This window comes from Paenibacillus endoradicis (assembly GCF_024721975.1).
In genome coordinates, this window is the sequence record NZ_JANQBB010000007.1 from 230,686 (window position 1) to 346,028 (window position 115,343).

Annotated in this window: 100 protein-coding genes (2 of these 100 only partly in view); 78 read left to right on the forward strand and 22 right to left on the reverse strand. The window is 37.3% G+C overall.

Annotation, left to right across the window (positions count from 1 at the left end; genetic code table 11):
* Positions 1–557: the 3' portion of a CDP-glucose 4,6-dehydratase gene (gene rfbG / locus NV377_RS21365; protein ID WP_258202830.1), read on the forward strand. The gene continues 538 nt to the left of window position 1, outside the view; the window shows 557 of its 1,095 coding nt (coding positions 539–1,095); its start codon lies off the left edge, out of view; it ends in the stop codon at positions 555–557.
* Between the two features lie 13 nt (positions 558–570).
* On the opposite strand, the gene brfA is transcribed toward rfbG, so the two are convergent.
* A complete protein-coding gene (gene brfA / locus NV377_RS21370; RefSeq protein ID WP_258202831.1) occupies positions 571–792 on the reverse strand; it encodes a ribosome rescue factor BrfA in 222 nt (73 codons plus the stop codon).
* A gap of 454 nt (positions 793–1,246) precedes the next feature.
* Between brfA and NV377_RS21375 the strand changes: the two genes are divergently transcribed.
* The 6 genes from NV377_RS21375 (at position 1,247) to NV377_RS21400 (ending at position 7,348) form a co-directional block, all read left to right on the forward strand.
* Positions 1,247–2,851, forward strand: coding sequence for an ABC transporter substrate-binding protein (locus NV377_RS21375; protein ID WP_258202832.1), 1,605 nt, complete (start codon positions 1,247–1,249; stop codon positions 2,849–2,851).
* 86 nt (positions 2,852–2,937) lie between these two features.
* Positions 2,938–3,888: an ABC transporter permease gene (locus NV377_RS21380; RefSeq protein ID WP_258202833.1), complete on the forward strand. Its 951-nt coding sequence runs from the start codon at positions 2,938–2,940 to the stop codon at positions 3,886–3,888.
* Positions 3,889–3,894: 6 nt separating this feature from the next.
* A complete protein-coding gene (locus NV377_RS21385; RefSeq protein ID WP_258202834.1) occupies positions 3,895–4,740 on the forward strand; it encodes an ABC transporter permease in 846 nt (281 codons plus the stop codon).
* A gap of 18 nt (positions 4,741–4,758) precedes the next feature.
* Positions 4,759–5,745 (forward strand): ABC transporter ATP-binding protein, encoded by a 987-nt coding sequence (locus tag NV377_RS21390; RefSeq protein WP_258202835.1) that lies wholly within the window; start codon positions 4,759–4,761, stop codon positions 5,743–5,745.
* Positions 5,746–5,768: 23 nt separating this feature from the next.
* The gene (locus NV377_RS21395; RefSeq protein WP_308860198.1) at positions 5,769–6,668 is read left to right on the forward strand and encodes an ABC transporter ATP-binding protein; all 900 of its coding nucleotides are present in this window, start codon (positions 5,769–5,771) and stop codon (positions 6,666–6,668) included.
* 251 nt (positions 6,669–6,919) lie between these two features.
* The gene (locus NV377_RS21400; RefSeq protein WP_258202836.1) at positions 6,920–7,348 is read left to right on the forward strand and encodes a hypothetical protein; all 429 of its coding nucleotides are present in this window, start codon (positions 6,920–6,922) and stop codon (positions 7,346–7,348) included.
* Positions 7,349–7,660: 312 nt separating this feature from the next.
* Here the strand turns inward: NV377_RS21400 and NV377_RS21405 are convergent, their stop codons facing one another.
* The gene (locus NV377_RS21405) at positions 7,661–9,025 is read right to left on the reverse strand and encodes an FAD-dependent oxidoreductase (RefSeq protein WP_258202837.1); all 1,365 of its coding nucleotides are present in this window, start codon (positions 9,023–9,025) and stop codon (positions 7,661–7,663) included.
* 507 nt (positions 9,026–9,532) lie between these two features.
* Between NV377_RS21405 and NV377_RS21410 the strand changes: the two genes are divergently transcribed.
* From NV377_RS21410 to NV377_RS21435, 6 genes are all read left to right on the forward strand, one after another.
* Positions 9,533–11,500, forward strand: coding sequence for an AraC family transcriptional regulator (locus NV377_RS21410; RefSeq protein ID WP_258202838.1), 1,968 nt, complete (start codon positions 9,533–9,535; stop codon positions 11,498–11,500).
* Complete coding sequence (locus tag NV377_RS21415) at positions 11,487–12,536, forward strand: FecCD family ABC transporter permease (protein ID WP_258202839.1); 1,050 nt, start codon at positions 11,487–11,489, stop codon at positions 12,534–12,536. The genes NV377_RS21410 and NV377_RS21415 overlap by 14 nt, the downstream gene beginning before the upstream one ends.
* A complete protein-coding gene (locus tag NV377_RS21420) occupies positions 12,533–13,540 on the forward strand; it encodes a FecCD family ABC transporter permease (protein ID WP_258202840.1) in 1,008 nt (335 codons plus the stop codon). Before NV377_RS21415 ends, NV377_RS21420 begins: the two co-directional genes overlap by 4 nt.
* A 231-nt stretch (positions 13,541–13,771) precedes the next feature.
* On the forward strand, positions 13,772–14,338 hold the full coding sequence (locus NV377_RS21425) for a hypothetical protein (RefSeq protein WP_258202841.1): 567 nt from the start codon (positions 13,772–13,774) through the stop codon (positions 14,336–14,338).
* Between the two features lie 585 nt (positions 14,339–14,923).
* On the forward strand, positions 14,924–15,349 hold the full coding sequence (locus tag NV377_RS25970; protein ID WP_258202842.1) for a hypothetical protein: 426 nt from the start codon (positions 14,924–14,926) through the stop codon (positions 15,347–15,349).
* Positions 15,350–15,387: 38 nt separating this feature from the next.
* On the forward strand, positions 15,388–15,831 hold the full coding sequence (locus NV377_RS21435) for an SMI1/KNR4 family protein (protein ID WP_258202843.1): 444 nt from the start codon (positions 15,388–15,390) through the stop codon (positions 15,829–15,831).
* Positions 15,832–16,313: 482 nt separating this feature from the next.
* Here NV377_RS21435 and NV377_RS21440 read toward each other — a convergent pair whose 3' ends face one another.
* Positions 16,314–16,757 carry a carboxymuconolactone decarboxylase family protein gene (locus NV377_RS21440; RefSeq protein ID WP_258202844.1) on the reverse strand — a complete coding sequence of 148 codons (444 nt, stop codon included), beginning with the start codon at positions 16,755–16,757 and terminating at the stop codon, positions 16,314–16,316.
* Between the two features lie 251 nt (positions 16,758–17,008).
* On the opposite strand from NV377_RS21440, the gene NV377_RS25840 reads away from it, so the two are divergent.
* Positions 17,009–17,665, forward strand: a complete 657-nt coding sequence (locus tag NV377_RS25840; RefSeq protein ID WP_308860199.1) for a TetR/AcrR family transcriptional regulator — start codon at positions 17,009–17,011, stop codon at positions 17,663–17,665.
* 4 nt (positions 17,666–17,669) lie between these two features.
* On the forward strand, positions 17,670–18,680 hold the full coding sequence (locus tag NV377_RS21450; protein ID WP_258202845.1) for an alpha/beta fold hydrolase: 1,011 nt from the start codon (positions 17,670–17,672) through the stop codon (positions 18,678–18,680).
* 84 nt (positions 18,681–18,764) lie between these two features.
* Here the strand turns inward: NV377_RS21450 and NV377_RS21455 are convergent, their stop codons facing one another.
* From NV377_RS21455 to NV377_RS21475, 5 genes are all read right to left on the reverse strand, one after another.
* Entirely contained in the window at positions 18,765–19,601 is an 837-nt protein-coding gene (locus tag NV377_RS21455) for a MurR/RpiR family transcriptional regulator (RefSeq protein WP_258202846.1), read from the reverse strand.
* Between the two features lie 91 nt (positions 19,602–19,692).
* Positions 19,693–20,460, reverse strand: coding sequence for a PHP domain-containing protein (locus NV377_RS21460; RefSeq protein WP_258202847.1), 768 nt, complete (start codon positions 20,458–20,460; stop codon positions 19,693–19,695).
* 16 nt (positions 20,461–20,476) lie between these two features.
* On the reverse strand, positions 20,477–21,316 hold the full coding sequence (locus NV377_RS21465) for an energy-coupling factor transporter transmembrane component T family protein (protein WP_258202848.1): 840 nt from the start codon (positions 21,314–21,316) through the stop codon (positions 20,477–20,479).
* The gene (locus NV377_RS21470; protein WP_258202849.1) at positions 21,303–23,072 is read right to left on the reverse strand and encodes an ABC transporter ATP-binding protein; all 1,770 of its coding nucleotides are present in this window, start codon (positions 23,070–23,072) and stop codon (positions 21,303–21,305) included. Before NV377_RS21470 ends, NV377_RS21465 begins: the two co-directional genes overlap by 14 nt.
* On the reverse strand, positions 23,069–23,941 hold the full coding sequence (locus NV377_RS21475; RefSeq protein WP_258202850.1) for a DUF8171 family membrane protein: 873 nt from the start codon (positions 23,939–23,941) through the stop codon (positions 23,069–23,071). The genes NV377_RS21470 and NV377_RS21475 overlap by 4 nt, the downstream gene beginning before the upstream one ends.
* Before the next feature lie 224 nt (positions 23,942–24,165).
* Here NV377_RS21475 and NV377_RS21480 point away from each other — a divergent pair, with 224 nt between their 5' ends.
* Positions 24,166–24,918, forward strand: coding sequence for a PHP domain-containing protein (locus tag NV377_RS21480; RefSeq protein ID WP_258202851.1), 753 nt, complete (start codon positions 24,166–24,168; stop codon positions 24,916–24,918).
* A 101-nt stretch (positions 24,919–25,019) separates the two neighbouring features.
* Here the strand turns inward: NV377_RS21480 and NV377_RS21485 are convergent, their stop codons facing one another.
* The gene (locus tag NV377_RS21485) at positions 25,020–25,454 is read right to left on the reverse strand and encodes a CHRD domain-containing protein (protein ID WP_258202852.1); all 435 of its coding nucleotides are present in this window, start codon (positions 25,452–25,454) and stop codon (positions 25,020–25,022) included.
* Between the two features lie 186 nt (positions 25,455–25,640).
* Between NV377_RS21485 and NV377_RS21490 the strand changes: the two genes are divergently transcribed.
* The 22 genes from NV377_RS21490 to NV377_RS21595 all read left to right on the forward strand — a co-directional run bounded on the left by NV377_RS21490 (position 25,641) and on the right by NV377_RS21595 (position 48,894).
* Entirely contained in the window at positions 25,641–26,561 is a 921-nt protein-coding gene (locus NV377_RS21490; RefSeq protein WP_258202853.1) for a DoxX-like family protein, read from the forward strand.
* Positions 26,558–27,238, forward strand: a complete 681-nt coding sequence (locus NV377_RS21495; RefSeq protein ID WP_258202854.1) for a DUF4166 domain-containing protein — start codon at positions 26,558–26,560, stop codon at positions 27,236–27,238. Before NV377_RS21490 ends, NV377_RS21495 begins: the two co-directional genes overlap by 4 nt.
* A gap of 237 nt (positions 27,239–27,475) precedes the next feature.
* Positions 27,476–28,159 carry a response regulator transcription factor gene (locus NV377_RS21500; protein WP_258202855.1) on the forward strand — a complete coding sequence of 228 codons (684 nt, stop codon included), beginning with the start codon at positions 27,476–27,478 and terminating at the stop codon, positions 28,157–28,159.
* On the forward strand, positions 28,159–29,424 hold the full coding sequence (locus NV377_RS21505; RefSeq protein ID WP_258202856.1) for a HAMP domain-containing sensor histidine kinase: 1,266 nt from the start codon (positions 28,159–28,161) through the stop codon (positions 29,422–29,424). Before NV377_RS21500 ends, NV377_RS21505 begins: the two co-directional genes overlap by 1 nt.
* Positions 29,425–29,760: 336 nt before the next feature.
* Positions 29,761–30,522 carry an ABC transporter ATP-binding protein gene (locus tag NV377_RS21510; RefSeq protein WP_258202857.1) on the forward strand — a complete coding sequence of 254 codons (762 nt, stop codon included), beginning with the start codon at positions 29,761–29,763 and terminating at the stop codon, positions 30,520–30,522.
* Between the two features lies 1 nt (position 30,523).
* On the forward strand, positions 30,524–32,863 hold the full coding sequence (locus tag NV377_RS21515; RefSeq protein ID WP_258202858.1) for an ABC transporter permease: 2,340 nt from the start codon (positions 30,524–30,526) through the stop codon (positions 32,861–32,863).
* A gap of 121 nt (positions 32,864–32,984) precedes the next feature.
* A complete protein-coding gene (locus NV377_RS21520) occupies positions 32,985–33,662 on the forward strand; it encodes a TetR/AcrR family transcriptional regulator (RefSeq protein ID WP_258202859.1) in 678 nt (225 codons plus the stop codon).
* A 231-nt stretch (positions 33,663–33,893) separates the two neighbouring features.
* The gene (locus tag NV377_RS21525; RefSeq protein WP_258202964.1) at positions 33,894–34,670 is read left to right on the forward strand and encodes an ABC transporter ATP-binding protein; all 777 of its coding nucleotides are present in this window, start codon (positions 33,894–33,896) and stop codon (positions 34,668–34,670) included.
* A gap of 40 nt (positions 34,671–34,710) precedes the next feature.
* Entirely contained in the window at positions 34,711–35,745 is a 1,035-nt protein-coding gene (locus NV377_RS21530; protein WP_258202860.1) for an aliphatic sulfonate ABC transporter substrate-binding protein, read from the forward strand.
* Positions 35,746–35,786: 41 nt separating this feature from the next.
* Positions 35,787–36,638: an ABC transporter permease gene (locus tag NV377_RS21535; RefSeq protein ID WP_258202965.1), complete on the forward strand. Its 852-nt coding sequence runs from the start codon at positions 35,787–35,789 to the stop codon at positions 36,636–36,638.
* Complete coding sequence (locus tag NV377_RS21540) at positions 36,635–37,456, forward strand: ABC transporter permease (protein WP_258202861.1); 822 nt, start codon at positions 36,635–36,637, stop codon at positions 37,454–37,456. The genes NV377_RS21535 and NV377_RS21540 overlap by 4 nt, the downstream gene beginning before the upstream one ends.
* A gap of 29 nt (positions 37,457–37,485) precedes the next feature.
* The gene (locus NV377_RS21545; protein ID WP_258202862.1) at positions 37,486–38,826 is read left to right on the forward strand and encodes an LLM class flavin-dependent oxidoreductase; all 1,341 of its coding nucleotides are present in this window, start codon (positions 37,486–37,488) and stop codon (positions 38,824–38,826) included.
* Between the two features lie 394 nt (positions 38,827–39,220).
* Positions 39,221–39,997: an ABC transporter ATP-binding protein gene (locus NV377_RS21550; protein WP_258202863.1), complete on the forward strand. Its 777-nt coding sequence runs from the start codon at positions 39,221–39,223 to the stop codon at positions 39,995–39,997.
* Between the two features lie 32 nt (positions 39,998–40,029).
* A complete protein-coding gene (locus NV377_RS21555) occupies positions 40,030–40,887 on the forward strand; it encodes an ABC transporter permease (protein ID WP_258202864.1) in 858 nt (285 codons plus the stop codon).
* 72 nt (positions 40,888–40,959) lie between these two features.
* A complete protein-coding gene (locus tag NV377_RS21560) occupies positions 40,960–42,075 on the forward strand; it encodes an ABC transporter substrate-binding protein (RefSeq protein ID WP_258202865.1) in 1,116 nt (371 codons plus the stop codon).
* A gap of 33 nt (positions 42,076–42,108) precedes the next feature.
* Positions 42,109–43,185, forward strand: a complete 1,077-nt coding sequence (locus NV377_RS21565) for an LLM class flavin-dependent oxidoreductase (RefSeq protein WP_258202866.1) — start codon at positions 42,109–42,111, stop codon at positions 43,183–43,185.
* 16 nt (positions 43,186–43,201) lie between these two features.
* Entirely contained in the window at positions 43,202–43,819 is a 618-nt protein-coding gene (locus NV377_RS21570) for a cysteine hydrolase family protein (protein ID WP_258202867.1), read from the forward strand.
* A 5-nt stretch (positions 43,820–43,824) separates the two neighbouring features.
* On the forward strand, positions 43,825–45,129 hold the full coding sequence (locus NV377_RS21575) for a zinc-binding metallopeptidase family protein (protein WP_258202868.1): 1,305 nt from the start codon (positions 43,825–43,827) through the stop codon (positions 45,127–45,129).
* 31 nt (positions 45,130–45,160) lie between these two features.
* Positions 45,161–45,655 carry a flavin reductase family protein gene (locus tag NV377_RS21580; protein WP_258202869.1) on the forward strand — a complete coding sequence of 165 codons (495 nt, stop codon included), beginning with the start codon at positions 45,161–45,163 and terminating at the stop codon, positions 45,653–45,655.
* On the forward strand, positions 45,655–46,167 hold the full coding sequence (locus tag NV377_RS21585; protein WP_258202870.1) for an NAD(P)H-dependent oxidoreductase: 513 nt from the start codon (positions 45,655–45,657) through the stop codon (positions 46,165–46,167). The genes NV377_RS21580 and NV377_RS21585 overlap by 1 nt, the downstream gene beginning before the upstream one ends.
* Before the next feature lie 42 nt (positions 46,168–46,209).
* Positions 46,210–47,301, forward strand: a complete 1,092-nt coding sequence (locus tag NV377_RS21590; RefSeq protein WP_258202871.1) for a TetR/AcrR family transcriptional regulator — start codon at positions 46,210–46,212, stop codon at positions 47,299–47,301.
* A 33-nt stretch (positions 47,302–47,334) separates the two neighbouring features.
* Entirely contained in the window at positions 47,335–48,894 is a 1,560-nt protein-coding gene (locus tag NV377_RS21595) for a DHA2 family efflux MFS transporter permease subunit (RefSeq protein WP_258202872.1), read from the forward strand.
* 105 nt (positions 48,895–48,999) lie between these two features.
* On the opposite strand, the gene NV377_RS21600 is transcribed toward NV377_RS21595, so the two are convergent.
* Positions 49,000–49,170, reverse strand: coding sequence for a hypothetical protein (locus NV377_RS21600; RefSeq protein ID WP_258202873.1), 171 nt, complete (start codon positions 49,168–49,170; stop codon positions 49,000–49,002).
* 293 nt (positions 49,171–49,463) lie between these two features.
* On the opposite strand from NV377_RS21600, the gene NV377_RS21605 reads away from it, so the two are divergent.
* The 6 genes from NV377_RS21605 to srtB all read left to right on the forward strand — a co-directional run bounded on the left by NV377_RS21605 (position 49,464) and on the right by srtB (position 59,336).
* Positions 49,464–50,021 carry an accessory gene regulator B family protein gene (locus NV377_RS21605; protein WP_258202874.1) on the forward strand — a complete coding sequence of 186 codons (558 nt, stop codon included), beginning with the start codon at positions 49,464–49,466 and terminating at the stop codon, positions 50,019–50,021.
* A 2-nt stretch (positions 50,022–50,023) separates the two neighbouring features.
* Positions 50,024–50,182, forward strand: coding sequence for a cyclic lactone autoinducer peptide (locus NV377_RS21610; RefSeq protein ID WP_258202875.1), 159 nt, complete (start codon positions 50,024–50,026; stop codon positions 50,180–50,182).
* Positions 50,183–50,200: 18 nt separating this feature from the next.
* Positions 50,201–51,502: a sensor histidine kinase gene (locus tag NV377_RS21615; RefSeq protein ID WP_258202876.1), complete on the forward strand. Its 1,302-nt coding sequence runs from the start codon at positions 50,201–50,203 to the stop codon at positions 51,500–51,502.
* Complete coding sequence (locus tag NV377_RS21620; RefSeq protein WP_258202877.1) at positions 51,503–52,234, forward strand: LytR/AlgR family response regulator transcription factor; 732 nt, start codon at positions 51,503–51,505, stop codon at positions 52,232–52,234. It begins immediately after the preceding gene.
* A 529-nt stretch (positions 52,235–52,763) separates the two neighbouring features.
* Positions 52,764–58,424 (forward strand): SpaA isopeptide-forming pilin-related protein, encoded by a 5,661-nt coding sequence (locus NV377_RS21625; RefSeq protein ID WP_258202878.1) that lies wholly within the window; start codon positions 52,764–52,766, stop codon positions 58,422–58,424.
* 147 nt (positions 58,425–58,571) lie between these two features.
* The gene (gene srtB / locus NV377_RS21630) at positions 58,572–59,336 is read left to right on the forward strand and encodes a class B sortase (RefSeq protein WP_258202879.1); all 765 of its coding nucleotides are present in this window, start codon (positions 58,572–58,574) and stop codon (positions 59,334–59,336) included.
* Positions 59,337–59,430: 94 nt separating this feature from the next.
* Here the strand turns inward: srtB and NV377_RS21635 are convergent, their stop codons facing one another.
* Genes NV377_RS21635 through NV377_RS21645 form a run of 3 tightly spaced genes read right to left on the reverse strand, consistent with a single transcriptional unit; the run spans position 59,431 to position 62,162 of the window.
* Positions 59,431–60,279 (reverse strand): sugar phosphate isomerase/epimerase family protein, encoded by an 849-nt coding sequence (locus tag NV377_RS21635; protein ID WP_258202880.1) that lies wholly within the window; start codon positions 60,277–60,279, stop codon positions 59,431–59,433.
* On the reverse strand, positions 60,272–61,318 hold the full coding sequence (locus NV377_RS21640; RefSeq protein WP_258202881.1) for a zinc-dependent alcohol dehydrogenase: 1,047 nt from the start codon (positions 61,316–61,318) through the stop codon (positions 60,272–60,274). Before NV377_RS21640 ends, NV377_RS21635 begins: the two co-directional genes overlap by 8 nt.
* A 10-nt stretch (positions 61,319–61,328) precedes the next feature.
* Complete coding sequence (locus tag NV377_RS21645; RefSeq protein WP_258202882.1) at positions 61,329–62,162, reverse strand: helix-turn-helix transcriptional regulator; 834 nt, start codon at positions 62,160–62,162, stop codon at positions 61,329–61,331.
* Between the two features lie 470 nt (positions 62,163–62,632).
* On the opposite strand from NV377_RS21645, the gene NV377_RS21650 reads away from it, so the two are divergent.
* Together NV377_RS21650 and NV377_RS21655 are read left to right on the forward strand one after the other, a co-directional pair.
* Positions 62,633–63,586 carry a DNA-methyltransferase gene (locus NV377_RS21650; RefSeq protein WP_258202883.1) on the forward strand — a complete coding sequence of 318 codons (954 nt, stop codon included), beginning with the start codon at positions 62,633–62,635 and terminating at the stop codon, positions 63,584–63,586.
* A gap of 785 nt (positions 63,587–64,371) precedes the next feature.
* Positions 64,372–66,594, forward strand: a complete 2,223-nt coding sequence (locus NV377_RS21655; protein ID WP_258202884.1) for a methyl-accepting chemotaxis protein — start codon at positions 64,372–64,374, stop codon at positions 66,592–66,594.
* Positions 66,595–66,656: 62 nt separating this feature from the next.
* On the opposite strand, the gene NV377_RS21660 is transcribed toward NV377_RS21655, so the two are convergent.
* Both NV377_RS21660 and NV377_RS21665 read right to left on the reverse strand, forming a co-directional pair.
* Entirely contained in the window at positions 66,657–67,082 is a 426-nt protein-coding gene (locus tag NV377_RS21660; RefSeq protein WP_258202885.1) for a MarR family winged helix-turn-helix transcriptional regulator, read from the reverse strand.
* A gap of 19 nt (positions 67,083–67,101) precedes the next feature.
* On the reverse strand, positions 67,102–67,581 hold the full coding sequence (locus NV377_RS21665; protein ID WP_258202886.1) for a glutathione peroxidase: 480 nt from the start codon (positions 67,579–67,581) through the stop codon (positions 67,102–67,104).
* Positions 67,582–67,859: 278 nt separating this feature from the next.
* Here NV377_RS21665 and NV377_RS21670 point away from each other — a divergent pair, with 278 nt between their 5' ends.
* The 3 genes from NV377_RS21670 to NV377_RS21680 all read left to right on the forward strand — a co-directional run bounded on the left by NV377_RS21670 (position 67,860) and on the right by NV377_RS21680 (position 72,512).
* Positions 67,860–68,960: a sugar ABC transporter substrate-binding protein gene (locus tag NV377_RS21670; protein WP_258202887.1), complete on the forward strand. Its 1,101-nt coding sequence runs from the start codon at positions 67,860–67,862 to the stop codon at positions 68,958–68,960.
* A 97-nt stretch (positions 68,961–69,057) separates the two neighbouring features.
* Positions 69,058–70,578 carry an ATP-binding cassette domain-containing protein gene (locus tag NV377_RS21675; protein ID WP_258202888.1) on the forward strand — a complete coding sequence of 507 codons (1,521 nt, stop codon included), beginning with the start codon at positions 69,058–69,060 and terminating at the stop codon, positions 70,576–70,578.
* A gap of 758 nt (positions 70,579–71,336) precedes the next feature.
* On the forward strand, positions 71,337–72,512 hold the full coding sequence (locus tag NV377_RS21680) for a sugar ABC transporter permease (RefSeq protein WP_258202889.1): 1,176 nt from the start codon (positions 71,337–71,339) through the stop codon (positions 72,510–72,512).
* Positions 72,513–72,594: 82 nt separating this feature from the next.
* On the opposite strand, the gene NV377_RS21685 is transcribed toward NV377_RS21680, so the two are convergent.
* Positions 72,595–73,251, reverse strand: coding sequence for a response regulator transcription factor (locus tag NV377_RS21685; RefSeq protein ID WP_258202890.1), 657 nt, complete (start codon positions 73,249–73,251; stop codon positions 72,595–72,597).
* A 1-nt stretch (position 73,252) separates the two neighbouring features.
* Entirely contained in the window at positions 73,253–75,286 is a 2,034-nt protein-coding gene (locus NV377_RS21690; RefSeq protein ID WP_258202891.1) for an ATP-binding protein, read from the reverse strand.
* 314 nt (positions 75,287–75,600) lie between these two features.
* Here NV377_RS21690 and NV377_RS21695 point away from each other — a divergent pair, with 314 nt between their 5' ends.
* Together NV377_RS21695 and NV377_RS21700 are read left to right on the forward strand one after the other, a co-directional pair.
* On the forward strand, positions 75,601–76,923 hold the full coding sequence (locus NV377_RS21695) for an MFS transporter (protein WP_258202892.1): 1,323 nt from the start codon (positions 75,601–75,603) through the stop codon (positions 76,921–76,923).
* Between the two features lie 56 nt (positions 76,924–76,979).
* Complete coding sequence (locus tag NV377_RS21700; protein WP_258202893.1) at positions 76,980–77,762, forward strand: Nif3-like dinuclear metal center hexameric protein; 783 nt, start codon at positions 76,980–76,982, stop codon at positions 77,760–77,762.
* 18 nt (positions 77,763–77,780) lie between these two features.
* Here the strand turns inward: NV377_RS21700 and NV377_RS21705 are convergent, their stop codons facing one another.
* Positions 77,781–78,083: a DUF3817 domain-containing protein gene (locus NV377_RS21705; RefSeq protein WP_258202894.1), complete on the reverse strand. Its 303-nt coding sequence runs from the start codon at positions 78,081–78,083 to the stop codon at positions 77,781–77,783.
* A gap of 215 nt (positions 78,084–78,298) precedes the next feature.
* Between NV377_RS21705 and NV377_RS21710 the strand changes: the two genes are divergently transcribed.
* From NV377_RS21710 to NV377_RS21790, 17 genes are all read left to right on the forward strand, one after another.
* The gene (locus NV377_RS21710; protein WP_258202895.1) at positions 78,299–78,634 is read left to right on the forward strand and encodes a DUF1516 family protein; all 336 of its coding nucleotides are present in this window, start codon (positions 78,299–78,301) and stop codon (positions 78,632–78,634) included.
* Between the two features lie 300 nt (positions 78,635–78,934).
* On the forward strand, positions 78,935–81,382 hold the full coding sequence (locus NV377_RS21715; protein ID WP_258202896.1) for a sensor domain-containing protein: 2,448 nt from the start codon (positions 78,935–78,937) through the stop codon (positions 81,380–81,382).
* Positions 81,383–81,589: 207 nt separating this feature from the next.
* Positions 81,590–82,810, forward strand: a complete 1,221-nt coding sequence (pepT, locus tag NV377_RS21720; protein ID WP_258202897.1) for a peptidase T — start codon at positions 81,590–81,592, stop codon at positions 82,808–82,810.
* Positions 82,811–82,882: 72 nt separating this feature from the next.
* Complete coding sequence (locus NV377_RS21725) at positions 82,883–83,968, forward strand: Gfo/Idh/MocA family protein (RefSeq protein ID WP_258202898.1); 1,086 nt, start codon at positions 82,883–82,885, stop codon at positions 83,966–83,968.
* Between the two features lie 132 nt (positions 83,969–84,100).
* A complete protein-coding gene (locus NV377_RS21730) occupies positions 84,101–85,675 on the forward strand; it encodes a response regulator transcription factor (RefSeq protein WP_258202899.1) in 1,575 nt (524 codons plus the stop codon).
* A 2-nt stretch (positions 85,676–85,677) separates the two neighbouring features.
* Positions 85,678–87,474 (forward strand): sensor histidine kinase, encoded by a 1,797-nt coding sequence (locus tag NV377_RS21735; protein ID WP_258202900.1) that lies wholly within the window; start codon positions 85,678–85,680, stop codon positions 87,472–87,474.
* A gap of 103 nt (positions 87,475–87,577) precedes the next feature.
* Positions 87,578–89,296 (forward strand): extracellular solute-binding protein, encoded by a 1,719-nt coding sequence (locus NV377_RS21740; protein WP_258202901.1) that lies wholly within the window; start codon positions 87,578–87,580, stop codon positions 89,294–89,296.
* A gap of 350 nt (positions 89,297–89,646) precedes the next feature.
* Complete coding sequence (locus tag NV377_RS21745) at positions 89,647–90,564, forward strand: ABC transporter permease (protein ID WP_258202966.1); 918 nt, start codon at positions 89,647–89,649, stop codon at positions 90,562–90,564.
* A 13-nt stretch (positions 90,565–90,577) separates the two neighbouring features.
* Positions 90,578–91,477, forward strand: a complete 900-nt coding sequence (locus tag NV377_RS21750) for a carbohydrate ABC transporter permease (protein WP_373425843.1) — start codon at positions 90,578–90,580, stop codon at positions 91,475–91,477.
* Positions 91,478–91,597: 120 nt separating this feature from the next.
* Positions 91,598–92,734, forward strand: a complete 1,137-nt coding sequence (locus tag NV377_RS21755) for a family 8 glycosyl hydrolase (protein ID WP_258202902.1) — start codon at positions 91,598–91,600, stop codon at positions 92,732–92,734.
* Between the two features lie 208 nt (positions 92,735–92,942).
* Complete coding sequence (locus NV377_RS21760; RefSeq protein WP_258202968.1) at positions 92,943–93,488, forward strand: glycerol-3-phosphate responsive antiterminator; 546 nt, start codon at positions 92,943–92,945, stop codon at positions 93,486–93,488.
* A 45-nt stretch (positions 93,489–93,533) separates the two neighbouring features.
* The gene (gene glpK / locus NV377_RS21765) at positions 93,534–95,024 is read left to right on the forward strand and encodes a glycerol kinase GlpK (protein WP_258202903.1); all 1,491 of its coding nucleotides are present in this window, start codon (positions 93,534–93,536) and stop codon (positions 95,022–95,024) included.
* 164 nt (positions 95,025–95,188) lie between these two features.
* Positions 95,189–96,874 carry a glycerol-3-phosphate dehydrogenase/oxidase gene (locus NV377_RS21770; RefSeq protein WP_373425846.1) on the forward strand — a complete coding sequence of 562 codons (1,686 nt, stop codon included), beginning with the start codon at positions 95,189–95,191 and terminating at the stop codon, positions 96,872–96,874.
* 230 nt (positions 96,875–97,104) lie between these two features.
* A complete protein-coding gene (locus NV377_RS21775; RefSeq protein ID WP_258202904.1) occupies positions 97,105–98,001 on the forward strand; it encodes an aldo/keto reductase in 897 nt (298 codons plus the stop codon).
* 442 nt (positions 98,002–98,443) lie between these two features.
* Positions 98,444–99,556, forward strand: a complete 1,113-nt coding sequence (locus NV377_RS21780) for a sugar ABC transporter substrate-binding protein (RefSeq protein WP_258202905.1) — start codon at positions 98,444–98,446, stop codon at positions 99,554–99,556.
* A gap of 122 nt (positions 99,557–99,678) precedes the next feature.
* Positions 99,679–101,193 (forward strand): sugar ABC transporter ATP-binding protein, encoded by a 1,515-nt coding sequence (locus NV377_RS21785; protein ID WP_308860202.1) that lies wholly within the window; start codon positions 99,679–99,681, stop codon positions 101,191–101,193.
* A gap of 2 nt (positions 101,194–101,195) precedes the next feature.
* Positions 101,196–102,182, forward strand: a complete 987-nt coding sequence (locus NV377_RS21790; RefSeq protein WP_258202906.1) for an ABC transporter permease — start codon at positions 101,196–101,198, stop codon at positions 102,180–102,182.
* A gap of 353 nt (positions 102,183–102,535) precedes the next feature.
* Here the strand turns inward: NV377_RS21790 and hflX are convergent, their stop codons facing one another.
* Positions 102,536–103,822, reverse strand: coding sequence for a GTPase HflX (gene hflX / locus NV377_RS21795; protein ID WP_258202971.1), 1,287 nt, complete (start codon positions 103,820–103,822; stop codon positions 102,536–102,538).
* Between the two features lie 163 nt (positions 103,823–103,985).
* Here hflX and modA point away from each other — a divergent pair, with 163 nt between their 5' ends.
* From modA to NV377_RS21815, 4 genes are all read left to right on the forward strand, one after another.
* Complete coding sequence (gene modA, locus NV377_RS21800) at positions 103,986–104,846, forward strand: molybdate ABC transporter substrate-binding protein (RefSeq protein WP_258202907.1); 861 nt, start codon at positions 103,986–103,988, stop codon at positions 104,844–104,846.
* 2 nt (positions 104,847–104,848) lie between these two features.
* Positions 104,849–105,520, forward strand: a complete 672-nt coding sequence (modB, locus tag NV377_RS21805) for a molybdate ABC transporter permease subunit (RefSeq protein ID WP_258202908.1) — start codon at positions 104,849–104,851, stop codon at positions 105,518–105,520.
* Between the two features lie 189 nt (positions 105,521–105,709).
* Positions 105,710–106,489, forward strand: a complete 780-nt coding sequence (locus NV377_RS21810) for a Cof-type HAD-IIB family hydrolase (protein ID WP_258202909.1) — start codon at positions 105,710–105,712, stop codon at positions 106,487–106,489.
* 86 nt (positions 106,490–106,575) lie between these two features.
* Entirely contained in the window at positions 106,576–107,385 is an 810-nt protein-coding gene (locus NV377_RS21815) for a protein-glutamine gamma-glutamyltransferase (protein ID WP_258202910.1), read from the forward strand.
* 147 nt (positions 107,386–107,532) lie between these two features.
* Here the strand turns inward: NV377_RS21815 and NV377_RS21820 are convergent, their stop codons facing one another.
* Positions 107,533–107,961, reverse strand: coding sequence for a DUF4395 domain-containing protein (locus tag NV377_RS21820; protein WP_258202911.1), 429 nt, complete (start codon positions 107,959–107,961; stop codon positions 107,533–107,535).
* 19 nt (positions 107,962–107,980) lie between these two features.
* On the reverse strand, positions 107,981–108,664 hold the full coding sequence (locus NV377_RS21825; RefSeq protein WP_258202912.1) for a peptidylprolyl isomerase: 684 nt from the start codon (positions 108,662–108,664) through the stop codon (positions 107,981–107,983).
* A 155-nt stretch (positions 108,665–108,819) separates the two neighbouring features.
* Between NV377_RS21825 and NV377_RS21830 the strand changes: the two genes are divergently transcribed.
* The gene (locus tag NV377_RS21830; RefSeq protein ID WP_258202913.1) at positions 108,820–109,611 is read left to right on the forward strand and encodes a YheC/YheD family protein; all 792 of its coding nucleotides are present in this window, start codon (positions 108,820–108,822) and stop codon (positions 109,609–109,611) included.
* Positions 109,612–109,755: 144 nt separating this feature from the next.
* Here the strand turns inward: NV377_RS21830 and ytxJ are convergent, their stop codons facing one another.
* Positions 109,756–110,094 carry a bacillithiol system redox-active protein YtxJ gene (ytxJ, locus tag NV377_RS21835; RefSeq protein ID WP_258202914.1) on the reverse strand — a complete coding sequence of 113 codons (339 nt, stop codon included), beginning with the start codon at positions 110,092–110,094 and terminating at the stop codon, positions 109,756–109,758.
* Positions 110,095–110,365: 271 nt separating this feature from the next.
* Between ytxJ and NV377_RS21840 the strand changes: the two genes are divergently transcribed.
* From NV377_RS21840 to NV377_RS21860, 5 genes are all read left to right on the forward strand, one after another.
* Positions 110,366–110,941 (forward strand): TetR/AcrR family transcriptional regulator, encoded by a 576-nt coding sequence (locus NV377_RS21840; RefSeq protein ID WP_258202915.1) that lies wholly within the window; start codon positions 110,366–110,368, stop codon positions 110,939–110,941.
* Positions 110,942–111,020: 79 nt separating this feature from the next.
* A complete protein-coding gene (locus NV377_RS21845; protein ID WP_258202916.1) occupies positions 111,021–113,021 on the forward strand; it encodes a YhgE/Pip family protein in 2,001 nt (666 codons plus the stop codon).
* Between the two features lie 228 nt (positions 113,022–113,249).
* Complete coding sequence (locus tag NV377_RS21850; protein WP_258202917.1) at positions 113,250–114,398, forward strand: ABC transporter ATP-binding protein; 1,149 nt, start codon at positions 113,250–113,252, stop codon at positions 114,396–114,398.
* A complete protein-coding gene (locus tag NV377_RS21855) occupies positions 114,388–115,203 on the forward strand; it encodes an ABC transporter permease (protein WP_258202918.1) in 816 nt (271 codons plus the stop codon). The genes NV377_RS21850 and NV377_RS21855 overlap by 11 nt, the downstream gene beginning before the upstream one ends.
* On the forward strand, positions 115,190–115,343 hold the 5' portion of the coding sequence (locus NV377_RS21860) for an ABC transporter permease (RefSeq protein WP_258202919.1). It continues 650 nt past the right edge of the window; only the first 154 of its 804 coding nucleotides appear in the window; its start codon is at positions 115,190–115,192; its stop codon lies beyond the right edge, outside the window. The genes NV377_RS21855 and NV377_RS21860 overlap by 14 nt, the downstream gene beginning before the upstream one ends.

The following is a 115,343-nucleotide window of genomic DNA, read 5'->3' on the forward strand; positions in this document are numbered from 1 at the left end:
CATTTTTAAGTGAAGCACATATTCATGTAGCTACCGTCCGAGCAGGAAATGTCATAGGAGGAGGAGATTGGTCAGAAGATCGACTCATTCCTGATTTGATGCGCTCACTTATAACAAAAAAAGCTATTATATTGCGGAATCCTGAAGCTGTAAGACCGTGGCAACATGTTCTTGAACCAATTTCAGGCTATTTAATGTTAGCAGAGCGATTATTTGAAAATGGTTCTGCATTTGCTCAAGGATGGAATTTTGGTCCTAGAACGGAAGATATTCAAACTGTTCAATATATCGTGAAACAATTACTAGCGAAATGGCAAGGTGAACATCCAGGATATGAAGTGCAGCGACAAGAAGCGAAGCATGAAGCGAAGTTATTAATGCTTGACTGTTCAAAAGCAATTAAGGAACTCGGATGGCAACCGCATTGGAATTTGACGGAAGCATTAGATGCGACATTAGATTGGTTTCAAGCTTATAATAGGGGAGAAAATTTATTGCAGTTGTGTCAGCAGCAGATTACACAATATGAACTTGCAACAAGTAGTGGGAATGCGTAGCGGGTAGAAGTGACTAAGAACTTAATGGTATTAAAAAAGCGCAATAACTCTGTTCCATCTCAGAGACATTGCGCTTTTTGTGTTTGTTTTGTATAAGTTTACTTTGCTTCGTTTTAGTCATTTTCGTTCCGGTTTGAATGGCAATATGCTGTCCACCTCGTTGTAAACTTATTAAATCGAAACCTTTTTGCTTCGCTCGTTTTTCACGCATTTTACGCGCTGTACTTTTAGCCACATTAATCATCTCCAAATCTAGAATTACTACCTCTTTATTATACTATAAATTATTATAAAAGCTCAGTTTTCATAATAATTTAATTGTTGGAAGATCATCTAGAATACAACATATAGGAACTGCTCATACTATCGGGGACGCTCCTAGGGTGCTTCGAGGACCAAACACTTGAGGGAGCACGCTGCGAGAACTAATCGCTGTTCCAAATAAAATTAGGCGAAACGGTAGAAGGGATTATACAAACGAAAAAGTTTCATTTATAATAATAAATAATCGGATATATAAATGATATACATAAGTTTGTAATGAATATTTCAATAATAATAAAACGTTTACAAGTTGATTTTTATTGAAAATATCAAAAAAATAATCACTAAAATAATAAAAATATTGTAATTCCGATTAATCCGATGTAGTATAAAGGAAATATTAAAAAACAGATGGGGGAACTACTATGAAAAAGATTTTTTCTACTATGATATCGCTAATACTAATTATTGCGGTTGTAGCAGCTTGCTCAAGCAATAATGGAAATACAACACCTAATAACTCGACTAACACTGGTAATGAAGTTAGCGGTGAGCCGAAACAAGGTGGTAATCTTATTATCGCTGTAGCGAGTGACCCAGTTATTCTTAATCCTAACTATGCAGGTGATCGTGTCAGCTTAACGATTAATCAATCACTATATTCTCCTTTATTCCAAGTGTCTGATGGAGAAAAAACATTCTATCTTGCAAAAAGCCTTGAGCTTTCTGAAGATGGTCTTACTTATACAATGACATTGCGTGATGATGCAAAATGGCATGATGGTGAGGCTGTTACAGCAGATGATGTAGTATATACAATCGAGAAGATTGTTGATGAAACTCAAAATAGTCTACTTCGTGAAAACTTCATCGTTGGTGGCAAACTTATTGAAGTTGAAAAAGTTGACGATTATACAGTGAAATTTAATTTACCACAAGTTAATCCAGCATTTGAAGCAACTTTAGTACAAGTATTCCCTATTCCTAAACATATCTATGAGAATGAAACAAACTTAGAAAAAAGTGATAAAAACAATGCTCCAATTGGATCTGGTCCATTCAAATTCAAAGAGTACAAAACAGGTGAATATGTATCACTTGAACGTTTCGATGATTATTATGGCGGAAAACCTTATCTAGACGGAGTAACATACCGTATTGCTAAAGATACAAATACAGCTAATCTAGCACTTCAAAATGGTGAAATCCATGTGAAATATGTAGATCCTCAAGATGTTTCAACAATTGAAGCAACAAACAATTTTGCAATCTATCCTTATGAAGAAGGTCGCCTTGCATATTTGAACTTCAACCAGATTAGTGACACTGGTGTGCTGAATAACATTGAGGTTCGTAAAGCATTATCATACGCACTTGATCGTGATGAATTAATTCAAGTAGCTTATACATCTAGCGATTATGCGAATGCAGCACATTCATTCTTAACACCAGATGGTTTGTTCCATACCAACGATGTAACATCTTATGATTATGATCCTGAGAAAGCGAAACAAATATTGTCAGATGAAGGTGTAAGTAACTTAAAACTAAGATTTATTGTATCAAGTGGTAATAAAGCACAAGAAGCCGTAGCGTTATATGTACAACAAAAACTTGGTGAGATTGGTGTACAAGTTGAGCTTCAAACGATGGATTCATCAGCATATGGTCAAAAGCTAAATACTCCAACTACAACAGATTATGAAGTATTCCTAGGTGGATATATTATGGGCTATGATCCAGATGCCTACCGTATTCTATTCACAACAGATTCATCATCTAATTACAGCCATGTTTCTAATGCCGACATCGATGCATTATTCCTTGCAGGTGCAGGTGAAGGTGACGTTGCGAAACGTGAAGAAATTTACAAACAAGTTCAAGAGCTTATCGCATCTGAAGCAATTCAATATCCAATTGCATACACGAAAACGATTGTAGCAGTAAGTAATCAATTCGGTGGCGTTGAAGAAGCTAAGTTGAAACCAGTATATATCTTTGAAGATCTATCAAAAATATATATGAAATAATCGTAAGATCAAATGAACAAGTATGCAAAAAAATAAGCTGATTACTCAGCTTATTTTTTTGCTACTAAGTAGAGGGAGAATATGTTATGAAACAACTCATAGCGAAACGATTACTGCAGACAATTCCATTGCTCTTTTTTGTCTCAATTGTTAGCTTTGTGATGATCAAGGCTGCACCTGGTGATCCTGTGCTTAACTTCGTCACACCTAATATGCATGCGGAAGATATTGAGAGAATTAGACATAACTTAGGACTGGACAAACCTGCATACGTACAATACTTCATATGGTTAAAGGGTGTTTTGCAAGGTGATCTAGGTTATTCACTAATTAATCACCAACCTGTCTTGGGTCAAATTGTTGAACGTATTCCAGCAACTGTAGGCCTTATGAGTGGAGCAATTATTATTGCTGTTTTATTAGCTATCCCATTAGGTTTGATTGCAGGCTCAAATCGTAATCGTTTTGTTGATAAATGCATTAATATGTTTTCATACATTGGTATATCGATTCCCGGATTCTGGTTAGGGATATTATTTATCTATTTCTTTGCAGTGAAATTAGGATGGCTTCCAAGTATGGGGATGAGGACAATCGGGGTAACGTCAACTTGGGATGTTATTAAACACGCAATATTACCATGTAGTGTACTTGCTATTGGATTTCTATCTGTCTACGTACGCTATATTCGCTCGAGCACTATTGGACAACTTAAGGAAGATTACGTGCAAATACAATATGCATTTGGTTCCTCCAAAAAACAAGTTTTATCACGACATGTACTAAAGCATGTATTACTACCTATTATTACGTTACTTGGTATGTCAGTTGGGGATATCGTAGCAGGTGCTATTGTGACAGAGACGGTATTTTCATGGCCTGGACTAGGATCACTTGGAATGACTGCTGTTAAAGGGCTAGATTATCCTTTAATAATGGGAATAACATTATTATCTTCTGTCATGCTAATACTAGGAAATTTAATCGCGGATATATTATATAGTTTTGCTGATCCAAGAATTAAGAAGATGAGGTGAGAATAGATGAACCGAACTAAATGGAGCAATGTGTTACATGAGCTATATCATAATAAAATAGGTCTTGTAGCTGTAGGCATTCTATTCATGTTCACGTTGGGCGCAATCTTTGCGTTTCTTGCACCTCATGACCCAAATAAATTGAATGCATTGATTCGTTTACAAGCACCGAGTGGTGATCATTTTTTTGGAACAGATGATTACGGGCGTGATTACTTTGCGCGAGCATTACATGGTGGAAGAGTATCATTATTAGTTGGATTTTTCGCCATGATCGTAGCTACTTTTATTGGAGTAACAATTGGCGTAATGGCAGGTTATTTTGGCGGTAAACTCGATAATATTTTAATGCGTCTAGTTGAAGTTATTATGTCCATTCCATCATTTCTAATTTTATTATTATTAAGTATTTATCTTAAACCCAATATCGGAAATCTTATAATAATTATAGGGTTCCTCATGTGGATGAATGTATCCCGTATTATTCGAGCAGAGACGATGACGTTAAAGGAGCGTGAATATGTACTGTATGCAAAAGCATCGGGACAAAACTCTTACGGCATCATTGTTAAGCATATACTACCTAACCTTATACCAACGATCATTGTTGGTGCGACGAACACGATAGCATCCGCTATCCTAATGGAATCATCACTTAGTTTTCTAGGATTCGGTGTACAAGCTCCTTCTGCTACTTGGGGAAGTATGCTCAATAATGCTCAAGGTTATATTGCGGGGGCTCCTTATTTAGCCATATTCCCAGGCTTACTAATCTTTTTAACTGTACTTAGCTTTAACATTTTAGGCGATATATTACGAGTAGGTTTTGAACCCAAACTCGTTAAAAAATAAGAAAAGGAGAGACATGATATGACAGATTCCAAAAGACTGCTAACAGTTGAAGGGTTGGAAGTATCCTTCTTCACGAATCATGGTGAGAATCAGGCTGTACGTAACGTAAGTTTTCATATTGATGAAGGCGAAACGTTGGGTATTGTCGGTGAGTCAGGTAGTGGTAAAAGTGTAACTGCCAAATCCATTCTCTCCTTAATACAGCCTCCTGGCAAGATCAAATCAGGGGATATTCGTTACAAGGATCAATCGTTACTTCAACTATCTGAGAAGGAATGGAAACAAATTCGTGGTAATCAAATCGCGATGGTATTTCAAGATCCGATGACTTCATTAAATCCTGTAAAAACAATAGGGTATCAAATGGCCGAAGTCATTCAAAGACATCGTAAATTATCTAAGCGAGAAGCAAGAAACGAAAGTGCCAATATGCTTAAAAAAGTAGGTATATCTGAACCTGAGCGAAGGCTTGATCAATATCCTCATGAATTTAGTGGTGGGATGAGACAGCGCGTTATGATCGCGATGGCATTATCTTGCCAACCTGAATTGTTAATCGCGGATGAACCGACAACTGCGCTCGATGTTACGATTCAAGCGCAAATTCTTGACCTCATTGATGACATTAAATCAGAAACAAATACTTCTGTTATTCTTATTACGCATGATCTAGGCGTAGTAGCACAAGTATGTACACGAGTGCTAGTTATGTATGGTGGGATGGTGATGGAAGAAGCGAAGGTAGAAGATTTATATCGCCATCCAGCCCATCCATATACGCAAGGGTTACTGCAATCTGTACCTTCAAGAGCAGGCGCTTCCAGAGAGCGTCTTGTACCAATTGAAGGAACACCACCGTCCTTAATTGATCCACCTTCAGGCTGTCCATTCCGTGACCGTTGTGTACATGCTTTCGATCGTTGCGTTGAAAGACCACCATTATTTGAAGTAGGGGATCAACATCGCTCGGCTTGTTGGTTATCTGATCCGTCAAGCGAAAGGTAAAAGATGCGAGAGGAGGAACGACGGTGAAACCATTAGTTGAAGTTAGAAATTTGCAGAAGCATTTTGTGAAATCAACAGATTTCTGGGGTAAACCCAAAGAAGTGCTAAAGGCAGTTAACGGAGTCAGCTTTCAAATATATAAGGGTGAAACCTTTGGTTTAGTTGGAGAGTCTGGTAGTGGGAAATCTACTGTTGGGCGCTGCATGTTGCGCTTATATGATTATACAGAGGGTTCCATTATGTATGATGGACAAGATATCTCGCGTATGAACGATCAGCAACTGAAACCGTTTCGTAAAAACATTCAATCGATTTTTCAAGACCCTTATTCTTCTTTGAATCCAGGTCTGAACGTATATGAGTTAATCAGTGAGCCTATGGACATTCATGGAATGGTCAAAGGTAATGAAAGAAAAGAACAAATTATAGCACTTCTTGAGCGAGTAGGCTTAAAGGCGGAACACTTGTACCGTTATCCTCATGAGTTTAGCGGTGGTCAACGACAACGTATTTCAATAGCAAGAGCATTGGCGACGAAACCAGAATTCATTATATGCGATGAACCAATTTCGGCACTAGATGTATCGGTACAAGCACAGGTCGTTAATATGCTGGAAGACTTGCAAGAAGAATTCGGCTTAACATATCTTTTTATTGCCCATGACTTATCGATGGTTCGTCATATTTCTGATCGGATTGGCGTTATGTACGGTGGTAGAATCGTTGAAATAGCTAGTAGCGATGAGCTATATGAAAATCCGCTACATCCCTATACGCAAGCATTGCTATCTGCAATTCCAATTCCTGATCCAACGGCTACTCGTGAGCGGATTCGTTGGAGTCCTGATCCGGAGGAGTGGAGTAATGGCGACCATGAGCTTGTAGAAGTAACTCCAGGCCACTTCGTCGCTGTTCACTCGTGATCACGATGAGTACACTAACGTAGCTTAGTCGACGGCGAAACTGCCATTCATCGCTTGCGCAAGTGCTCGTGTACCAATAACGTACACTCCGCGCTTCGCGTCACTGGCTTCATGGCATCTTCTTGGTGCTGACGAGCGAACTCTCGGGTGAGGTGATTGTGATTGAAGTAACTACAAGATGATCGCTTGTGTACTAGAGACGTACTTGCTAGCTTAGTCAGAGGAGAATATATATTGAATGGAGGACTAATATGAGTGAAACTATAGTGAAATTATCACAGAATAATGCTTTAATGGTAGAACAACTTCGTCAAAAAGGTTTTTCTGATGAGCAAATTGTTAATGATGCAATAGCTCGAAATCTTCCAATTGATGATAGTATGTTTGAATTTGACTTTAATGAGTTAAGTAATTTTGTGGAGCAAGAATTGAGTACACTTCAATCTGCACTTCGTGATGGATACCAGATTAAGTATAATACAATTCGTGGTATTCGTTGTTGGATTCTTATTGTATTTGAGCAAGATCCAGTGTTAGTGTTCGATGCTGGTAAAGAGGCAGTATTTGCAACGCTGAATAAAGCACAGCAGCAACAAATACAGCAAGTATTATCTCATGGCTGGCAGCTGTCATTACTGAATGAAGAGACTGGCGAAGTTGTTATTAAACCTATTGGCTAATAACAAAGTTAAATGTTAACGAGGTTATTTCATCATAAATGTGATGGGATAACCTCGTCTTTGTTAGCTATGTTAAATTTCGTTGTTGTTTTGTAATCGGGGCTTTGCCGATACCCGATTTCTATTTACAGCAAGTTGTTATGAATCATATTAGCGTTTGTTATTCTATATAGCTTTATCAATTTTTACCTGTCTCATTTGATCATCGAGAAGGTAGGCGACTTAATACATGCGTCGATTGAATTCTTTTTGTAAAAAGAAAAGAGCCCTCTTTTGTAAGAGAGCTCTCGCGTCAATTTTGCTACGAGCAACTCAAGCCATTGCTGCTTTTGAATCACTATGTTGCGGGTTATATGCCTGCAATCCTGCTTGGTTCAACAGATTCCAGGGCTTGTTGTAGTGCGGCTGGAAGAAAAAGTCGACAAAAGCCAGCTCATCCATCGTCATATGATTTTGAATGCAGACCGATAGTGTATTAATTGATTGTGTTAGGTCTGCTTTAGACAGTACTTGCGCTCCTACGATACGACCGTTTGCCTCTTGGTACACGACTTTCAGTAGCGCCTTCTCATAGGTAGGCATAAACTCTGGTCGGTAATGATCATTGATTGTGATAGATTTCACAATCATACCCGCATCAATTGCCGCCTGTTCGGTCATGCCGGTACAAGCGATATTCAAGTCAAATATTTTAATACCAGAAGTCCCTTGGGTCCCCATATATCTCACCATTGGCTTCATTAGATTTCGTGCGATAAGCGTCCCCATCCGAACCGCATTCGTTGCCAAAGGAATATAAGCATGCTGACTGGTTGGGTTATATCGGACCGCACAACTATCTCCTGCAGCGAACACATCCGCACAGCTTGTGCGCATATAATCATCGACGATGATTGCACCATTGCTCAATTGGTCAACCTGACCTGCGAGCAGCTCTGTATTAGGACGGAAGCCAATGCACATAATGACAAGATCAGCTTCATATTCGCCACCTGTCGTGATTACACGATTCACTTTGCCGTTGTAGCCTTGAAAACCAGTTACCGTCTGGTTAAGTGCAAGCTCAATATGGCGCTGCTTCATCGCTTCCTCAACGAGATCTGTATACTCACGGTCCAGATACTTGAATAAGACACGAGGCGTATTGTCGATAACCGTCACCTGCTTGCCAAGTTGTTCGAATGCTTCAACCAGTTCAATCCCAATATAACCTGCTCCTACAACGACGATTCGCTGTGCCTGCTGTGCTCGCTCAATAATAGCCTTAGCATGTGCATAGTTTTTGCAAAGCATAATATTATCCAGATCCATGCCGCCCAGCTTAGGAATAATCGGCCATGAACCAGTTGTAACAACCAACTTGTCATAGCTGTCAATCTTAATCTCATCTTTTATAATATCGCGGACTGTAACTGTCTTTGCTTGCGTGTCTACTGCAAGTACTTCATGAAGCATGTTTGTCTGAACACCTAGTTTTTTCAACTGTTCTGGTGAAGAGTAGAAGAGTGATTCCGGATCTTTCACGACACCTCCAACATTTAGCGCGATCCCGCAAGATAGAAACGAAATATTATCATTTTTCTCATATACGGTGATTTCAGCTTGAGGATACAGCGTAGCCATCTGTGTAACAGCAGCAGTTCCGGCATGTGTACAACCAATTACGATCACTTTCATAGTGGTTAGCCTCCTTAAAATGGTTGATCTTAAAATGTTATGAAATAAACTAGAAGTTAAATTGTGAAAACAGGTTGACGTTGTGAATTAATTCACAAAAGTAAATAAAAAATATTTGATGTTTGAAATATGACTCAATTATAACATCTTTGTGATTAATATCACAATATCCTGTTGCTGCTATCATATGACAGATGAATACAATTTGCAAGTGAAAAGTGAAAAAAATCACAATGTCGACAAATATTCATTATAGCGTCGTAAATCTTCTTAATCACCCAGTACTCCTGCTTCTAGGTGATAACGAAATATCGCGATAAGCATCATAAATTCATGGTGTTGTTTTTATGAGACCTCAATGCTCGTATAAGCAATATGTACGCATGATAGTAAACAGCGATTGACAAAAAAGAGGATCTGCCTAATACTAATTGATAATCATTATCACTACTTTTAGGTGAAATCAACTCAAATAGATTGTGGAGCAGATCGGAGTGAAATGCAAGGATGAAGCTAGAAGATCATATTGTCGCATGGAATCATGCTTCTGTTAAAGTACTGGATATTCGTCATACTGTGATAGAGCCTGGGGACAAGCTGCAAGGCTACATATTACCTGCATGTGGATTTATCTACTGTGTGCGGGGAACGGCCAGCTTGAATCTCAACGGCATAGATTATGACGCAGACCCTCACTTTATTGTGCACGGTGGCAAAGGCATGCGTCTAAGTATTGAGGCAGGGGAGATGTTTGAATATTATCTATTATTCTATAGAGCCTCCTTGCCAGGAAGAAAGGATTTAGCAAGACTTTTGGAGCGCAGCAATCCATTTCGGATGCAGTATGGCTTCGAGTCTTTGGAGCCATTGCCACTATACTATCAATTAATGGCAATGGAGCAGCTCTGGGAACAAGGAAGCCTATTGGAAAAAATTCAAGTTAAAGGCTTGTTCTATCAGTTTGTACATGAATTATTGAAGCAATTTACAAAGGATGGAATTAACCTCAGGCAACCAGATGTCATTGGACAGGTTGTTCGCTATATTGAGGAGCATTATCGTCACAATTTATCACTAGAATCTATTGCGGAGCAATTTAATTACAGTCCGGGTCATTTATCGACGCGCTTTAAGGGAGAGACGGGGTTCAGCTTGATCGAATATTTAATACGATTCCGACTTCAACATGCAGAAGAGCTATTACAATGTACGGAAGCTCCACTTCGCGATATTGCAAAAGAAGTTGGATATAGCGATGTATATTACTTTAGTCGTGTGTTCCGTAAATATAATGGTCAATCTCCTATACGATTCCGCAAGGAAAGCAGGAAGATGAGTTTATCGGAGAATCGTCCATTTACCGCCACCAGATTCTCCATTGGCGAGAATATACCATCCCGATATAATGTTATTGAGTATGATAATCATTATCATAATAATTTAATCGGAGGGTCTTCATCTATGCGAATAACAAAAACATCAAGTTTTATCGTAGCTATGCTACTGAGCTTTACCTTAATTTTGAGTGCTTGTGGATCTGCAAACGTTGGTTCTAACGCCACGAATTCTAATGGATCTAAAGCTTCTGAAGTTACATCCTCAACAACCAATAATTCAACTGACAGTACCAATAAAGAGGCTCAGACAAGAACAATCTCAACGCCGAAGGGAGATATTGTCGTGACTGCTAATCCAGAGCGAGTAGTCGCATTATATCTTCAAGGCGATCTTATTGCACTTGGTATTAAGCCAGTAGGTACTTCTGATGTCTTTGAAGGAGCGGCCTTTGCAGAAGTGATGGACGGTATTGAAAGTCTAGGTACATGGTTTGAGCCTAATCCAGAGGCTGTTATGGCATTAAAGCCTGACTTGATCATCGTTCCTTCGGAAGAAACTTACGATAAGCTTAAGGATATAGCACCGACCGTTTATATTCCTTATGATATTCTGGCGACGGATGAACGTGTAATGAAGGTTGGCGAGGTATTTGGTAAGGAGCAGGAGGCACAAGCTATATTAGATCATTTCCATGAGAAGGTGGAGAACAGTAAGCAGAAGCTTGCTGAACTAGGAATTTTGAATAAGACCGTAACTATTATCGAGGGCGGCAAAAAAGAAATGGCGCTTATCGATAGCAAGCTTTATGGAAGAGGCTCTCAGATCATTTATGAATATTTAGGACTAGAAGCACCAGAAATTATTCAGAAGAAGATTGATGGAAGAGAGCAGTCTACTGGAGGGTTTATTTCTATGGAAGTATTACCTGAGTATATCGGGGACTTTGTATTCCGCTCTGTATGGGAAGGGGCTGATGATTTGTCGGGCAATCCAATTTGGAACAGCATCCCAGCAGTAAAAGAAGGTAGATTGATCGAAATTGATTTTGATTTTTCATATTATTCCGATATTTACTCTCTTGATAAGCAGCTTGATTTTGTAGTAGAGAGTCTAGTGTCAGCGTATGATAAAAAATAGAAAACTAGATAATAGAACAACCGATATTGCTCCTCTTGGGAAAAAATCATACTTCGGTCTGTTTTTACTGGTAGGGATAATGCTGCTGCTACTTTCAGTAGCAGCTTCTATCTCTTTTGGTTCTGCTTCCATGAGCCTGACAACGGCATGGACAGCTATTTTTAATTTCGATCCTGAACTGACAGAGCATCAGATTATTCATGCCCTTCGTCTTCCGCGTACGGCGGCAGATATTATTGCGGGTATGTGTCTCGCAGTAGCAGGTGCGGTTATGCAAGGTTATACGCGAAATCCGTTAGCCGATTCAGGATTAATGGGAGTAAATGCAGGAGCAGCTTTTGCAATGGCCGTTACGCTAGCTTTCCTTCCAGGGCAACTGCAGACCACAACATTGTTAGTTAGCTTTATTGGTGCTGGACTTGGTGCAGGTTTAACGTATCTTGCCGCTTCATTGAATCGTACAGGAATGACACCTCAACGACTAGTGTTGGCTGGAATATCATTTACAATGCTATTTGGCGCTATGGGATCATTTATCTCGTTAAACTATGGAATTGGCTTTTCTCTTGCTTACTGGACATCGGGTAGTGTGGCAGGAGCGACATGGGAGGAAATAAAGCTAGTCATTCCTTGGTTCTTAGGTGGGCTGGGTTTGTCTTTGTTCATTTCACGCTCCATTACTGCTTTAAGCTTAGGGGAAGAGATAGCAAAAGGCTTCGGGCAGCGAATCACTCTAGTTAAGATGCTAGCTACGCTTGCGGTTCTTTTGCTTGCTGGTGTATCAGTTGCTCTTGTAGGGCCGATTGGCTTTGTAGGGTTGATTGTACCGCATATCATGCGTTTTTTTGTTGGTGTAGATTATCGTTACATTATTCCCGCGTCAGCCATTTATGGGGGCGTCCTTATGGTTGTGTCGGATATTGCAGGAAGGCTGATTAATCGTCCTGCAGAGACAGCGCTGGGCATTATTTTTGCAATGATTGGTGTTCCTTTCTTCTTGCTAATTGCGAGTAAAGAGAGGAGAGCATTCAAATGAATATTGTTAAATCGCATAAGGCGATAATATGGATAACATCTCTCGTAGTACTACTTCTTGCAGGGGTTATTCTTAGTCTTAATATGGGAAAGATGTCCCTCAACCCATTTGAAGTACTTCAAGTCTTACTTGGACAGGGCCCTGAAGAGCATCATCTTGTTGTTTATAAGTTTCGTCTTCCTCGTATTGTATTAGCGATACTTGTTGGATTTGGGATGGCACTAGCAGGTGCTGTTATGCAGGCATTGCTACGCAATGATCTGGCTGATCCCGGTATGCTTGGTATTAGCTCAGGTTCAGGTCTTATGGTGTTGTTGATTATCTCAACTGTAAGCCTTCAAAGTACTGCTATAGCATTATTACTGCCGTTTATGGCATTCGTGGGTGGTTTGCTAGCAGCAATTCTGATTTATGTGCTAGCCTATAGAAAACATCGTATGATTTCTTCTACACGACTTGTCTTGACTGGTGTTGCGATTAATGTGGGGTTAAGTGCACTGACGTTATTTATGACTCTAAAGCTTGATGATCAGAAATATGAGTTTGCGCAGCGTTGGCAAGCGGGATATTTATGGGGAGATAAGTGGTCTTACATTGGCTTGTTACTACCATGGGTATTAATATTGTTTCTATATATTATTTCCAATGCACGAATATTAAATGTCATGGTGCTAGGTAATGAACCATCAATTGGATTAGGAGTCGATGTAAAGGGGAAATTTCTACGGCTCTCGATTGCGGCTGTAGGTATTGCTTCTAGCTGTGTAGCACTCGGGGGCTCGATCTTCTTTATTGGCTTGATTAGTCCACATGTGGCCCGCAAGCTGGTAGGTCAAAACTACAAAGTAGTTCTACCAGCTTCAGCGTTAATTGGTGCGATATTGCTGCTTGCAGCGGATACAATAGCTCGAACGATCAGCTTTAAGACTGATATTCCAGCAGGTATTATTGTAACCATGCTGAGTGTGCCTTACTTCCTATATTTATTGATGCGTTCTAAATAATTATCGATAACTATATAGGTCTTTGGGCATTAGACTGTACCCTATAGAATAGACACTAGAGAATTCTATTCTATAGGGTATTTTTATTTGTTATGAAGAAAAACATAAGTTAGGTAAATAGTAGGTGGATTTAGGACACATGATCACTATAATGGAAATAAGATACATATTATACAGGGCTAATATATAGGCAATAAGCATAAAACACCCTTAGTTATAGGAGCTGATCCTGTGGGAAGATCATTCGCAAATTTACATATCAATTCAAAAAACTTTGAGAAGACTGTCGAAGCATTAAAAGAGCTAAGTGAGGGGCATCCCGAAGTATTAGGTGAAAATGGGGATCAAGAGACCAAAGATGTCATGTACGTAAGCAAAAGCAACGAGAACTGGATCAGCGTACTCCACGATTATTTTGTATGGGGTACTGTGAAGGAGATCGGCAAAACGTTGTCCCAGCTTATCGAAGTGCCAGTGATGACTGCAGGATATATGAATGAGGAAATTTTCGAGTTGTCGTTTTTCAAGGATGGAGACATTCAGGCAGAAAGAATCTTTTGTGAAGAGTGGACGAGGGACGAATATGAACAACTCAAAGAAGAACGTCTTAATGATGACTACCTGCGCGAAGCATTCAATATTCATAATGAGGATTTTGACGACTTCATTAGTATTACGAGTCCAGCACAAGCTGTAGACAAGCTGTCGGAAATCGTAAGGATGTCTTTATGGAGTGATTCAGAGTGGATACCTTACGAAGAAACGCTCAAAAAACGATTTGTGAAATATGAATTTTGATTTGTTTATTCAATTTAATTTGCTATTGAGAATGAAAGATCTGGATTTTTTGTGAGAAATGAAAGTATTAGGTGTCCATACCGAATAACAAGTAGGGTGTTGCAGACTTCTACCCTAGGACAAGTAGGAGGTTCAAGGATGCGCAAGAAATGGAATTCATGACTTCCAAAAACAAAGTGGATCAAGGAATACAAGATTCCTTATTAAAGTTGGGTTTTCAAAAATGGAGCATCTGAACCAAGGATAGAAGAAAGGGTGATAGAAATGTCGAATAATAAACAAGCTAGTCCTTCTCCTAGTTCTGTTAGTAAAGTTGGTCGTTATTCTATCGACCTGACAGGTCCTAGCAGTCACACTCTTGTCATTCAGCCCGGTGTGGGCAGTCTATCCATTGGGCCGTTACAATTGGGGAAGAATGCAGACCTTCATGTCGAGCCTGCTGCGCACATCAATTGGACCGTATTCGATGTCTTTGCCACACCGGCGGGCTCTCCCTGTCCGCGATTTCTACATTATACAGGTAGTGACGCAGGCTTCTTTGACTGAACGTAGAAACGTCCCATTGAAGAGATGACGTGGACTCCGATGCTGTCTGCAGGTACGATGGTGGACGCCAGTCGTTCCAATTTGCATGGCTTGCATATCGAGTTGGACCAATCAAGAGAGCTTTTGAGCCTGAAGCTTCCGAAGCAGCATTTCCGCCTGAGTGTGTCTGGCGAACTATCGCGCTTTTCGGCCACTGGCGATATGCCATCTTCTCTTACTCTAGCGCCGCGCACTAGCCGACGCAAGAATGATTCTCCATTGCTTGATAGATTTATCGCCTACAATGTGGAAGAGATCTCTGAAAAGCGCCTTAAGTTGCAAATGAAAACCGGCGCTAAAACCCGTCCATGGACCGACTATGCTTCAGAAGCGGTAAGGAAACTTAGTCAGTCTGACCACCTAATTGGCCGACCTATAATAGAGGAGATGGCTCAACGCTGGTTCGATGCAGTGCACGAATACTAATTAATTGAAAACATTATTGGTTGGAAAGGGGATTACCTATGAAAGATGAGTTAATGGAGAGATTGAAGATTTTTCTTCATCGGGAAGATAATATCACGCTAGTAGGCATTCCAGCGAGCCAAGAGGAAATTGTTAATGCCGAGCAACGGCTGAATGTGAACTTTCATGAGGACTACGTACACTTTATCAAGATGTTTGGTGGAGCATATGCAGGTCTTGCGATACATGCATTCTCTAATGGCTCGAGTCTCGGAAATGAAACGGTTATAGATTTGACGCTTGGGTTCCGAGAACAATACAAGGAACTTCCCTGTGCAGAGGTTTTACGAGCTAGTTATGTCATTTCCATGGATGGGTCCGGTGATCCGATTATCATCAATCGAGCAGGAAAGGTTCTCATCGGTTTTCACGATACCGGGGAAATTAAGTTATTAGCGGATTCGCTCGAGGAACTGATTGAGGAAAATTTTTCTGAATGGTAATTAGTATGATTATTTCAACCTAAGCTGTACCTATAGAGATTCTTTTAATAACTCTTGTCGAAAGGGTACGAAGAGATTTCAGAAAATAACAGATGATCCGGCTGCACCTTAAATGTGGGAAAGAGAAGTGTACATGAAACTAGTTTTTCTTTGGATAGTGGGTTAATTGAGAGATGAACTGCAATAAGCATGCTGATAAGGAAAACCAAAATCAACTGCTGGACCGGGTAAACAAATAGATACTCCTTCCCCCCATAAATGACTATGAGCCAACTGACAATTATCCTGACAGTATTGTAGAGGAAAAGCGTAGCCATATCATTTAAAGAAGGTAGTTATGATCGACGAGCGTTCTTTAATAAAAATCGCTACTTATTGCGTATTCATATGCTGATCACAATAATATAAAGAGGACTTAATCAAGATAAACTGGATTAAGTCCTCTTTCACTGGATGGATTAATAAATTCAACCTATGAGTCTTTACTTTTTAACTGCCGTATTTCCCATTGCAATAGAAATTCTATTCCAATTGTTGATTTGATTAATGATCAAAATAAGATCTACATATTGCTTTTCATCATAGTGTCCACGTACTCGTTGATAAAGTTCATCCGAAACACGTTCTGTCGAGATTAATGTTACATGTTCAGCTAATTCTAAAGCGACCTTTTCTGCTTCCGTATAGAATTCACATTCTTCCCAAGCACTAACACAACTGATTCTTTGGTCTGTTTCACCCATTTTTCGAATATCGGCAGTGTGCATATCTAGACAAAATGCACAACCATTAATCTGAGAGACGCGAATTTTAATAAGCTCACGAAGATTTTTATCAATGGTTGTAGTGCTAGTATATTTCTCCATATTCATCATGATTTTCAAACCATCAGGTGCAATTTCATTGTAGCGTATTCTTTGTGCCATTAAGGTAACACTCCTTTGATGTAAGATAAGTACTATTATACACTAAAAAGCGAACATTTGTTCTTTTTCTTGAGAGAGAGTATGTGGTAAGAGACTGGAGATTATGCTTAATTTACCCTTTAGCAGTATTATTTATCCTATTAACAAGTCAAATAAGAACTATCTAATTCTTATTTGACTTGTTGACAGCTAACGACTGTTATCCTATGATGAGGATAACAGTCGTTAGCTTTATATAGGAGGATAAATATATGCTTGATTATGAACTTGGTAAAGTATTTGAAGATGTTAATAGTGTAGTAATTCGTAATGCCACTAAAAATAAAATTATTGTAGTAGCAATTTCTTTATTTGCAGATAAGGGCTATAGCGGAGTATCAATTAGAGATATTACAAAAGCTGTTGGTATTAAAGAGAGCTCACTCTATAAACATTTTAAGAGTAAAGAGGAACTAATTGAGACTATTTTTCATAATTTTCGTATGGATTGTCACGCTATTTTGCCTCCTACTCATCAAATCGAAGATATCGTAACAGGTATAACTGTAAAATCTTTTTTGCAGCAAGGATGGACTAATTTTCAGAAACATATTGATGATCCAATGAATCAGCATATTTGGCGTATCATTTATCTTGAACAATTTAGACATACACTCGCTATGGAAATCTACCGTACAGACATAATAGAGAAGACGGTAACTTGTTTGACTACCGTATTCCAACTTATGATTACACATGGAAAGCTTAAGCCTATAGATGCTGAATTATTAGCTCGCGAGTATCAATATCCGATATTTACAATGGTTATGGAATATATCTCATTGAAGTCTATTGGTTATAGTATTGAACATATTGAACATCAGGTTATTCAGCATATTGATTATTTTCATTCAACTGCGGGGATGTGATGATATGGAACGATATAAGAATGATAGACAAGCGATTAGCGTAGTAGAAAAAGTAGTATTGGGGGGAGTAGATCAATATATTCTAATCCAAGCTGTAGATATAACAAAACCAGTATTATTGCTATTACATGGCGGTCCATCTATGCCATTACCAGGAGTATCAGCCAAGGGGCAAGATTATACCATTGTAACGAATACGAGCAAATTGATTGAGCATTTCGTCGTTGTCTTTTGGGATCAACGTGGGACAGGAAAGTCATATTCTCGTCATATTCCTAAGGAATCTATGACTGTTGCACAATTTATTGAAGATGCCAATCAACTAACTGATCTACTGCTAGAAAGATTTCATTATGAGAAAATCTTTCTAGCTGGTCATTCATGGGGAACGATTATTGGTCTTTCACTAGTAAGTCAAAATCCACATAAGTATTACTCTTATACTGGTTTTTCACAAATCGTTAATTGGACTAAAAATGATGAGTTGTCTCTAAGTTGGATGAAGCAGGAGGCTATGCAAAGAGGCAATTCAAGAGCATTGAAACAACTAAATGCTCTTGGTCAAGCGCCGCTGAATCAAAGTTTTGCACAATGGGCGACATTACGAAAGTGGCAACGAAACTTTAACACATTAATATATACCGATGAAGTTATTAAACATCCTGGAATGTGGGGGATTATGAAGTCACTTCTGCGTTCAGAAACTTACTCATTGCGAGATATATATAATAGTTTTATATCAGGTTTTCAATTAGTATATTCTCTTTCATTTGTAAGAGAGTTAGAACAATATCGCTTTGAAGAGAGTGTGCAGTCGATTGATATTCCTGTTATGTTCGTTCATGGTAAGTATGATTATCATGTGCATGGTAGCTTAGTAGAGATGTTTCATAAGCAACTAGTAGCTAAGGAGAAAAAGTTGATCTGGGCTCAAAATTCAGGACATTCATTTCATCCTGAGGATACATTAGATAATGAGCAGTATTTGATTGAACAATTAAGTTATGTGAAATAGTTAATGAAGTTAAGAAAAGGATATGGATAGTAGGAATAGTCCTATTTTCCATACCCTTAAGCTCGCTAATGACATCTTGTTCAATTATTTAGGTAATAATGTAGCGTATTGCTTGCGTATATCATGTAGTTGTTGCAGTTTATTCATCGCATCATTTCCACGTAACCCAGCTAAAGCAATAGAAATACTATCAATAATAGCCATAGGTGCCACTAGAGAATGGAATGCATCACGCTCTCCACGATCAACTTGAATGACGATATCACTATCATTAATCATTTCAGATATTAGAAGATCAGTAATGAGTATAGTACGATAATGAGCAACTTGTGCTTGCTCCAAAATAACGGTAGCTTCAGGAGATTTTCTTACAAAACCGAAAAATAATACAACATCGTTTTCATTGGCGTGTACTAAACTTTCTAATAGAGCATGACCACTTTCAGCCATAATATGGACATGTATACCGATACGATTCAAGCGAAAACGAATTAATTCTGTTAACGCAGTCGCTGAACCATGACCATGCACATAAATATGTTGAGCTTGATCAAGGGTAATAATAGCTTGATCGAATGCTTGATAATTAACGCGCTGAAAAGTTTCAGCAAGATTAGATTGTGCGGAATCAATCATTTGTGCAACGATATGTTGCTCCGTTTGTTCTAATACTTGCTTCATTTTAATGGCAGGAGTAGAATATTGCGCATCCTGCAAATGTTTTTTGAAAGCTTTTAAGTTATCAAAACCAATAATTTCCCAAAATCTCGAAACGGTAGAAATACTCACTCCAGATTTCTTGGCAATGTCATCCTCGGTATAGAATGGTATGCGCTCTGTTGATTTCAGAATAAAATCAGCAATTTTTTTCTGACCTTTGGACATTTGCTCAATGGGTATAATGAATTGAAATGTAGTCATATAATCTCTCCATTAATCTAAATCTAATCACTCTTATACATCACTTTTGTTACTGTTCATTTTAACTGCCCTAGTGTATAAGAAGCAACTACTAGCTAATAGGTACAAGAACATCGCCACGTTCTTTTAATAGTTTTTTAACAAGCGAAGCTGATTTGACATGTAACGGTAAAGCATCAGATATCTCATAATGATAACGACCTTCTTGAATACATGTACGAATATCGGAGTAACTACTATATTCACGATCTAGTTTATTGCGGACGCAACCGAATTGTAGTGGGTGATGTGTATCACTACCAACGATGACAGGTATACCAACCTGAGCTGCCAATTGTTGAACCTGTTCCTCCATGGAAGCACCATACGTAGCCAAATCTTTACCGTTAATATCGAATGCGTCTAGGCGCTGTAAAAGAGTAAGTGAATGCTGTAATAACGGGTTACTCTCACGATGCGGATGTGCACCCATTCGTAATAATTGTAACTCATCGCACCAATCTAGTAATTGTTCGAATGAAACAAATGATTCTTTCGCTGTGAATGGTTCAAGGCGATGACGTAATTCAAGTATTGTTGTACGAGTACCAACGACTAGAATATGTCCTCTCTTATCAACGTCTATTTCCATACCAGGGAACACTTTGAATCCATTAACATCATAGTAATGTTCGCGATATGGATAATGAGCATCTAATTGCTCGTAAATGTGATAGAAATTCTCAGTGTTGAAATGCTCCGTCATGGCGATTGCATCAAGACCTGCTTGCGAAGCTTCGTAAATTGCTTGGTTGAAGTATTCCATAGAAAATGAGGTCTTTTTGGATAGTTTAATATGGGTATGCAAATCTATATACATTATTTTATCTCCCTTTTTATAAATGATAATGACTCCCAATATAGAAGAGTAAGCTTACGTAAACTACCGTAATTGCAAGAAACACATAGTCTCGTGGTAATATTTTTAGATAAGATAATTTAATCTTTTTCACTTTTGGATCTTTCATCGCGTAAGTGAAACCTTTAACTTCTAGTGCTTCGACAGTAGTTCTAGTTCTTTTTGCTGTATTAAGAATAAGTGGGTAGAAGGCGACTACTGACAATTTACCTGTGTATAATATAACTCTCCAGCCCAGAAATCCTTTTCGTTCAGGTCCCCTACCACGTAGACGATAGGAGTATAATATATTGTTATATTCCTCAATTAGAATGGGTAACATACGATAGCCATAGGCCACGCCGAAGCTGAATTGAGCAGGGAAACCTAAACTGAGTAACCCATCACTTAATTTTTCAGGGTCCATACTTGAGAAGACAGCTATACTCGCTAATGCAATAACGAGAAGCTTTAAGGTGAGCGTACTGAGTGCCCATGCGGCAGAAAGACCACCACCAAATAATAGCGAGATGACTAGCATATAAGCAGCATCTGACACTAGTCCAAGTGCTAATATAAGAAGAACGAGTATACTAGGCTTGGATGTATAAGTTAGTATAGCAATCGCGATGAGCATCCCAAGTAATACGACTTTATTATGAACAAACCACGGTACAATAGCGAAAAAGGAGTACCATGCAATTAGAATTCGTGGATCGAATTTGGAAAGAAAGGTAAGCGAATGACCATAAGCAGTTCGTAATAACTCAACCTTTATTCTTTCTACACTTAATTTCTCAAGAAATGAAGTTTTATAGGTAGTTTTAGTTAACTCCACTGTATACCTCCTGCGGGATGATAGATTCAATATGTGCAATAAATTCAGCGACAGATAAGCATGGTGGTGTAATATTCGCATAATGACTTAATTCCACTATTTGTGGAGGAATAAGTGCAGCAAGCTTTAGTATATGTTCATGCTGGAAAACGTCGCGGCTATTCGTATCCATAATAATTTGACCTTCATGCATAACAATTACTCTTGTTGCCCAATCTGCTACTAATTGCATATCATGCGTAGCAACAACTATCGCTTTTACATGATCACGTAATTCGTCGAACAGTCTAGTCATTTCACGACGACTAGCAATATCAAGACTTGCAGTAGGTTCATCTAAGAGCATGATGGTAGGTTTCATGGCCATCCCTATGGCAAGTGTTGCGCGACGCTGTTGCCCACCGCTAAGCAATCGACCGTCACGTTGCTGTAATTCCGTTAGATTGAACGTATCTATAATATGATCGATAAAAGGCTCTATATTTGTTTGTTTTCTTGCTTTCAAGAAAAACTCGATATCTGCTCTAATGTTATCAGAGATAAACATTTCTTCAGGATTTTGAAAAATGAAAGAAACGAGATCAGATAACTGCTCAGGTGAAGACTGACTTGTGTTTTTTCCGCAAACAGTAACTGTACCTTCCCAAGGTTTACGAATGCCCGCAATTAATCTTAATAAAGTAGATTTACCTGCCCCATTATTTCCAATCAATGCAATCCGTTCCCCTTCATGCATTTGTAGATTGATGTTTTGTAATGTTGGCTTTGGATTGCGATCCATACTTTGATAACCACTCATGACATTATCGAATTTCAGGAGTAAAGGACGTTCTGAATAATGTTCTTGCTTTTCTTCTATATCGATATGACGCGGTTTTGTATAAGGAAGAGCTGATTGTTGTAGTGCCATGCTAGCTCCCTTAATCGTAATAGGATACAAAGATTGTGTCGGTAGAACGATTCGCTCGCGCAAGCTGTGAAAAGCTTGCGTTACTTGAGGTGGTTGAATATGTAGTGAAGCAAGTTCGTCGACAGAAGAAAGACCTTCAAGTACAGGCTTAATCCAACGTACTTTCCCACCAGATTCCATCAGCATTACATTTGTACAATAGTCAGCAATGTATTCGGTATGATGCTCAATAACGATAATGGTTTTGTTATATTTCTCATTCAACAGCTTTAATTTCTCATAAATGAGTCTTGCATGTGCTGGATCGAGCTGAGCTACAGGTTCATCTACAATAATAATGTCTGGATCTAGTGATAATGCAGCAGCAAGGGCGGTCATATGTTTCTGACCACCACTTAACTGCCAAATCCATTTATGCTGAATATCTTCAATTTCTAACATTCGTAGTGCATTCATGCCACGTTCTTTATAATCCTCATAACCAAAGTTTAGTGGTGCAAAGCATACTTCATCATAGACAGTTGGACGAACCAATTGATTCTCAAAGTCTTGAAATACGTATGCAACATGCTTCGAGAGCTCTGCAATGCTGGTAGATAGGGTAGAAAGCCCATTAATCATTACGCTTCCTTCTAGATCTCCAGCATAGTAGGTTGGGATCAATCCGTTGAAGCATTTGCATAGCGTAGACTTTCCGCTTCCGTTACTTCCGATAATAGCGATGAAGTCTCCTTTATGTATAGTCAGATTAACGTGTTGAAGAGATTCATATTCTGCACCTGGATAGCGAAATGATATATCTTTGATTTCAATAATTGGTTGTTTCTCCGTCATAGGATGGGTCATGCAATATTTTCTCCTTTATGTTCAATTTTGCGTTTCTTTCTAATGATTAACAGTGTTCCAATAAAGATGATTAGAGCAACAGCAAGACTAAGCCACATGCCTATATTTCCTAAATCTAATTCCATTTCCCAAGTGAACAAATCTAAATCAGATTCTGATAGAAACTCAACTGCTCCAGCAACAAAGATCAGTACGATTGCAAGGATGATGAAACGTGGAGTGACAAAGCCAGCAATAGAAGTTTTGACTCGACCATCGCGAGGTTTCATTCCAAGTAGTGGCTCAACCTTGCCGTATAGACGAGGTACTAAGTAGATGATAGGCAATAGCGAGAACAATGTACCTGAAATAATCATCGCATTGAGGAATGAGAATCCTTCGATGGCAAGAACACTTTCAGGTAAGCCAGGAACAGCTTCCAGATCTTCGATACCAACATATACCTTAGCAATATCGACGATTGTACCGAGTAATTGATCAATTCCGATAGCAACGTAAGCTGCAACGGCAAGTTGACGCTTATTGCGAGGATCAGTTACTAGCATTCCTGCAACGAAAATCGCTAATGAAAACTCAATAAATTTCTCTAGTTCACTTACTCCGCCAAATTGACCAAGTAACAATTCACCAAAAACAATTTCACCTACACAGGCGCCTAGCGCTGCATATAATGGATTGAAAAGGATAGCAAACAGTAAAGGGATAAAAATGAAGTACTCTACTTTCAATTCAACAGGTCCAACACGAAACTCAGGTAATAGTTCTGTAATCATGTTTGAAATACCGTACAAAGACATGGATAGAATAAAAATCATTAATTTTTGTTGAGACGTTAATTCAAAGCGATTACCTAGTTTTGCTGTGCTCATTACGATTCCTCCTAAATTGGTATTGCTAAGTAGTAATGAATGCTGAGTGCGAAAATCATGCTGCGCTTTCTTTCTCTATATAGCATAGGTGGGTTTTGTTATTGGATTGTTATCGCAATGTTGATTTTGCGTTAATTTTTATCAAATATATATAAATGATAATTATTTTTCGTTTATAATAAATAACATAGAGAAGACGAATAGATGTTAAGGAGACGATGAGCTTGAAAATAGATTTACATACACACGCAAAGTGGTCGAAGGATATTAATTTTTCATATGAATACTATGTAGAAATGATGAGAGAGGCTTCAAAACATGTAGATGCAGTCGCACTTACAGAACATTTTAATACGAAGGATTTTTTAAACATATACGAAGTACTTGATGATAAGGCTGTTTATCATCATGGCTACTATCTCGTTGAAGGAGTTAAAATCTTCCCAGGCATTGAAGTAGATGTTGCCGAACAAAGCCATATTCTTGTTATTGGTAGTAGAGAAGCAATCATCTCAATTAGTAAACAGCTAGATAATTATAGGTCAGCTAATGACTTCATTCCTTTGGGAAAATTAATTGAAATAAGTGGATATTATCAATGCTTAACAATTGGTGCACATCCTTATCGCAAGGAAAATCCGCTTGATCATGTAGATCCTGCGCTTATTGCGAGATTAGATGCAATTGATATTAATGGGCGTGATTTGCATAAGTATGGTTTATCGATGGAGCAAAGGGTGCAACAGTTTGCAGATTCATTGAAACTACCTGTAATTGTTGGAAGTGATACACATCAACCATTACAGTTTGGCTGTGTGTACAATGAACTGCCATATCATTGTGATAGTGTAGAGCAGATTAGAGCGTTAATTCTTCAAGGAAAGCATCAACTCACTATCGCTGATGATCTACATGAGAAAGTTCAAAATGCTGAAGTCGAGCAGAAGAAATATAAGGAAGCTTGGAAGGTTCGTTAGTTACAGATTATGGTCCATAAAAAAAAGACTGTAGACAAACTCTAAAAGGAGTTTGTCTACAGTCTGAGGTGAGGAATATTAATATTCCTCACCTTTTTGTGCTAAGAACGAGGTCGCTCGATGCTTTTAATTTGACCGCGAATTTCACCGTTTGGATGCTGTTTAGTATGAACGTTCACATACACATTATGGTTTCTAATTTCGCGAAGTAAGAAACGAAGCGAAAGTCCTCTAAGAGGCCCTTCTAGATCTTTTCTTGTTAATACTCCACGAAAGATTTTACGATGAACTGATTTTTTACATTTTGATGATTCAAAAAGAGTAGCGACTACAGGACCATTATGACCTCTTTCACCTAGATGAAGATCGATTTTTGTTACATTACGGATATTTTCTACTTTAACTAAAAATTTCAATTTTAAATGATTGTGCCAATGTTTTGATATGAAGAATGCTATTCCTTTTGCATTCGTGCGCACCCTTGGCACCTCATGAAAACCTCGTAGTTTAGCTATGAATTTACTGATATAAATCACTCCTTATCTTTGAATAAGATATATTATTCTAATTGGAGTGAATCGTATGTTCCCTAGTCTATGAAAACTAAAAAGGGCATTTTAATAGTATGATATAAGATAGATTAATATTGTGACAAACAGATGAGAGCATACTACAATGGGAGTAGGATAATATTTCTATATATGTGAAATGGAGAGGTCTCTGTGGGGAAGAAAATTTATGTGGAAACATATATTTCAGCACCAATCGATAAGCTTTGGCTTTATACTCAGTCACCTGATCTTCATCAGCAATGGGATTTACGCTTCTCAGAGATTATATATATTCCGAAAAATAATGAGGATGAACGACAGAAGTTTTTATATAAGACTAACATTGGCTTTGGTGTTAGCATTGCCGGAGATGGGGAATCTTACGGTTCAAAGGAAAGTAAGGGAATATTAACCTCTAGCTTGAGATTTAGCTCAGACCAACCAATTTCATTAATCTCTGAAGGAAGCGGTTTCTGGCGTTATATACCAACTAACGAGGGAGTTAAATTTCTTACATTGTATGATTATAAAACTCGTTTTGGCATACTTGGTCGAATAGTGGATCGAGTTGCATTCCGACCGCTAATAGGTTGGGCAACAGCATGGAGCTTCGATGCATTGCGCTTATGGCTTGAACAAGGTATTCATCCGTCGAACTCAATGAAACATTTTGCACAAGCAATGTTGATAAGATTCAGCTTGTTTTTTATATGGATTTATCAAGGTTTAATACCTAAGTTGCTTGTCCAAGATTCCGGTGAGCTTGATATAGTAAGGAACATTGCAATGTTCCAAGGTTATGAATCTATTCTACTAGCAATAGTGGGTGTTGTTGAAATACTATTTGGTGTGATTTTTTTATTAGTTAGAGGTAGAGCATATCGGATATTGCATATTATAAACATTATTGCATTAATTGCATTGGCAATAAGCGTGGCAGCGCAACAACATATTTTGGTAGCTCCATTTAATCCAATAACGCTGAACATAGCTTTAATAACGTTATCTATTGTGAGTTTATTAAGTAGCTCGCCTATTGCAAGCGCATCTAATTGCAGAAGACAAGCGACTACAAATGAGGTGAAATCATGACTTCTATATATGAAAATGCGCTTGGTGACAGTTTTTCCAAGCTGCATCCTAACATTCAGCGACGGTTTGGTTTTAGCAGTGAGGATGGTGTTGCTGCTATTGGCACAGGGGTTATGGAGCATGTATGGTATGGGAAATGGTACATGCTGCCGTTTCTTTATATCGGTACTTGGCGTAATATATTGTTTCCACAGCGTGGAAACAATATTCCATTTACAATCGAGAATTATGCCTATAAGGATAGTTTAGGCCGTGAAACAGTTACGTGGATTCGCACCTATCAATTTCCAAAAAAGACAAGACGTTTTGATGCTACGATGATTTATAGTAAGCAAAGAAAGAGAATTATTGATTACTTAGGAACCCATCAGCATCTTGCAGTAGAAATTGATATGAGACCAACAGAACAGGGTGGCATGAGCTTAACATCTGGAGCACAATATTTTTATGAGGGCATCATAAGTTTCAAATTCCCGATGTTACTATCGGGCTATGCTACTGTATGTGAGTGGTATGATGAGGAAATTAATAAATTCCGTATTGATGTTAAAGTTAATAATAAATTATTTGGAGAAATATTTGGTTATCGTGGTTTTTTTGATGTGGAATATATTAATATGCAAGGTCAACAAATTCCTCAACATGTGAGACCAGTAAGAGAAGAAGCACGTGAATAATGTTAATGTGAGTACAGGTAGAATACATTAACAATCGATAGTATTAATGCAAGTAATAGTAGAGGGCATTAAATATCAATAGTATTAATAATACATAGTATAAATGGTGAATTATATAAAAGGTACATTGAGTTCAATGCACACATTGTAATAGAGAATTAGATTATGCTTTCGATGTTACTTTTTGTATATTAAGAAGTAATATCGCAATGCTACCATAAGTTTTAGGAGGAACTCATGCAATACGATTGTCTTATTGTCGACGACGAGCTGGCATTAGCTGAAACAACAAGTGAGTATTTCAATATGTTTGATGTACGGTCGGCTTATGTAACTAGTGCTGTGGAATGTGAACAGTTTTTACAGCAACATGAGGTTGCTATTATATTGTTAGATATTAATTTGGGTCACACATCTGGCTTTGATCTGTGCAAAAAATTGCGATTAACAACTCAAATTCCAATTTTATTTATAAGTGCGCGTTCTAGTGATGATGATGTATTAATTGCGCTTAATATTGGTGGGGATGATTATATTCAGAAGCCGTATACGCTAAGTGTGCTGCTTGCAAAAGTTAAAGCTGTACTGAAAAGATACGGTAATCAAGTAGCCTCTACAGAAATAATTCAATTCGGCAATGTTGTTATTGATTGTAATCTCTGTCGTGTACGTGTTAACGATATAGAAATTAAGTTAAAGACATTGGAATATCGCTTACTTTGTTATTTGGCGAAAAATAAAAATAGAGTCATTCCAAAAAAAGAATTGTTCCAAGAAGTTTGGGGTGATTCTATCACGAGTGATGGTACGTTAAATGTTCATATTCGTCATTTGCGTGAAAAGATTGAAGAAAATGCTAATGCTCCACAATATATTTGTACGGTATGGGGAACAGGGTATGTCCTTGAGGATCAAAATTAATGAAGATCAGACGAATAATTGGTGTGCTAGTTATTGTATATATCGTAGCAATTATCGCTACAGTAATAATTATCGGGCAGAAGAAGACTGTTTCAATTGATATTGTAGCGATTAATGAACTTGTCCAGAAGATTGAACTAAATTGGATAGATATCAAGCATGGAAAATTCGAAAGTATTGAGCTTCAATCAAATATCGCAATCATAGATCATGATGAGCAAGTGATATTTCAATCGTCCGGCGTATCATTTAATACACTCTATAATGCGATTAAAGATCGAGAGGGTATTATTGATCTCTATTATCAAGATGGGATGATTGGGAAAGTTATCGTATACCACAACGAAGCAAGCATACTTGAACAGATGAAAAAACAATTATTAACTGTGTTAATCATTGTATTTATTGGATTGTTAATCATTAGTGTAGGTTACATTGTTGTATTGAAATCTACTATTTTCACTCCATTTAATAAGTTACAACAATTTGCCGCTAATATCGCGAGAGGCAATCTTGATACACCACTTCAAGTACAAACTAATAATCCATTTGGAGCTTTTACAGAAAGTTTTGATATTATGCGAGAAGAACTCGCGATTGCACGCAGTAATGAATATAACGCCAATCAAAGTAAAAAAGAGCTTGTTGCAAGTTTAAGTCATGATATTAAGACACCAGTAGCATCCATTAAAGCGATAAGTGAGCTAATGTTGTTAAAAGTTAATGACGATAAGCAACAAAAGCAATTACATACCATTTATGCTAAAGCAGAACAGATTGATTTTCTAGTAACAGATATGTTTCATGCAACATTAGAAGAATTACAGCAATTGAGAGTAGAGGTAACGGAGCAATCTAGCAATATTCTGTTCGAAATGATCAGCAAGGCAACGTACGACAATGAAATTGTATGCGATCCATTACCTGCATGCATTATACTTACAGATGAACTTCGCCTTCAACAGGTATTTGATAATATATTGAGTAATGCATATAAATATGCAGCAACCCCAGTACATATTACGAACTATATTAATGCTACTCATCTCGTTATTGAGTTTAGCGACTTTGGTGAGGGTGTTAATGAAGATGAGCTACCTTTTATATTCAATAAATATTATCGTGGACGTAATATAGATGGAAAAAGCGGTACTGGTCTTGGTTTGTTCTTATCACAATATTTCATGCAGCATATGCAAGGTGATATTGAATGTTGTAATCGGGGGGATGGGTTTACTATAATGGTCCACATTAAACTCGCTTAACAGGTAGTTCAAAAAATAGGCTTTGATAACGATGAACATACTAACGTAGATTATTCGACATCGAATATGCCATTCATCGGTCGTTCCAGTGCTCACGTACCAAGTACGTACGCTATGCGCTTCACTTTCCTAGCTTCATAGCATCTTCTCGATTCTGAAAGCCCACTTTTTGAGCTTTTATTTAAATAATTAAGAAACCGTTAAGAATTGAGCAAAGATTAACTAAGGATTGATTATGTATGATAGGACTGTAACAACGATACAGTCCTTTTTGTTTGCTTATCGAAGCGGGATTAAGCGAAAGGGACAATTAAGTATAAAAGGGAGAACAATGTTATGCCAAGTGTTGTATTGAGCACAAAAATGTTGTGTAAAACATTTTCTAATCAAGGCTTACAACAGCATGTATTGAAAAACTTAAATATGAATCTCTATAAAGGAGATTTTACTATTATTATGGGGAGCTCAGGGTCTGGAAAATCAACTTTGCTGTACGCACTTAGTGGTATGGATAAACCTACTCTGGGAGAAATAAGATTCGAAGGAAAAGAAATCTCAACGTTTAATCATGATCAGCTTGCGGTCTTCAGAAGGAATCATTGTGGATTTGTATTTCAACAGATGCATTTATTGGACAATATGAGTGTGTTAGATAATATATTGACGAGTGGTTTGTTAGTGAAACAAGACAAAAAGAAGATTGTACAGCTAGCGAAAGAACTATTGCAACGCGTCGGTTTATCTGAAGTTTCATGGAAAAAATACCCTTCACAATTATCTGGCGGTGAAGCTCAAAGAGTTGGAATTGTGCGAGCATTAATTAATAGTCCAAAGATTGTGTTTGCAGATGAGCCGACAGGTGCACTTAACTCAGCATCAAGTGATTCTGTCCTTGATATTATGACGATGGTTAATGGGTCTGGGCAAAGTATTGTTATGGTTACGCATGATGTGAAAACTGCTTTAAGAGGAAATCGCATTATTTATTTGCGTGATGGAACGATTTGTGGTGATTTACGATTAGATTCATATGATGCGAAGGATAATCAGGGGCGAAGTGAAAAGTTAAAGACATTTCTAACTGAAATGGGGTGGTAGTATGAAAATTACTAACCTTGCCTTCGCTAATATAAAGCATAATAAAAGTGCTACTACATCCTTATTCATATTGATATTTTTAGCGTCTATGCTACTTAATCTGGGGATTACAATCATTACCCAGATGAATACTTTTTATGACGATAAAGTAACGAAGCTTCGTGATGCACATGCAGCCGTCGTCATTGATCAAGCTAACTATGATCAAAGTTACGAACAATATTTCTCTTCGTACGATGGAGTTAGTGAGATAGCAGTAGAACAAACCTTAATAATGAATTCTGCCCTCTTCCAATATGCAGGAAGTGATATGAGTCATGGCTTAGCCTTTCTTAATGCGAAAACGGAAAGAGAGATAGCGCCATTAGCAATAATTGAACAACTTGATACTGTACAAAATAATGATATTTATTTACCCTATATTTTCAACACTAGTGGCGGTTACCAACTAGGTAATACTATTTCAATTAACTATAGAGATAATACTTATACGTATCGTATTGCAGCATTTTTTGAAGCAACTATGCTTGGTAGTAATAATATGGGATTGATGAAGGTCTATTTACCAGATAACACATACAATATGTTATCTCAACAGTTAGAAGTGAAAGAGTTAGCTGTTTTACTCTCCGTAAGGTTGGAGGATCAATCACAAGCATCAACGCTTCTTGCTGACTTTAAAAGAAGTTTTCCGCAATTGCAAGCAGGAGAATTTAACGGGTATTATTGGGATAATGAGATTAATATAGTGAAGACGTCTAGTTCAATGACAATCAATATCATCGCTATGATTCTCGTGGCGTTCGCTACTATTATTGTTTTAGTTTCCTTAATAGTCATCAAATTCCGAGTAAGTACTAGTATTGAAGACGATATGGTTAATATCGGAATACTGCAGGCGCTCGGATATACGAATAATCAGATTATCGCTTCTATCATGATTCAATTTCTATCGATTACATGCATTGCTAGTATTTTGGGTGTATCAAGTTCTTATCTTATAAATCCTTTATTGGGTGAAGTAATATCATCGCTAACAGGATTAGTATGGCATGCAAGTTTCAATGGCTTAATCAATATATGTAGTGTTGTACTTATCACTCTCTTAGTACTTATCGTCATATTAATCTCAACGAATAGAATAAGAAAATTGACTGTTGTATCGTCGTTACGTGGAGGTATTCATACTCATAACTTTAGAAAAAATTATATTCCTTTGGATAAAATGAATGGCTCCATTCACCTATTATTAGCAAGTAAAACGTTGCTAGCTAATATAAAGCAAAATATAATGTTAGTTATTATCGTCACTGCGATTACGTTTGCTTCCGTATTTTCGATTGTACTATATTATAATATTGCTAAAGAAAAACAGACTTTTATTCACATGGTGGGCTCAGAAACTTCGAATGTTATTGTTGTGAGTAATCGTAATGAAACAGAGTTAGCTCAAAAAATAGAGCAAATTGAAGGCATAGAGAAGGTAACTGTTCTTGATATCATCTTAACGGATATTGATAATCAAAGTTTCTATACCCAAATCTCTAATGATTACAGCAAGCTTAATAACAACACGGTCTACAAAGGTCGAGCGCCTCAATATGATAATGAAATTGCAATCTCATGGTCTGTTTCGCAGTTGCTTAAAAAGGATATAGGAGATACGGTTACTGTTTCAGTAGGTCAACAATCGCATTCCTATCTTATTACCGGTTTAAGTCAATCTATTAATTTTATGGGGGAATTTGCTGCAATTACACTAGAAGGTATTACGAATCATATTTCTGAATATGAACCTTCCACCTTCCATATATACTCTGATGGTGTCGACAATTCGGAAATTATTACAGCGATTCAAGAAAGCTACGGAGATACGTTAGAAGATATTATTAATGTAGATGAAACGATAGATAGTCAGACGGGAATGTATAGTTCGGCGGTATTTTTCATTATGCTTATTATTCTTGTAACTACGATGTTAGTTGTAATTCTTATTCTATATCTTGTTATTAAGACGATCATTACAAAACGTAAGAAAGAATTTGGGATATTGAAGGGAATCGGTTATACCACACTACAGCTTATGAACCAAATTGCATGGAGTTTTGTACCTGTTGTTATCATTGGCGTAGTAATTGGGGGAGTCCTTGGTAGTTTTTACACGAACAAATTATTAGCACTGCTACTCTCTAGTGTAGGTATTCGTAGTGTGAATTTTGTCGTCAATTATCCAGTGATTATTGTATTCTGCGTTATGATTACACTGTTAGCATATGTGGTTTCCATGCTAATCGCTAGAAAAATTAAGCATATATCAGCTTATGAATTAATAACGGAATAGTTTATTATCGCCCACAGCCATTAGAAACTGGCTGTGGGCTGTTACTATTTATAAGCTGTAGCTATTTTTGTATAACTAATTTACAATATGGAGCATATCAAATAAGTTAGGAGGAGAAAGGGTGTCACCAAGAAATATAAAGCGAGATATTGAACAAAGAGAATCAAGAAGAGAGCATATTTTGGAATCAGCATTGAATACGATAGCTAGACGCGGTCTTGATTCTTCCAGTATTAAAGAAATTGCTAAAGTAGCAGGATTGAGTGTTGGTAATATATATCATTATTTTGAATCAAAGGACATAATCTTTGGTGAATTATTACAACGTGGTCAACAAAATTATGGTGCAATGGTGGAGCGCTTTTCCCAGGCAGACTTAGACCCGCGTGAAAAACTATATGCGATATGCTACAGCTGGATTGAAAGTAATCATAACTGGGCATTTACGCTGATGCTTCATAGTATACGAATGAATGATGGAGTTAGTAATGAGCTTAAAGTAATAGCTACACGTAGATTTACAGAAAACTTACTGCCGATGGCTAATATTATGATGCAAGGACAACGACAAAATGTTATTAAAGCTGGCGATCCACATCAGCTCGCTTATTACTTTGTAAGTTTAATCCAAGGTTTAACACTGCAACTTGCACCAAACTATGTTATTCCGATAAAGATTGAAATTTCAAATATTATCAAATTATTTATGTCTCCAGTTTCTGATCGAGAAACAATAATCTTATTTGAACGATTTAGCTCAAATGGGAATATGTATAAAAAAATGTTTGACAATTTATAAAGCCTGCTGATAAAATAACGTCATAACAAATTGAATCAATATTCATTTTGTAGCTGAAAATGAATATCCATAAATCGACCAGACAACTGGAGATTATTACAATGGAACACATCGAGCATATCTAAGCGGATATGTGGGATGCTTGTTTACGTTGAATAATCTCCTTTTTTTTAGTTTTATAACCAAGTAAACGGGTAAGCATTATAAGGAATGAGTGGGAGGCGATTAATGATGTCGACAGAAATACTAGTCATGAAACAACTGAATAAACGATTTTCATCACCATCCGGAGATGTTATCGCTCTTCAAAATATTCAATTATCCATTGCTAAAGGTGAACTTATAACGATTATTGGTCCTAGTGGCTGTGGTAAGAGTACATTGTTGAAAATCGTAGCGGGGCTTGATACAGAATATAGCGGCGATGTATTGCTGAATGGAAAACCAATTGCTGGTCCTAGCATTGAAAAAGGATTTATTTTTCAAGAGCCAAGATTATTCCCTTGGTTAACGGTAGAGAAAAATATTGCTGCGAATTTATCATTGAGAGATCCAGCAGTTAGAAAGAAAGTAGATGAGCTCATCGAGTTGGTTCGGTTGAAAGGATTCGAAAAGTCATATCCAAGAGAACTATCTGGTGGTATGGCACAGAGGGTAGCTATAGCAAGAGCATTATTACGAACACCAGATGTGTTGTTACTAGATGAACCTTTTGGTGCGCTTGATGCATTTACAAGGGCACATTTACAAGAGGTACTACTTGATATATGGCAGAAGAATAAAACAACGATGCTGTTTGTCACTCATGATCTAGATGAAGCGGTATTTCTCGGTGAACGAGTCATTATTATGAATCCGCGACCAGGACATATTAGATCAGTACTACCGATAGCTCTCCCTTTTCCTCGAAAGAGATCACAGAACAGTTTTCAAGAGCTACGTGCCAAAGTGTTAAGAGAATTTGAAAAGGTGGAAGAACCTACGCTTGATATTGGGGCAGGGATATAAGAAATATAGATACATCCAATAGGAATATAAAGGAGAGATTATGATGAGAAAATTTAACGTTATTGTATCGGTATTACTAGTGATGATGGTGGCGCTGACAGCTTGTGCTGGAAATAATACAGAGCCAAAGAATGCTACTAATGGAGAAACTGGTAATAAAGCGAAAAGTTATGAAGGCGTAACGATTAAAATCGGAGTGCAAGGTAGCGGTGGTATATTCGGCAAAGCAAGAGAAGAGAAATGGTTTGAGCAAGAATTTGAAAAGCTAGGTGTCAAAGTAGAATGGACAGAATTCCAAAGTGGTCCACCGATGACAGAAGCTATTGCTTCTAATAAGTTAGATATTGCTTCATTAGGTAATATGCCAGTTGTTGCTGGTCAAGCGGCAGGTATCCCATTCACAATTATTTCGCAAATGTTAGAAGGGACGAACAATGTAGCTATTCTAGTTCCGAGTGATAGCACGGCAACTTCACTCGCTGATTTGAAAGGCAAGAAGATAGCAGTGACTAAAGGTAGTAATGCTTATAACTTCCTTTATCGTGGGTTGAAAGATGCTAATCTATCAGATAGTGATGTAGAAGTTATTCAATTGCAACCGGATGAAGCTCAACCAGCATTTGAGTCAGGCGGAGTTGACGCTTGGGCAACTTGGGATCCTTATATTACGCTTAATAGTGCAAGTGGAAAAGCGAAAGTGCTAGAAGATGGTGAATCACTAGGTGTATTATCGCCTTCATTCACGATTGCGAGAACTGCATTTGTAGATGACTATCCTGAACTTATTACGCTATATCAAAAGTTAATTAATAAAACATTAGCTTGGGAATTAGCTAATGAAGATGAAGCACTGGAACGCTATGCTGCAGAACGCGATATTCCAGTAGAGATAATAGCTGGAACGTTTGATCGCGCCAGAATGATCAATATTGCAGTTAGTGATGAAATTATAGCAGAAATGCAGAAAACAGCAGATTTCCAATATGAGATTAAAAATATTCGTAAAGAAATTAAAGTCGCTGATATTGTAGATAATCAATTTATTAATGCGGCATTGCAAGAACCGTTGGAATAAGAAGAGAAGTTGTTGCGTTTTAAGAGAGAGGGATGGAACCTATGGAGGCAGGGGTAAGTGAGGTTGTTACAAGTCCAATCAGGCAAAGTAAACAGAAACGAAATAGAGTAAGTCTATCTATTGCAACTACGAATGTATTGCTTGGTCTACTCTTGCCCGTCCTCGTCGTTGTGATATGGGAGATTGCAGGAATGCTAGGCAAATTGAATCCGATTCTATTGCCGAGACCAAGTCAGATTATTACGGAGTTCGTAAATTTGACAGCTTCAGGTGAACTTGTAAAACATCTTGGTGTATCCGTATGGCGAGCATTTTGGGGGTTTATTATTGGTGGTGGCTTAGGGTTAGTTATGGGGACATGGGTTGGCTTCTCGTATAAAACAGAACGATTACTCGATCCATCCTTACAAATGCTTCGTACGTTACCGCATTTAGCTATTGCACCACTATTTATATTATGGTTTGGTTTTGGGGAAACATCTAAGCTGCTATTAATCGCTAAAGGTGCTTTTTTCCCGCTCTATGTAAATACCTTTCTAGGTATCCGGTCTGTAGATTCGAAGTTATTCGATGTTGGTCGAGTTTTACAATTTAACAAATGGCAATTAATAACGAAGTTAATTATTCCGGCAGCATTGCCTAATATATTGCTCGGAACTAGATTATCTATCGGTGTTGCTTGGTTAGGATTAGTGGTTGCAGAATTAATGGGCGCAAGTTCGGGAATTGGTTATCTCATTAATGATGCTCGTTCGTTCTCTTGGACAGAGGTTGTATTTGTCGGAATTATTGTGTTCGCCATTGCTGGAAAAGTGACGGATTCAATTGTGAAATGGGTAGAGAAGCGTTGCTTGAGATGGCAAGATAGCTATGGCAGGGAGGGGAAATCATGAGTAATGGGTTAACAGAGGCAACTACATCTAAAGGATCTGCTAGAAGAGATTGGTTAGCGATAATACCTAGACCATTACATGGATTGATTATTCCTTTACTGCTTCTTGCTATATGGGAAATTGCCGCAGGTCTTCATTGGATATCCCCTCAACTATTACCTGCACCATCCGTTATTATTGCGCAATTTTGGAATCTTGTACAAAGTGGTGAGGTTTTCGAGCATCTAGCGATTAGCACTTATCGTGCAGGAGTTGGCTTTCTACTTGGTTCTGTAGCGGGTCTGCTACTTGGGTTATTTACTGGACTAGGGAAATTGTCTGAGAAAACGATTGATCCATCAATTCAGATGCTACGTACGATTCCTTTATTAGCATTAATTCCTTTATTTATATTGTGGTTTGGTGTAGGTGAATTTTCTAAAATATTAATGATCTCATTAGGTTCATTCTTTCCTTTATACGTAAATACTTTTCTTGGTATTCGCAACGTCGAATTGAGATTGTATGAAGTGTCTAGAATATTGCAATATTCTAGACTACAGTTGTTAACCAAGTTAATTATTCCTGCTGCACTACCCAACATATTACTAGGCGTGAGATTGTCGCTAGGAACGGCATGGCTAGTGCTAGTTGTAGCGGAAATGATGGGTACAAGTGCAGGCATCGGCTATATGATTCAAGATGCAAGAGCGTATTCGCAGACAGATAAAGTATTTGTAGGAATAACGATTTTTGCAGTTATCGGCAAACTATCAGATTCAGCAACACGCTTACTTGAGAAGAGATGGCTACGCTGGAGAGACACGTTCAAAGGATAATTAAGATCTACAGAGAGGAAGTAATAAAGATGAGCAAAAGAAAAGATGAGCTTCACTTAGGTGCATTTATATATTATACAGGTCATCATCACTATGGTTGGAGACATCCAGAATCAGGTGCTGAGAAGATATTTGATTACTCATTCTATCGCAATGTTGCAAAAACTGCTGAACGCGGCAAATTCGATATGATGTTTCTAGCTGATTTGTTATATGTTATGGGAGCAGACCAAGCCGCTGCTGGCATGCTCGATCCGATGACGGTCATGTCTGCTTTAGCTGTAGAAACAACGAAGTTAGGCTTAACAGCTACTGTATCAACCACATACAATGAACCGTATAACACAGCTCGTAAATTCGCTACACTTGATCATATAAGTAATGGTCGAGCAGGATGGAATATTGTTACTTCTCAGCTTGATACCGAAGCCTACAATTATGGTCGGGAGAAACATCCACCTCATGAAACTCGTTATGAAATGGCTAGAGAATTTACTGAAGTGGTAACTAGACTATGGGATAGCTGGGAAGACGATTCCTTAATTGTTGATCGTGAGCAAGCTCGATTTGCAGACCAAACTAAAATAAAAGAGGTTGAATATAAAGGGCAATGGTATTCTACGAAAGGAACATTGAACGTACCGAGACCTCCACAAGGCTACCCTGTCTTGATTCAAGCAGGATCATCTGAACCAGGAAAAGAATTTGCAGCGAGCTTTGGTGAAGTCATCTTTACTGCTCAGCAATCTTTAGCAGCTGCGCAAGCTTTCTATCAAAGCGTTAATTCAAAACTTGTACAACATGGTCGTCAACCTGGAAGTTTGAAGATCATGCCTGGTATTTCACCTATCATTGGAGCGACTGAAGAAGAGGCTAAGGCGAAGTATGAACAGCTGCAGTCATTTATTCCACCAGCAACTGTTGTCACGATGTTATCGGGTATGCTTAATTTCGATCTATCTAGTTATCCATTAGATGGCCAATTACCAGATATTCCTGACCCAGTAGAAGCTTCGAATGGGATGAAGAGTCGTGTTCAGTTAATTATGGATACAGCACGTAGAGATAATCTTTCTATTCTAGAGTTAGGCCGTCGCTTAATTGGTGCACGAGGACATTTACAATATGTTGGGACGTATGAAGGGTTAGCTGATCTTATACAGTTATGGTTTGAGGAATACGGATGCGATGGATTCAATATTATGCCGCCTGTATTGCCGGGTAATTTAGATGAGTTTGTAGATCATGTTATTCCAATCTTGCAAGACAGAGGAATATTCCGCAGGGAATATACAGGTAATACATTGCGGGAACACTTAGGGTTAGAACGTCCAGCGATAGGTCATTTCCAAGCTAAACAATATGTGTAATTAACGAGCAAGTATTAAGGTGATATCGACTTGAATTAAGTCGATATCACCTTTTGTTGTTACAAGATAGTAGAAAGGTTATAGCCAGGTAGTAGTAAGGTAGTTAAATGATACTCGGAAGGCGATGAGCTGTCATAGTATGTAAAAGCACTATCAATGTGTCAGTTATAGTTACTTAATTGTGTTATGTATATGTTATGTTTGTTATATATCACATAAATTAGTTAATAAATATGATATAAAATAATGAATGTTATACAAAAAAACAAAAATATTATATGTCGTGTCATATTAGTTGACGTGCAAGTGGCGCGATGATAGTATTTGGTTATCGAATTAATCAAATAGTTAATTTTTATTAACTAAATATTTAATAATAGTGTGGTGAGCTAATTTGACTTACATCAAGGTTAAAAACGTTAGTAAATTTTTCGAACGAAGAGGTCAAGTAACTGAAGCATTGCGTGATATTAATCTTGAATTTGAACAAGGTACATTTGTAAGTCTGATTGGTCCAAGCGGCTGCGGAAAATCTACATTGTTACGAATCGTTGGTGGATTAGCGGATGTAGATCAAGGTGAAGTAACTATTGGAGGAATGTCAACGCTAGGTGCTCAAAGCCAAAAACAGTTTGGTTTTGTACCTCAATCTCCAGCATTATTTCCATGGCGTACTGTATTAGAAAATATGAATGTTCCTTTTGAAGTAAATACAAAAGGAGTTGGCATTCAAGTAGAAGATAGAGAGGATCCTATTGAACTACTTCAATCCGTAGGGTTGGGTGATTTCGTTAATTCTTATGCCAAAGAATTATCAGGTGGTATGCAACAGCGCGTAGGAATTGCAAGAGCATTTGGCTCAGGAGCGCCAATTCTACTAATGGATGAACCATTCTCCGCATTAGATGAAATTACGAGAGAAATGATTAGCTACCAGTTACTACATATTTGGGAAGCTCATCAAAAGACAGTGCTATTCGTTACTCATAGTTTACGTGAAGCAGTTCTACTTTCAGACAAAGTGGTAGTTATGTCTGCTAGACCTGGTCAAGTGTCGAAAGTGATTGATATTAATTTACCTAGACCACGCCAAGCAACGATTGAAGATACAGAAGAATTTCATCAATATGTAACTGAAATTAGAGGCTACCTACGAGACAGATGGAAATAAGTTGAGGTTATTCATGAAGGGGAGTGATGACTGTGAGAAGCGCAGTTAGAGAAGCAACGATTATGGTAAGGCCCAATATTGAACACAAAAGTAAAGAGTCTTCATTGCTGAAGAAAGCAAAGATAAAGTTTACGGAGTCAACATACTTACCACCAACTTTTGCTTTCGCAACATTATTTTTACTATGGGAATTAGCAGTAAGGTTGTTCAATATTAATCCTGTAACTTTACCTGCACCATCAGCAGTCATCATCGAATTTTTCACTTCAATCTCATTTTATTTACCACATGCATGGGTAACTTTGTATGAAGCATTAGCAGGTTTCTTTCTAGGCTTAACGGTAGCATTAATTGCTGGAATATTTATGGCTCACTCTCCACTTTTGGAAAGAATGTTATTACCAATAGCTGTTCTAGCTAATGTAACGCCAATAATGGCTATCGCGCCACTTTTTATACTATGGTTCGGTTTTGATGCCTTACCCAAAATATTAATCGCATCCATTATTACGTTTTTCCCGATGTTATTGAACTCCATTGTAGGTTTCCGATCAATAGACGAAAACCATCTAGAATATATGAAATCGCTACATGCCAATAAACGTGAAATCTTCTTCAAGCTACGCTTACCTAATAGTCTTCCTTATCTATTCTCAGCAGCAAGAACTTGTGTAAGTTTGAGTGTCATGGGTGCAGTAGTAGGCGAATGGAGTGGTTCTACAGAGGGACTAGGTAACATTATTATGATGTCTAGTAACTATATGCAAACAGAACGAATGTTTGCGGCGATCTGCATGCTAGCTATTATGGGTATTTGTCTTACGAATATTGTTCGCTTTATTGAACGAAAAGCACTATCTTGGCATGTATCAAGTGAAAATCGTTCGTAGAGAGAGATGCGAGTAATACGTTGTTGGACTTCATATTATTATCAAAATACAAAAAAAGTGGAGGTTTTGGAGATGGAGAGAAAGACAAAGCTTTTTAAGATGTTAATGGTAATGATGGTTTGTAGCGTGTTGGTACTATCAGCATGTGGAAAGGCAAATGAAGCACCGATAACGCCTAAGGCACCTGAAACATCAGAAGCCGCAGAAGAAGGTGTTATGGATTGGGCAGCTAGAAAAGCTCTGAATGAGGCAGTTGGTGAAATTACTTATATTACAGGATTCTACTACGCAGCATCGCCTCCAGATATCCAAGTTGTAATGGCTTCTGAACTTGGTTACTTTGAAGAAATGGGACTTAACGTGAAAATTATCCCAGGATTAGATGCAGAAGGAATGAAGTTTCTAGCTGCTGGTCAAGCACAAATTGCCTCAGCAGGTACGCCGAGTCTTGTTATTCAGTCAGCGGTAAATGGTGCAGGTATTAAGGGGATTGCAACATTTGGTGGAACTGGCACAAGTGCGATTATGGTTATGAAGGATTCAGGGATTACAGAGCCGAAAGATCTTGTAGGTAAAACGATCGGATATCATGGGGCGTTGCCAGCAAATATTGTAGCTATGTTCAATCAATCAGATGTGGATGTAATGTCTGTTAAAGGAGTATCTGTAGGATACGATCCAACTGTTCTAAGTGCAGGGAAAGTAGATGCTTTAACAGTATACAAATCCAATGAACCATACTTAATGAAACAAATGGGCGTAGAAGTATCGATACTTGATCCTGGTCAATTTGGGGCTGAAACATCATTTGGTGTACTGGCAGTGAACGATAAGTTTGCAACTGAAAACCCTACTGTAGTAGAAGATTTTCTAAGAGCAGTGTCGAAAGCACATGACTATGCAGCAGAAAATCCAGAAAAATCATTAGAGGCTTTATCAAATCGCTCTGATTCCGTTTATGATCTTGCAACAGAAACAAATCGTTGGTCTGTTGAACTTGATATCGTTAATAACTCTCGTATCGCAGGTCATGGAGTAGCATGGCAAACGAACGAACAATGGGAACGTGAGATTGACATTCTATTCGGAGCGAGTGTAATTCGTGAAAAAGTAACGGTAGATAAAGTGATGAATAACACTTATATTGATGCAATTTATGAGGGTGAACAACTAATTTGGCCCGAATAATTAAGGACATAAAAGAAAAGGGAGAGATATAGTATGACGACAATCGATTATAACAACGTGGATTTTGGAGTGTTTCTACCAATTACTAATGGAGGATGGATTATTTCTGAGAACACTCCTAAGTTAGATGGTGGCTATGAGATTAATAAAAAGGCAGCTCTTATTGCTGAGGAACTCGGACTAGATTTCGTAATGTCCATGGCGAAATGGAAGGGATACGGTGGTTCGACGAATCATTGGGGAACATCATTAGAGTCTATGACGATGATGGCTGGTCTTGCTGAAGCGACATCGCGTGTGAAAATTTATGCTACCGTTCATACATTATTATATAACCCTGCAGTAGCTGCAAAAATGTTCGCTACACTTGATCAAATTAGTGGTGGTCGTGTTGGCATGAATGTAGTGTCTGGTTCGTTTGCAGGTGAGTTCCAGCAAATGGGGATGTGGCCAGAACATCTTGGTCATGGGGAACGTTATGATCTAGCTAAAGAATGGATGCAAGTAGTGAAACGTCTTTGGAATGAAGATAGTGTTACTCATCATGGACAATATTTCAATATTGAGGAATGTGAATCGTTACCTAAACCAATTCAAAGACCAAGACCGGAAATCATCTGTGCGGGTCAATCTGAGAAAGGTATGGGCTTTACTATTGATGAAGGTGATGCATGCTTTATCGGTGGGCGTGATCTTGAGGAATTAGCATCTGTAAGTAAACGTGCCAAAGATATGGCAGCAGAACGTAACAAAACAATTAAAACTTATGCGATGTTTACGATTATTCCTGGCGAGACAGATGCACATGCTGAAGAACGAATGAAGCATTATCAAGAAGGCGCAGATGAAGGTGCGATTAAAGGGATGCTTCGTAGCTATGGACTTGATCCAGATGGTCGTGAAAATTCAATGGTTGCACGTGCAAAAAGCGCATTTATGACAGAAACTATTTCTGGTAGTGTAGAAACGATTAAAAATCGTATTGAAGAAATTATTGAAGCAACAAATATAGATGGCATGATGCTTACATTCCCTGATTATGTGGAGGATTTGAAAATCTTTGGAGCAGATATTTTGCCACAATTAAGAGGAACAATGGTTACACAATAAGGAAGGAATGATGAATATGAGTTGGAAGCTAAAGGATCAGACGGCTTTATTAATTGTAGATGTTCAACAAGATTTTTGTGGACCAGAAGGGAAAATGGCGCAATATGGCATTGATTTATCTACGATTGATCCAGCCGTTGATCAGATTGAGCGACTCATTGAGGTTGCTCATAAGCAAGAGGTTCCAATCGTTTTCATTCGCCTTATTACCGATCCTGTTACAGACTCGCGTGCCATGAAATCATGGTACGCGAAAAAGGGACTAGATCCTGAAGAGTCTGTTGCGATCTGTAGACGGGGAACTTTCGGAGCAGAAGATTATCGTATTGCTCCATCGGCAGTAGATTATATTGTAGAAAAACAGAAGTATAGTGCATTTGTAAGCACTAATATAGAACTATTGTTACAGCAATTGAATGTAGAGCAACTTGTAGTAACTGGCGTCACAACAGAATGTTGTGTGGATTCAACGGTCAGAGACGCATTTATGAAAGATTATGAAGTTTTTGTAGTAGAGGATGCTTGTGCAGCGTATGAGCAAGACGTACATCTTATGTCGATTAACATATTAGATATGAATTTTGCGACGATTTTATCAACGGAACAATTACTCTCTTATTGGGAGGGAGAATGAGTGTTATGGGGATTTCGAATGTAACAGCGTATACGAAAGAAGAATATGCAGTGATGCAAACGATTCGCGACAATATTAATCCACAAGAATTAATAGAGTTGTTGTTAGAGCTAGGTAATATTCGTAGTATAGCAGGCTTTGAACGAGAAGCTGGAGAGTACGTATATGATTGGTTGAAGAAGGAAGGTTTCTCAACAAGAAAGATTGGGATGGTAGAGGATCGATTCAATGTTATTGGTACGATGGGTGGGGATCATCCAGGAGAAGGAAAAAATCTACTTTTCACGAGTCACCTTGATACAGAGTCTCCCCAGTATAATGACCGAGATAATTGGCGTTATCGTCCCGAAACGGTATTACGACCAGAATGGCTTGAAGCAAAATTCGAGAATGGCGTGTTTTCTGGTCGCCCAGTAGAGAATGATCGTGGTCCGATGACTTGCACATTAATAGCTGCAAAAGCATTAAAGAATGCAGGTCTTCCATTAAAGGGTCACTTATATATTACAGCTAGTCCTGGTGAGATTGGTCCAGAACAAGTTGAGGAGTTTCGTGGAACTGAGTTTTTGGGCAAAGAAGTAGGTGCTCAATATCTATTGTCTCATGGCGGAGTAGCACCGGATTATGTGATTGCTGCTGAAGGGACAGACTTCGGGATTACTTGGATGTCCTGTGGGCATGCCCTCTATCGAATTGATTTGTACGGTGAAGAGATATTTACACCGATGATCAATCATCCCAAGGAGCTACAACACCATCCTAATCCACTTGTTCAAGTCGCTGTTCTAATCGAGAAAATTCAACAATGGGCAGTTCAATATGAGCAGGAAAACACCTATAAAGCAAAAGGCGGAGAATCTATTCCGAAAGTACAAATCTCTGCGATCCGCGGTGGTGATCCACATATTATGGGAGCGGGTAGTGAAGTATGCTCTGTTTACATCGAAGTGAATATTACAGCTAAGCAATCTATTGCTCCGATTCAACGTCAGTTAGAGGCTTTACTACATGGAGCTAATATGCAGGGACAAGTGTTACCGCTCGTATATCGTCAAGGTCATGAAGCAGATGACGAGGTTATTGCTCCGCTAGTGGATGCGATTGCTACAGGTAGTTTGGCAGGAGCGCGTGGTGAGCTACAGTTAGCGCATTACGCATATTCCAGTATGTGGCGTGATCACAATGTATTCAATATGTACCGAATTCCCTCAGCTACATTTGGTCCAGCAAGATTTCAACCGACGATAGAAGATATGGTCGATGCAGCAGCAATCTATGCATTTACTGCTTGGAAAATATGCAATTCATAACTACGTAAATAATGAAAGTAGGGATATATATATGGATCCAATCGTATGGAGAAATACAATGGGACAATTTGCATCGGGTGTAACTATCATTACTACTATAGACAGTGCAGGTAATCCACTAGGGATGACTGCGAATGCCTTTACATCATTATCACTTGATCCGCCAATGGTACTTATCTGTGTAGATAATAAGAGTACAACGTTAGTACATCTTACGGAATCAGCAAAATATTGTGTTAATATTTTAGCTGCCCCTCAAGAGCAATTATCACGCCAATTTGCGAGAAAAGGTGGTTCCGAGAAATTTGAAGGTGCCTCATATTTCAGTGGTGACATTGGAGTGCCCGTGCTAGAAGGAACATTAACAAGTGTTGAATGTGAAGTGACCGCGATCGTTGATGGCGGAGATCATAAAATTCTACTCGGAAAAAGTGTGAAAATACATCAATCGCTAACAGAAACTGAGCCGCTTATTTTCTATAAGGGCAAATATAATAAGCTTGAGAAATTAGAGGTGCAAGTATAATGCATATCACCACAATTATTGGAAATCCAAAGGCACGATCCAAAACGTATACTTTTGCCTCTGAAGCAACGCAAGCCATTACGCATTATGTTGAACAATTAACGGATGAGGAAATCACGCATCATGTCATTGACTTAGCTGATTATGGCGTAGCCTTAGTACAGTGGGATCAAGAAGTTATTAATACACTAATTGAACAGATCAATGCTTCGACGTATATAGTTATTGCTAGCCCTACATACAAGGCTACTTATACAGGCCTACTAAAGTTGATGTTAGATTTGTTACCTATGAATGCATTACAAGGAAAACTTGTATTCCCACTTATGGTAGGTGCAGGTTATCAACATCAATTAGCAGTTGAACTTCATCTTAAGCCAGTACTTGCAGAACTAGGTGCAATCACAACGAGTCGCGGTCTGTATGTGTTAGATTCACAGCTAGAACAATGCGAAGGTATTATGATCGAGTGGGTGCAGCACAATAGCTCTGTCTTGAAATCGTTACTATAATTCCCTAGATTATACGCTTTGATGTTGGAAGGTGGATACCATATGACGCAATCGATAAAGGTAGATGAACAGAAAATCAATATGCAGGAAAAAATTTTGAATTCGGCAGAAGATCTTTTTGCAAATAGCAGTTATTCTGCTACTCGCATAAGTGATATTGCAACAAAGGCTGGTGTGAATCAGGCGCTTGTTCATTACTATTTCAGTACAAAAGAAAAGCTATATGAAGCTGTACTTGAAAGACTGTTTCGTCAATGGGAAACCTTGCTAGAGAAGCAATCATGGGAAAATATTGATCCAGAATTAGTACTTAGACAATATATCCAAACTCATTTTGAAATTAAATGTAAAGTACCCAATCTATATAAAATATTTCATAAGGAAACGTTAGATGGTGGGAAATTATTCGATCAGTACGCATCTTCACAATGGGTGAAAGATTTCCAGGATAAGAGTGAAATGTTCAAAGGTTGGAGACAAGCTGGCATTATTAATCCACTTGCCAATGAGCAAGTCATACTGTTCTGCTTATGGGGAATGATGAATCAGTTCTATTATCGAGATGTTGAATCATTAATGATGATTACTGGTCACTCAGGTTCGAAAGAGCAGCTACAAGAGGGAATTGTCGATCAAATGGTCAAATTAGCCCAGCATGGTTTGCTTGTTCATGGCCAAGCAAAGAATGAGACGGACACCGAAAGGGTACGCCAAATACAAGTGTTGTATGCTCCCTCTGATCATGATGTAAGTAGTGAGAGTGATGATGAGCTAACTATGATCCTTGATACGATGAACAATTGGCGTTCATGCTCAGTCCAATTGTACCGAAGTTTTGCAGAGTGGCAACAGTATCAACAAAGTAATGAATTGTTATTTGTTGTTACTTCCACTAAATACGGTGAGATATCTAATGAGTTGATGAAGTGGTTAGATTATGCTCAGCATCATCCATCGTTAATTGCTGATCGCTACGTAGCGATTTGGACTAGCAAAGAGAGGTTAGCACCAGATGCATTACAGAGGAATCTTGAAGATGGAATTAATCGCTTGGGAGGTTTTGCTATTTCAAGAGTGACTAATCATACGATATATGGATATTTGAATCGTTGCGCCAAAATGTCGGGAATATAAATTGAACAAGTGCTATGGAGCAGGTGATGCCGTATGGAAACGAAGTTAAAGGGGTTAACAACGAAGCAGTTTAACTGGTTATTTGGAGCATTACTATTAAGTATATTTTTGACACAATTAGATCAAACGATCGTATCTACTGCTTTACCAACGATTGCTACGCAGTTAAATGGATTTTCTGGAATGTCTTGGGTGTTTATCATATACATGTTAACCTCTACTGCAATGATGCCAATTGCAGGGAAATTATCTGATCTATATGGTCGAAAAATATTGTTAATACTGGGATTAGTAGTTTTTGTTGTCGGATCAGTTTTATGTGGCTTTGCAGATTCTATGCTACAACTTATTATTTTTCGTGGTATTAAAGGGATAGGCGCAGGTTTCTTAATGCCGATAACTTTTACCATCGTATTTTCATTAATGCCGAAAAGTAAAAATAGCATTTATCAGACATTATATATGAGTATATTTGCACTATCATCAGTTGTAGGTCCAACAATCGGTGCAATCATTACCTCAGTATTTGATTGGAGATATATTTTCTTTATTAATCTCCCGATCGGAGTCATTATCCTCTTTGCTTTTATGGTGTTATTACCGAAAGAATCACTCAAGAAAAAATCGAATACATCCATAGGTTTTATTGGTCCATTGTTACTAATTGTTGGAACACTTTCACTATTACTAGCTCTTAAACTTGGCGGAGTACAATATCACTGGGGTTCAATTGAGATTATAAGTATGTTTGTTGTAGGAATAGGTGCTGCGACATGGTTTGTCGTGAATCAACTCAAAGCGAGAGAGCCTGTTATTCCATTCCATCTATTTCACGATAAAGTAATTGCTAGTACTTATATTACGACATTTGTACAAGGGATAATAATGTTTGGTGCACTAGTATATATTCCGTTGTTTGTTCAAGGTAGCTTGGGAGGAAATGTTGCCTATACAGGCGGAACACTTACGCCGCTTATGCTATGTGTTATGTTTGGAGCAACGTTATGTGGTGTATTAATTCAACGTTTTACTTGGCGTTTTAATATGGCACTAGCAATGTTACTATGTGCAGTGGGGCTATTGATTATTATTATGTTACCGAGTAATGTTCATTTCCTTGTCATATGCTTCATCATGGTACTATTAGGTCTTGGCATCGGAATGATGATGATGGTTGGTCAATCGGCAGTTAGTATGAGTGTGGATGAATCGATTCGAGGAGCTGCAACCTCTTCGGTAAGCTTCTTCCGATCTATAGGTGGTGTACTTGGTACAGCGGTACTAACTGCGCTAATTAACTCCAAAGTTTCTATATTAATGAGTGAGAACACTACACAATTATCACAATTATCGAATGATCTAGGTGTAGTGACTGATCCGCTTGCAGTATTGCAATCAAATAGTAACTTACCAGCTGATCAATTAGAATTATTACGTCAGTTATTGGGTGATGCTGTACAATATGGTTTTTGGTTCTTACTAGTATCAGCAATGATTGGATTTATTGCAGCCTTTTGGGCAGGTTCGGCTAGGCAAAGCGTAGCTGAGCAAGATAAAATAGTAACCCAAATCGATCCTGCTTCGATTCATTGATGAGCGGATTAAGTAACATCACATAAGCCACTGTATACGTGTTATATAGACGTATACAGTGGCTTATGTGTTTTCGTTACTTTACTGTGGTGTGTTTTCGTTACTTTACTGTGGTTTGTTTTGTTCGTACTCTTTTAGACTTAACCCGGCTTCTTTAGCTGCTTCTTCAGCAAATTCTACATCATGTTTGTTTTGGTGAAGCGATGGTGCATCTGATTTGTTATTTTGCTTAGAAGTATTGTTATTCATGTTTTTAGAAAAGTTTTTAAATGACATGCTGTTCCCTCCTTTATACAAGATAGTTTTATATTTCCACTAATTGGGTCGAATTATGTATGGAAAAACAGATAGAAGCCAGAGAGTCAAATATAGACAGCTTTTGTAAGAAAAATAAGTTGTAGAAATTAGGGTATTATTGACTATAATTCTTTACAAATTAATACATAAATGTGAAAATGGGATATAGAACTACAAAATATTACGGTTGGGATTAAATATAGAGCGTTTGCGACCAAACTCTTAAATAATATGAAATATTTGGTAGAATATTGTTAGGAAGGAGGAGAACAATGGAAAGTGTTGCTAATTATTTGTTCGATCGATTAGTTCGAGAGAACCACACATCATTAGAACGGTCCAAATTGAATTATGGAATTCGTATTATGCTTACTAATCTAACGACAATAGTATCAGTATACACAATTGCTATACTGCTAGGATGTTTGTTAGAAACGATGATTACTAATGTAGCTTTTTTTATTATTAGACAAGTTGCATTAGGTTATCACTTTAAGTCACTGTTCGAATGTATTGGCTACAGTATTATCGGATTCCCACTTGTCAGTAAGTTAATCACATATGCATCTGTACCTGATTGGATTGTTTACACCGTATTTGTTTTGACAGCATTAATGGTTATTATTATTGCACCTGTCGGAACAGTAAAACAAGCTGTCTATAATGAGAAGCATCGATTATATTTACGCAAAAAGATTTGGATACGCTTAGGTGTGTTGCTATTAGCGATCTTACTTGTTCCAACCGTTCTCAAACCTTTTATTGCTTTAGGATTAGTACTTGAAGCTGCAGTGCTAATCGTCCAAAAAATTATAGTAGGGAGATGTTAGTTATGACTCTAGTTAACAATGCAATTGGAAAAATGCAAGAAAAAATCGCTTTGGGAGTTATCTTTATTGCAGGTATTGCTTCAATTGTAACTTGTACTTTATTCTTTTACGAAGAAGAAGTTCCAAAAGAAATTCAAGCTAATCTTTCTCAATTTAAATAGGTCAATGAGGGACAAAAAATGGGACAGTTGGAAATACTAGCACATGGCGTGTTGGAGTTAAGTTTTATATTTGGTGGTTTCTTTTACACAGTTAATATAAAACCGACACTGAAGATGATTGCTTTATATTTGTTAATATCCGTTGTTCCGACCATATTATTATTAATATGGTTTCCACAATGGTTGTTCATTAGCTATCTACTTATTTCTACTGTCGTTATTTTTTGTTTCATTACAAAATCCATACTTAGTGCAATGAATTTTTGTGTCGTAGTGGTCGGTGGAATAGTCGCCGACCACTTTTCGATGTTACTTAAAAACTATCTAATTGATAGTGTCGGGGAAACCTCTATTGTTATTGAACTAGTATTATTTTGTTTTATTTATGCGGTGCTAATCCATATATATAAAGTGACCATTCAAAAAGAGAATAAATCGTTGGAATTTCCATGGTTTGTGCAATATTCACTATTGATAATTATGATTGTTACTTTAATCGTCGTATATTTAACTATGTTTTTACAAACAAGCAATGATGAATTTCAACTAGTGAAGATCAATCTACTTGTACAATTAAGTTACTTTGTTTCAATGATCATTCTTTTTACCCTATTACTTAACTACTTTAAGAAACGGAATAGTATACGACAAAAGGAAATTGAGTTTGAACAATTTCTCTATTATATGAAGGAACTTGAGCAAGTAAATCAAGATATGCATAAATTCAGACATGATTACGTGAATATATTACTTACGATGCGTGGATTTCTTGATGACAATAATATGACTGGATTGAAAAGTTATTTTCATGATCACATCATTAAAGTAGAGCAGCAAACATTGCATCATAACCTAATGTTTATTCAATTGAAAAATATTAAAATATCTGAATTAAAAGGATTAATAGCTACCAAACTCATTGCAGCGGAAAAATCGAAAGTACTTGTTAATGTAGAAGTACCGGATGAAATTACAGAAATTGATATGGATATTATCGATTTAGCCCGCATCATTGGAATATTACTGGATAACGCGATTGAAGGCAGTGAGGATATTCAATTCGCAAAAATCAATGTGGCTATATTGCTTACGATAGATGGTAATGTTGTTATCGTTATTGAAAATCGTACGAATCTGATTGACGTTAATGTATCCAGATTATTTGATGAAAATGTATCTACAAAAGGCAGTCAGCGGGGGCTAGGCTTATCAACGGTTCGAAGTATTATTAGTAATTACCCGAATACGGTGATAAATACCTCTATTGATAATGAATGGTTTATTCAAGAGGTAGTTGTTGAGACGAGGAGGGTAAGTTAGATGAAGGTTATCATATGTGAAGACGAATTGGAACAACGCCAACAAATACATGCAACGATTGTTAATTATGCGATGTTCAACGAACCTTCTATTGAAGTTGTATTAAGTGCATCAGGTCCCAATGAAGTATTAACTTATCTTAATGATTATCAAGCGGATTGTTTCTTTCTTGATATAGAATTAAATGCCTCACTAACAGGTATTGATCTAGCTGCGGAGATTAGAAAAAAAGACCCTTTGGCTAATATTATATTTGTGACGACGCATGCAGAAAAGTTAAAACTTACATTTACTTACAAATTAGCTGCGTTAGATTTTATTGTTAAGGATGAATACACAAAGTTTACGGAACAGGTGAAAGAATCACTACAAGTTGCCTTTAATAAATATGTACAGATTGGTCAAGTAGTAGATACGGATTTCTTCCAAATCAAAATTGGAGAAAAGATTAAGAATATTCCGTACAATAATATTTACTATTTTGAAACCTCCGTGCAGCAACATAAGATAGAACTTCATGAAAAGAATGGAAGATACGAATTTTACGGTAGAATTAAAGAGATTGAAGAAATCAATGGACCTTTCTTTCGTTGTCATAAAAGCTATATTGTTAATATCAATCATATAAAAGAAATAGATAAGCGATCAAAGCTAATAACGATGAGTAATGGGGCACTTTGTCCAGTATCATTCCGCCTAATGAAAGAGTTGCTAGAGAAGATTGAGCTTTAAGAAGCTAAAAGTACGACATTAGTGAACGTGTACAATTAAAATTTAAAAATAAAGTATATCTTAATACGAAGATATACTTTATTTTTTTTTAGCACATACCGATATAAAATATGGAGATAAATGTAAGGAATAAGAGAGTAGAGAAGTAGTATTTGCTTGACGTATTCACTTCAACTAATTAAAATGTATAGCAGTTTGTCTATTAATTGAAGTTTAGATTTTGATCAGTATTATGTGGTATAGTCTCGGGATGCTAATCGAGATCAGTTATTTTTCAGATATAGAAGCTATAATGTTAAAAGGCATTATTTGTGGAGATTTTTGAATTAGGGAGCAAACATGTATTGATCAAATACGATAGATCGCAAAGAAGGGGATGAGGAATGAGTTTTGCCGGAATCTTGAGCTAGTGATTGGAATAGGACATCGAAACATGTACTCTTTCTGTTCTGTGCAAAAATTTTACCGTTAACTAGCATTAAGATAATAGAGTTTAAATAAATTCAAGCGGAAGGAAGTAGAGTACATAATGCGTAAATATGCAAAGATTATATGGATTTGTTTATTAGTTATTGCATTGCAAGCTAGTTCTATTTCGAAAGTATTAGTTTCGTATGCAGCAGGTTCAGGTAATGATGTGACGGGGCAAGTGGCTTCTCAATTTATTACTGGTGTAGATGTAAAAGAGAAGGCTGGGGCTATCCCAGGTAACACATTAATTGGAAAACCTAATCTTGAAAAGAATTCTGATTTTTATTTGTATTATGATTTTATGGTTCCAAATGTACATACTATTGCCGAAGAGGATTTCATAATTATAGATGTACCGTTAGCAATTGCCCTTCCTGTTATCCCTGGTAACCCAGAGTACAAGTTTACTACATTAATATCTGAAGATGATGGAACTGTTATTGCAGACGCATATCTGATTCCGGGTAATAAAATTAAGCTTGTTTTTACAGACAGTGTAGAAACGCTTTCCAATGTAGGTGGGGCATTCTTCCTAGCTGCTTCTTTTGACCAAGATGAGATTAAAACAGATGGTACCGTTACAGAGATTGATTTCGGTATACCAAACACAACACTTGAGTTGACATTCAAAGCAGATCCTATTGCTGTGCCAGACCCGGTTACTGTCCAAAAAGATGGTAAAATAACTAGTGGAACTAACATCGAATGGAAAATAACTGTCAATAAAGAGAATGTTAACGTTAATAATGCAGTACTAGTTGATGCTATCCCGTCAAGTCAAACCTTGGATGTATCATCAATTAAAATTAACGGTGCCATTCCTACAGCTGGAGTAACTACTGATGCTGATACTTTAAGTGTTTCATTAGGAGACATTACTACCCAGCAGGTAATTACCTTTACTACCTCATTAAAGGAAACAGCATTACTTGCGGCACTAGAAGCAGGAGATACGTCCATTTCTGTAACGAATACCGCTTACCTTGAGCATGATGATAACGAGACAACGAATGTGGATAGCCCGAAAACTGTAAATATTCCACTTAGTATTTTAAGTAAATCAGGAAGTTATAATGCTACAACAACAGCGAATAATACAAAAAATATTACTTGGACGATTGTCGTGAATGAAGATGATCTAGCATTCAACAATGCCATTATTAAGGATACACTTCCTGCTGGGTTAACTTACATTGCTGGAACAGCAACTGTAAATGGTGCTAATGTTACTCCGGTAACAAGTGGCTCAGAGCTGACTTTTAACCTAGGTAATATTACGAATGAGGTTACGATTACGTATGAAACTGAGATTGCGCCAGCTCGTTTTCAATCAAATGGCTCTTATAATTTCGTAAACGAAGCGGTCCTTACTTGGGATGGTCTTACTGGAACTGGAGTAGTAAAAAATGCTTCAGTAGGTGTTGGAAGTAACTTAATCAACAAGTCAGGTGCGGGTTATAACCGAGCGAACGGTGTAATTTCATGGTCAATTGATATTAATAGTGAAAATATTAGATGGGCAGCACCAACGATTACGGATATAATTCCAAGTGCTCAACAGTATATTCATGGGTCTGCTCGAATTGTGGATCATCAAGGCAATGCTTACTCTGGTGGTACATTTAACTACTCTTCTGGAACTTCAACGCTTAGCTATACGTTTGGTTCTGCTATTAATTCTAAATACACGATTACATTCGATACAAAGCCAGCAGATACAGTGAATATTACTGCTAATGCTAGTGGACAGTTTTCAAACACAGCCAAGTTTGTCAGTGGTTCTATTGATATTAGTGACCCAGGAACGCAGAGCTATACAAGCAATGTGTTGAAAAAGGATGCGGAAGGCTATGATCTAAATGTAGCTGACCGTACAATTACGTGGAAGTTGACTGTTAATGAAAACGGTGCAACAGCTCCAAGTGCACCGAAAGCAGGAACTGATCCTAGCTTGTACGCTGCTATTGCACTTCCAAATGTAAGCATTGTTGATACTATTCCTGACGGACTTACCTTTATACCTGGCAGTGTTATCGTTCATGATGTTAACGGTGCCCCTGTCAGCTTTCTCGTAACTGTTACTGGAACAGATGTTGTAACCTTCGATTTTAACTCGAGCATTACGGAGCAATACACCATCTATTTCGACACTGCGGTTACGGATCTATCCAAGTTTATTTCACAAAATAATACGTTGAATAATGGTAATTTTGATGTTACGAATGAAGCAACATTAACCCATGATAAAACGACAAGATCCAATACTGATCCTGCAACTCAAACCATTAGCAACCATATTGTAAGCAAGAAAGGTATTCCAACAGCGTATGGCAATAAGTATGTTGATTGGGTTGTATATCTGAACTCCAATGCAGTTAATCTTAATCAGTTGCTGGATGTCGATAGATTCTGGTTAATTGATAACCTGCAAGCAGGTCTTGAGCTAGACACAACAAGTGTGGAGTTAATTGCATATAGTGGAGCAATTAACGTACCTAACAATATTCCAGCAAACGGAAATGATGGTTTAGGTGCAGGTACACCAGTACCACTTAATGGCTCACATATTGTCTATGATGCTACAACTAGAGAATTTAGATTTAATTTCCCGACGGATACGATTGATAAGGCGTATAAGCTTTCGTTCCGTACGTATGTAACTGAAACGGTAAACTCTGGGTCTAGCTTCACTAACAGTATTAATTTGTTCGGTTCTAAAGATAATGTCGCCGTTCCAATTGATGGTGCATATCAGTCCAATGATTCACGTCAAGTAACCTTCTTACAAGCTGGAAGCATGGGATATGGTAATCTTGGTAAATTTATCGTTAATAAGGTAGATTTAGATGATAACAACGTTAAATTATCTGGAGCAACCTTTGCCTTGTATGATCAATATGGCAATAAGGTTCAAGAAAAAATGACAGTCGATGGAAAACTAGAATTCAACCGTATTAAGTCGGACTTATCATACTATATCCAAGAGGTTGTCGCACCAACAGGGTACTTAATAAGTGGTGATGTAAGTGTAGATGGAGCTCCAGCAACGCTTACAACAGTTGGTGATGTTGTAGAGGATGCAATTGAATTGAAATTGAGCTCTGTGCTCAATCAGAAGTCAGTGGAGTTAACGTTCAAAAACCAAGAAGTGAAAGCAAACGTTAAATTCACAAAGAAAAATGAAACAAATGGTCCGTTGGCAGGCGCGCAATTCGGTCTGTATATACGTGGGGCCGTTGCAGGTTCGACACCATTAGCAACAGCAACGAGTTCAGCTGTAGGTGAAGTTTTATTTACTAACGTACCTTATGGTGAGTACGATATTCGTGAAATACAAGCACCAAACGGCTATCGTACCCTAACAGGAGTTGTTCATGCTGTTGAGGTTACTGCAGCTGATCACGGAACAACGATAGCACTATCAGATGTTTCAAATTCATTGATTCGAGCAAATATTGAATTCGTTAAGCTAGACGATTCAGGAGACGAACTCGAAGGTGCAGAGTTTAAATTGTATAACAGCGGTAATGTTGCGGTAGCAGCATCAGAATCTGATGAAGATGGACTTGTAGAATTCAAAAACGTTTTAGCAGGATCATATACGATTCGTGAAACGAAAACTCCATTTGGTTATATGCCACTTACTGGAGATGTATTCACAACTACGATTACTGAAGCAAATCATGGTTCAACAATTGATCTTGGTAACGTAACAAACGTATTGATCCAATCATCTATTGAATTTGTGAAAAACAATGAGAAGAACCAACCGTTAACCGGAGCTACATTCGGTCTGTATAATAGTCTAGATGTAGAGGTTCAAAGAACTACAACTGGCACTGACGGTAAAGTAACGTTTATGAATGTAGGCGAAGGCACCTACACAATAAAAGAGATTTCATCACCTTATGGGTATAAGATAATTGATGGAGTCATCTATACTGTGACGATAACAAATGACGATCAAGGCATCAAAAAACAGCTTGCTCCAGTAGCCAATACACTTATTGAAGCGAATATTGAGTTCGTAAAATTAAGTGAGAAGGGGAAAACGCTAGCTGGTGCGGAATTTGTATTGTTGGATGAAAATGAAAATATAGTACAAACGGTAACAAGTGGCGTCGATGGTAAAGTTACATTTGTTGATGTACTAGAAGGCAAGTATGTCATTCGCGAGAAAACAGCACCTGTAGGTTATAATCCATTAACAAGCGATGTGGCGACTGTAGAAATTACTGGGCAAAAGCATAATACTACAGTATCAATTCCAGATGTAACGAATCAGATCATTAGAGGCGATGTTAAGTTTGTTAAGGTGGCTAAGAACTCTGGCAAACTATTGAAGAATGCAAGATTTGCGTTATATGCAGCGGACGATACAATATTTGATAAAGAGATTGCAACTGCGATCTCCGATGATAATGGGGTAGTTCGTTTTGAAGATGTAGAGTATGGGGATTATACAATTGTTGAAATTGCTTCTCCTAGCGGCTACTATAAATCAAAAGATAAGCTGTCTGTTACGATTAGCGAAGAAGGAAAAACTTATGATCTCGGAAACTTTGAAAATCAAATAATACCGGATAACTTTATTGAAGGTACGATTGAAATTAACAAGGTTAATGAACTTGGTGATCCGCTTTCAGGTGCGAAATTTGCACTTTATAATGTAGTAGGCTATCGTGTTGCAGAAGTAGTAACTAATAGCTCGGGTATTGCTCGTTTCACTCCGGTTGAAGAAGGTATTTACACAGTTGAAGAGGTTGAAGCACCTACAAACTATGTGAAGTCAGATCAAGTAGAGAACGTTACAATTACAAGCGATAAAAACTATGTGAAGCTGACATTTGTCAACGAACGTAGTAGTGACGCTCCTTGGCCAAACGTAAGTGTTCAAAAAGTCGATGATGCAGGTACACCACTTGCTGGTGTTAAATTTGCATTGTATAAAGCAACAGATACAGCATTTGCAACTCCAGTTGCGAATAGCACAACAGATGCTAACGGTGTTGCAACATTTACAAATATTCCTCCTGGTAAATATGTTGTAAAAGAAATTAAAGCACTAGAAGGCTATATTCTTTCTAATGTGACGTTACCAGTAATAGTAACTGAGGATGCGAAAACATATGACGCTGGAACAGTGGAAAATCGTGTTATTCGTGGTGATATTGTTGTAACTAAAGTTAATGAGCTTAATGAACCGCTGCAAGGTGCAGAGTTTGGCTTATATGATAAAGATGGTAAATTAGTTAAAGTAGCAGTAAGTAACAATGAAGGTATCGCGAACTTCAAAGATATTTCATACGGTTCTTACAGCTTGAAAGAGCTGATTGCGCCCGAATCTTATGAAAAATCTGATGAAGTGCTAGCAATTAATATTACAATTGATGGTACGGTTCAAGCCTATACAATTGTAAATAAAAAAGTCAACGTTTCAGGTGTTAAACCTGATAAGCCAGGTACAGGTTCTAATCAGCCAGGTGGTACGGATTTAGGTACAGGAAGTAACAAGCCAGATCCAGGTACTACAGAAACTGGTATAGGAAGTAATAAGCCAGGACTTAATGGTAGTAATAACGCAGGTGGAGTGAATCAAAGTAATCAACTGCCTAAGACAGGAGATTCTATCTCTACAATGTTGTGGTTGTTTGTAGGTAGCGGATTGCTTATCATTGCTTTACTGTTAGTTGGTAGAAGAAAAACTCACAAACAATAATTTGCTTGATTACAGAATGCGTACGTTCCAGTTGGAATGTACGCATTTCTTATTTAAGAGGTAGTTAAAAGAACACGTTATAAAGGAACACTTTAAGTTATAATTTGAATTAGGCAGGTAAACCAATGAAATAGATTGAGGGATATAATGGGAAAAATTATAAAGCGAGTGGTGCTATTTATTGTTATCGCAGTTTTTTTATACAGTGGTTATCAATTAGGTCTTTACCTATATGACGGTTATGCAAGCAACAAGCTGAATGAGCGTATGAAACAGCAATATGAGGATGTACGAGAAGATCAGCAAGAGATTAATGATGCTGAGCAAGGAGAGTTAACTGAGGAACAATTGAAGCAACGCTATAAGGAGCAATTTGATCAATTGCTAGAAATCAATCCTGATATTGTTGGTTGGATTAGCATTGATAACACGGGGATTGATTACCCTGTCGTGCAGTCTAGTGATAATGATTACTACCTGAATCATAATGTTGAAAAACAATCATCTGCACGAGGCTCGATATTTATGGATTATCGCAATAAGAATATGAATGATGATATCCATACTGTGATTTACGGTCATCATATGAAAGATGGCAGTATGTTTGGTGAGTTATCTAAATATAAAGATGCTGCATATTACAATGAGCATGATACGATCACTTTTGAAGGATTAGAGGGATCAACGAAATGGCAAATCTTTTCTGTATATATTTACTCTCCTGAGGATCAATTTTTTGAATATGAGTTTGCTGACGAGCAGCAGTATAATACTTATTTGGACGCAATAATTAAAAAGTCACAGTATGATACTGGTGTCAGAGTAACTTCAGACGATCAATTGCTTACACTAGTAACGTGCACATACGAGATAACGGATGCTAGATTTATTATTCATGCCAAACGGGTATAGTATAAGACTCATAATTGATTATTAATGGTATGTCAAAAAGACATGATAACTAAGGACTATCATGTCTCTTTGCGCAATGTAAAAAGAATACTACTTATTGACGAGTATGAGATAGCCGTAGCTGAGACCATATACTGTTCATGCCACTTTGTATTGTAGTTAGTGCTTGTTCATTAATAATATTAGACTCTGTAGATAATATTTCTTGCGCAACTATACCTTGATAGCCCGTACTATGAATTGCTTCGAGAAACGCAACAAGATCAATGACTCCATCACCTGGATATAGTCGATCATTATCTACTAATTGCTCGATAGGTAGAGGCTTAGCATCATTAATATGAACATAGGCAATATCTTGAGCATTTAATAGTTTAAGTTGTGTCGTATTCATGTTATTGCAATGCCAATGATAGGAGTCAATAAGCAATCCTACATTAGGCAGAGCTATTGCATCGATAAGGAATAATGTATCTTCCATCGTATGGATAAAAGGATATTTCCAAGCTGTGCGAAGGTGATGGGGACCCACAAACTCAATAGCTAACTTTATTCCGTATGGTTGTAGGATTTGAGCACATATTCGTAACCTTCTAACTGCATGAAAGCTGAATGTTACTAAATCTAGATCTGTAGATGGAAGAATATATGTGCAGCAAACGGTACTTCCTAACATTGAGGCAGCGTAAGCTCGATGAGGAAGTTGTTGCAAATCCTCTTGGAAAGCTTTCTCACTATCTTGCCAATTAACAGCCAGTGAGAATGCAGCGGCTACAATATTTTTCTCGTCTAATAATTGCTTTGCTTGGTCAAGGCCACACTCTTTATGCAGCTGACATGGATCTAATTCAACTGCATCAAATCCGTAGGCAGCTGCATATGTAATGAGTTCTACTTCTGACTCCACACGACCAAGTCCTGCTCTAGTTAAAGCCTTAAGCATAATGGTTCACCTCTTTCGTCCGATCATTTGTTGTCCAATCAAATAATACACCATGGTACTGATCTTTATCATTGCGTAAACCTTCATATGCCTGTTGAGCCTCTAATTGTGGAGGTACAATATGGCTAATTAAGGGATCAATCTTTAACTTTTTATTTTTCATAAGATCAAATACAATTTTAGTGTTTCTAACAAGAGAATGTTTAATATAGGGATTGTGTTGAACAGGTAGTCGCCACTCATGAGCCCCTTTGAATGTAATACAGCCGTGATCCATAAGATGAGTATAATTCAACAAGTCGGTAATATTACCTGTGTAATCACCACGAGGGCTTCCAAGCAGTATGAGCTCACCATATGGGGAGATGTAAGGTAAACTTTTTGTAACGACCTGTGGTACTCCTGTTGCTTCAATAAGTGTGGACACGCCCAATTGGGATGTTAACAATGATATTTGATCTAATAGTTGATCATCATTACCATCTAGAGTGGCATATACACCGCAACGTTTAGCTAAGGCAAGTCGATTGGCTGATACATCAATACCAATAATATTTGCTCCTTGCAAACTAGCAAGCTGTGCTGCAAGGTTGCCTACTAATCCCAGTCCAGTAACGGCAACATAGTCTCCTAATTCAATGGAAGAAACTCGAATAGATGTCATCGCAATAGTAGCCAATCTTGCAAAAGGAATCCAGTAGAGAGGAACACCCTCTGGTACCTTTACAATAAGATCATTTTCATTAATTGTTTCGTATCGTGCATGATTTCCGTAGTGAAATATATGATCTCCAATCTCGAAATCTACAACATTCGAACCTACGTTAATGACTTCACTTACCGCGGAGTAACCAGGAACTTGAGGCATGGAGAACCATTTCTCATTACCGGATAAACAAGCGAGTTCGGTCCCAGCACTTACTAATGTATATATTTTTTTAACTAGAATTCTATTAGATTGTAGCTCGCTAGCGATATATTTATCTTCTTGGACTTCTACTTGCCATGGAGCTGTAAACATAACTTGAGTATTAATCATATTGTTCCTCCTACAACTTTTTATTAACTTCTTGATTTGCGATGGTTCTATTTAAAATGCTTTCATGACTTTGTGATGTATGTAAGGAATGGAATTGACTTGCACTCGTACCAACCATACTCTTAAATGCTCGACTGAAGGAGTAGATGCTTGTAAATCCTACTTGTTCTGAGATCGTAGTTAGGGTGTGCTTTCCTTCTAATATTTTTTTCTTTGCTTGTTCAATACGTATCGAAGATACAAATTTATGAATAGAGATTCCTAATTGTTCTTTGAACAGATGGGAGAGGTGATTAGGCGATAGGCCCACATGCTCAGCAATGGACATACGGTCAAGTTCGTTACGAGCATAATTGGAATATATATAATGAATACTCAACTCAATAGATGCCCACCCCTTCGATTGTTTACTTAGTTGAATAGGGGTTTCCGTCTGATTACGAAAAAATATAGCAAGTAATTCTGTTAATATTCCCTTCATCTGAACATCTGAGAAAGGAATAGTTGAACTATATAGCTGTTGTAACGTTAGAAATCTTCTTTTCAAATAGAGCTGATCGTTGGAATTAATATGAGAAATAGGATCTATGAATAGTAGTGATTTTTCTGAATCAGGTAATACGTTCTGTTCGGGTAATGTAATGCTTATTTCTTGCCACTTCCTTCGCTGGACATTAGACATTAAATCGAAATGAACAATATATTGAATAAGTGGTGTTACAGAAGTAGCATGAATGAGATGTAACATGAACGGTGGCATTATAAGAGCATCTCCTGCATGAAGTTGATACTTAATACCATCAAGGATAAAATCGGCATCACCTTGCTCTATATATGTAAACACATGATCATAGTCAATCCACTCTCCAAGTAGCTGATGAGAGCGGGATATTTTGACTAATCGTACGAATGGGGATATGTGCTGAAGTTGTTCAATAAACCTGTTCAGAAACTCACCTCCGATTGTAAATTATGAAAAAACATGAACTGAGAACGGTAATGTTGGAATTCATCCGTATTACAAGCGCTATGTAAAAATTCAGTCTAATTTTAGACGAATTTAAATTATACACTTACTAAATATTGTAAATAATTATACCTCATTTGTCTTTATACAAGATAGTGCATATTTACCAAAAACTACGATAATTAATAGTCGAGAATGTCACAACTTAATAAATGTATTCGTTCGACTTAAGTAAGCCTATATAACTAGTAAGTTAATTCGTTGTTTTCGTATAATAAGTATGATAAACTACAACACAAAATAGATACCTAAGAGTAAACTCGATAGATATCGTAACGGGGTGAACAATGAAAGAAAAATCAGCTAGAAATAAGACGATTGATATTTCAGTTGAAGAAGGTTCACAGTATTATGAAAGATGTATCCAAGTAAAATCGGAAGTTATAATTGATGATATTATAGATAAAAGTATTCACGGTAATTCATTAGAAGTTCTACCTTTATTACCACATCAATTTGTGGATTTGTTAATCGTAGATCCACCCTATAATCTTGAGAAAAACTATCATGGTGCAAAATTTACGAAGCAGAGCGAAGAAAACTACCGTACATATACGGTCGAATGGGTTGATAAAGTATTGCCCTTACTTAAGCCAACTGCAAGTATTTATGTTTGTTGCGACTGGAAATCTAGCTTAATTATTGGTAGTGTACTTATGGAGAAATTAAATGTAATGAACCGTATTACATGGCAGCGCGAGAAAGGTCGTGGTGCCAGTAGTAACTGGAAAAATGGAATGGAAGATGTATGGTTTGCAACGGTGTCCAAGGATTACACTTTCAACTTAGAAGCAGTGAAAATACGTAAAAAAGTAATTGCTCCTTATCGAGTAGATGGTAAGCCGAAAGATTGGGAAGAGACGAAAGAGGGTAACTTCCGTAATACTTCACCATCAAATTTCTGGGACGATATTTCAATTCCTTATTGGTCGATGGCAGAAAATACAGCACACCCTACACAAAAACCAGAGAAATTATTAGCGAAGCTTATATTAGCCAGCTCGAATAAGGATGATATTGTACTTGATCCATTTATGGGTTCAGGTACTACATCCGTTACTGCTAAAAAGTTAGGTCGTCATTATGTTGGTATTGAGCAGAATGATGTCTATTGTACTTGGGCAGAGAAACGTTTGGAAATGGCAGAAGAAGATGAATCCATCCAGGGGTATGTGGATGGTGTGTTTTGGGAGCGTAATACGTTTGCCACTCAGAAAGGAAATTCAAAAAGCGGACTTTGATAACGAAGAGCATGCTTTCGTAGCATAATCGACGTCGAAGATGTCCCCCATCGAAAGCCTACGTGTGCTCACGTACACAAAACGTACGCTGTGCTACTCGTTTCCACTGTGGGGCATCTTCTCGATTCTGAAAGCCCTCTTTTTGAACCTTTATTGGAAGAGGAAGTTCAAAAAGCGGACTTTGATAACTATGATAGGCTTCGTAGCATAATCGACGTCGAAGATGTCCCCCATCGAAAGCCTGCGTGTGCTCACGTACACAAAACGTACGCTGTGCTACTCGTTTCCGCTGTGGGGCATCTTCTCGATTCTGAAAGCTCTCTTTTTGAACCTTTATTGGAAGAGGAAATTCAAAAAGCGGACTTTGATAACGAAGAGCATGCTTTCGTAGCATAATCGACGTCGAAGATGTCCCCCATCGAAAGCCTGCGTGTGCTCACGTACACAAAACGTACGCTGTGGGGCATCTTCTCGATTCTGAAAGTCCTCTTTTTGAACCTTTATTTGAAGAGGAAGTTCAAAAAGAGGACTTTGATAACGATGATAGGCTTCGTAGCATAATCGACGTCGAATATGAAATGTCAGAGAAGGTATCACTAATAAGGCTGTTGTAGGAATAGCATTGCTATTCCTGCAACAGCCTTATTTAATTCGCAAAATTTGTAAAATTAGTATAAATAATAAGTCGTAAGTGCAAAGAAAATGATCGTTGTATATGCTACGATATGTTTGTCACAATATTGATGTGAGATAAATTAACATAGTTCAGCAGGGGGGAAACTGATATGTACGGTTGGCTAGGTTATAAGGTAGGTGCTCCATTAGCGAAATCGTGGAAACATAACAAACATCTACAAAAAGATATTGAGCGTGAATTTGATGGAATATCAGATACCCGAAAACAATTATTAATTGACTGGACGAGTGATACTTGGCATGCTATTGATCGACTTTCAGAGCAGTGTATTGAAAAATTGAATCCTGATGAGTTCCATCCATCAGATTTGGCAGAGGAATGGTTAGTACCGATGCTGCAGAAAGCATATCTTAAATCCATTGATTTTACAGAGTTATTTGTACTGAATGATGCCTTTCAAGTTATTGCATCAACAGATGAAAAGCACCGAAATAGCTCTTATGCTCGAAACAGTATATTAGAGCATGCAATTGGCTACCTTCGACATGCAAAGTGGGAAATTCCGTTATTATTTGGCCCATATGTTGATCCTATTACATTAACCATTGGTGCACGTTCTTCTTCATTCCATGATGCGGTTACTATATTATTTATGAAACCTATTATCCATAATGGGGGACTAATTGGAATACTATGCGGAAGAGTACCTAACGATGTCATTGGAGATCTGATTCAACGTGAAGCAGGACATGTCTATCCTGATTCTGGAGATAATTATTTATTTATGGCAAAACCTAATTTGCTTACACATATTGAGCCTGGTATTGCTTTATCCCGTAGTCGCTTTGAAGATAAAACCTTTACCATGGGTGAAAATCTGAAGGATGGTGTAACAACGGATTGGGGAACAGTTACCGTCAAAGAACATACGGAACTAGAATTGAAATTTATAAGTCCAGCGACGAAGGAACTCCATCCGGGAGTAGCAAATACGATAAAAAATGGTGCTAATCTATACGTGCAGTTTCCTGCATATCCAGATTATCGTTATATCCCTGTTATCGGTAAAGGTTGTACGTTTCAATTGCCGCATTGCCCAGATGTATGGGGCATGATGTGTGAAGGTGACTTTGAAGAAGTATATCGTGTTCGGAGTATTGGAACGAAGCGTAGACAGTTGGAAGCGATAAGTGTTGGTATTATTGCTGCGTGTTCTGTAGCCGTTGTTGGTTTGCTAGGTAATGTGATGTCTCCTTGGATAACTGGGATTACTGTAGGTGCTCTTCAACTCATTGCAGGATGGATTGTACTGAGAGTGGTACAGAGTAGAACGGATCAACAAGAAATTAATCAAATTCGTAGAGTGAAAAAGTTTATACAGAAAAATGCGGAAGGTAAAGGTGATCTTACTAAGAGACTCGATCTTTCTCATTTCAATAGTAATGAGATTAAAGACATTGCAAAATGGTTGAATAATATGATGGACTCGTTAGAAGGTATTATGCTGAGAGTTCGTACTGCTGCATATCAAGTGTCAGATAGTCAGTTGGCAATGAATGAAACGGCAACATTAACGACGACTTCTACGAGAAAAGTAAGTCATCAAGTAACAGAAATGATCGATAGCATTCATCTACAATTAGCTGATATCGAACAAGTTCGAGAGATGGCAGATACGATGAAAGAAACATTGAAGGTTATTGAAGGTCAAGCTGCATCGCAAATTAGTGTAGCCCAATCTGAAATAGATCGTATCGGTGATAAAATGTTTGAAATATCAACTAAAGTAAAAGAAACAAATCATTCGATACATAGCTTTGTAGATACGATGCAAGATATTAAAAATGTAATTAGCGTCATTGAAGAAATTTCAGCACAGACTCAACTATTAGCACTTAACGCTTCCATTGAAGCTGCGCATGTTGGGGAACAAGGTGCTGGGTTTGCAGTCGTTGCAGGTGAGATTCGTAAGCTAGCTAATAATACGAAGAAATCAACTGCTGAAGTACATGCCATTACAGATCGCATATATAAGGAAGCGCAGAAAGCTTATCATATAATCGACGAAGGCAATGGTGTAGTAGAAGAAGGGAATATACTTGTACAAACTGTTGCTGAAGCTTTAAGTGAAGCAAATATGCAAGATATCCGTAAGAGTGAGGTTGTTGATGGGGTAGTTGGTTTACTAGAACAAATTGCTCAAGTAAGTAATAAAAATAGAAAAGTATCGACAAGTGTTGGGAAGCGTGTAAATACGTTAGCAGACGAAATGTTAGGGGTGCAAGATACGAGTAAGCAGGTGGATATCATTACGAACCAATTGCAACAACTTGTAGGACAATTTAAGCTTACCGAGGAACGACTGCGTTAAACAAAAAAGTAGCGTGCGCTAAAGAATATTTCTTAAGCGTACGCTACTTTTTTGTTTTTAAACTACTGTAATTTTTCTTTAAGCATGTGAAGTTGATGTAGAAGTTGCTCATATTGTTGTTGATCAATATGACAACTAGACACTTTACTTATTACGGCATCAGAAATTTGTTGCTGTTGTTCATATGCTTTTCGTTCAAGATGAATATGAACACGCCGTTCATCTTGTGTGCTACGTTCTTTGCGCAGCCATTGTTGAGTTTCCATTCGATTAAGCATCGGAGTTAATGTACCAGTACCAATACCAAGAACATCGCCAAGTTGTTTAACAGTAACTCCGTCCGATTCCCACAACGCAAGTAATACAAGATATTGCGGATAAGTAAGCTGGAATGGTTGGAGAGCACTACTATATAGCTTAGTCATCTGACTGGAAACTTCATATATGGCAAAGCAAAGTTGCTTATTAAGTGCTAAAAATGAATTCATTGCCTCTCAAAAGTCGCTCTTATTTCAATAGTGCGACGATATCTCCTTCTAATTTGCTAGGATCAGTTGTAGCAGCGTAGCGTTTTACGACTTTACCTTGTGCATCAATAAGGAATTTCGCAAAATTCCATTCGATTTTTCTCATTAATAATCCACGTTTTTCTTCTTTTAAATATTTGAATAATGGGTCCGCATCATCACCATTAACTTTGATCTTCGCAAACATCGGGAAGCTTACGCCATAATTAAGTTGGCAAAATTCTGTTGTTTCTTCGATATTATCAAATTCCTGATTGTTGAATTGATCACATGGGAAACCAAGAACGACAAATCCTTTTTCATGATGGTTTGTATATAGCTCCTGCAAGCCTTGGAACTGCGGTGTTAAACCACATTTGCTTGCAGTATTAACGATAAGTACAACTTTTCCTTCATAATCTTTCAAAGAAATAGTGTCGCCGTTTGGTTTTTTTACATTGAAATCATAAATAGTTGTCATTGTAATCCTCCTTGGTAATCGACATCAATTTATTGTAATGAAATTGATGTCATATTGATCGCTTGCGATTCAATCGTGTACGATTAATATACCATACAAAAGATGATCGTTCAATAGTAGTCTTGCCGTATTATTGAAAACTTATCTATATTAAGTTTCGGCATTAACAATATTAGGATATTAAAGAAAATGATGAGTATCCTCTAGTGTGGATGATATTTCCACAATGCTACACTTAGCTTGCAATAAACATTACCAATTAGGAAGAGGGTTAAGTAATGAAGAAAAATTTTAAGGCGGTCACATTATTTCTTGTAGTTATGATGCTTACATCGATTCTTGCAGCATGTGGTAATAGCAAAAAGATTGAAATCGGTATTGTATTGCCGACAAAAGATGAAGAAAGATGGATACAAGATGAAGAGCGCTTTAAGGCAGCACTGAAAGATTCGAAGTACAATACGGAGATCTTATTTAGCCAAGGTTCATCTGCTAAAGAGAAAGAAAATGTAGAAGCACTAATCGCAAAAGGAATTGAAGTACTAATTATTTGTCCTTTTGATGGTGATGGAGCGGCAAGTGCAGTGAAAGCAGCTAAGGAAGCAGATATTACAGTTATTTCATACGATCGTCTAATTACAAACACAAAAAATGTTGATTACTATGTAACATTTGATAGCGTCAGCGTAGGTAAAGCGCAAGCACAATATCTAGTAGACAAAACAACTGGTAACGGTCAACCGTTATACCTATACGCAGGTGCTGCTACTGACAATAACGCATTCTTATTCTTCCAAGGTGCATGGGAAGTGCTACAACCTAAAATTGCGGATGGAACATTCAAGATTGCTAACTCAAGCGAAGCAATTGCACTTCAAGACGTTGCTACACTTGATCGCGAACAGATGAGTAAAATTATTGGTCAAGTAACGACGAACTGGGAACCAGCCGAAGCAAAAAATAAAGCACAAACTCATCTAACAGCTGCAGCAGCTGATGCAAAAGGTGATGTAGCTATTCTTGGTCCGAACGACGGTACTTCTCGTGCTATCGCAGATGTATTTGGAGCTGATGGAGACATAACTAGTTATGTGATTTCTGGTCAAGATGCTGAAAAAGCAACAATTCAATACATTATTGATGGCAAACAATCGATGACTGTATTGAAAGATGTACGTGTCCTTGTAAAAGATGCTATGGACATGGCTATTGGCATTCTTGACGGTACAACACCAGCTACAACTGGTACTTACCCCAACGGTGAAATTGATGTAAAAGCAAAACAAACAGATGTTGTTACAGTAGATAAAGATAATGTAAAAAAAGCTATAGTTGATTCAGGATACTATGAAGCCAAAGAGTTTACTAACCTAAAATAACGTGAACGACATATAGCTTCATAGGAATAGTGATAGAGAAGTCTATCACTATTCCTCTATTCTAGCGTGAAGTAACATTAAGGAGTGCTGGATAGTTATGAGTAAATATATATTAGAGATGAACAATATTTCCAAACATTTTACTGGTGTTAAAGCTTTAAGTAATGTGAATTTTAAAGTTGAAGAAGGAGAAATACATTGCTTAATAGGTGAGAATGGAGCAGGTAAATCTACACTTATGAAAGTACTTAGTGGGGTATACCCATATGGATCCTACTCTGGAGATATTGTATATAAAGGACAAGTACAACAATTTCAGAAAATTACGGATAGTGTAAAGATCGGAATTTCAATTATTTATCAAGAACTAGCGCTTTTCCCTGATCTGACGGTATATGAAAATATATATGCAGGTAATGAAGTAACGGGAAGGTTCGGAGTAGATTGGAATAAAACGATTGTGCAAGCTAATCAAATGCTTAACATGGTGAAATTAACCGTTAATCCTGCGATGCTTGTGAAAGACCTGGGCGTTGGGAAACAACAACTAGTAGAAATTGCTAAGACACTAAGTAAAGAAGTGAAACTTCTTATTCTAGATGAACCTACGGCCGCACTTAATGAAGATGATAGTGAAAACTTATTGCAACTATTGAAGGAACTGAAAGCACAGGGGATTAGTTGTATTATGATTTCTCATAAATTAAAGGAAGTTATCTCGATAGCTGATAAAGCGACAATACTTCGAGACGGACAAACGATTTGCACATTAGATGCGAAAAAGAATGAAATTTCTGAAGATGTCATCATTAAAAATATGGTTGGACGAGAGATCGATGATATTTTTCCTAAGCGCGAACATAAAAACATTGGTGAAACAGTATTAGAAGTAAGAAATTGGTCAGCATACGATGTTACATTAGGGCGAAACGTTGTAAAAGATGCAAACATTCATGTGCGTAAAGGTGAGATTGTAGGCATTGCAGGATTAATGGGTTCTGGTCGTACAGAATTAGCACAAAGTATTTTTGGAAATCCAAAGTCTTATAAGCTACAGGGTGAATTAAAGCTGAACGATAAAACTATCCAATTCAAGCATCCACAAGATGCTATTAAAGCTGGTATCGCATATGTAACGGAAGATCGAAAAGGAAATGGATTATTTCTTCTACAAGATATTAAGCAAAATATTTCAGCAGCTAATCTAGTAAGTATTTCTGCTCGAGGTGTTATTAATATGAATGAAGAAGTGAAAATTTCGGAACAGTACAAACAGTCACTTAATATTAAAGCTCCATCAGTAGAACAGTTAGTAGGTAATCTAAGTGGTGGCAATCAACAAAAAGTTAGTTTAGGTAAATGGCTCTATGTTAAACCTAACGTTCTAATTCTAGATGAACCTACACGCGGGATAGATGTGGGAGCTAAGTTTGAAATATATACGATTATGAATCAATTAATACAAGAAGGTATGAGTATTATTATGATTTCTTCAGAATTGAACGAAGTGTTAGGAATGAGTGATCGCATCTATGTTATGGCTGAAGGGAAAATAAATGGTGAATTATCAATTGAAGATGCTAGCCAGGAAAAGGTTATGGAGTTAGCTACGCAGTAATAAATGGATATTCAAATCATCCACTGGTAATCACGATGATTGAATTTGTAGTCTATTCGGCGGCGAAGCTGCCATTCATCGGAAGCCTGTGGTGCTGATGTACCAATAACGTACACTCCGCTCCTCGTTTTCTTGCTTCATGGTATCTTCTTGGTGCTGACAAGTGAACGATTTGAACTTTGATTAGAAGTATGGATGTTCAAAACATCCACTGGTGATCACGATGATTGAATTTGTAGTCTATTCGGCGGCGAAGCTGCCATTCATCGGAAGCCTGTGGTGCTGATGTACCAATAACGTACACTCCGCTCCTCGTTTTCTTGCTTCATGGCATCTTCTTAGTGCTGACAAGTGAACGATTTGAACTTTGATTAGAAGTATGGATATTCAAATCATCCACTGGTGATCACGATGATTGAATTTGTAGTCTATTCGGCGGCGAAGCTGCCATTCATCGGAAGCCTGTGGTGCTCATGTACCAATAACGTACACTCCGCTCCTCGTTTCCTAGCTTCATGGCATCTTCTTGGTGCTGACAAGTGAACGATTTGAACTTTGATTAGAAGTATGGATATTCAAATCATCCACTGGTGATCACGATGAATTAGAGGAAAAGTTTTAGCTTACGAAGATACTTTTCGTTACTAAGATGTAAATTAAGAGGTAGACGAAAAGTTAGGTTTACGCTTACGAAGATACTTTTCGTTACTAAGTAGTATATCAAGAAGTAAACGAAAAGTTTTAGGGGGTTAATAATTATGAAATTAATGCATGAAGCCAAAAATATGCTGAAAACAAATATACGTGAATACGGAATGTATATTGCATTATTTATTATCATGTTAACGTTCACTATATTAACGGATGGATTGTTTTTGTCCTCACGTAATATTAGTAACTTATTAGATGCTACAGGGTATATAGCAGTCTTAGCAGTGGGAATGACTTTAGTTATTGTCATTAGACATATCGATCTGTCTGTAGGATTTGCTGCAGGATTTATGGGAGCGATTGCAGCAACATTGTTAACTCAATTAGGCGTCCCAGTCATTATTACTATTCCAGTTATTCTTGTACTAGGAATTGTTGTAGGTTTCTTCAATGGATATCTCGTTGCATCGATTGGAATTCCTTCGTTCGTTGCCTCGCTAGCAGCAATGTTAATATTCCGTGGCGCATTACTCCGTGTTACTGAGAAGTCAGGCACGATTATTATTAAAGACGAAACATTTAACGCAATTGGAAATGGATATATACCAGCAATAATGAAAATAATGCATTTGAATTTATTATCACTAATTATCGGAGCTATTATTATTGTTTTGTATATTGTCAGTGAGTTTTCCAAACGTAAAAACAAACAAAAGTATAACTTTGAAGTCATGTCTAAAGGTATGTTTGCTATTAAACTAGTATTTATTTCTGCAATTATTGCTTATATTACATACATTCTCGCAGGTTACAAAGGCTTCTCGTGGACCGTTATCATTATGTTGATCGTAGCAGTTATTTATCATTTTCTAACATCATCGACTGTAATAGGTAGACATATCTATGCTGTAGGAAGTAATCCAGAAGCAGCACATTTGAGCGGAATTAACGTAAAGAAAATTACTTATTTCGTCTTTGGTTCAATGGGTTTACTATCCGCTCTATCAGGTATATTATTCACTGCTCGCTTGCAATCGGCAACAACAACGGCAGGAACATTGTTTGAACTTGATGCCATCGCAGCGGCATATGTAGGCGGTGTATCGGCTGCAGGTGGCGTTGGTAAAGTAACTGGTTCAATTATTGGAGCTATTGTTATGGCATCTCTTATTAGTGGTATGAATCTGTTAGGCGTAGGAATCTCATATCAATATATGATTCGTGGCGGTGTGCTCGCTGCTGCTGTAATATTTGATATTATGACTCGCAGAAAGAGGGCATAGCTCTAGACAAACGTAAACACCTTCAAGCAGTACAAGTGTTGTAATACTTGTACTGCTTGAGGGTGTATTTTTGTGTTTACAGTTATTGGGGTTCTACTCTTACGAGATGAAAACGTTCATCCTGCTGAATGCGTTCTACTGCTTCATTTTTATTACGTACACCTAGCTTTTCATATATTTTTCGTAAATATTTTTCAACAGAACTTTCGCTAACATGAATTTTTCTAGCAATTAAAGCATTCGTATACTTATCAGAAACCATGCTCAGAATCGAACGTTCGGTTGGCGTAAGATCCATCTCCCAATAATGTTTTACTTCTTCAGAACGATGCAGTTTTATTTGGCGGAATAAAGGTAGAGGTATAATCGTATGTCCATGAAGGACTGCATCGATCATAGCAATGATTTCACTAGGAGACGCAGACTTGTTTAACATCCCACTAGCACCACTATCTACAAGTTGGTTGAAGTAAGGAACATAATCGTAACCAGTATGAATAATAATATGTAGTCCTGGAAAACGTTCTTTCAACTTCGAACATAGTGTAATACCTGTTTCTTCCGGCATATTTAGATCAAGCAGTACAATATGAGGGTACAATCGCTCAATAAGACTAATTGCAACTGTTAAACTATCTGTAATCCCGATAATAGTAATGCTATCTTCCTGCTGGATAAGACTAGAAATACTACTAGCCATTTCGGGGTGATCATCAATAATAAGTAGCTTAATGGGCATATTAACTTACTCCTAATCTAGGTATCGTAATTTTAACTTGAAATCCTTGCATCGGACTAGATTGTATTAAGATATTGGCGTTCATACTTTGAACGCGATGATTAATACCTATCCAACCAGTACTTTCGAAGTTTTGTAGATTCTCAATGCCTCGTCCGTTGTCGCTGTATGAAAAAGATAAAGTATTTGCGTCTTTATGGAACAATAGAGTGATCTTAGTGGACTGCGAATGCTTTTTTGCGTTCGAAAGTAGTTCCTGAATAATACGAAACACTTGTAACAAGTCATCGTTATTAAGTTGATTCCATTCATGAACATCTTCTAACGATAAGATAATGTCGCTTTCATAATGAGTTCGTTCATTTTCAACGAGACTAGAAATAGCGTTAGCAAAGCCTGTCTCTTTCAATAAGTGAGGATATATATTAAAGATAATATCCCTTGCATTAAGATTAATAATTTGCAAATATTCTGCAAGATCTGACAAAGATTGACTCATAGCTTCAGCTGATTTCATAGACTTAGTCAATGATAGTACGCGATGTCTTGCAAATAAAATATCTTGTAGTAGAGTATCATGCAAATCTGTAGCTTGATGTTTTCGTTCTTGCTCTACTAATTGCAGAATCGTCCGTTTTAAAGTGAAAATTTGCTCGAGATTTTGATGTTCAACGTTATTATGGTTGAAAATTTGAATAATATTATTTGAAAAAAGTTTATTGAGATTAATATTTTCAACTAATGTTGCAATCGGAAATTTAATAATATCGATAACAAGTTGTAGCGGATAACTTATTTTGCGAGTTGCCCTTCTATGTTCAACAATAAGATAACAATATTGTTGTTCCTCTCTGCTAATATGAAATAATTTATAAGCAGAAAGTGATTTGAAGTCTTGCTTTAGAAGTTGTTCAATAGATTGTAAATGAATCGGTTTATAGCTTGCTATGTAATTTTTGTTAGGAGTTGTAATCAAAATCGTTGCATTCATTAGATTAAAATGATGGCAAAGATCAGGTAAACCATATCTTTCAAAATCTTCAAAGCTTTTAATGAAAGTAAAGCTTTGCATTAATTTATGAATAGATTTGAGATATAAATAAGGCCAAATTAGTGGACGTAAAGGTAATATTAGATGCCTCCATAGTGATCTATTTAAAGTAATAATATTTTTTCCGTAACTTAATATTAGAAAAATAAATGGATATAGTACAAATACAAACATCGAATAATGATACGGAACGATAGGATGATAGATAATATCAGGAAAAACGGTTAGCAGTAGAAAAGGTGCAAAGCAAATGGTAAACGAAAATAGCGAAATTTTAATTACAGTAGCAGAATAGGAATATTCCAAACGTCGACGTCTATATACATAAAAAAGATATAAAAAAGTCAATAAACATCCGACCATGAAATGAATAAGTGTAGTCTTTTGCTCAATTCGATATAGTCTATAGTCGAACCATGGGCTGAAATAAAATAAATGAAGTGTGCAATATAATAAAACAAGACGATAATACCAACTAATATAGTGATAGGAGAAAAATATTTGTCCTTTAGCTTTCAATAATTGATAGATGAAGTCTATCATTATTGCTGGTATAAGGATGATTACTATACTAATGATGACTTTCGATAAGCTATCAGATTTGGTTGCAGATTCAGTGCACATAAAAGCAATACTTAGTAGTATAAATAATTGAGTTAAAAGTATAGATGATTTGGAACGACCATAGCGAATATATATAGTGATTGCGATTAATGCCATAAATATTTCAGTGAAAAAGATAATTATTGATCGATACTCTAGAGGGAACTCTTTATAATCAAGTGTAATTATTTTGGCTGAGTTATTGCGTAGTAAGGTAATCGAATGAATCTTTTCGATTCGATGAAATTTGTACACTGTAGTATGTTTCTCAACCGCAGAATGATCAATTTGGACAACAATATCCCCAAGTTCTAACCCAATGTCTGATGCATATCCACTACTATCCAATTTACTAATTTGCCATGCACTATCACTTATCATATTAACGGAAGCACCGATATATAGATAATGGAAGTTAATATAATTTATCCAAGTATGGAGGAGCGTGAATAGTAAACCAACGAGTATTATATAGATAAACTTTCGATAAGTTTTTAATAGATTCATGGTAGTCTGTACGTTGAATACATTTTATTCTCCCCTTCGCAATATTTACTAGACTTTCAAATAGTGTGCTTTATATTTTAATTAGCAAATTTAGTTTTATTTTACAATTGTATGATGATTCATGAAATAATACAATTATTGTAATAAGTATAATTTGTTCACTTGAATTAGAAACGGGAGGGATAAAAATGACAACTTTAAGAGGGAATATGACAACTAGACTTGAAAAATGGAGCTATGGTGGATTCTCGTTTGGACAAAATTTAATGTATATGTTGCAACTTCAATTTCTTACGTTCTTCTACACAGAAGAGGTAGGATTATCTTTAGGTGCCACAGCGACGTTGCTATTGATCGCAAAATTATGGGATGCATTTAATGATCCTATTATGGGGGCAATCGTAGATAAGCTAAACTTCAAATCAGGAAAATACATACCTTGGCTGAAATACACAAGTATTATTGTTCCACTAACCATGTTATTTACATTTGTAAATATAGATGCTGGTTATTCTATGAAACTAGTGTTTGCTTATATTACTTATATTATGTGGGGGATGGCGTACACTGTCTCTGATTCTCCGATGTTTTCTTTATCAACGGTGATGACTAAGCATGTATACGAACGTGATCAATTGATCGCTATAGCACGTATGGCAGGAGCCATTGCTGCGATATTAACTGCTGGATTTTTGATGTTAGTTGGCTCATTAGGCTGGCTTGGTGCGATGGCAATCTACTGTGTGGCTTCATTAATTACAATGATTCCTTTACCGTTTGTTGCGAAAGAACGAGTAGTATATAAAGAGCAGAACACTTCATTCTTACAAATATTTAAGTACCTACTTCGTAATAAATATTTCTTTATTTTCTATGTTGGCTATTTACTTATGAGCACGACGAATACACTACAAACGATCGCAGCCTACTTCGCCAAATCCAATCTAGGTAACGAAGACATGCTCACCGTATTGTTAGCAGTATTAGTGTTACCAATCATTATCGTTTCCCCATTACTGCCTAAGTTAATAACAATTTTCGGAAAAAAACGCCTTACAATCTATTGCTCTTTCCTCGTTATAATTCTTTCACTCATCCAGTATACGGTAGGGTATAATAACTTTACATTGTTTTTAGTTATAGCAGCTATTCGAGTACTTTGTATGCAAATTCCGCTATTACTGTATGGAATGTTTACAGCAGATTGTATTGAATACGGTAACGCGATTACTGGACAGCGTACGGCTGGAATTACGTTTTCAGTTCAGACGATGTTTACTAAACTAGCGGGGGCACTATCCTCTACGTTATGTCTAGCGTTACTTTCTTATTATGGATATGTTAATCAAAGTGATACGCAAAGTACAGAAGCACTACATGGAATATGGGTAATCTTCACCTTAGTTCCGATCATCGGATATGTCGGCATGCTAATCACTATGTATTTCTATCGTCTTGATGAGAAAACTGTTTCCGCGTATATGATCAAAAATCAGTCTGGTATTGAATAATAGTCATAATTTATTAGATGGATCTGAATGATATTCAGCCTAGGAGGTAAGTCAGCATGTTAGTAAAAGAGTTAATGGAGATATTAATAGCTCCTGTAGGCAAGTTAGATCAAACCGTTGATGGAATTATCGTTGGCGATGGTAATGAGGAAGTGAAAGCGATTGGGACTACATTTGTATGTAGCTATGAAGTGATTAAGAAAGCTATTGAAAAAGGGATAAATGTTATTATTTCACATGAGCCAGTTTGTTATAACCATCATAGTGAGCATGACAAGTTCGGTGTCAGTAAAGTAATCGAACAGAAGCTAGAACTACTACGAAAACATAGTATAAATGTTATTCGTTTCCATGATTATGCACATCGTTATATACCAGATATTATTTCAGAAGGTTTTCTTGATGTGATGGAATGGTCCTCTTATGAAGATCAAGTACAAGCAGATTTATTACATCTACCTACGCAATCAGTAGGGCAAATTGCTAAGCAACTGAAAGAGCGTCTTGGGATCGAATATATTCAGCTTGTAGGACAACAGGAGCAGTTATGTTCGAATGTATGGTTACGTCTAGGATTCCGTGGTAATGGTGACAACTGTATCCCTGCTTATGAGCAAGGGGAGATAGATTTAATCATCGCTGGTGAAGGACATGAGTGGGAAACACCTGAATATGTAAGAGATGCAAATGCACAAGGAAAAGCAATTGCATTGTTGATTATAGGGCATCAGAAGAGTGAGGATGCGGGTATGAAGATTTTGGCTAGAAGATTGCAACAACAGTTACCACAATTGCCGATTACACATATTGAACAGTTAACGGCCATCCAATATGTGTAGCGACTATATGACACTCATTTATTGATATTGTGTATCTAATTTCTCGAGTTTGCGATCTAAGAAGAAATTACCAAATGGTATAAATGCTACTGCAAAACAAATTACAGTCCAAAGTAGATTCCAACGTGTCTTTAACGTCGCATAAATAATACTAGCACCATACACGATAACGATACCACCATGAATTCTACCGACAATACTAACAACTTCCGGGATATCCATCCAGTATTTCAGTGGCATACCAATACAAATCAGAATGATAAGTGATAAACCATCCAATAGTCCAGCTAGTCTTAATTTACCTATAGGTGTTTTTAGCATAATATCTCCTTTAATATGTTGTATATACTGAGTATAGCGATAGATTGCATCGAGAAGCTAAACAAGCTGTGACAATATTATTATTTTTCAATAAGTAAGTGATAATAGTGTTAGATTATAACAACTATGATTTGCTTCCTATTACGAAACTGGTATAATTCTAATGTAGAAGAAATATGAATTTACATAATAAAATGAATGAAGGAGGTAATTACATGTATACTGGAATGCTACATACACATTCTGCAGCTTGGATAATTATGATCATATTGTTCTTGGTAAGCTACTTTGTACCAAAACAAAAAGTGACAAAAATGATTTTGCGCCTTTTCTATCTAATAATGATCTTTAGTGGCGGTTATATGTTCTTCTCAGGTAGTTACACTGGTGTGTATCACGTCAAGATCACTTGTGCGATTATCGTTATCGGTATGATGGAAATGATCTTAGCTCGTCAGAAAAAAGGTAAGAGCACATTACCATTTTGGATTATTTTCGGAGTTCTGTTAGTGGTCGTTGTTTTAATTGGATACGGTGTTATTGCGTTCTAATGATACATTATTATTTTATAAAAGAGCTATAAATAAATTGCTATGATTGCAATTTATTTATAGCTCTTTTTGTTGTGAAAATACAATGAATATTGTCATGTATTGTATTTGAGAAATATACAACTAAATGATAATATTTACTGATATAGTTTTATTGGGAAAAGAGGAACTTTTGACCTAAATGAAAGAAATTTATCCCATTAATTAAAACGATTTCAGTAATATTTCATTGCAAACATATATAATTATCGTATGTATTACAGAAAATATTCGTTTACAGCTAGAATGGAGTTGTTGGGTATGGAGATTGCTACATCGCAAATACAAATATCCTCTCATATTTGGAATAAAAACTTTATGATTGCTCAATTAAATGCTAGTTACGAAATTACTGGCATGAATGAGTTATTTCAGCAGTTTATTGCGATATATGGTATTAACAAATTAGATCAATATATAGAAAACATATTTAAACCATTTGATATTCGACTCAAACAGAAAAAAGATTGGGCAGAAGTATGGAAGACTGTGACTGAAGTCGGGCACTGGAATGGATATCTTATGTATTTCCAATCCAAAAAGTTACTGGCACAAGTTGAGGTAACGATATCAATTGAAGATAAAGCAGAACAGGGTCAATCAGCTTTTGTAATTTTGGGACAGGATCGTACTAATCTAGTTAATGATAATGGGAATAGTGATAAACAGTTAAGAAGTTTAATAGATATGAAGAATGCTTTTGACGCAGCATCTATTATTGCGGTTACAGATGCAAGTGGTGTTATTACATATGTTAATGATATGTTCTGTCATATTTCTAAATACAGTAGACATGAATTAGTCGGGAAAACGCATAGAGTAATCAATTCCAAACATCATCCCAAACAATTTTTTGCAGATATGTGGAATACAATCATGCAAGGTATAGTATGGCGTGGAGAAGTTGAAAATCGCGCGAAGGATGGCAGCTACTATTGGATGAATACAACGATCGTTCCTTTTCTAGACGATCAAGGTAAACCATATCAGTATGTCTCCATACGATCTGATATCTCAGATCGAGTGATAGCTGAAACTAAGTTAGCTAAAGTGTTGCAACATGATTTTCGTCGTACGATCAAAAACTTGCAAAATTGTATTTTCAAACTAACCCGCGATCTAGATCAGAGAATTATTTTTACATTAAGTGAAGGAAGAATAGCTGAACTACTCGACATTACAACGGAACAAGTTGAGAATATTTGGATTAAAGAAGTTTGGAAAGAACAGTTTCATCATGTGGAACAATATTTTGAAGAGGCTTTCCAGGGGGAAAGTCATCAATTCGAGATGCAGTATGGTAATAAATATTACTACATTTCGTTATCCCCAGTAATAGAGCAAGAGATTGTCATCGAAGTAGTTGGATCAATGATTGATATAACAGAGCGTAAAGAAGCAGAAGAAACGATTCATGTGATGGCTCATTTTGATTCATTAACGAATCTTCCCAATCGAACATCATTCAATAGAGCACTTACTGATGTGATTCATATTGCTCAAGAAAAAGGTAGTAAGGTTGCTGTATTGTTTATGGATTTGGATCGATTCAAAACGGTCAATGATACAATGGGACATTCCGCTGGAGATAAGTTGCTCCAAAGTGTTGCTTTGAGATTGTTAGGCAAGCTAACGGGCGTAGGCTATGTTTCCCGTCAAGGTGGAGATGAATTCACGATGTATCTTGAAAATGCTAATCGCGCTCAAGTAGAGTGGTTGGCCGAACAAATCATCGAAGATATGGCCGATCCATTTATCGTTAATGGAACGGAAGTATATATTTCACCAAGTATTGGTATTAGTATGTATCCGCAAGATGGGTCAACGATTGATCAATTATTACGGAATGCGGATGCAGCGATGTATGTAGCAAAAGAAAAGGGGAAGAACAATTATCAATTCTTCACCTTACAATTACATCATGCAATCTCTACTCGACTTGAACTTGAGAGAGATTTACGTCGAGCGATTGAAAAAGAAGAATTGGAATTATGGTATCAGCCTAAAGTTAATTTGAGTAGTAATCAACTCATTGGAATGGAAGCTTTATTAAGATGGAATCATCCAAGCCAAGGGATGATTGCTCCTGAACGTTTCATTCAAATTGCAGAAGAGACTAATCTCATTGTACCTATCGGAGAATGGGTATTACGTGAAGCATGTAGCCGGATGAAAAATTGGTATGATCAAGGGATTATAGATATTAATGTAGCTGTAAATATTAGTTTGAAACAATTCATGCATGATGATTTCCCGGCATTAATATCAGAAATTTTATTAGATAGTGGGCTTGCTCCACAATATTTAGAACTTGAAATAACAGAAAGTGTTGCCCAAAATGCACAATATTCTATTAAAGTTTTGAACAAAATCAAACAACTTGGAGTAAGTATGAGCATAGATGATTTTGGAACGGGTTATAGCTCACTTAGTTATCTTAGTCAGTTCCCTATTGATCGATTGAAAATTGATCAATCATTTGTCAGAAACTTAAATGACAATAATAAAGTTATTATTCGTACGATTCTAGATATTGCCAATCACATGGGTATTTCGGTTATTGCCGAAGGGGTAGAGACCATTGACCAAGTAGAGTTTTTGAAGCATTTGAACTGCCAAGAAGCACAAGGGTATTATTATAGTAAGCCGTTAGCAATAATTGATGCGAATAAATTTATTAGTGCACATAAGAAAATAACGATTTCTTAATTGAAATAACGTATAGCTTCTGACGATTGGTAGTAAAATATAACCAATTAGCAGAAGCTATCGTTATATTTCACTAATGGATATAGAAGATGTACAATAAAGAAGAACAGAGCATTACACATCGTGATGTTATTTCATCTTGTCTATGTGGTTTTTAATTCTACACTTACATCTATCAATAAAATAAAGTTTTGAGGAGTACTGATTATGAAAGAACAATTACTAAGACGATTCATCTCATATGTAAAAGTGGGAACACAAGCGGATCCTAATGTCGCAACATGTCCATCTACCGGAGGACAACTAATGTTAGCCAAACAACTTGCAGAAGAATTACAGGAGCTTGGACTATCAGATGTTACTTTAGATGACAATGGATATGTAATGGCAACTTTGCCTGCAAATTCAGATGTGCCAACACCGACTATTGGTTTCATTGCTCATATGGATACGGCAACTGAACTAACGGGTTTTAATGTAAACCCACAAATCGTAGAAAATTATGATGGTACAGATATTGTGTTGAATTACTCACAACAAATTGTATTATCACCAAAACAATTTCCTGAGTTATTGAAATATAGTGGTCAAACATTAATTACTACGGATGGTAATACATTGCTTGGTGCTGACGATAAAGCAGGTATTGCAGAGATTGTAACTGCAATGGCTTATTTATTAGAGCATCCGGAAATTAAGCATGGAACAATAAAAATCGGCTTTACACCTGATGAAGAAATCGGTAGAGGCGCAGATTTGTTCGATGTGGAAGCTTTTGGTGCAGAGTATGCCTATACGATGGATGGCGGTCCACTTGGGGAATTGCAGTATGAAAACTTTAATGCTGCAAGTGCTAAAGTAACATGTTTTGGACGTAGTGTTCATCCAGGTACTGCTAAAGGGAAGATGATTAATGCTACACGTATTGCACATGCATTTCAAACAGCAATGCCTGAATACGAAACGCCAGAACATACTGATGGTTATGAAGGATTTTATCATCTAAGTCAAATAGAAGGTGGCGTTGAAGAGACGACACTACAATATATTATTAGAGAATTTGATCAAGATACATTTGAAGAGCGCAAGCAATTTGTAGCAGATGTCGGCAAACAAATTGAACAGAAATATGGCGAGGGAAGTGTGAAAATTGAAATTACGGATAGTTATTACAATATGCGTAATCAGATTGAACCTCGTATGGAAATTGTAGATCGTGCTTTTGAAGCTATGACTAAAGTTGGTATCACACCAATCGTTGAGCCAATCCGTGGAGGAACTGACGGATCACGCTTATCGTATATGGGCTTGCCTACACCGAATATTTTTGCAGGTGGAGAGAATTTCCATGGGAAATATGAATTTGTATCCATTGATACGATGCAAAAAGCGGTAGAAGTTATTGTTGAAATAGCAAAATGCGAGTAGAGTATAGTTATAATAAGGATGTAATGTGATAATTCTTATTAAATTGATTCTTGTGTAGTGGGGGAGCATAACGTGCAAAAGGTAAGAGTGGGGATTATTGGTTGCGGTAATATAAGTGATGCCTATCTAGTAAATTGTGTTCATTATGAAGAACTTGAAATCGTTGCCTTAGCAGATTTGAATGGGGAATTAGCACAAACGAAAGCTGATAAATATAATGTTGAAAAAGTATTAACAACAGAACAACTATTAGCTGATCCCGATATTGATATTGTATTGAATTTAACAATACCACAAGTACATGCAACGGTTAGTCTTGCTGCGCTTGATGCAGGAAAGCATGTGTATTCTGAGAAACCTCTAGCTGTTACTGTTGAAGATGGTCAACGAATTGTTGCTAAGGCTAGAGAGCTTGGGCTTCGCGTTGGTGTAGCACCTGATACTGTATTAGGTGCTGGCATTCAAACATGTCGAAAACTTATTGATGATGGTGCAATTGGTCAACCTATTGCAGCAAATGCCTTTATGTTATCGGGTGGACCAGAAAGCTGGCATCCTAACCCATCGTTCTTATATGCAAAGGGAGCGGGTCCGATGTTCGATATGGGACCTTATTACTTATCAGCATTTATAACGTTACTTGGACCGATCACGCGTGTAACTGGATCAGCAGTAATCTCTTACCCAGAGCGTAAAATTACTAGTGAGCCACAATATGGTGAAATGATTCAAGTAGAAACGCCAACACATATTAACGGCATTATCGATTTTGAAAGCGGAGCAACGGCAACACTCGTTACGAGTTTTGATGTTAAAGGTGGAAGTTCGTTGCCTAATATCGAAATTTACGGTAGTGAAGGATCGATTATAGTCCCTGATCCAAACACATTCAGTGGACCAGTTAAGCTACGTAAGGCAGGTAGTGAACAATTTGAAGAAGTTGAGTTGACGCATCCATATGGCGGTAATGATCGTGGTATCGGCTTACTAGATATGGCGAAAGCAATTCAAGAGAATCGTCCTCATCGCGCGAGTGGGGAACTAGCACTACAAGTACTTGAAATTATGCACGGTTTCCATATCGCTTCTGCTGAGAGTCGTCATTATAAAGTAGAATATAACTGTGAGAGACCTACTGCAATGTTAAGTAATAATTAAGTTCAATTATATAGTATAATTCGGATAGAGTCGGTAAGTTAGTTAAGGAAATCCTTAATTTTCGTATCGACTCTTTCTTTATTGTTGGCAATAATACCATATTATAGTAGTCTAATGTTGGAGGTGAGGCGCTTGTATCGTATTTTATTAGTTGATGATGAATTATTTTTTCGGCAAGGTTTAAGAGCGATAATAGATTGGGAGTCATGTGGATACGAAGTAATAGGCGAACAAGATAATGGTGAAGATGCATTCCATTATATCGTTGAGCACCAACCCGATGTCGTCATTACAGATATTAGGATGCCTGAATGTGATGGGCTACAATTGATACATAAAGTTGTGCACGAAGCAAAGCTGCCAACAAAATTCATAATTGTAAGCGGTTACGATGAGTTCAAATATGCTCAGCAAGCAGTGAAATATGGCGTATGTGACTTTTTATTAAAACCAATTGATGAGCAAATCCTTGAGAATAGTCTATTAGATATAGCAGCGAAATTGCAAAGTGAAAAGAAACAATCGCGACATTCACTTATGCATCATCACGAAGAATTGATCAAAATCATCTTACAAGAACAACCAACTAACGCTCAGTTAATTAATTATTATTCAAGTTTGAAATTACAAGTAACGGAGCAATATTATTTCGTGTTTGTAGAAAATAATCATTATCCCGTAATTAAAAGTAGAGATTTGCATCATATCGACCAGCTTCAGAAATACCTTGAACTATTAACTGAACTTCTACCTCAGTTTGAATCCCAATATTTATACCCACAACAAGGAAAGTTAGGCTTCATTATTAAGAGATCTTGGCTAAAAGAGTATTCTTCGATTTCTTCGTTAATGAAACAATTACATCGAAAGTTATCTTTACTAGAGCAAGGTACTATTCATCTGTATTATAGTCAACTCTGTGAAGGGATTAATTTTCTGAAGGAAGCTTATGAAGCTGCTGAATACGTACAGCAATTCAAATACTACGATAACAGACAATTATATGATTACAACGATTTTACTAGTTTTACGCTAAGACATATTATGCTGCCAGCAGATCATTATAAGCAGTTACTTCAGGAGATGGAGGAGAATGACAAGCATCGTATTACGAAGGAGTTAGATTTGTTATTTTTGCGTTTTAGTGCTGAGTATTGCTCTATCGAGGCAATTAAAGCTAGTCTGCACAAGCTAGTGGCAGATTGTTTGCAAATTTTGCATGAGATGGAAATAGACAAAAAACGATTATCTAAGCTTCATGCGGTACTGACTTGGGATCACTACAATATTGAATTGTTAAACTTGAAAAGTTTAATATTAACGTTTTTATTGGAATGTGGTTCATCAATTGCTGAAGAACGCAAAGAAATGTCAAAGGGTGGTATACAACGTATTAAGAAATATATTGATCAACATTATGCAGAGCAAGTAAGTTTGAAAACGATAGCATCAAAGTTTTATATTAATCCCGTTTATTTGGGTCAATTATTCAAAAAAACATATGATATCTATTTCAATGATTACTTATTGCAAATTAGAATTAATGAGGCAAAGAAGTTATTACGTCAAACGGATTTGAGGATCTATGAAATCGCTGAAAAAGTGGGTTTCAATCATCCAGAGTATTTTGTCGCGCAATTTGAAAAAATAGAGAAATTATCTCCTACGGCATATCGCCAAACGTTTCATAGTACAGTAGGTGAATAGAAATGAGATTATTAAAAAAAGAAAAACTATTTCCGCGTCTAGATGATATGCGATTGCGTAACAAGTTTCTTATGCTCTATATCTGTTGCGTATTTTTACCGATTATTTTAACGAACGTTATTTTCTATACTACAATGAGCAGTAATGTTCGTGAACAACGTATGGAGGATATCGATATTAGTTTGCAGCAAGTACAAAATCAGTTTTGGATGCAAATAGAAGCTGCCGTAAGTGTCTCCTATATTTTCTATACGGATATTAACTTATATACTCTATTAGATGAACAGTACAGTAATCCAGCTGATTTCGTAGGGGCGTATGATAATTACATGCGTCGAATGATAAACAGTTATACACCAGTATATACTTCGGTGCAAAACATCAAAATCTATGTTAATAACCCAATGGTGCTTCATTCTGGCGGTATTGCATACTTGTCTGACGATGTAAGAGCAAAGCATTGGTTTCGTGCACTAGATCAGCGTACTTCGAGTGAACCTGTATTTGTACGTTCACCGAGAGAAGATAGTATTCGTTCCGGTAGAATGGAAGAAGAGAGTGATAGCTTCAGTATTCTTCGTGTCATGGACTATTATGACTCTTACAGTACATGGGATAAAGTATTGAAAATTGAATTGAAAACGAATTCGATTGCATCCACGTTATCGAATCTAAATGTACCGGGCTATACTTATCTTGTTGACCCACAAGGAGTTATACAATTTACTAACGATCCAGATATTGATTGGATTTCTGAAAGAATCTCGATAGATAATCTATCGAAAAATAGTGAACTGTACAGGTTTGAAAATGACAGCTATGATGCAGATCCATTATTAGGTTGGCGGCTAGTTGCCTTAGTGCCAAAGAGCGAAATATTACAAGAGGTTCAAACCTCACGTCATTTTGTACTGTGGATAGCAGTAGTTAATATCATCGTCGCTAGTAGTATTATTATTATCATTTCACGTTCGATTACAACCCGTCTAGGTTTTATTCTGAAATATATGAAACGTGTGAAAAACCAACATTTTGATGTCATTACGAAGCGCGAATCTAGAGATGAGATCGGGCAATTGACGAGTGAATTTAATCGAATGTCATTGCAAATTGGTAGTTTAATTAACGATGTATATGTAGCAGATATTAAAGAGAAAGATATGGAGCTGGAGCAACGCTATGCTCAGCTTAATGCCCTTCAAAGTCAAATCAATCCTCATTTTCTATTTAATGCACTAGAAACGATTCGAATGAGAAGTATTATGAAAAAGGAAATAGAAACAGCCAAAATCATTCATAATATGGCGAAATTATTCCGGAGCTCATTAACTTGGAGAAGAGATAAAGTTTCATTGAAAGAAGAAGTTGAATTTATTTCTTGTTTCCTTGAAATTCAACATTATCGCTTCGCTGATCGATTAGAATACAATATTCACGTTGATCCTACTGCTGAAAAATGCGTTGTGCCCAAATTAATATACTTACCCTTTGTAGAAAATGCTTGTATTCATGGTATTGAAAAAGTAAAGAAAGGCGGAATAGTAAATATCTCGATCGAAGTACTGAATGATGAATTACATTTCCGTATTGATGATAATGGAGCGGGTATGTCCGATGAACAGCGAATGAAAATATATACCTATTTAACGGAAAATGCTGATCTTGGTGAACGTATTGGCGTGCAAAATGTACTTTACCGCTTAAAACTTATATACGGTAAACAATTTCATTTTGAGATTAGTAGTGCCAACGGTATAGGCACATCTATTCATATTATCCTACCGGCAGAGTATAAATAACTTAAATTTTTATATTAGAATCTATAGTTACTACACTGATTTCAGCAACCTTAGCAAGCTATAATGAAAGTGCTTACAAAATAATTAAAGGGGCTGAATTAATATGAAAAAGAGATCATCGTTACGTATTGCGATACTTCTTTTACTAGCAATTATGCTGGTGGTTACAGGATGTGGAAGCAAAAGCGGTGGAGAAAAAGGTAATAACTCTAATAATGGCGGCTCAAAAGGAACTGTAGAAACGAATGGAAATGACAAACCAGAACCAGTATTAGAAAAAGTAACGTTTACTTACTTCAATGGTGGTGGCGCAGCTAAAGATATTAATACGAATGAGACAACGATTGGTAAAGCGTTAGAAGATCAAACAGGCGTTAACTTTAAGATCGAAAATCTTGTGGGAGACTTGAACACTAAGGTTGGTACAATGATCGCTTCCAAGAAATATCCTGATGTACTTATCCCTGATGCAGCGATTGATGAAGTGTTAGGTGCAGGTGGATTTATCGACTTAACAAAACTTATAGAAGAATATGGTCCTAATATTAAACGTGTGTATGGCCCTTACTTCGACTTAATGACAGCAGAAGATGGTGGTATCTACTTCTTACCATTCTCTAACGTTGTTGGTGAATATATTCCAGATCCTAATATAGGTCAAGGTGCTTTCTGGGTTCAGCGTGGCGTATTGAAAGAAGCGGGCTACCCGAAAATTAAAACGATTGATGAATACTTCCAATTAATTCGTGATTATGAGAAAAAACATGAAAGCGAAGATTTAACAGGCTTTATTTCACTAACACATGACTGGAGATTCTTTGCTACTACTAACCCTCCAATGCATCTAGCTGGCTATCCTAATGATGGCGAAGTAACGGTTGATATGACGACATTTGAAGCGAAAGTTTATTCTAATAATGATGACACAAAACGCTATATGAAGTTACTGAATGAGTTGAATGCAGAAGGATTATTTGATAAGGCTTCATTCATTGATAATTATGATCAATATTTAGCGAAATTAACTTCTGGTAAAGTACTTGGTTTCTTTGATTACGGCTGGCAAATTGGGAATGCTCAAAACGTATTAAAAGATGCGGCGAAAGCTGATCCTACGCAAGATGATCTAGTATACTTCCCACTACCAGTTACATTTGACGGCAATAAAGATCAATATCTTGATCCACCTGCTTTCGTTAAAAACCGTGGTATGGGTATTACAGTAAGTGCGAAAAACCCTGAGCGTATTATTCAATATATCGATAACCTGCTTAAAGAAGAAAATCAAATTCTAAAAAGCTGGGGAATTAAAGGCGAAACATATGAAATCAACGAAGAAGGACGTTACTACCGTACAGAAGAGCAAATCAAGAAAATTGATGAACCATTCCGTGAAAGCTTTGGATTCAAATATTATGACTGGAACTGGCCACAATATGGAACTAACTCTACACTTGCAGATGGTAATGCTTTAGCTCCTGGATTACAACCTGAAGTATTCCAAATGAGTTTGACAGCAGAAGATAAAACGATTCTAGATGCTTACGGCGTTCAAACGTATGCTGAAATGTTTGCTGCTCCTGATGATCGTCCATGGTTCCCTGCTTGGGGTATTGCGAAAGAACAAGGATCTGCTGAGCAAATCTATGAAACGAAAAAGACAGAATTAACTCGTAAATATTTCCCGAAATTAGTACTTGACCCTCCTAGCAAATATGAAAGTAACTGGGCAGAATTCACTGCAGAATTCAATAAGCTTGATACTGCGGGCTATGAAAGCTTTGTAACTGGCGAGATCAAGAAGATTATTGATGGTAACTAACTAGTCGTTAAAGTCTTTTTGAATTACCTCTTACAATGAAGGCTCAAAAAGCGGGCTTTAGGAACCAAGAAGATGGAGCGCTACTTGAGGGAGGAGGAAACGCAAGTGTACGTAATTGGTACACGCGTACCGGACTTCCCAAGTTCGTTACATCTTCGATGTCGAATAAGCTAAGAAGCCATTCAACGTTATCAAAGTCTGCTTTTTGAATTACCTCTAGTAAGTGAATTGTGGGACCATGCGATGAGTAGTAACTTCATCGCTACGGTCCCTTCTTTCAACCTGAGCAATCATAGTGAGGAGTGACGGGAATGAGTGAACTAGAAATAGTAGAGAGCCGTCCAAAGCCAATGGGAAAAATTCAGCTCTTTTTTAAACGCTGTACTCAACAGCATGCCTTATTAGTAATGACGATACCATTTCTAATATGGTTATTTATATTCAAATACTTACCCATTTGGGGTTGGACGATAGCATTTCAAAATTTTAAGCCTTCCAAAAGCTTTGGAGAACAAGAATGGGTAGGCTTTCAGCATTTTAAGTTTTTATTTGAGGATGAACGCTTCTTGCGTGTGTTACGCAATACATTAGCAATGAGTGGTATTAATCTTATCTTAGGATTTGTTACTGCCATTATATTAGCATTATTACTTAATGAGATAAGAATTATTGCTTTCAAACGTCTTGTACAGACAATTAGCTATTTACCTCACTTTATATCTTGGGTAGTTGCAGCTGGAATAGTTCAAACTACTTTGTCACCTGATGGAATTATTAATGATCTCTTAATGCGCTTTGGATTAATTAAAGAGGATATATTATTTCTCGGTATAGGGGAATACTTCTGGGGTATATTCGGTTCGGCGACCGTATGGAAAGATGTGGGTTGGAATACGATTGTTTATTTGGCGGCAATGACGATGATTGATCCTGCACAATATGAAGCAGCTGAAATTGATGGGGCAGGCAGATTTCATAGAATGTGGAATATTACTTTACCAGGTATTAAATCGGTCATAGTTGTCCTATTAATAATGAATATTGGCTACCTAATGGAGTCAGGATTTGAACCGCAATATTTATTAGGTAATGGTATGAATGTCGATTATTCAGAAAATATAGACATATTCGTCTTAAAATATGGGATAGCACAAGGAAATTTCTCGCTATCAATTGCAGCGGGAATGTTTAAGACAGTTGTAAGCTTTATATTGCTATTTACGGCTAACAATATTGCTAAGAGACTGGGAGAAGCAAGACTTTACTAGAAGGTAGGTGATTATGATGCGAACAAATTTTTCTAAAGGTGATAAAATTTTTGATTATGTCAATTATACATTATTAACATTGTTAATGATCGTAACGTTATATCCCTTCATTAATACGTTGGCAGTTTCATTTAATGATGCTAAAGATTCTATTCGAGGTGGAATATACTTATTACCCCGCTTGTTTACGCTAGATAACTATAAGTATGTATTATCCGAAGATAGTATCTTTAACGCTACATTAATCTCAGCATTGCGCACAATTATTGGTACAGTGACAACAGTATTTTGCTCTGCAATTGTCGCATATGCGATTAGTAGGCAAGAATTTGTATTGCGTAAATTTGTGACGTTAGCCTTTATACTAACGATGTATATTAATGGGGGGCTTATCCCGAACTTTTTACTTATTCGAGATTTAAACTTGCTAGATTCATTCTGGGTATATATATTCCCAGGGATCATAGGTGTGTTCAACCTTATTATTATTCGCTCATTTATTGAAGGATTACCTGATAGTATATTAGAATCTGCAAGAATAGATGGAGCAGGCGACTATCGTAACTTCTTCAGTATTGTCTTGCCGCTATGTGTTCCTGTTCTTGCTACTGTGGCTCTGTTCAGTGGGGTGTATCAATGGAACTCTTGGTTTGATGTATTCCTATATAATTCTTCGACGATAGAACTAAGTACATTACAATATGAGCTGCAAAAAATATTACAAAATTCCAACGCATCCATGACATCAACATCAGTTGATTTCATCGGAGCTGGTCAAAACTCAGGTAGAGTTACACCAACAGCGATTCGTGCCACCATGACAATAGTTGCATCGGTTCCTATTATTATGGTTTATCCATTCCTGCAAAAGTACTTTGTTAAAGGAATGATGGTAGGCGGCGTAAAAGGTTGAATTTAATTAGTAAGATATAAAGTTTTCACTGTAAAACATAAGCTTTACTCCGTTATGTTATGGATCAACGTTTAATATAATGAGTGAAACAACTTATAAAGTAGAAATGGATGATGACTGATGACAACTGTAAATAAACAAGCAGCATATGAAAGTAATCAGTATCGCAATGTTTTTGCAGAATACGGTTATACCGAAGAGGCGATTAACGAAAGGGTACAATCAACATGGGACGCATTGTTTGGTGAAGACGAAGCTACGAAAATATATTATGAATTAGGCGACGATAAAGGTTATTTATTAGATACAGGTAATAATGATGTTCGCTCGGAAGGCATGTCCTATGGGATGATGATGGCGGTTCAATATAATCAACAACATATTTTTGATCGTCTTTGGAATTGGACGTTTAACTATATGTACATGACTGAAGGTTTGCATCAAGGGTATTTTGCATGGTCCTGTCAACCAGATGGCACGCGTAATGCACAAGGTCCTGCTCCGGATGGTGAAGAGTTTTTTGCGATGGCATTATTCTTTGCTTCTCATCGATGGGGTGACCGAGAAGCCCCATATAATTATAGCGAGCAAGCACGAAATATATTACACACTTGTTTACACCAACAACAACCAGGGTTTACGATGTGGAATTTGGAGAACAAGCTAATTAAGTTCGTACCTGAAGTTGAATTCTCTGATCCTTCTTATCATTTACCGCATTTCTATGAGCTATTTGCACTATGGGCCAATGAAGAGGATAGAGTCTTCTGGAAGGAAGCTGCCAGGGCTAGCCGTGATTATATTCATATTAGTTCTCATCCTGTCACAGGATTAGCAGCAGAATATGCTTTCTACGATGGAACACCTAATCATATTCGCGGGTATGGACATTTCTTTAGTGATTCTTACCGAGTAGCGGCAAATATCGGATTAGATTATTTATGGTACGGAGTAGATGAACGTCAAGTTGATATTGCTAATCGAATTCAAGCTTTCTTTGCTAATAAAACACCTGATGATTACCGTAGATATTCTATCGAAGGTAAAGCATTTGAAGAGAAATCATTACATCCAGTCGGATTGTTAGCGACTAATGCTGTTGCTTCGATTGCTGCAAGTGGAGAGCATGCTAAGGCGGCAGTGGAACTGCTATGGAATACACCAGTACGTACTGGAGATCGTCGCTATTATGATAACTGTATTTACATTTTTGCGATACTTGCTTTAAGCGGAAACTATCGTATATGGAAACCGTAGCACAGGTGAAAAGTTAGTTATATCGTTAATTGTTGCTATTATTAATTGTTAATCCGCTAAACAACTTAGGTTCACGAGAAAATCGTGAATCTAAGTTGTTTTTTGTTACTTTAGATTAACACTGTAGACTATACGAATAGATGTGGAGCAATATATAATGTTGCTAAGTAGGAAAACAGATGATGGAAGAGGAGGTAACAACTTGTCACTGGAACTCAATCAATCTGTATTACCAGCAGTCCACAAACTGAAAGACGTCGAAGAGGTGCTAGCATCATCACACATATATATGGTGCTATTAGGTGGGCATATTGGTCAACTACAAAGTACGGTAGAACTTATCAAACAGCATGGAAAAAAGATATTTCTTCATGCTGATCTTATTGATGGTTTGAAAAATGATGAGTATGCCGCTGATTTTTTATGTCAAAGTATTAGACCGACAGGTATTATATCTACAAGAGCAAACGTAGTAATGAGAGTGAAGCAAAGGGGCTTAGTTGCTATTCAACGAATGTTTTTACTTGATTCTGATGCGCTAGAACGTGGGTATAGGCTGCTAGAGAAAACACAACCAGATTTCATTGAAGTACTTCCAGGTATTATGCCTGAGATTATTAGTGAAGTGAAGCAACGTACAGGAATTCCTGTTATAGCTGGTGGTCTTATCCGTACATCGGAACATGTCAATGAAGCTTTACAAGCAGGTGCAACTGCGATAACGACTTCAAGGAAAGATCTTTGGATGAGATGAAGTAAGCACTTTAATATATAAATACACTATGATGGAGGGATACGCATGACGAAATATATCATGTCAATTGATCAAGGGACAACAAGTACTCGTGCATTGCTAATTGATAAGCAAGGTACAATTGTTGCTATGGAACAGGAAGAACTTCCACTTATCTATCCACATCCAGGTCATGTTGAAGTGAATGCTAGTTTTATATGGGAATCAACGCTTAGCGTCATGCGAAAAGTAGTTGAGAATTCTCATGTTACTACAGAGCAGATTGAAGCGATTGGGATTACCAATCAACGTGAAACGACAGTCATTTGGGATAAGATAACGGGTAAACCTATTTATAATGGATTAGTATGGCAATCTCGTCAGACAGCTGCGATATGTGAGCAACTAAAAGCAGATGGGTATGAAACTGATTTCCGTCAGAAAACAGGTCTAGTTATTGACCCTTACTTCTCAGGAACTAAAGTCAAATGGATACTTGATCATGTTAATGGTGCTCGCGAGCTTGCTGAGCAAGGGAGATTGCTATTTGGTACGATTGATACATGGTTAATTTGGAATATGACAAATGGAAAAGTACATATTACTGATGTGTCGAATGCTTCACGAACGTTAATGTTCAATATTCATAGCCGTTCATGGGATGAACAGCTGCTAGATTTATTGAATGTGCCTGCAAGTATGCTTCCGGAAGTTAAGGCATCTTCGGAAGTGTATGGATATTTGGATGAGCATCTGCTTGGACATCTCATTCCTATCGCAGGTGTAGCTGGAGATCAACAAGCTGCCCTGTTCGGACAGGGAGCATTCAGTATTGGAAATACGAAGAATACATACGGTACAGGATGCTTCATGTTGATGAATACAGGAGAAACGCCGATCTCATCAGAACATGGTTTACTTACGACGATAGCTTGGGAAGTAGATGGTAAGCTAGAATATGCCCTGGAAGGCAGTGTGTTTATAGCGGGAGCAGCTATTCAGTGGCTTCGTGATGGATTACAAATTATTGAACATGCCTCTCAGACAGAAGAAATGGCATTAAGTGTACCTTCGTCCGAAGGGGTATATGTTGTTCCCGCATTTGTTGGACTTGGCACGCCTTACTGGAATAGTGATGTGCGCGGTTCGATATTCGGCTTAACACGTGGTACGAGTAAGGAGCATATTGTAAGAGCAGTGCTTGAATCATTAGCTTATCAGTCACGTGAATTACTTGCTGTGATGGAAAAGGATTCAGGATATAAAATAACAAGCATGGCTGTAGATGGTGGGTCAATTCATAATAACTTCCTTATGCAATTCCAAAGTGATATTCTAGGTGTGGCTATTGAACGTCCACTTATTAGTGAATCTACTGCACTTGGCGCAGCGTTCCTTGCTGGCTTAGCTGTTGGTTTCTGGCAAGGTAAAGAAGAGATTGCCGCTATCCATAAAGTTGAAAGAGTATTTTTCCCGCATATAGATGAAGCTGAGCGAGAGATATTGTTCGCCGGCTGGTTACGTGCGGTGAAGGCGGCCATGGCATTTTGTGAGTAATGATGATATACTAACGACAAGTTAATAATGGTTGGAGATATGGAGAAACCGCGAATGCCGTTCATAAATGGGCTTTAATGCCCTTTATGGAACGGCTTCTGAGGTTTCTCTTTTTTTTTTACTTATGGGAACGGACAGATTGATGAATTAGAGGAGATAAGATGATGAACAGACAGACAACTAATGAACAATTTAGCGTGTTTAATCGAGCACAAAGCTTAGAGGAAATGGCAGCTCAAAAACTAGATATTCTAGTTATCGGTGGCGGAATTACAGGAGCGGGAATTGCATTAGATGCAGCAACACGTGGATTGAGCTTGGGTCTTATCGAGATGCAGGACTTTGCAGGAGGAACATCGAGTCGTTCTACAAAGTTAGTTCATGGTGGTTTACGTTATTTGAAGAACCTCGAAATTGCTGTTGTTGCGGAAGTGGGCAAAGAACGTGAAATCGTATATGAGAATGGACCTCATGTAACAACTCCAGAATGGATGCTATTGCCCCTTTATGCTGGTGGATCTATGGGGAAATTTACGACATCGATAGGACTAAGATTGTATGATTTCCTAGCAGGTGTGAAAAAAACGGAACGTCGTAAAATGCTTAATGTCGAGCAAACACTAGCAAAAGAACCACTATTGAAAAGCGAAGGTATGAAAGGTGGCGGTTATTATGTTGAGTACCGTACCGATGACGCTCGTTTAACGATTGAAGTAATGAAAAAAGCTAGAGAACTTGGATCTATAGCTGTTAATTATACGAAAGCTGAAAGTCTAATTTATGATGCGCAGAAGAAAGTAATTGGGGTTACTGTTCGTGACTTATTATCAGAAAAAATTTATGAGTTATATGCCAATAAAATAATTAATGCAACCGGTCCTTGGGTAGATGAGTTACGGGAACAGGATGGTTCCAAAAAGGGAAAAACTCTTCGATTAACTAAAGGTGTCCATCTTGTATTTGACGGATCACGGTTCCCATTGCGACAAGCCGTATATTTTGATACATCGGATGGTCGTATGGTATTTGCGATTCCACGTGAAGGTAAAACTTACTTTGGTACAACAGACACGAATTATACAAGTGATACAGCCAATCCTGTAACAACAGAGGGTGATCGTAAATATTTGATAGCAGCAGCCAATGACATTTTCCCAAAATTGAAGCTAACTGATAAAGATGTTGAGTCTAGCTGGGCAGGATTAAGACCGTTAATTCAACAAGAAGGTAAATCCCCATCTGAAATTTCTCGTCGTGATGAAATCTTCGTATCAGAATCAGGATTAATCTCTATTGCAGGAGGTAAATTAACTGGGTACCGTAAAATGGCAGAAGATGTTGTTAATAAGACTGTAGAACTTATGAAACAAGATGGTATGAAGGAAATAAAGAATGCTACTTCTACTCGCTACATTCCAATTTCAGGTGGCGATTTTGGTGGCTCTAATAAAATGGAAGCGTATGTTCAGACTCAAGTTGCAGTTGGTGTGAAACAGGGGCTATCTAAGAAAGATGCAACATTACTTGCTAATCGTTTTGGTACTAACGTTCCAATAGTGTTGGAACTAGCTAAAGAGGCAGTCGCTTGGGGCAAACCTTTTGGACTTACAGCACTCCCAGCCATTATGTTGCAATATGCAATGAGATATGAGATGGCAGCCAAACCGGTAGACTACTTTATCCGTAGAACAGGTGATATGTTCTTCCGTATTAATGATGTTATTACATGGCGTGAGCCCGTATTACTAGCCATGAATGCTGCACTTGGATGGACGGATGAGCAATTGGCCGAGTATACTGCTGAACTAGATCGTAAGATAGATGAAGCAAAAAACTCAAACAAGGAATAGTAAGTTATCAGATTTGATTGTTTAAGCAAATCAAGTTTTAGCGCATGATCCCGCGAAGGATTTCATATATGTAGCAGTATCTCTGCATGTTATGAAAGGTTATAATATAATTAATAACTTATCTTAATGTAGTTATAGAGCTAATGAAAAATTTTAGAGAATGCTTCCGATGTAACTTTCATTGCGAAGTAGTATCTCAAGAACCTATGAAGAGTTTGGGAGGGATTATTTTGAAGTATAGAAGACTGGGTAGTACGGAATTGAATGTTTCTGTTATTGGACTTGGAACTTGGCAATTCGGTGGAGAATGGGGAATTGATTATACGCAACCAGAGGTGGATCAGATTCTTGATCAAGCACATGATCTAGGTATCAATCTAATTGATACTGCCGAATGTTATGGTGATCATCTTTCCGAACAATTCATCGGAAATTATATAAGTCGTCGCAATCGTGAGGATTGGATTATTGCTACTAAATTCGGACATGAGTTCCATTCTATCTTTTCACGTACCGATCGTTATGATGAACAAAGTGTACTTAAGCAGTTAGATGCTTCATTGAAAGCATTGCAAGTTAATTATATTGATCTCTATCAATTCCATTCTGGACCAGATGCTGCTTTTGATAATGATCAGTTATGGACGACACTTGATAAACAGATTCAAGCAGGGAAAATTCGTCATCTTGGACTGTCTATTGGTAAAAATAATAATATGCATCAAGTGGAAAATGCGACAAAGGTAGGTGCACAAACGATACAAGCAGTATATAATCGTCTTGATCGTGCTCCTGAACTAGAGGTGTTTCCATCTTGTAAATCACAAGATCTTGGCATGTTAGCACGGGTACCTCTAGCAAGTGGTTACTTAAGTGGTAAGTACAAGCCAGGTGCAAGTTTCAGTACTAATGATGTTCGTCATCGTCATGATCCTGAGCAAACAGCACTTCGCTTGTTTGAAGTGGAAAAAATAGCTCAAGAAGAAGTACCAGCTGGCATCGATATGGCGAGCTGGGCATTAGCATGGTGCCTGAAAAATGAAGCCGTTACTGCTGTAATTCCAGGTTGTAAAAATAAAGAGCAAGTGATTTCCAACGCACAAGCCGTAACATTATTGAATGAATAGTAATTAATGAATAATGTATAATCAACAGCAAAAACCGAACGATAGACGAAAAAATTAATAAAACAAGCGAAAAACTATATGTTTTTCGCTTGTTTTTTATTTTAAACTACAAAAATGTACGGAGTTAGATTATAATACAATAGTCATAAGTATTAGAATAATAAAGGATAATAAGAAATGTAAGTGTTTTTATATGGAGTAAGAATAGAAACAGAGAATTCTATAATCTGACCATTAAAGTCTAGTTTGTACTGTCTAATAAATACTAGATTGATAGATCACGCATTCTTTTTGTCGAACATGAACGAATAATATATGTCTCCTACTCTATAAACGAAAAAAATGTCATATAATAGCATAAATAGTATTGACTTAATTGAACAAATCCGATAGGATTACTAAGTATTAGATGGTATTCATTACATACAAAGGGGAGATATACATGAAACTTAGAAAATTCTATTCATCAATTGTATTATTATTAGTTGTTGCATTGGTGGTTACTGCATGTGGCGAAGGAAATAACAGCGCTACTACTGGTACTGGTAAGCAACAAGTTGAAAACCTTCCTGCTGCTTTGGTAGACAAGGGAGATATTAAAATTAAAGTTATCCGTAAAATCGGTGGTGACGATCATACTGCTCAGTTTTTAGCGGGCGCTAAGCAAGAAGGAGAATCTCTGGGATTTAAAGTAGATGTATTCTCAGCTCAAGGAGATACATTAAAATTCCACGAAGCACTTGAGCAAGCTGCTAATGAAGATATTGATGCAGTTATTATCTCACATGGTGATGATGAAGCAACGGTTGAAGAAGTACAAGCATTACGTGATAAAGGCATTGAAGTAGTTGCATTTGATTCTATTGAAGGACTAACAACTATTGAAGGTGTAACTTCTACTTCACAAAATGATGAATCATTAGCAACGTTCGCACTTGAGCATCTAGTAGCCGAAACTGGTGGCGAAGCAAAGATCCTATATTTATGGGTAGATGGTTTTCCACCAATGGTTCGTCGTAATGCAGTTTATCAAGAAGTTCTTGCTGCTAATCCCGGTATTGTTGAGTTAGATCGCTTTGGCGTTGCTAACGATAATACTTCTGTCGATACACAAAATGCAGTAGCTACACTACTTTCCAAATACCCTAAAGGTGAACTTGATGCGATCTTTGCAACTTGGGATGCGTTCGCAATTGGCGCACACCGTGCATTAGTAGAAGCTGGTCGTACAGAAGTGAAAATCTTCGGTATTGATGTTTCTAATCCTGATCTTGAAGCTATTCAAGAAGAGAACAGCCCATGGGTTTCAACTGCAGCTGTAGATCCTAAGTTAATTGGAGCTATTACTGTTCGTCTTGCAGCTAAAAAGTTAGCAGGAGAAGAAACTCCAGCGACGTATAATTTAGATGCAAATATCATTAAACAGTCTGATCTAAAAGCAGCCGCTGAACCTGTGAAAATGGATACTCTTGGTGATGTAATTTCTGGATGGGGTACTAGTGATGCTTTCCTTGAGGATTGGATGAATGATCTGAAAGAAGCTAATAAGAAGTAAGGATGTTCAAATCATCCACTCGTGTTTATGATGTAATCTTATAAAATAAACTAAGAGCGCCGCACTCTATCATGCATAGAGAGTGGCGCTCTATATCCTATTATTAAGGTAGGTGGAATAAGTTGGCGTCAGACGATCAAGTAAAGCTAGAAATGAATGAAATATCGATTGCCTTCCCTGGTGTACAAGCACTATCAGCTGTAAACTTTGCCATGAACTCAGGGACTTCACATGCTCTGATAGGTGCGAACGGTGCGGGAAAATCTACTCTAATGAAAGTATTAGCAGGAGCTTATAGTCACTACACTGGCTCAATTAAGTTAGCTGGAGAAGCAGTTAATATTCGTAACCCAAAAGACGCTAAAGATAACGGGATTCAAATCGTATACCAAGAAGTTGATACGTTATTAATTCCTAATTTGAGCGTTGGTGAAAATATTATGCTAGAGAAGCTAGTTCATGATTCTAAAGGCAAGCAATTTGTGAATTGGAAACAACTGCACAAAGATGCCTCTGTCATTATGAAGCGACTTCAGCTAGATATATCTACGAAAAAGCTCGTCCAGGAACTTACTCTAGCAGAAAAACAGCTTGTTCTTATTGCTAGAGCTATTACGATGGAATGTAAGTTTCTTATTCTAGATGAGCCTACAGCGCCGCTAAGTGATAGTGAGACATCTCGATTATTTGAGTTAGTGAATCGATTGAAACAAGAAGGAGTCGGCATTATATTCATTTCTCATCGTCTACCTGAATTATTCCAAATTTGCGATGATATTACGATATTAAGAGATGGTCAATTTGTATTATCTGCTCCGATCCAGACATTGGATCAAGCTGGTGTTGCTCAACATATGTTAGGCTCTCAACTTGGTGGTCAATTTCCTGAACGAGTTAGTAAGATAGGTGAAATTGCATTTGAAGTTGAAAATGTTGCGGATGACGATAAAGTGCATGGTGTATCGCTAACAGTACGAAAAGGAGAAGTCGTTGGCTTAGCGGGGTTAGTTGGAGCAGGTAAAACGGAACTATGTCGAATATTGTTTGGTGCAGCTCCGAAAAAACGTGGTGTCATTAAAGTTAATGGTAAAGTTTTGAGGGCTCAATCACCATATGAAGCTGTGAAAATGGGCTTGGCGATGATACCAGAGGAAAGACGTCGTGAAGGTATTTTTGTTGAGGATAATGTCGCTGTGAATTTAACGATTTCTCATCTGAAACCTCATATTACTATGAATACTTGGTTAAGTAAGGCGAAAGAAAAGATAGCAGCCAATAAAATGATCGAGAAGCTAGCGATTAAAACGCCGAATGAGAGTGCGCTTGTTGGTAATTTATCAGGTGGTAATCAACAAAAAATTGCAATAGGTAAATGGTTGCTAGCAGATGCGGATGTATATATTTTTGACGAACCTACTAAAGGTGTAGATGTTGGAGCAAAACGAGATATTTACTATCTTATAGCTGAGCTTTCTACACAAGGGAAAAGTGTTATTTTTGCCTCAAGCGAAATGAACGAAATGATCGGAATTACAGATCGGATGTATGTAATGTACGATGGAGAAGTCGCCAAAGAGCTTAATACAGCGGATACTTCAGAAGAAGAGATTATGTTTTATAGTACAGGAGGGCAATAGCAATGAGTACAGTTGGGGCAAAAAAGAAAAGTTTTCAGTGGTTCGATTTTCTATATAAATACGGAACATTAATTACAATTGCCGTATTAATTATATTTTTCGGTCTAGCTACTGACAATTTTTTCACATCTACAAACATTACTAACATATTACGATCGATCTCGATTGTAACAATTATTGCGGTTGGATTGACGGTATCGTTATCCGTAGGGGGATTCGATCTATCGGTGGGCTCAACTGCTTCATTAGCTAATGCCGTCGTTATTTCAATGTTCGTATGGCATAGTCAAAATATTGGCGTCAGCATTATTGTTGCGCTTGTAGTTTGTATTATTATTGGACTATTAAACGCCTTTCTCGTTACTAGCTTTAAAATACAAGATATGCTAATGACATTAGCGACGATGTTTGTTATTCAAGGTATTGCATTAACTTATACACGTGGTGCGACAATCTCCAAAAATATGATTATGCCTAGTGGTGATTATGCACCAGGTTCTATACCGAAAGTTTTCGGACAACTAGGGAAGGTGCCTTGGATCATTATTATTATGTTTGTCGTTGTAATACTTGTACACATTTTCCTAACGTATACAAAGCATGGACGTTATATGTATATGATAGGAGGTAATCCGGAGGCAGCTAAGCTATCAGGAATCCCTGTACGTAAATATCGTTATCTTGCATATGGGTTAGCTGCTATTTTTGCAGGTATTGGTGGTATTATTCTAGGAGCTCGTGTTATGACAGCAGAAGTTAATGCGGGTGCACCGTACTTAATGGATGCAGTAGCAGCAGCATTTATCGGGTATTCTGTACTAGGTTCAGGAAAGCCAAATGCATTCGGAACCTTTATCGGGGCAGTATTGATAGGAATCTTATCTAGTGGATTAATTATGCTCTCTGTTCCTTACTATGCGATGGATATTGTGAAGGGGTCGGTGTTGGCGCTAGCGTTGGGCATCACATACTACAAACGCAAGCACTAGAGAGGTAAGGCAAAAAGTTCGCTTGTGATTACGAAGAGTATCCTAACGTAGCAAACTCGATGGCGAATATGTCCTCCATCGAAAGCCTGCGTGTGCTCACGTACACAATACGTACGCTGTGCTACTCGTTTCCGCTGTAGGTCATCTTCTTGGTACTGACAAGTGAACTTTTTGCCCTTGATCAGAAGAGGTAAGGCAAAAATTTCGCTTGTGATTACGAAGTGTAATTTAACGTAACATACTCGACGGCGAATATGTCATCCATCGAAATCTTTCGTGTGCTCACGTACACAATACGTACGCTTCGTAGCATAATAAAAAGTCATCCCCAGCCTAATGGGGATGACTTTTTGTTATAACTGAGCTTCTTCTAAGTAAAACTCTTTGTAGCGATCATAATCAGCAACACTACATTCCATCTCAATTCGAGTACCTTGCTCTTCGTATTCCGTTGCAAAGATTTGCGCATGTTCATTGAAGTAAGATACAATACGGCCTTGATCGTATGGAATAAGCACAGAGCATTTCACATAATGACTGAATAGCTGCTGACGAATACATCCGATTAGCTCATCGATTCCTTTAGCTTCACGAACGGACATATAAATACTTTTACCTTGAACTTCTGGGTATGGATGATCAGTTAGATCGCATTTATTATAGGCATAGACCATCTCTATTCCTTTAGTTCCTAGATCTTCAAGTGTTGCATTGGTTACATCAATTAATTTCTGATAATCTTCATGAGCGTAATCAACGACATGAATAAGTAGATCTGCCTCTGCCACCTCTTCTAATGTGGAGCGGAATGCTTTGACCAGATGATGGGGAAGTTGGCTAACGAAGCCGACTGTATCTGTTAGTAAGAAGCTCTTGTTGTCGCTAAGTTCAATTTGTCGCACTGATGTTTCAAGTGTCGCAAATAGCATATCCTTAACGAAAACTTCTTTGCTTGTTTCTGGATCTGTATGACGAAGTAAAGCATTCATCAGACTCGATTTGCCTGTATTCGTATAACCAACTAGACATACTACAGGAACTTCATTCTTCTTACGTTTCATTCGCTGCGTCTGACGAGTAGCAACTAGCTTCTCAAGCTCTTGTTGTAACATCGAGATACGTTCCTCAATACGACGACGATCGAGTTCAAGCTTCGTTTCTCCCGTACCTTTATTACGTAAACCTGCGCCACCGCCGCCTCCTTGACGACCAAGTGATGCACGTAAACCGACTAATCTCGGAAGCATATATTGCAGACGAGCAACTTCAACTTGAAGTTGTGCTTCTCTAGTTTGAGCACGTTCAGCAAAAATATCGAGAATCAAAATGGTACGATCGATAACTTTACGATCAAGTTCAGCTTCAAGATTTCGAATCTGAGAAGGAGACAGTTCATCGTTGAAAATAACGGTTTCTGCTTCATGAGCTTCTGCTAGTAGACGTAACTCTTCTACTTTACCAGTTCCAAGGTAATGTGAAGATGTGACGCGTTGTGCCTTTTGCGTAAGTTGATCTACTACTGTAATATGACAAGCATCTGCAAGAGAGGCAAGTTCTTGCATTGAATAATCAAAGTCTGCCTGTAGTCGTTGACTGAGGTGTAGACCAACAATAATTGCACGTTCCAAAGGTTTTTCCATCATAATTATTAACCTCCAACTGAGTTGGGAACAGTGTAGCATATGGCACGTAGTCTTTCAAGAAATTACCTTTAATCAATGTCATAAATACTATGAATATACAAGATCTCATGCTATTCTAAAAGATAACATCAACAGAAACGATTGGAGTTAGGAGAACAACATGAAAAAGATATTACGTATGAACAAGCTAACCGTATTATGTGCAATACTGCTATTGATTATGTCGATAGTAGCAGGATGCGCAACAAACAGTAATCAAGTTAATGAAATTAACCATTCTAATGAAGATGTATCATCAGTACAACCAACTGGTGAAACGAAAGGAATTCTTGTATCTGCTGCTGCCAGTTTAAGTGTAGTGATGGATGATATTATTGCACAATTCGAAGCTGAGCATTCTGATATTGTAGTTGAAGTTAATTATGGATCTTCAGGTGCATTACAGAAGCAAATCGAGCAAGGAGCGCCAGCTGATTTATTCGTATCTGCAGGAATGAAGCAGATGAAAGCTTTAGAAGACCAGGGGTTACTTGAAAAGTCTACTCCTCTATTGAAAAATGAAATGGTTATTGTTGCGAATAGAGAAATCGTGGAGATAGCACTTGTTGATAATGTACCTTTAAAACAGTTGTTAAACGAAGTAAAACCAACATTTATTGCCATAGGTGAGCCAGATACTGTTCCTGCTGGTCAATACGCGAAACAAGTGCTGCAGCATGAACAATTATGGGATGTTTGGAATGAGCAGTATGTGTATGCGAAAGATGTTAGACAAGTGCTTACCTATGTGGAACAAGGTAATGCTGAACTTGGTTTTGTCTATTTGTCAGATGCTGTTTCTTCAGATAAGGTCGATATCATTCACCATATTGATACTGCAACACATGATCCAATAACTTATCCTGTGGCCACATTGAAAAGTAGTAAACAAACTGAAGCAGCACAACTATTTTTCGATTATTTATTAAGTGAAGAATTAAACGTTCTTTACGAGCAAAATGGCTTTAAGCGAGCTGAATAGTTATGAATGAATTTGATTGGGGAGCATTTATAGAACCGATCTTAATTTCCATTAAAATAACAATAGTTGCGAGTATTATTGTTTTTATATTAGCGATTATAGTGTCACGTCATATGAGTAGAGCGAAATTTCGCTGTAAATTAATTTTAGATACTTTCTTCATGATTCCATTAGTATTACCTCCGACGGTAATTGGGTTCATTTTGCTATTTGCATTTGGTAAGAAAGGTTTTCTTGGTCAGTTGTCCGAGATTGTGTTCGGACAATCACTTGTATTTACATGGTGGGCAGGAGTTATTGCTGCTATAGTTGTAGCATTCCCTCTTGTGTATCAGACGATGAAGGCTGGATTTGATTCGATTGATTCTGATCTAGAGGCTGTTGCACGTTCACTAGGTGCTACAGAATGGCAAGTATTTCGCTACGTTGCACTGCCGCTGAATAAACGTATGTTAGTAGTAGCCTTTACTCTAGGATTTGCAAGATCTTTAGGTGAATTTGGAGCAACGCTAATGCTTGCAGGTAATATTCCTGGACGAACACAGACGGTTGCAACTGCAATCTATGTAGCCATTGATGCTGATCGGACGCTACTTGCTTTAGCGTGGGTTGCTATACTAATCATTTTCTCATTCATTATAATGTATTTTGTGCGCCAACCAGCTAAGTCATAGCTACCGACAATACGGTAATAGTTGTTATTGCTTCAATGGTTATACCATATTATACTTAACTATTAACTTCACCGAGGATGATCAAAAGGCTCGCTCGTGATCGCGATGTATTACTTCATAGTTGTTTCGGCGGAGAATAGGGCATTCAGCAGAAGTTGAGAGATCATTCAAGAGAAATGGGGAGACGAAATGAGCTACAAAATTGCTTTCTTTGATATTGATGGAACGTTAGTAAATGAGGAAAAAGTTATTCCACAAGATACGATTGATGCTATTGCTGAGATGAAAGAAAAAGGGATAGAGCCAGTTATTGCGACAGGACGTGCACCATATTTCTTACAATCTTTGCTAGAGGCTGTAGGTATTGAATCTTATGTTTGCTTGAATGGAGCTCTTGCTGTATATAAAGGAGAAGTAATTTACCGTAATCCAATTGCACCTTCAACATTAGCGACATTAGTTGAACAATCTAAACTTCATGGACATGCTCTATGTTTTGAAGGGGAGTCACAATACTATACAGATCATGATGGGCATGAATATATGCTAGAATCAGTAGGTTCATTAAAAGTAGAATTGCCTAAAGTTAATGCTGATTTTTGGAAAGAAGAGCCAATCTATCAAATGTTCTTGCACACTTTAGCAGAGGATGAGCATTTGTATACATCTTTAGAAGATTCCGTTACATTCATTAGATGGCATGATAAAGCATTGGATGTGCTACCAATTGGTGGTTCCAAAGCTAAAGGAATTGAAGCTATGCTGAACCAGCTTAACTTAACGGCAGAAGATGCAATCGCTTTTGGTGATAATTTGAATGATAAAGAAATGCTTGAATATGTCGGGTTTGGTGTTGCAATGGGAAATTCGCATCCTGATGTTATTCCATATGCTAACTTTGTAACGACGCATGTGGATGAAAAGGGGATTCGTAATGGACTTATTAAAGCAGGTATACTAAATAAATAAAACAAAAATAATAGGCAAACGTTCACCAATAAGTAAGTGCGGGCGTACAATAACCTAACGATGCATAGACGTAGGAGGTTATGAATGTGATCGTACTTACAACGGGCTCGATGGATGAGCTAAATATTGAGAATTTGCCTTTAATTGAGCAAAATATTGTTCGATGGAAGATTGCAAGTAGAATGAATTATGAATACTCATCATTAGATGCTTTGTTATTTGAGTTAAAAATGAGGAGATATACTGTTGAAGCATCACATGCAATGTATGAGAGTGGAGCGCAATTTGCCGTGTTTTCGAATTCAAGATGTAATCCGCGCTATTGGAACAGAACACCTAACGGTGGATTTTTATTGCGAAGTGATGTAACTCCTGCTGATGCAATTCGAGATATATTTACTAATGGTGAACTATATGCGTTCGAATGCTCAGGAGCGATTATTATTTTGTATTACAAGGCTGTACTTGAAACAATTGGTGATCCTACTTTCAATTACTACTTCCAAGACTTGTTTTTACGGGAATGGCAGAAAGATTATGATCTTCGTCTAGTATCAAGCTATGATCTTAATGATGTGTATCCAGGAGATGTATGTTATTTCCGTAATCCAGATTTTCATCCTCGTCATCCAGAATGGCAAGGGGAGAATGCTGTAATGTTGGATAAAAATCTATACTTTGGTCATGGAGTAGGAATTCAAACGGGTCAAGGTATTATTGAAAATTTGAATCGTGCACGTCGACCATTTGCACGCCGTTCTGCATATCAAGAAAACCTTATTGTTCGACCTGATTTTGAAATGCTTCGTGACTTAATTATTCATGAGCAACGTATAGCAATTGCAACAGGTCAGTTAGTGCTTGTGGACGTAAGAGAACTGCAAACCGCTCAATAACGAATGATAATAAAAGTGTTAACAACAATAAACGAGTCATCCGACTAGGGATGACTCGTTTTGTTTGTATCCAAACTTAATTGTATACCCACATACCATTAATTATGAATAGAAGGATTATATAACCGTTCATTCGATAAGCACATACTATTGTGACTTGATGTTTTTACGCAGTGCTTGATATTTCTTGTATTGGTAATAGATTGTGCAACCAATGCAATAACCCATTAGTGCGCTAAGTGCCGCTAATCCCATCAAACCTGCGACAATGTAAGAAGCTGTTATCCAGTTTAGCGAAAGACATATTAGTGATATTGATAGAAATGTAATACCTAATGAAAGATTAAATTTCTGTAACTCAGCTGCTTCCGTTTCTTTTTTTCCATAAATCTTTTGGGCAATAGGTTCCAATATAATAACGAACGTATTAGCACCTGAACCGAGTAATCTCGTCATAACTTGAATAAGCCATACGATCGCGATTAGCCAAGGCATTTGTGCAATGATCGCGATTAACAATGTGATGACAATTCCGATCTGATTGCTTCTTACTTTAGCAATAGGCACTTCATTCATACCGGTAATCTCCTCTCATCTACATTTTTTCTGGTTCTGCTAGATCTAACCCCTTCGTATCAACTGTTACTTTAGTCATTACTAGCGGTTCTAGAGGTAGATCACTTTTATCACGTTTTTGCGATACAATCTCATCAACTACATCTAAGCCCTCTGTTACCATGCCAAAAGTAGCGTATAGACCATCAAGACTTGTTACATTCGCATTATCTGCGTGAACGATGAAAAACTGAGAACCTGCACTATCCATGCTGTGTCCACCGCGTGCCATGGAAATGACACCACGTGTATGTTTTAAGTTATTCTCAAAACCATTTTTAGTAAATTCGCCTTTAATACTGTATCCTGGATTACCCATCCCAGTACCTAGTGGATCCCCACCTTGAATCATAAATCCTGGAATGACACGGTGGAATATAAGTCCATCGTAAAAACCTTGTTGCACTAGAGAAACAAAGTTGTTTACAGTATTTGGAGCAATTTCAGGGTATAGTTCGAGCTTAATAATTCCGCCGTTACTCATTTCGATCGTAACTTCAGGATGTTGACTTGAATCCAAGAGCTCAAGTTTAGGTGTAGGAGTAGGTGTAGCAGTATTAGAACCGGTGCTTCCTTGGTTATTACTGTTGTTAGTCGTTTGCTCCCCACATGCACTAAGAACAAGTAACATTACTAGTAATACAGTTATACTTTTGAATTTCATTGAGTATTCTCCTTTATGTATATGCTTAACTAGTATTTTAACACATATTAGTATTCCGTTCCTAATGCAGTTATATGACCATGGCGAAACTTGTTTCATTCTCATATCTTATTATGAAGCATTATGAAGCTAATGTGAAAGGAGACGGGTCGCCTATGTTTAATTTTCATTGGGGAAGGCAAATGCGAATAACTGCTAAACGGCGTGGTCGGAAGGCAGATAAAATGATCAAAACTAGAATTTTGTTGAGTAATAGTTATATAAGGAGTCATATCCCTGTAACGAAGACTTATTCTCATTCAACGTTAAAATTAATGCTATTAAAATATGGGATGGTATATATAAAACCCAAAAACGGTTCACTTGGTAGAGGAGTTATTCGAGTAACGAGAAAAAATGGCAGATATATTAGCCATTCAGGTATGACCATATCTTCATATGCAACTTTTGAGGGATTGTCGCATGCACTGTCACGTCAAATAAAAGGTGAAATATATATCGTACAGAAAGGGATACATTCTCTTCGTCATCAAGGCAGATTATTCGACTTTCGTGTAGTTGTACAGCGTAGTCCTAATGGGGGATTTGAAGTAACAGGAATAGCGGGTCGTATCTCGCAACGTGGTCGTGTCGTAAGTAATGGAGGTGGTGGAGGAGCTGTAGGTACAATAGATAGCTTATTGTCACCAAGACAACTGAGCATTGTCATCCCAAAAATTGAGAAGTTAAGTTTAGCAGTCATGCATCAAGTTCGTAAACATTTCAGAGGACAAAATGAGATTGGAATTGATATCGCAATTGATCAACATCTTCGTCCTTGGATTGTCGAGTTTAATACTCATCCAGATCATCGGATGTTCGTTATAATGCGTGATCGAGTGGTATTAGCGAGGATTATTCATTATGGGGCTAGATATGGGAAACGCTACAGGCTAAATCTTTACTGATAGAGGAAGTTCAGTAAGCAGACTTTGATAACGATGAGTATGGTTAGGTAGCGTAATTGATATCAAAGTGAAAGAAAAATACGCCAACTGATGATGAGGGAAGTTATCCTCTTATTAGTTGGCGTATTATATGTTAGTACGTAATTAATCTAGTACTGCAGCGATATGTGCTTTCGTTACAGACCAATGAGTAGCACTCCATACTTTTTCTTTCTTATCAAGCATCATAACTTGAGGTGATTCATGCTTGATGCCTGTATCTTCTGCAATTTGTAGAGAAATTGGACGAGATTCAATAACTTTTACCATTAGATATTCTACGTCCTCACGAGGTTTGTCGGACAAATATTTGTTGAATTCATCATGAGCATTAGCACTTACAGGACATGTTGTACTATGTTTTAGTATGACGATTGGGTGGTCATTTGAACGCTCAAATGCTTCTTCCCATTGTTGTTGTGATGTGATTTCATTGTATGTCATTATATTCTCTCCTTTAATGTGAAATAGTATATGTACATTATATCTCTATTCATTCGCAAGCGCCAACGTTCGACGAATATAAAAAACTTGATAACAGGTATTGCAAAAAACAAATGATAGCTTTATAATAAGACCAGTTGACCGATAATGGATTTTGGTCACAAGGTCAACTAGTCAACTAGTCATAAAGTCAGATAGTCACTTAGTCATTAGAGTTCAAGACAAATATATAAACTCTTGAAATCATAGTTCAGTAAGTGGAGGTGATAACGTGTCCATTGATAGACGATCATTAATTGTAGATGCCGCTTCAAAGTCATTCTCTTTATTTGGATATAAAGGAACGACAATGGAACAAGTAGCCAAAATAGCTAATGTTGGTAAAGGTACAATCTATACGTTTTTTGCTAACAAAGAAGAATTATTTCAAGAGGTAATGAACAAATTATTGTTAGAGATGAAGTATGTTGCTGAAAGAGTAATAAGTGATGAGCGTTCATTTTTTGATAATTTAACTGAAGCATTGAATGAGCTTCTCGAATTCCGCAAAGATCATGAATTAGCACTGAAATTAACTCAAGAAGTAAGAGAAATTGGTACACCTATGGCGAATGAGGCATTAGTACAGATGGAGCAGGTAATCATTGAGCATATTGCAAGCAAAATAGAGCATGCTATTAATCGTAATGAGATTAAAGCCTGTGATACTCAAATGACCGCATTTGTCATGTTTCGATTATATACTGCCCTTGCTGTAGAGTGGAGTGCAAAGCACGAAACATTGCAAAAGCAGGAAATCGCACAACGATTACGGTTTTACTTGGAGAAGGGCTTGGCTATCTCATAGAGAGGCCTTTTCTTTTCAAATAAAATGACCAATTGAGGAAAATGGTCAGTTAGACAATAAATTTAGAGGTGAATGAAGAATGTCGAGAAATAGTCAAATCGGTTCTGAATTTAGCAGTATCGTTCGGAACAAAAAAGTTGTAATACCAGTCATAGCAGTAATGTTAATTCCTCTGCTATATTCTGCATTATTTTTAGGAGCATTTTGGGATCCATATGCTAAGTTAGACAAAATTCCAGTAGCGATTGTTAACGAAGATGCTGGAGCAGAGTTAAACGGAGAGCAAATGAAAATTGGTGACGAGTTTGTCGATCAATTGAAAGAGTCGGGAGACTTCAATTATGAGTTTGTAACTAAGCAAGAAGCAGTAGCGGGACTTAAAGATAATTATTATTATATAATGATTCAAATTCCTCAAAAATTTTCTGAGCAAGCAATTTCCTTAGTGGGTGATAATCCCGAGCAGGCAGAATTGATTTATACGCCTAATGAAGGATATAACTTCTTAGCAGGTCAGATTGGCGGTACTGCCGCAGCCCAGATGACAACATTGCTTAATCAACAAATATCAAAAACATATGTTACTTCTATATATGAACAAATAGGGGTAGCGCTTGAAGGTATCGAAGCAGCAAGTGAAGGGGCTCACAAAATAGCTGATGGTACGGATTCAGCTAAGGCAGGTGCAACTAAGTTACTTGCAGGCCAACAAACGTTAGCAGATGGTTTAATTGAATTACAGACTGGTGCTACTCAATTAAATACTGCTGGTACGCAATTATCTAGCGGACTTGGTACTTTGCAAACTGGTGGTAAAAATCTAAGTAGCGGGATGTCCCAATTAACTGAAGGAGCACAAACCTTGAATGGTGGTATTTCTCAGTTAGCAAAACAATATGCAAGCTTAGATACTGGTCTTAACGATATTAGTGAAGGTACAACAGCATTGAAGCAAGGTGCAATGCAATTACAAGCAGGTTTACAGCAATTAGCAAGTCAGAGTAGTGACTTGGCAGGTAGTGCCTCATTCCAACAATTATTAGCTGGTAGTGAACAATTGGTTAATGGCTTGTTGGCGCAAGAACAAGGTGAGAATCAATTAATAGCTGGTTCCTCGCAAGTAGTTAATGGATTGAGTGGCTTGTCAACGGGATCAAATCAATTAGTTACGAAACTAACTGAAGCTAAGCAAGGTGCTAATCAATTGGCAACAGGGATTACTTCTGCAAAAGAGGGATCTACTCAATTAGCAGCAGGTCTACAGTCACTTAAAGGTTCTAGTGATAAATTCGTATCAGGTAGTAAGGAATTGGTTGCCGGAAATAAGGAATTAGTTACAGGTTTAACAACGCTTGATGAAGGAGCGAATGAACTTGCAACAAAATTAGGTGACGCTAATGGAGAATCACTTAATCTTACATTAACTGAGCAGATGAAGGATCAATTCGTTGAACCAGTCGTATTAACGACAAGTTCTTATTCTAATGTACCTAACTACGGTACAGGATTTGCTCCTTACTTTATTTCACTGGGATTATATGTAGGATGTATGTTGCTTACTGTTGTATATTCTATGAGAGAACCATCATTGAAACCACATAGTGGTAGAAGTTGGTATACTGGTAAAACAGCTGTTGTTGGTTTAATCGCTATTCTTCAAGCATTAATCCTTGGTGCATCTATTTTACCAATTCTTGATCTGGAAGTAGTGAATCTTGGAGCATTCTTCTTATTCGCAATTATTACGAGTTTGACTTATATGATGTTAATTCAATTGTTATGTGTGACAATGGACAATGTTGGTAGATTTATTGCAATTGTGTTGCTAATTCTTCAACTAACTAGTTCAGCTGGAACATTCCCAATTGAACTTGTACCAAATTGGTTACAAGCGATTAATCCTTTCTTACCGATGACGTATACGGTGACAGGATTCAAACAAGCTATTTCTAGTGGTGATATGGATATGTTCTGGAGTAGTGTATGGCCATTGTTAGCGTTAATGATTGGATGTTCAATTTTAAGCTACATTTACATGAATGTAAGTTTCAAAAAGAAGTTTCAAAACGTAACAGAATAGATTATTGAGAATTCTCATCTCGGGTAGTGCATACTGCTCGAGATGAGTTTTTTTGTGGGAAATAGTATTAATATGAAAAAATGGATGGCATTTTATAGATACGATACATGGTTTTGATGATTTATGTAGAAATTAAGTAAATATAGATGGTAGATGTCTAATAATGAACACAAAAAGATGATAATCATGTATAATCACCTTAATTGTAAAGTTAAAGGAGTCAAAGAAATGGAACAAACGATTATTCGTTTTGAAGGTGTTTCAAAACAATACGATGAGCGTGACCCAGCCGTTCTGAAAAATGTCAGCTTTGAGATAGAGCGTGGTAAATTTTATACGTTGCTAGGTCCTTCGGGCTGTGGTAAAACGACGATTCTTCGTCTAATTGCGGGATTCACAGCGCCAAGCCAAGGGAATATTTATTTCAATGGAAAAGTGATAAATAATTTACCTGCCAATGAGCGCCAAGTGAATACGGTGTTTCAAGATTATGCTTTATTTCCACATCTTAATGTATTTGAGAATGTTGCCTTTGGTCTACGTATCAAAAAGATGAAGGAAGCAGTTATTAAAGAAAAAGTGGCAGAGGCATTAAAGTTTGTTAACTTAGTAGGTTACGAAAATCGTGAAATTACGGAAATGTCTGGTGGTCAGCGCCAACGTGTTGCAATTGCGCGAGCTATAGTAAATGAGCCGCAAATATTGTTGTTAGATGAACCTTTATCTGCATTAGATCTTAAGTTAAGAACTGAGATGCAATACGAGTTGAGGGAACTACAACGCAGACTGGGCATTACTTTTATATTTGTCACACATGACCAAGAAGAGGCATTAGCGATGTCTGATGAAATCTTCGTATTAAATGGTGGTATTATTCAACAGTCGGGTACACCTATCGATATTTACGATGAACCAATAAACCGTTTTGTTGCTGATTTTATCGGGGAATCAAATATTGTAAAGGGTAAGATGATTAAAGATTTTGAAGTGGAAATTTCAGGGACAGTAGTTCCATGTGTCGATCAAGGCTTAAATGTCAATGAGACCGTGGATATTGTTATTCGTCCTGAAGATATTGAAATTGTTGGCTTGGATCGTAGTCAACTTCATGCTCGAGTAGACTCACAATTGTTCCGAGGCGTACATTATGAAATTTGTTGTTATGATGATAATGATAATGAATGGCTAGTACATAGTACTCGTAAAGCGACAGTGGGGGAACGTATTGCTCTATACTTTGAGCCTGAAGCCATTCACGTTATGCGACTTGGTGAGACAGAAGAAGAATTTGATAAACGACTGGAATCTTATGAAGACAGTGAAGTTGATCATAAGGAGTTAGCATCTCCAACTAAGGAGATGAATCATGGAAACTAAAACACGCAATATATATTTGGTTCCTTATATTTTATGGATCGTTTTATTCGTAATTGCACCGATTATTCTTATTGTGTATTACTCTTTCTTCAATGTTGAAGGAGCATTCACGTTTGAAAATTACCAGAAATTTTTCACACCAGTCTATATGAAAATGACGTTAAGCTCATTTTGGTATGCATTGCTTATTACAATATTTTCTTTGGCAATCGCGTATCCTACGGCGTATTTATTGACGAAAACGAAGCATAAGTCATTATGGTTATTATTAATCATATTACCTAGCTGGATTAACCTATTGCTAAAAGCATACGCGTTTATCGGTATATTTGGCACGTATGGTATTGTGAATGCGTTACTTGAAACGGTCGGCATTGGAAACCGTCAAATTTTATTTACCGATTTCAGTTTTATTTTTGTATCGGTATATATCTTTATTCCGTTTATGATATTACCGATCTACAATGCATTAGAGAAAATGAATCCCTCTCTTATCTATGCTGCAAGAGATTTAGGTGCGTCCTCGTGGGGGACATTCCGAAAAGTAATTTTCCCACTAACGCTGGACGGTGTTAAGGCGGGTTGTATTGCAGTATTTATTCCCGCGCTGTCATTGTTTATGCTTACTCGTTTAATTGCCGGGAATCGAGTGATTACGCTTGGTACCGCTATTGAACAGCATTTCCTTGTAACTCAAGACTGGGGAATGGGGGCAACAATTGCCGTATTCTTAATTATAATAATGGTCGTTGTCATGATGCTCATGGGCCTGAGAAAGCGAGGGCTAGATTTTGTTAAACGATAAATTAAAGTACTCTCGTATATATCTCATTGCAGTATTCATCGTGCTATATGCTCCGATTGTATATCTAATGGTGTATTCCTTTAACAGCGGTGGAACAATGACAGGTTTTGAAGGGTTCACATTTGATCATTACAAAGAAG

Excerpts from the sequence above, each read along its gene's own strand:
- NV377_RS21640 (WP_258202881.1), bottom strand. The coding sequence starts at position 61,318 with ATGATTAATACTCAAGTTATGTTTACAGCTCCATGGCAAGTAGAAGTC.
- NV377_RS21790 (WP_258202906.1), top strand. The coding sequence starts at position 101,196 with ATGAGTACAGTTGGGGCAAAAAAGAAAAGTTTTCAGTGGTTCGATTTT.
- NV377_RS21580 (WP_258202869.1), top strand. The coding sequence starts at position 45,161 with ATGGATCCAATCGTATGGAGAAATACAATGGGACAATTTGCATCGGGT.
- NV377_RS21515 (WP_258202858.1), top strand. The coding sequence starts at position 30,524 with ATGAAAATTACTAACCTTGCCTTCGCTAATATAAAGCATAATAAAAGT.
- NV377_RS21385 (WP_258202834.1), top strand. The coding sequence starts at position 3,895 with ATGAACCGAACTAAATGGAGCAATGTGTTACATGAGCTATATCATAAT.
- NV377_RS21505 (WP_258202856.1), top strand. The coding sequence starts at position 28,159 with ATGAAGATCAGACGAATAATTGGTGTGCTAGTTATTGTATATATCGTA.
- NV377_RS21850 (WP_258202917.1), top strand. The coding sequence starts at position 113,250 with ATGGAACAAACGATTATTCGTTTTGAAGGTGTTTCAAAACAATACGAT.
- NV377_RS21570 (WP_258202867.1), top strand. The coding sequence starts at position 43,202 with ATGAGTTGGAAGCTAAAGGATCAGACGGCTTTATTAATTGTAGATGTT.
- NV377_RS25840 (WP_308860199.1), top strand. The coding sequence starts at position 17,009 with ATGCTTGATTATGAACTTGGTAAAGTATTTGAAGATGTTAATAGTGTA.
- NV377_RS21495 (WP_258202854.1), top strand. The coding sequence starts at position 26,558 with ATGACTTCTATATATGAAAATGCGCTTGGTGACAGTTTTTCCAAGCTG.
- NV377_RS21705 (WP_258202894.1), bottom strand. The coding sequence starts at position 78,083 with ATGCTAAAAACACCTATAGGTAAATTAAGACTAGCTGGACTATTGGAT.
- NV377_RS21625 (WP_258202878.1), top strand. The coding sequence starts at position 52,764 with ATGCGTAAATATGCAAAGATTATATGGATTTGTTTATTAGTTATTGCA.
- NV377_RS21820 (WP_258202911.1), bottom strand. The coding sequence starts at position 107,961 with ATGAATGAAGTGCCTATTGCTAAAGTAAGAAGCAATCAGATCGGAATT.
- NV377_RS21595 (WP_258202872.1), top strand. The coding sequence starts at position 47,335 with ATGGAAACGAAGTTAAAGGGGTTAACAACGAAGCAGTTTAACTGGTTA.
- NV377_RS21710 (WP_258202895.1), top strand. The coding sequence starts at position 78,299 with ATGTATACTGGAATGCTACATACACATTCTGCAGCTTGGATAATTATG.
- NV377_RS21615 (WP_258202876.1), top strand. The coding sequence starts at position 50,201 with ATGGGACAGTTGGAAATACTAGCACATGGCGTGTTGGAGTTAAGTTTT.
- NV377_RS21435 (WP_258202843.1), top strand. The coding sequence starts at position 15,388 with ATGAAAGATGAGTTAATGGAGAGATTGAAGATTTTTCTTCATCGGGAA.
- NV377_RS21460 (WP_258202847.1), bottom strand. The coding sequence starts at position 20,460 with ATGTATATAGATTTGCATACCCATATTAAACTATCCAAAAAGACCTCA.
- NV377_RS21655 (WP_258202884.1), top strand. The coding sequence starts at position 64,372 with ATGTACGGTTGGCTAGGTTATAAGGTAGGTGCTCCATTAGCGAAATCG.
- NV377_RS21700 (WP_258202893.1), top strand. The coding sequence starts at position 76,980 with ATGTTAGTAAAAGAGTTAATGGAGATATTAATAGCTCCTGTAGGCAAG.
- NV377_RS21810 (WP_258202909.1), top strand. The coding sequence starts at position 105,710 with ATGAGCTACAAAATTGCTTTCTTTGATATTGATGGAACGTTAGTAAAT.
- NV377_RS21635 (WP_258202880.1), bottom strand. The coding sequence starts at position 60,279 with ATGCTTAAGGCTTTAACTAGAGCAGGACTTGGTCGTGTGGAGTCAGAA.
- ytxJ (WP_258202914.1), bottom strand. The coding sequence starts at position 110,094 with ATGACATACAATGAAATCACATCACAACAACAATGGGAAGAAGCATTT.
- NV377_RS21740 (WP_258202901.1), top strand. The coding sequence starts at position 87,578 with ATGAAAAAGAGATCATCGTTACGTATTGCGATACTTCTTTTACTAGCA.
- NV377_RS21685 (WP_258202890.1), bottom strand. The coding sequence starts at position 73,251 with ATGCCCATTAAGCTACTTATTATTGATGATCACCCCGAAATGGCTAGT.
- NV377_RS25970 (WP_258202842.1), top strand. The coding sequence starts at position 14,924 with ATGCTGTCTGCAGGTACGATGGTGGACGCCAGTCGTTCCAATTTGCAT.
- NV377_RS21845 (WP_258202916.1), top strand. The coding sequence starts at position 111,021 with ATGTCGAGAAATAGTCAAATCGGTTCTGAATTTAGCAGTATCGTTCGG.
- NV377_RS21565 (WP_258202866.1), top strand. The coding sequence starts at position 42,109 with ATGACGACAATCGATTATAACAACGTGGATTTTGGAGTGTTTCTACCA.
- NV377_RS21525 (WP_258202964.1), top strand. The coding sequence starts at position 33,894 with ATGTCGACAGAAATACTAGTCATGAAACAACTGAATAAACGATTTTCA.
- NV377_RS21715 (WP_258202896.1), top strand. The coding sequence starts at position 78,935 with ATGGAGATTGCTACATCGCAAATACAAATATCCTCTCATATTTGGAAT.
- glpK (WP_258202903.1), top strand. The coding sequence starts at position 93,534 with ATGACGAAATATATCATGTCAATTGATCAAGGGACAACAAGTACTCGT.
- NV377_RS21450 (WP_258202845.1), top strand. The coding sequence starts at position 17,670 with ATGGAACGATATAAGAATGATAGACAAGCGATTAGCGTAGTAGAAAAA.
- NV377_RS21400 (WP_258202836.1), top strand. The coding sequence starts at position 6,920 with ATGAGTGAAACTATAGTGAAATTATCACAGAATAATGCTTTAATGGTA.
- NV377_RS21390 (WP_258202835.1), top strand. The coding sequence starts at position 4,759 with ATGACAGATTCCAAAAGACTGCTAACAGTTGAAGGGTTGGAAGTATCC.
- NV377_RS21475 (WP_258202850.1), bottom strand. The coding sequence starts at position 23,941 with ATGAGCACAGCAAAACTAGGTAATCGCTTTGAATTAACGTCTCAACAA.
- hflX (WP_258202971.1), bottom strand. The coding sequence starts at position 103,822 with ATGGAAAAACCTTTGGAACGTGCAATTATTGTTGGTCTACACCTCAGT.
- NV377_RS21695 (WP_258202892.1), top strand. The coding sequence starts at position 75,601 with ATGACAACTTTAAGAGGGAATATGACAACTAGACTTGAAAAATGGAGC.
- NV377_RS21670 (WP_258202887.1), top strand. The coding sequence starts at position 67,860 with ATGAAGAAAAATTTTAAGGCGGTCACATTATTTCTTGTAGTTATGATG.
- pepT (WP_258202897.1), top strand. The coding sequence starts at position 81,590 with ATGAAAGAACAATTACTAAGACGATTCATCTCATATGTAAAAGTGGGA.
- NV377_RS21610 (WP_258202875.1), top strand. The coding sequence starts at position 50,024 with ATGACTCTAGTTAACAATGCAATTGGAAAAATGCAAGAAAAAATCGCT.
- NV377_RS21470 (WP_258202849.1), bottom strand. The coding sequence starts at position 23,072 with ATGACCCATCCTATGACGGAGAAACAACCAATTATTGAAATCAAAGAT.
- NV377_RS21420 (WP_258202840.1), top strand. The coding sequence starts at position 12,533 with ATGAATATTGTTAAATCGCATAAGGCGATAATATGGATAACATCTCTC.
- NV377_RS21665 (WP_258202886.1), bottom strand. The coding sequence starts at position 67,581 with ATGACAACTATTTATGATTTCAATGTAAAAAAACCAAACGGCGACACT.
- NV377_RS21380 (WP_258202833.1), top strand. The coding sequence starts at position 2,938 with ATGAAACAACTCATAGCGAAACGATTACTGCAGACAATTCCATTGCTC.
- NV377_RS21675 (WP_258202888.1), top strand. The coding sequence starts at position 69,058 with ATGAGTAAATATATATTAGAGATGAACAATATTTCCAAACATTTTACT.
- NV377_RS21690 (WP_258202891.1), bottom strand. The coding sequence starts at position 75,286 with ATGATAAGTGATAGTGCATGGCAAATTAGTAAATTGGATAGTAGTGGA.
- NV377_RS21620 (WP_258202877.1), top strand. The coding sequence starts at position 51,503 with ATGAAGGTTATCATATGTGAAGACGAATTGGAACAACGCCAACAAATA.
- NV377_RS21650 (WP_258202883.1), top strand. The coding sequence starts at position 62,633 with ATGAAAGAAAAATCAGCTAGAAATAAGACGATTGATATTTCAGTTGAA.
- NV377_RS21680 (WP_258202889.1), top strand. The coding sequence starts at position 71,337 with ATGAAATTAATGCATGAAGCCAAAAATATGCTGAAAACAAATATACGT.
- NV377_RS21560 (WP_258202865.1), top strand. The coding sequence starts at position 40,960 with ATGGAGAGAAAGACAAAGCTTTTTAAGATGTTAATGGTAATGATGGTT.
- NV377_RS21575 (WP_258202868.1), top strand. The coding sequence starts at position 43,825 with ATGGGGATTTCGAATGTAACAGCGTATACGAAAGAAGAATATGCAGTG.
- NV377_RS21825 (WP_258202912.1), bottom strand. The coding sequence starts at position 108,664 with ATGAAATTCAAAAGTATAACTGTATTACTAGTAATGTTACTTGTTCTT.
- NV377_RS21375 (WP_258202832.1), top strand. The coding sequence starts at position 1,247 with ATGAAAAAGATTTTTTCTACTATGATATCGCTAATACTAATTATTGCG.
- NV377_RS21855 (WP_258202918.1), top strand. The coding sequence starts at position 114,388 with ATGGAAACTAAAACACGCAATATATATTTGGTTCCTTATATTTTATGG.
- NV377_RS21535 (WP_258202965.1), top strand. The coding sequence starts at position 35,787 with ATGGAGGCAGGGGTAAGTGAGGTTGTTACAAGTCCAATCAGGCAAAGT.
- NV377_RS21545 (WP_258202862.1), top strand. The coding sequence starts at position 37,486 with ATGAGCAAAAGAAAAGATGAGCTTCACTTAGGTGCATTTATATATTAT.
- NV377_RS21770 (WP_373425846.1), top strand. The coding sequence starts at position 95,189 with ATGAACAGACAGACAACTAATGAACAATTTAGCGTGTTTAATCGAGCA.
- NV377_RS21830 (WP_258202913.1), top strand. The coding sequence starts at position 108,820 with ATGTTTAATTTTCATTGGGGAAGGCAAATGCGAATAACTGCTAAACGG.
- NV377_RS21755 (WP_258202902.1), top strand. The coding sequence starts at position 91,598 with ATGACAACTGTAAATAAACAAGCAGCATATGAAAGTAATCAGTATCGC.
- NV377_RS21585 (WP_258202870.1), top strand. The coding sequence starts at position 45,655 with ATGCATATCACCACAATTATTGGAAATCCAAAGGCACGATCCAAAACG.
- NV377_RS21540 (WP_258202861.1), top strand. The coding sequence starts at position 36,635 with ATGAGTAATGGGTTAACAGAGGCAACTACATCTAAAGGATCTGCTAGA.
- NV377_RS21735 (WP_258202900.1), top strand. The coding sequence starts at position 85,678 with ATGAGATTATTAAAAAAAGAAAAACTATTTCCGCGTCTAGATGATATG.
- NV377_RS21780 (WP_258202905.1), top strand. The coding sequence starts at position 98,444 with ATGAAACTTAGAAAATTCTATTCATCAATTGTATTATTATTAGTTGTT.
- modA (WP_258202907.1), top strand. The coding sequence starts at position 103,986 with ATGAAAAAGATATTACGTATGAACAAGCTAACCGTATTATGTGCAATA.
- NV377_RS21660 (WP_258202885.1), bottom strand. The coding sequence starts at position 67,082 with ATGAATTCATTTTTAGCACTTAATAAGCAACTTTGCTTTGCCATATAT.
- NV377_RS21500 (WP_258202855.1), top strand. The coding sequence starts at position 27,476 with ATGCAATACGATTGTCTTATTGTCGACGACGAGCTGGCATTAGCTGAA.
- NV377_RS21600 (WP_258202873.1), bottom strand. The coding sequence starts at position 49,170 with ATGTCATTTAAAAACTTTTCTAAAAACATGAATAACAATACTTCTAAG.
- NV377_RS21440 (WP_258202844.1), bottom strand. The coding sequence starts at position 16,757 with ATGGCACAAAGAATACGCTACAATGAAATTGCACCTGATGGTTTGAAA.
- NV377_RS21510 (WP_258202857.1), top strand. The coding sequence starts at position 29,761 with ATGCCAAGTGTTGTATTGAGCACAAAAATGTTGTGTAAAACATTTTCT.
- srtB (WP_258202879.1), top strand. The coding sequence starts at position 58,572 with ATGGGAAAAATTATAAAGCGAGTGGTGCTATTTATTGTTATCGCAGTT.
- NV377_RS21745 (WP_258202966.1), top strand. The coding sequence starts at position 89,647 with ATGGGAAAAATTCAGCTCTTTTTTAAACGCTGTACTCAACAGCATGCC.
- modB (WP_258202908.1), top strand. The coding sequence starts at position 104,849 with ATGAATGAATTTGATTGGGGAGCATTTATAGAACCGATCTTAATTTCC.
- NV377_RS21405 (WP_258202837.1), bottom strand. The coding sequence starts at position 9,025 with ATGAAAGTGATCGTAATTGGTTGTACACATGCCGGAACTGCTGCTGTT.
- NV377_RS21455 (WP_258202846.1), bottom strand. The coding sequence starts at position 19,601 with ATGACTACATTTCAATTCATTATACCCATTGAGCAAATGTCCAAAGGT.
- NV377_RS21410 (WP_258202838.1), top strand. The coding sequence starts at position 9,533 with ATGAAGCTAGAAGATCATATTGTCGCATGGAATCATGCTTCTGTTAAA.
- NV377_RS21530 (WP_258202860.1), top strand. The coding sequence starts at position 34,711 with ATGATGAGAAAATTTAACGTTATTGTATCGGTATTACTAGTGATGATG.
- NV377_RS21750 (WP_373425843.1), top strand. The coding sequence starts at position 90,578 with ATGATGCGAACAAATTTTTCTAAAGGTGATAAAATTTTTGATTATGTC.
- NV377_RS21590 (WP_258202871.1), top strand. The coding sequence starts at position 46,210 with ATGACGCAATCGATAAAGGTAGATGAACAGAAAATCAATATGCAGGAA.
- NV377_RS21415 (WP_258202839.1), top strand. The coding sequence starts at position 11,487 with ATGATAAAAAATAGAAAACTAGATAATAGAACAACCGATATTGCTCCT.
- NV377_RS21605 (WP_258202874.1), top strand. The coding sequence starts at position 49,464 with ATGGAAAGTGTTGCTAATTATTTGTTCGATCGATTAGTTCGAGAGAAC.